Source organism: Amycolatopsis jiangsuensis, assembly GCF_014204865.1.
GTDB lineage: Bacteria > Actinomycetota > Actinomycetes > Mycobacteriales > Pseudonocardiaceae > Amycolatopsis > Amycolatopsis jiangsuensis.
The window spans coordinates 7,501,974-7,617,316 of sequence record NZ_JACHMG010000001.1 but is presented as its reverse complement, the minus strand read 5'-3'; the positions used below and the strand labels follow the sequence as shown (position 1 = coordinate 7,617,316).

The 115,343-nt window shown below is 71.4% G+C and carries 95 protein-coding genes and 1 riboswitch (2 of these 96 cut by a window edge); of the genes, 48 read left to right on the top strand and 47 right to left on the bottom strand.

Features of this window, described 5'->3' with window-relative positions:
- Positions 1-230, bottom strand: partial view of an LVIVD repeat-containing protein gene (locus BJY18_RS34160; protein WP_184783964.1) — the 5' end (the start) only. The gene continues 1,102 nt to the left of window position 1, outside the view; 230 of the gene's 1,332 nt are visible here — the first part of the coding sequence; it begins with the start codon at positions 228-230; its stop codon lies beyond the left edge, outside the window.
- Between the two features lie 101 nt (positions 231-331).
- Here BJY18_RS34160 and BJY18_RS34155 point away from each other — a divergent pair, with 101 nt between their 5' ends.
- Positions 332-1,789, top strand: a complete 1,458-nt coding sequence (locus BJY18_RS34155; RefSeq protein ID WP_184783963.1) for a peptide ABC transporter substrate-binding protein — start codon at positions 332-334, stop codon at positions 1,787-1,789.
- A 42-nt stretch (positions 1,790-1,831) separates the two neighbouring features.
- Here the strand turns inward: BJY18_RS34155 and BJY18_RS34150 are convergent, their stop codons facing one another.
- Positions 1,832-2,608: an SDR family oxidoreductase gene (locus BJY18_RS34150; protein ID WP_184783962.1), complete on the bottom strand. Its 777-nt coding sequence runs from the start codon at positions 2,606-2,608 to the stop codon at positions 1,832-1,834.
- A gap of 27 nt (positions 2,609-2,635) precedes the next feature.
- Between BJY18_RS34150 and BJY18_RS34145 the strand changes: the two genes are divergently transcribed.
- Positions 2,636-3,268: a class I SAM-dependent methyltransferase gene (locus tag BJY18_RS34145; protein ID WP_184783961.1), complete on the top strand. Its 633-nt coding sequence runs from the start codon at positions 2,636-2,638 to the stop codon at positions 3,266-3,268.
- A 215-nt stretch (positions 3,269-3,483) separates the two neighbouring features.
- On the opposite strand, the gene lpdA is transcribed toward BJY18_RS34145, so the two are convergent.
- The 3 genes from lpdA to pip all read right to left on the bottom strand — a co-directional run bounded on the left by lpdA (position 3,484) and on the right by pip (position 6,727).
- Positions 3,484-4,869, bottom strand: coding sequence for a dihydrolipoyl dehydrogenase (gene lpdA, locus BJY18_RS34140; RefSeq protein WP_184783960.1), 1,386 nt, complete (start codon positions 4,867-4,869; stop codon positions 3,484-3,486).
- Between the two features lie 18 nt (positions 4,870-4,887).
- A complete protein-coding gene (locus BJY18_RS34135; protein WP_184783959.1) occupies positions 4,888-5,679 on the bottom strand; it encodes a lysophospholipid acyltransferase family protein in 792 nt (263 codons plus the stop codon).
- A gap of 85 nt (positions 5,680-5,764) precedes the next feature.
- Positions 5,765-6,727, bottom strand: coding sequence for a prolyl aminopeptidase (gene pip / locus BJY18_RS34130; RefSeq protein WP_184783958.1), 963 nt, complete (start codon positions 6,725-6,727; stop codon positions 5,765-5,767).
- Between the two features lie 48 nt (positions 6,728-6,775).
- On the opposite strand from pip, the gene BJY18_RS34125 reads away from it, so the two are divergent.
- From BJY18_RS34125 to BJY18_RS34095, 7 genes are all read left to right on the top strand, one after another.
- Complete coding sequence (locus tag BJY18_RS34125) at positions 6,776-7,459, top strand: response regulator transcription factor (protein WP_184783957.1); 684 nt, start codon at positions 6,776-6,778, stop codon at positions 7,457-7,459.
- Between the two features lie 4 nt (positions 7,460-7,463).
- The gene (locus BJY18_RS34120) at positions 7,464-8,852 is read left to right on the top strand and encodes a sensor histidine kinase (protein ID WP_184783956.1); all 1,389 of its coding nucleotides are present in this window, start codon (positions 7,464-7,466) and stop codon (positions 8,850-8,852) included.
- A 222-nt stretch (positions 8,853-9,074) separates the two neighbouring features.
- The gene (locus tag BJY18_RS34115) at positions 9,075-10,457 is read left to right on the top strand and encodes an amino acid permease (protein ID WP_184785024.1); all 1,383 of its coding nucleotides are present in this window, start codon (positions 9,075-9,077) and stop codon (positions 10,455-10,457) included.
- Positions 10,454-11,227, top strand: coding sequence for a carbon-nitrogen hydrolase family protein (locus tag BJY18_RS34110; RefSeq protein ID WP_184783955.1), 774 nt, complete (start codon positions 10,454-10,456; stop codon positions 11,225-11,227). Before BJY18_RS34115 ends, BJY18_RS34110 begins: the two co-directional genes overlap by 4 nt.
- On the top strand, positions 11,224-12,918 hold the full coding sequence (locus BJY18_RS34105) for a flavin monoamine oxidase family protein (RefSeq protein WP_184783954.1): 1,695 nt from the start codon (positions 11,224-11,226) through the stop codon (positions 12,916-12,918). The genes BJY18_RS34110 and BJY18_RS34105 overlap by 4 nt, the downstream gene beginning before the upstream one ends.
- 91 nt (positions 12,919-13,009) lie before the next feature.
- Entirely contained in the window at positions 13,010-13,639 is a 630-nt protein-coding gene (locus tag BJY18_RS34100) for a TetR/AcrR family transcriptional regulator (protein ID WP_184783953.1), read from the top strand.
- A 303-nt stretch (positions 13,640-13,942) separates the two neighbouring features.
- Positions 13,943-14,809: an alpha/beta fold hydrolase gene (locus BJY18_RS34095; RefSeq protein ID WP_184783952.1), complete on the top strand. Its 867-nt coding sequence runs from the start codon at positions 13,943-13,945 to the stop codon at positions 14,807-14,809.
- 308 nt (positions 14,810-15,117) lie between these two features.
- On the opposite strand, the gene BJY18_RS34090 is transcribed toward BJY18_RS34095, so the two are convergent.
- The 4 genes from BJY18_RS34090 to BJY18_RS34075 are packed head-to-tail and all read right to left on the bottom strand — an operon-like array spanning position 15,118 to position 18,834.
- Positions 15,118-15,936: an HpcH/HpaI aldolase/citrate lyase family protein gene (locus BJY18_RS34090; RefSeq protein ID WP_184783951.1), complete on the bottom strand. Its 819-nt coding sequence runs from the start codon at positions 15,934-15,936 to the stop codon at positions 15,118-15,120.
- Complete coding sequence (locus BJY18_RS34085; RefSeq protein WP_184783950.1) at positions 15,933-17,099, bottom strand: acyl-CoA dehydrogenase family protein; 1,167 nt, start codon at positions 17,097-17,099, stop codon at positions 15,933-15,935. The genes BJY18_RS34090 and BJY18_RS34085 overlap by 4 nt, the downstream gene beginning before the upstream one ends.
- Positions 17,099-18,307 carry a CaiB/BaiF CoA transferase family protein gene (locus tag BJY18_RS34080; RefSeq protein ID WP_184783949.1) on the bottom strand — a complete coding sequence of 403 codons (1,209 nt, stop codon included), beginning with the start codon at positions 18,305-18,307 and terminating at the stop codon, positions 17,099-17,101. The genes BJY18_RS34085 and BJY18_RS34080 overlap by 1 nt, the downstream gene beginning before the upstream one ends.
- Complete coding sequence (locus tag BJY18_RS34075; protein WP_184783948.1) at positions 18,304-18,834, bottom strand: MaoC family dehydratase; 531 nt, start codon at positions 18,832-18,834, stop codon at positions 18,304-18,306. Before BJY18_RS34075 ends, BJY18_RS34080 begins: the two co-directional genes overlap by 4 nt.
- A gap of 132 nt (positions 18,835-18,966) precedes the next feature.
- On the opposite strand from BJY18_RS34075, the gene BJY18_RS34070 reads away from it, so the two are divergent.
- From BJY18_RS34070 to BJY18_RS34055, 4 genes are all read left to right on the top strand, one after another.
- Complete coding sequence (locus BJY18_RS34070; protein ID WP_184783947.1) at positions 18,967-19,713, top strand: FadR/GntR family transcriptional regulator; 747 nt, start codon at positions 18,967-18,969, stop codon at positions 19,711-19,713.
- Positions 19,714-19,821: 108 nt separating this feature from the next.
- Complete coding sequence (locus BJY18_RS37885; RefSeq protein WP_312874059.1) at positions 19,822-21,183, top strand: MmgE/PrpD family protein; 1,362 nt, start codon at positions 19,822-19,824, stop codon at positions 21,181-21,183.
- Between the two features lie 38 nt (positions 21,184-21,221).
- Positions 21,222-22,556, top strand: coding sequence for an MFS transporter (locus BJY18_RS34060; RefSeq protein WP_184783946.1), 1,335 nt, complete (start codon positions 21,222-21,224; stop codon positions 22,554-22,556).
- Positions 22,557-22,597: 41 nt separating this feature from the next.
- Positions 22,598-22,783 (top strand): DUF5302 domain-containing protein, encoded by a 186-nt coding sequence (locus BJY18_RS34055; RefSeq protein WP_184783945.1) that lies wholly within the window; start codon positions 22,598-22,600, stop codon positions 22,781-22,783.
- Between the two features lie 55 nt (positions 22,784-22,838).
- Here BJY18_RS34055 and BJY18_RS34050 read toward each other — a convergent pair whose 3' ends face one another.
- The 4 genes from BJY18_RS34050 to BJY18_RS34035 all read right to left on the bottom strand — a co-directional run bounded on the left by BJY18_RS34050 (position 22,839) and on the right by BJY18_RS34035 (position 26,853).
- Positions 22,839-23,912 (bottom strand): Glu/Leu/Phe/Val family dehydrogenase, encoded by a 1,074-nt coding sequence (locus BJY18_RS34050; protein ID WP_184783944.1) that lies wholly within the window; start codon positions 23,910-23,912, stop codon positions 22,839-22,841.
- A gap of 178 nt (positions 23,913-24,090) precedes the next feature.
- Positions 24,091-25,284, bottom strand: coding sequence for a kynureninase/PvdN C-terminal domain-containing protein (locus tag BJY18_RS34045; RefSeq protein ID WP_376774746.1), 1,194 nt, complete (start codon positions 25,282-25,284; stop codon positions 24,091-24,093).
- Complete coding sequence (locus BJY18_RS34040) at positions 25,281-26,072, bottom strand: tryptophan 2,3-dioxygenase (RefSeq protein WP_184783943.1); 792 nt, start codon at positions 26,070-26,072, stop codon at positions 25,281-25,283. Before BJY18_RS34040 ends, BJY18_RS34045 begins: the two co-directional genes overlap by 4 nt.
- A 7-nt stretch (positions 26,073-26,079) precedes the next feature.
- Complete coding sequence (locus BJY18_RS34035) at positions 26,080-26,853, bottom strand: PaaX family transcriptional regulator (RefSeq protein WP_184785021.1); 774 nt, start codon at positions 26,851-26,853, stop codon at positions 26,080-26,082.
- A 92-nt stretch (positions 26,854-26,945) separates the two neighbouring features.
- Here BJY18_RS34035 and BJY18_RS34030 point away from each other — a divergent pair, with 92 nt between their 5' ends.
- Both BJY18_RS34030 and BJY18_RS34025 read left to right on the top strand, forming a co-directional pair.
- The gene (locus tag BJY18_RS34030; RefSeq protein ID WP_312874058.1) at positions 26,946-27,659 is read left to right on the top strand and encodes an SDR family NAD(P)-dependent oxidoreductase; all 714 of its coding nucleotides are present in this window, start codon (positions 26,946-26,948) and stop codon (positions 27,657-27,659) included.
- Positions 27,656-28,483, top strand: coding sequence for an enoyl-CoA hydratase family protein (locus BJY18_RS34025; RefSeq protein WP_184783942.1), 828 nt, complete (start codon positions 27,656-27,658; stop codon positions 28,481-28,483). Before BJY18_RS34030 ends, BJY18_RS34025 begins: the two co-directional genes overlap by 4 nt.
- Positions 28,484-28,759: 276 nt before the next feature.
- Here BJY18_RS34025 and BJY18_RS34020 read toward each other — a convergent pair whose 3' ends face one another.
- From BJY18_RS34020 to BJY18_RS34005, 4 genes are all read right to left on the bottom strand, one after another.
- On the bottom strand, positions 28,760-29,689 hold the full coding sequence (locus BJY18_RS34020; RefSeq protein ID WP_184783941.1) for an SMP-30/gluconolactonase/LRE family protein: 930 nt from the start codon (positions 29,687-29,689) through the stop codon (positions 28,760-28,762).
- Entirely contained in the window at positions 29,689-34,617 is a 4,929-nt protein-coding gene (locus BJY18_RS34015; RefSeq protein WP_184783940.1) for an RHS repeat-associated core domain-containing protein, read from the bottom strand. Before BJY18_RS34015 ends, BJY18_RS34020 begins: the two co-directional genes overlap by 1 nt.
- A 135-nt stretch (positions 34,618-34,752) precedes the next feature.
- On the bottom strand, positions 34,753-35,409 hold the full coding sequence (locus BJY18_RS34010; RefSeq protein ID WP_184783939.1) for a histidine phosphatase family protein: 657 nt from the start codon (positions 35,407-35,409) through the stop codon (positions 34,753-34,755).
- 13 nt (positions 35,410-35,422) lie between these two features.
- Positions 35,423-36,175 carry an SDR family oxidoreductase gene (locus BJY18_RS34005; RefSeq protein WP_184783938.1) on the bottom strand — a complete coding sequence of 251 codons (753 nt, stop codon included), beginning with the start codon at positions 36,173-36,175 and terminating at the stop codon, positions 35,423-35,425.
- A gap of 349 nt (positions 36,176-36,524) precedes the next feature.
- On the opposite strand from BJY18_RS34005, the gene BJY18_RS34000 reads away from it, so the two are divergent.
- A complete protein-coding gene (locus BJY18_RS34000; RefSeq protein WP_184783937.1) occupies positions 36,525-37,466 on the top strand; it encodes a hypothetical protein in 942 nt (313 codons plus the stop codon).
- A 32-nt stretch (positions 37,467-37,498) separates the two neighbouring features.
- On the opposite strand, the gene BJY18_RS33995 is transcribed toward BJY18_RS34000, so the two are convergent.
- Entirely contained in the window at positions 37,499-39,109 is a 1,611-nt protein-coding gene (locus BJY18_RS33995; RefSeq protein WP_184783936.1) for an acyl-CoA synthetase, read from the bottom strand.
- A gap of 193 nt (positions 39,110-39,302) precedes the next feature.
- Here BJY18_RS33995 and BJY18_RS33990 point away from each other — a divergent pair, with 193 nt between their 5' ends.
- Positions 39,303-40,997, top strand: a complete 1,695-nt coding sequence (locus BJY18_RS33990) for a bifunctional 3'-5' exonuclease/DNA polymerase (RefSeq protein WP_184783935.1) — start codon at positions 39,303-39,305, stop codon at positions 40,995-40,997.
- Between the two features lie 145 nt (positions 40,998-41,142).
- Complete coding sequence (locus tag BJY18_RS33985) at positions 41,143-41,862, top strand: DinB family protein (protein ID WP_184783934.1); 720 nt, start codon at positions 41,143-41,145, stop codon at positions 41,860-41,862.
- Positions 41,863-41,962: 100 nt separating this feature from the next.
- Here BJY18_RS33985 and hrpA read toward each other — a convergent pair whose 3' ends face one another.
- The 3 genes from hrpA to BJY18_RS33970 form a co-directional block, all read right to left on the bottom strand.
- Positions 41,963-45,787, bottom strand: a complete 3,825-nt coding sequence (gene hrpA, locus BJY18_RS33980; protein WP_446680369.1) for an ATP-dependent RNA helicase HrpA — start codon at positions 45,785-45,787, stop codon at positions 41,963-41,965.
- A 175-nt stretch (positions 45,788-45,962) separates the two neighbouring features.
- Positions 45,963-47,174 carry a cation:proton antiporter gene (locus BJY18_RS33975; RefSeq protein ID WP_184783932.1) on the bottom strand — a complete coding sequence of 404 codons (1,212 nt, stop codon included), beginning with the start codon at positions 47,172-47,174 and terminating at the stop codon, positions 45,963-45,965.
- Positions 47,175-47,220: 46 nt separating this feature from the next.
- A complete protein-coding gene (locus BJY18_RS33970; protein ID WP_184783931.1) occupies positions 47,221-47,532 on the bottom strand; it encodes a hypothetical protein in 312 nt (103 codons plus the stop codon).
- A 68-nt stretch (positions 47,533-47,600) separates the two neighbouring features.
- Here BJY18_RS33970 and BJY18_RS33965 point away from each other — a divergent pair, with 68 nt between their 5' ends.
- Positions 47,601-48,761, top strand: a complete 1,161-nt coding sequence (locus tag BJY18_RS33965; RefSeq protein WP_184783930.1) for a saccharopine dehydrogenase family protein — start codon at positions 47,601-47,603, stop codon at positions 48,759-48,761.
- Positions 48,762-49,189: 428 nt separating this feature from the next.
- Entirely contained in the window at positions 49,190-50,038 is an 849-nt protein-coding gene (locus tag BJY18_RS33960; protein WP_184783929.1) for a chitosanase, read from the top strand.
- A gap of 74 nt (positions 50,039-50,112) precedes the next feature.
- Here BJY18_RS33960 and BJY18_RS33955 read toward each other — a convergent pair whose 3' ends face one another.
- Positions 50,113-50,943 carry a helix-turn-helix transcriptional regulator gene (locus tag BJY18_RS33955; RefSeq protein WP_221458096.1) on the bottom strand — a complete coding sequence of 277 codons (831 nt, stop codon included), beginning with the start codon at positions 50,941-50,943 and terminating at the stop codon, positions 50,113-50,115.
- A gap of 117 nt (positions 50,944-51,060) precedes the next feature.
- Here BJY18_RS33955 and BJY18_RS33950 point away from each other — a divergent pair, with 117 nt between their 5' ends.
- Positions 51,061-52,125, top strand: coding sequence for an aldo/keto reductase (locus BJY18_RS33950; protein WP_184783927.1), 1,065 nt, complete (start codon positions 51,061-51,063; stop codon positions 52,123-52,125).
- Positions 52,126-52,172: 47 nt separating this feature from the next.
- On the opposite strand, the gene BJY18_RS33945 is transcribed toward BJY18_RS33950, so the two are convergent.
- From BJY18_RS33945 to BJY18_RS33935, 3 genes are read right to left on the bottom strand one after another with little or no spacing between them, the layout of a single operon-like run.
- Complete coding sequence (locus BJY18_RS33945) at positions 52,173-53,159, bottom strand: PHP domain-containing protein (protein ID WP_184783926.1); 987 nt, start codon at positions 53,157-53,159, stop codon at positions 52,173-52,175.
- Positions 53,160-53,176: 17 nt separating this feature from the next.
- Complete coding sequence (locus BJY18_RS33940; protein ID WP_184783925.1) at positions 53,177-53,680, bottom strand: metallophosphoesterase family protein; 504 nt, start codon at positions 53,678-53,680, stop codon at positions 53,177-53,179.
- 1 nt (position 53,681) lies between these two features.
- Positions 53,682-54,341, bottom strand: a complete 660-nt coding sequence (locus BJY18_RS33935; RefSeq protein WP_184783924.1) for a GntR family transcriptional regulator — start codon at positions 54,339-54,341, stop codon at positions 53,682-53,684.
- A gap of 125 nt (positions 54,342-54,466) precedes the next feature.
- On the opposite strand from BJY18_RS33935, the gene araD reads away from it, so the two are divergent.
- Positions 54,467-56,185, top strand: coding sequence for an L-arabinonate dehydratase (araD, locus tag BJY18_RS33930; RefSeq protein WP_184783923.1), 1,719 nt, complete (start codon positions 54,467-54,469; stop codon positions 56,183-56,185).
- An 89-nt stretch (positions 56,186-56,274) separates the two neighbouring features.
- Entirely contained in the window at positions 56,275-58,050 is a 1,776-nt protein-coding gene (locus tag BJY18_RS33925; protein WP_184783922.1) for a VanW family protein, read from the top strand.
- Between the two features lie 7 nt (positions 58,051-58,057).
- Here the strand turns inward: BJY18_RS33925 and BJY18_RS33920 are convergent, their stop codons facing one another.
- Positions 58,058-58,708: a TetR family transcriptional regulator gene (locus BJY18_RS33920; RefSeq protein WP_184783921.1), complete on the bottom strand. Its 651-nt coding sequence runs from the start codon at positions 58,706-58,708 to the stop codon at positions 58,058-58,060.
- 75 nt (positions 58,709-58,783) lie between these two features.
- Here BJY18_RS33920 and BJY18_RS33915 point away from each other — a divergent pair, with 75 nt between their 5' ends.
- The 4 genes from BJY18_RS33915 (at position 58,784) to BJY18_RS33900 (ending at position 62,617) form a co-directional block, all read left to right on the top strand.
- Positions 58,784-59,347, top strand: a complete 564-nt coding sequence (locus BJY18_RS33915; protein WP_184783920.1) for an ester cyclase — start codon at positions 58,784-58,786, stop codon at positions 59,345-59,347.
- A gap of 59 nt (positions 59,348-59,406) precedes the next feature.
- Positions 59,407-60,177, top strand: coding sequence for an ABC transporter ATP-binding protein (locus BJY18_RS33910; RefSeq protein ID WP_312874057.1), 771 nt, complete (start codon positions 59,407-59,409; stop codon positions 60,175-60,177).
- Positions 60,174-61,739, top strand: a complete 1,566-nt coding sequence (locus tag BJY18_RS33905; RefSeq protein WP_221458093.1) for a hypothetical protein — start codon at positions 60,174-60,176, stop codon at positions 61,737-61,739. The genes BJY18_RS33910 and BJY18_RS33905 overlap by 4 nt, the downstream gene beginning before the upstream one ends.
- An 83-nt stretch (positions 61,740-61,822) precedes the next feature.
- Complete coding sequence (locus BJY18_RS33900; RefSeq protein WP_184783918.1) at positions 61,823-62,617, top strand: PIG-L family deacetylase; 795 nt, start codon at positions 61,823-61,825, stop codon at positions 62,615-62,617.
- Between the two features lie 268 nt (positions 62,618-62,885).
- On the opposite strand, the gene BJY18_RS33895 is transcribed toward BJY18_RS33900, so the two are convergent.
- A complete protein-coding gene (locus BJY18_RS33895; protein ID WP_312874056.1) occupies positions 62,886-63,227 on the bottom strand; it encodes a RidA family protein in 342 nt (113 codons plus the stop codon).
- Positions 63,228-63,343: 116 nt separating this feature from the next.
- Between BJY18_RS33895 and mtnA the strand changes: the two genes are divergently transcribed.
- A complete protein-coding gene (gene mtnA, locus BJY18_RS33890) occupies positions 63,344-64,318 on the top strand; it encodes an S-methyl-5-thioribose-1-phosphate isomerase (RefSeq protein WP_184783916.1) in 975 nt (324 codons plus the stop codon).
- A gap of 234 nt (positions 64,319-64,552) precedes the next feature.
- Here mtnA and BJY18_RS33885 read toward each other — a convergent pair whose 3' ends face one another.
- From BJY18_RS33885 to BJY18_RS33865, 5 genes are all read right to left on the bottom strand, one after another.
- The gene (locus BJY18_RS33885; protein ID WP_184783915.1) at positions 64,553-64,768 is read right to left on the bottom strand and encodes a ferredoxin; all 216 of its coding nucleotides are present in this window, start codon (positions 64,766-64,768) and stop codon (positions 64,553-64,555) included.
- A 2-nt stretch (positions 64,769-64,770) separates the two neighbouring features.
- Positions 64,771-65,961 (bottom strand): cytochrome P450, encoded by a 1,191-nt coding sequence (locus tag BJY18_RS33880; protein WP_184783914.1) that lies wholly within the window; start codon positions 65,959-65,961, stop codon positions 64,771-64,773.
- Positions 65,962-66,127: 166 nt separating this feature from the next.
- A complete protein-coding gene (locus BJY18_RS33875; RefSeq protein ID WP_184783913.1) occupies positions 66,128-67,591 on the bottom strand; it encodes an MFS transporter in 1,464 nt (487 codons plus the stop codon).
- 180 nt (positions 67,592-67,771) lie between these two features.
- Positions 67,772-68,437: a response regulator transcription factor gene (locus BJY18_RS33870; RefSeq protein WP_312874055.1), complete on the bottom strand. Its 666-nt coding sequence runs from the start codon at positions 68,435-68,437 to the stop codon at positions 67,772-67,774.
- Entirely contained in the window at positions 68,438-69,622 is a 1,185-nt protein-coding gene (locus tag BJY18_RS33865; RefSeq protein WP_184783912.1) for a sensor histidine kinase, read from the bottom strand.
- Positions 69,623-69,863: 241 nt separating this feature from the next.
- On the opposite strand from BJY18_RS33865, the gene BJY18_RS33860 reads away from it, so the two are divergent.
- The gene (locus BJY18_RS33860; RefSeq protein ID WP_184783911.1) at positions 69,864-70,436 is read left to right on the top strand and encodes a TetR family transcriptional regulator; all 573 of its coding nucleotides are present in this window, start codon (positions 69,864-69,866) and stop codon (positions 70,434-70,436) included.
- Positions 70,437-70,469: 33 nt separating this feature from the next.
- On the opposite strand, the gene BJY18_RS33855 is transcribed toward BJY18_RS33860, so the two are convergent.
- Positions 70,470-73,292, bottom strand: coding sequence for an FAD-binding and (Fe-S)-binding domain-containing protein (locus BJY18_RS33855; RefSeq protein ID WP_184783910.1), 2,823 nt, complete (start codon positions 73,290-73,292; stop codon positions 70,470-70,472).
- Positions 73,293-73,314: 22 nt separating this feature from the next.
- Entirely contained in the window at positions 73,315-74,367 is a 1,053-nt protein-coding gene (locus BJY18_RS33850) for a Glu/Leu/Phe/Val dehydrogenase dimerization domain-containing protein (protein WP_184783909.1), read from the bottom strand.
- A 110-nt stretch (positions 74,368-74,477) separates the two neighbouring features.
- Between BJY18_RS33850 and BJY18_RS33845 the strand changes: the two genes are divergently transcribed.
- Positions 74,478-74,933, top strand: coding sequence for an Lrp/AsnC family transcriptional regulator (locus BJY18_RS33845; protein WP_184785017.1), 456 nt, complete (start codon positions 74,478-74,480; stop codon positions 74,931-74,933).
- Between the two features lie 130 nt (positions 74,934-75,063).
- A complete protein-coding gene (locus tag BJY18_RS33840) occupies positions 75,064-75,327 on the top strand; it encodes a hypothetical protein (RefSeq protein ID WP_184783908.1) in 264 nt (87 codons plus the stop codon).
- A 357-nt stretch (positions 75,328-75,684) separates the two neighbouring features.
- On the opposite strand, the gene BJY18_RS33835 is transcribed toward BJY18_RS33840, so the two are convergent.
- Positions 75,685-76,311: a YigZ family protein gene (locus BJY18_RS33835; protein WP_184783907.1), complete on the bottom strand. Its 627-nt coding sequence runs from the start codon at positions 76,309-76,311 to the stop codon at positions 75,685-75,687.
- Positions 76,312-76,821: 510 nt separating this feature from the next.
- Between BJY18_RS33835 and gltB the strand changes: the two genes are divergently transcribed.
- The gene (gene gltB / locus BJY18_RS33830) at positions 76,822-81,354 is read left to right on the top strand and encodes a glutamate synthase large subunit (RefSeq protein WP_184783906.1); all 4,533 of its coding nucleotides are present in this window, start codon (positions 76,822-76,824) and stop codon (positions 81,352-81,354) included.
- A 68-nt stretch (positions 81,355-81,422) separates the two neighbouring features.
- Positions 81,423-82,874: a glutamate synthase subunit beta gene (locus tag BJY18_RS33825; protein ID WP_184783905.1), complete on the top strand. Its 1,452-nt coding sequence runs from the start codon at positions 81,423-81,425 to the stop codon at positions 82,872-82,874.
- A gap of 96 nt (positions 82,875-82,970) precedes the next feature.
- On the opposite strand, the gene BJY18_RS33820 is transcribed toward BJY18_RS33825, so the two are convergent.
- Entirely contained in the window at positions 82,971-83,879 is a 909-nt protein-coding gene (locus tag BJY18_RS33820; protein WP_184783904.1) for an ROK family protein, read from the bottom strand.
- A 65-nt stretch (positions 83,880-83,944) separates the two neighbouring features.
- On the opposite strand from BJY18_RS33820, the gene BJY18_RS37880 reads away from it, so the two are divergent.
- Both BJY18_RS37880 and BJY18_RS33810 read left to right on the top strand, forming a co-directional pair.
- Positions 83,945-85,042, top strand: a complete 1,098-nt coding sequence (locus BJY18_RS37880) for a sensor histidine kinase (RefSeq protein ID WP_184783903.1) — start codon at positions 83,945-83,947, stop codon at positions 85,040-85,042.
- Positions 85,036-85,677 (top strand): response regulator, encoded by a 642-nt coding sequence (locus BJY18_RS33810; protein WP_184783902.1) that lies wholly within the window; start codon positions 85,036-85,038, stop codon positions 85,675-85,677. The genes BJY18_RS37880 and BJY18_RS33810 overlap by 7 nt, the downstream gene beginning before the upstream one ends.
- Before the next feature lie 4 nt (positions 85,678-85,681).
- Here the strand turns inward: BJY18_RS33810 and BJY18_RS33805 are convergent, their stop codons facing one another.
- Together BJY18_RS33805 and BJY18_RS33800 are read right to left on the bottom strand one after the other, a co-directional pair.
- On the bottom strand, positions 85,682-87,163 hold the full coding sequence (locus tag BJY18_RS33805; RefSeq protein ID WP_184783901.1) for a cobyric acid synthase: 1,482 nt from the start codon (positions 87,161-87,163) through the stop codon (positions 85,682-85,684).
- Positions 87,160-88,098: a cobalamin biosynthesis protein gene (locus BJY18_RS33800; protein ID WP_184783900.1), complete on the bottom strand. Its 939-nt coding sequence runs from the start codon at positions 88,096-88,098 to the stop codon at positions 87,160-87,162. The genes BJY18_RS33805 and BJY18_RS33800 overlap by 4 nt, the downstream gene beginning before the upstream one ends.
- 36 nt (positions 88,099-88,134) lie before the next feature.
- On the opposite strand from BJY18_RS33800, the gene BJY18_RS33795 reads away from it, so the two are divergent.
- The 3 genes from BJY18_RS33795 (at position 88,135) to BJY18_RS33785 (ending at position 90,695) form a co-directional block, all read left to right on the top strand.
- Positions 88,135-88,740 carry a bifunctional adenosylcobinamide kinase/adenosylcobinamide-phosphate guanylyltransferase gene (locus BJY18_RS33795; protein ID WP_184783899.1) on the top strand — a complete coding sequence of 202 codons (606 nt, stop codon included), beginning with the start codon at positions 88,135-88,137 and terminating at the stop codon, positions 88,738-88,740.
- Between the two features lie 10 nt (positions 88,741-88,750).
- Positions 88,751-89,770 (top strand): nicotinate-nucleotide--dimethylbenzimidazole phosphoribosyltransferase, encoded by a 1,020-nt coding sequence (gene cobT / locus BJY18_RS33790; RefSeq protein ID WP_184783898.1) that lies wholly within the window; start codon positions 88,751-88,753, stop codon positions 89,768-89,770.
- A gap of 169 nt (positions 89,771-89,939) precedes the next feature.
- Positions 89,940-90,695, top strand: a complete 756-nt coding sequence (locus BJY18_RS33785; protein WP_184783897.1) for an adenosylcobinamide-GDP ribazoletransferase — start codon at positions 89,940-89,942, stop codon at positions 90,693-90,695.
- A 4-nt stretch (positions 90,696-90,699) separates the two neighbouring features.
- Here the strand turns inward: BJY18_RS33785 and BJY18_RS33780 are convergent, their stop codons facing one another.
- Complete coding sequence (locus BJY18_RS33780) at positions 90,700-91,080, bottom strand: winged helix-turn-helix transcriptional regulator (RefSeq protein ID WP_184783896.1); 381 nt, start codon at positions 91,078-91,080, stop codon at positions 90,700-90,702.
- 84 nt (positions 91,081-91,164) lie between these two features.
- On the opposite strand from BJY18_RS33780, the gene BJY18_RS33775 reads away from it, so the two are divergent.
- Complete coding sequence (locus BJY18_RS33775) at positions 91,165-92,091, top strand: NADP-dependent oxidoreductase (RefSeq protein WP_184783895.1); 927 nt, start codon at positions 91,165-91,167, stop codon at positions 92,089-92,091.
- A gap of 15 nt (positions 92,092-92,106) precedes the next feature.
- Here BJY18_RS33775 and cobC read toward each other — a convergent pair whose 3' ends face one another.
- Genes cobC through BJY18_RS33755 form a run of 4 tightly spaced genes read right to left on the bottom strand, consistent with a single transcriptional unit; the run spans position 92,107 to position 97,205 of the window.
- On the bottom strand, positions 92,107-93,135 hold the full coding sequence (gene cobC, locus BJY18_RS33770) for an Rv2231c family histidinol phosphate aminotransferase CobC (RefSeq protein WP_184783894.1): 1,029 nt from the start codon (positions 93,133-93,135) through the stop codon (positions 92,107-92,109).
- On the bottom strand, positions 93,128-94,471 hold the full coding sequence (locus tag BJY18_RS33765) for a cobyrinic acid a,c-diamide synthase CobB (protein WP_184783893.1): 1,344 nt from the start codon (positions 94,469-94,471) through the stop codon (positions 93,128-93,130). The genes cobC and BJY18_RS33765 overlap by 8 nt, the downstream gene beginning before the upstream one ends.
- Positions 94,465-95,079 (bottom strand): cob(I)yrinic acid a,c-diamide adenosyltransferase, encoded by a 615-nt coding sequence (gene cobO, locus BJY18_RS37235; protein ID WP_184783892.1) that lies wholly within the window; start codon positions 95,077-95,079, stop codon positions 94,465-94,467. Before cobO ends, BJY18_RS33765 begins: the two co-directional genes overlap by 7 nt.
- The gene (locus tag BJY18_RS33755; RefSeq protein ID WP_221458085.1) at positions 95,079-97,205 is read right to left on the bottom strand and encodes a magnesium chelatase subunit D family protein; all 2,127 of its coding nucleotides are present in this window, start codon (positions 97,203-97,205) and stop codon (positions 95,079-95,081) included. The genes cobO and BJY18_RS33755 overlap by 1 nt, the downstream gene beginning before the upstream one ends.
- Before the next feature lie 69 nt (positions 97,206-97,274).
- Between BJY18_RS33755 and cbiE the strand changes: the two genes are divergently transcribed.
- The 6 genes from cbiE to BJY18_RS33725 are packed head-to-tail and all read left to right on the top strand — an operon-like array spanning position 97,275 to position 104,680.
- The gene (gene cbiE, locus BJY18_RS36490; RefSeq protein WP_312874053.1) at positions 97,275-98,429 is read left to right on the top strand and encodes a precorrin-6y C5,15-methyltransferase (decarboxylating) subunit CbiE; all 1,155 of its coding nucleotides are present in this window, start codon (positions 97,275-97,277) and stop codon (positions 98,427-98,429) included.
- A complete protein-coding gene (cobM, locus tag BJY18_RS33745; protein WP_184783889.1) occupies positions 98,426-99,187 on the top strand; it encodes a precorrin-4 C(11)-methyltransferase in 762 nt (253 codons plus the stop codon). Before cbiE ends, cobM begins: the two co-directional genes overlap by 4 nt.
- The gene (locus tag BJY18_RS33740; protein ID WP_184783888.1) at positions 99,184-100,194 is read left to right on the top strand and encodes a Gfo/Idh/MocA family protein; all 1,011 of its coding nucleotides are present in this window, start codon (positions 99,184-99,186) and stop codon (positions 100,192-100,194) included. The genes cobM and BJY18_RS33740 overlap by 4 nt, the downstream gene beginning before the upstream one ends.
- Positions 100,191-100,919, top strand: coding sequence for a cobalt-precorrin-6A reductase (locus BJY18_RS33735; protein ID WP_184783887.1), 729 nt, complete (start codon positions 100,191-100,193; stop codon positions 100,917-100,919). The genes BJY18_RS33740 and BJY18_RS33735 overlap by 4 nt, the downstream gene beginning before the upstream one ends.
- Positions 100,916-101,560 carry a 5,6-dimethylbenzimidazole synthase gene (gene bluB, locus BJY18_RS33730; protein WP_184783886.1) on the top strand — a complete coding sequence of 215 codons (645 nt, stop codon included), beginning with the start codon at positions 100,916-100,918 and terminating at the stop codon, positions 101,558-101,560. Before BJY18_RS33735 ends, bluB begins: the two co-directional genes overlap by 4 nt.
- 33 nt (positions 101,561-101,593) lie before the next feature.
- Positions 101,594-104,680, top strand: coding sequence for an arabinosyltransferase domain-containing protein (locus BJY18_RS33725; RefSeq protein ID WP_184783885.1), 3,087 nt, complete (start codon positions 101,594-101,596; stop codon positions 104,678-104,680).
- 27 nt (positions 104,681-104,707) lie between these two features.
- On the opposite strand, the gene BJY18_RS33720 is transcribed toward BJY18_RS33725, so the two are convergent.
- Genes BJY18_RS33720 through BJY18_RS33710 form a run of 3 tightly spaced genes read right to left on the bottom strand, consistent with a single transcriptional unit; the run spans position 104,708 to position 107,948 of the window.
- Entirely contained in the window at positions 104,708-106,216 is a 1,509-nt protein-coding gene (locus tag BJY18_RS33720; RefSeq protein WP_184783884.1) for a precorrin-2 C(20)-methyltransferase, read from the bottom strand.
- Entirely contained in the window at positions 106,213-106,836 is a 624-nt protein-coding gene (locus BJY18_RS33715) for a precorrin-8X methylmutase (RefSeq protein WP_184783883.1), read from the bottom strand. The genes BJY18_RS33720 and BJY18_RS33715 overlap by 4 nt, the downstream gene beginning before the upstream one ends.
- Entirely contained in the window at positions 106,833-107,948 is a 1,116-nt protein-coding gene (locus tag BJY18_RS33710) for a ferredoxin-like domain-containing protein (RefSeq protein ID WP_184785016.1), read from the bottom strand. Before BJY18_RS33710 ends, BJY18_RS33715 begins: the two co-directional genes overlap by 4 nt.
- A gap of 80 nt (positions 107,949-108,028) precedes the next feature.
- Here BJY18_RS33710 and BJY18_RS33705 point away from each other — a divergent pair, with 80 nt between their 5' ends.
- The 3 genes from BJY18_RS33705 to BJY18_RS33695 all read left to right on the top strand — a co-directional run bounded on the left by BJY18_RS33705 (position 108,029) and on the right by BJY18_RS33695 (position 114,432).
- Positions 108,029-108,658, top strand: coding sequence for a hypothetical protein (locus tag BJY18_RS33705; RefSeq protein WP_184783882.1), 630 nt, complete (start codon positions 108,029-108,031; stop codon positions 108,656-108,658).
- 51 nt (positions 108,659-108,709) lie between these two features.
- Positions 108,710-108,783, top strand: a riboswitch (cobalamin riboswitch).
- A gap of 52 nt (positions 108,784-108,835) precedes the next feature.
- Positions 108,836-112,441, top strand: coding sequence for a cobaltochelatase subunit CobN (gene cobN / locus BJY18_RS33700; protein ID WP_184785015.1), 3,606 nt, complete (start codon positions 108,836-108,838; stop codon positions 112,439-112,441).
- Positions 112,442-113,280: 839 nt separating this feature from the next.
- A complete protein-coding gene (locus BJY18_RS33695) occupies positions 113,281-114,432 on the top strand; it encodes a chitinase (protein WP_312874052.1) in 1,152 nt (383 codons plus the stop codon).
- Between the two features lie 69 nt (positions 114,433-114,501).
- Here the strand turns inward: BJY18_RS33695 and BJY18_RS38170 are convergent, their stop codons facing one another.
- Positions 114,502-115,343, bottom strand: partial view of a dihydrofolate reductase family protein gene (locus tag BJY18_RS38170; protein WP_378272923.1) — the 3' portion only. The gene runs 466 nt beyond the window's last position; only the last 842 of its 1,308 coding nucleotides appear in the window; its start codon lies beyond the right edge, outside the window — the gene reads right to left on this strand; it ends in the stop codon at positions 114,502-114,504.

The following is a 115,343-nucleotide window of genomic DNA, read 5'->3' as shown; positions in this document are numbered from 1 at the left end:
ATCACGTCGCGCCTGCCGTAGCTGAGGAAGTTCGCCGAAATGGCCCCTTGCGCGTCGGGCAGGGCGCCGACCGTGCGCACGCCCTTGACCGAGCCGGGATCGCCGGCGCTGTGCTTCGCCGCGACCGCAGGCTTGTCGTCGCCGCAGGCCGCGGCGGGCAATCCGGTGGCGACGAGCGTCGCGGCCACGGTGACCAGAGCGAGAACGGACCGAACCCACAGGCGGCGCACGTGAACCTCCCAGAACCCCCAGTACGACGGAAGCACTGTAGGACGGTGATCAACCGGACACAACCCGCCATTGGTTCTTTTCCACCTGGTAGTAAGGCACCATGCGTTCGCGTCTGCTCGCCGTCCTCGCCGTCGCCGTGATCGCGCTCGGCGGCTGCTCCGCGCAGGAACCGGCCCGCCCGGGCGCGCTGGCGGTCGGGCTGGTGGAGCCGGGCACCCTGCTGCCCGCCGACGTCGACGACCCGGCGGGCCTGCTCGTCACCGGGGCGCTGTGGACCCCGCTCGCGGACTACGATCCGGTCTCCGGGCGGGTCACCCCGCGCGCGGCCGCGTCGATCACGAGCCCGGACCGGGTCACCTGGACGGTGAAACTCCGCGCGGGCGGGCGCTTCCACGACGGCAGCCCGGTCACCGCCAAGTCCTATGTGGACACCTGGCGGACGATCGCGGGCGAGCACTGGGCAGCCACCCCGGTGCTCACCGAGTCGCTGCGAGCCAAGGACATCAGCGCACCGGACGACGCCACGATCCGGATCACGCTGGACCGCCCGGCCAACCAGGTGCCGGCATGGCTGTCCGCGCCGGGGCTGGCGCCGCTGCCGGCTTCGGTGCTGGCGTCGGGCGATTGGACCGGTTTCGCCCGGCATCCGGTGGGCAACGGTCCGTTCCGGCTCGACGGCGACTGGCAGCCGGGCACCGGCGGGACGCTGCGGCGGGTGCCACCGTCCGCCGGCCACCCGGACGAGGTGGACCTACGCGTCGGCGATCCGGTGGAGCAGTACGACGCGGTGCGGGACGGGGACCTCGACCTCACCACCTCCGTGCCCGGCGAGCGGCACGACGCGATGCACGCCGATTTCACCGACCGGCACCTGATGTGGGCGCTGCCGCGAGCCGGCTACCTGGTGTTCCCCGCGAGCGCCACCCGGTTCGCCGACGCCACCGTGCGGCACTCGCTCGCCCTCGGCGCCGATCGCGGCGCGCTGGCGAACGGGCCGCTCGCGCACCAGGCCGATCCGGCCAAGGCGCTGCTGCCACCTTCGTCCGCGCCGGGCGAACGCACCGGCACGTGTCGGCCGTGCACCTTCGACCCGGCCGCCGCCCAGTCCCTGCTCGGCCAGGCCCGGTTCACCGGGCCGGTGCCGCTCTACTCCGACCTCGGCGGCGACGGCTGGACCCGCACTCTGGCGTCCGGGCTGGCCAGGACGCTGGGCGTCCCGGTGACCGCGAAGCAGCGGCCCTCCGCGGGTCCGGTCGACGGTCCGTCCACAGTGGAGCTGAAGCTCGTTTCGCCGAGCCCCGCGGACGTGCTCGGCGAACTGGCCGAGCTGGCCGGCTACTCCGATGCCGGGTTCACCGGCGATCTGGCCGCCGCCGAGGCCGCGGCGACCCCGCAGGAAGCCGGCCAGCTCTACCGCGTCGCGGAAAACCAGGCGCTGCGCGATCTCCCGGCGATTCCGCTGTGGACCGGACACGGCCACGCGGTGTGGGGACCCCGCGTCCACGACGTGCGGGCGACCCCGTTCGGCGGAGTCGACCTCGCGGAGCTGACCGGATAACCGGCTCGCGTGCAGGGCTCGGCCTTGTCTGCGAAGCGTCCGTCAGCCCCGGCCGATGAACGGCATCGTGGTCGCGGTGATGGTGAGGAACTGGACGTTCGCATCCAGCGGCAGCCCGGCCATGTAGAGCACCGCATCCGCGACGTGTCCGGAGTCGAAGGTCGGTTCCGCGGCCACCCGTCCGTCCGGTTGCGGGATACCGGCGGCCATCCGCTCGGTCATCTCGGTGGCCGCGTTGCCGATGTCGATCTGTCCACACGCGACGTTCCAGGCGCGGCCGTCGAGTGAGATGGACTTGGTGAGGCCGGTGACGGCGTGCTTGGTCGCGGTGTAGGCGACGCTCGCCGGCCGCGGGACGTGCGCCGAGATCGAGCCGTTGTTGATGATCCGCCCGCCCCGGGGATCCTGCTCGCGCATCAGCCGCACGGCCTGCTGCGCGCACAGGAACATCCCGGTGAGGTTGGTGTCCACGGTGCGCCGCCAGCCTTCCACCGAGAGGTCGGCCACCGTGCCGCCCACCGAAACACCGGCGTTGTTCACCAGCAGGTCCAGCCTGCCCCAGGCGGACCGGGACGCCGCGAAGAGTGCCGCCACGGACGCGGGGTCGGCGACATCGGTGGGCACGGCCAGCGCGTTCGCCTCGTCCCCGGCGGTTTCGGCCAGCGCTTCCGCGCGCCGTCCGGCCAGCGCGACGCGGTATCCGGCTCCGAGCAGGGCCCGGGCGATCCGGCGGCCGAGACCGGAGCCCGCCCCGGTGACGACGGCGGTCTTGTCGTGCACGAGTCCTCCCGGTGTCGGTGGCCCGCCACGCTGCCACATTCGCCGCCGGCACGGCACACTGGGCCGATGGGACCACGGGAAAAAGTGCTTGCCGGACTGGCCCGTCAGCTGGGCAAACCGAGCGGGCCGGCGGGACTTGCGGTCGCACGGCTGCTCAACCGCGCCAATCGCGGACCGGTGACCGGGGCGGTCGAGGCGGCGGCGGTCCGGCCCGGGGAAACCGCGCTGGACATCGGCTTCGGCGGCGGCCTCGGGCTGGACCTGCTGCTCCGCGCGACGGCGGGCGGAACGGTGCACGGTGCGGACATCTCCGCGACCGCGCTCGCCCGGGCCCGGCGCAAGTTCCCCGCCAATCTGGCCGCTGGGCGGCTGCGGCTGCACCAGGCCGGGATGGCCGCGCTGCCGCTGGACGACGGGCAGGTGCACGCGGCGCTGACCGTCAACACGGTGTACTTCGTGCCCGACCTGGCCGCGGCGTTCGCCGAGGTCGCGCGCGTGCTCGCGGCAGGCGGGCGGTTCGTGGTCGGCGTCGGCGACCCGGGTGCGATGGCGGCCGAGCCGTTCACCGGGCACGGCTTCCGCCTCCGCCCGGTCGCCGAACTGGAGGAAGCCCTCGCCACGGCCGGGCTGAAACCAGTCCGCCACGAACGGGTCGGCTCCAGCGGCCGCGCCTTTCACCTGCTGGTCAGCCGGCGCTGAACGACCCGGCACGCCGACGTGCCGCTGACCGTCCGAAGTGAACCGTTCCCACTTGCTCGCCGCACTGAAGATGCCCGGGTACGGGCCGGGTTCGCCGGATCCGCGCCCGGCCACCCGTGGCGGTCAGGAGAATCCAAGGAGGTTTCGGCCGCCGGACCACCGACCGAAAGCGGGATCGCGCCGCCGCCCACCTCGTGGAACTCCCGCTGCCGGGGTCAGAAGTTGATCATGTGCCCGGCCAGGCCGTGGACGGCCTCCTTCACCGCTTCGCCCAGGGTCGGGTGGGCGTGCACGTTGCGGGAGACCTCGTGCACGGTCAGGTCCCACTGCTGGGCCAGGGTCAGCTCCGGCAGCAGTTCGGTCACGTCCGGGCCGATCAGGTGCGCGCCCAGCAGCTCGCCGTACTTCGCGTCGCTCAGGATCTTCACGAAACCGTTCGCGTCGCCGAGGCCGTGCGCCTTTCCGTTGGCGGTGAACGGGAACTTGGCCACCATGACCTCGTAACCCTGGTCCCGCGCCTGCTGCTCGGTCCAGCCGAAGCTGGCGATCTGCGGCTGACAGTAGGTCGCGCGCGGGATCATCACGAAGTCCAGCTCCATGGTTTCCGCGCCCGCGATGGTCTCGGCGGCCACCACCCCCATCGATTCCGAGGCGTGCGCGAGCATCAGCTTCGCCGTCACGTCGCCGATCGCGAAGATGTGCGGCACGTTCGTGCGGCCGCGGCCGTCCACCGCGATCGCGCCGCGTTCGGTGAGCGCGACGCCGGTGTTCTCCAGGCCGTAACCCGCCACATTGGGCTGGAATCCGATGGCCTGCAGCACCCGGTCGGCCTGCAGCACCTGCTGCTCGCCGTCCTTCGACACGGTGACCGCGACCTGTGCGCCCGAGTCGTCGATCGCCTCGACCCGCGTGCCGGTGAGCACCTTGACGCCGAGCTTGCGGTAGCGCTTGGCCAGCTCGGCGGAGACCTCGGCGTCCTCCAGCGGGACCATCCGGTCGAGGAATTCGACGATGGTGACGTCCACGCCGTAGTTGCGCAGCACGTACGCGAACTCGACGCCGATCGCACCGGCGCCGGCGATCACGATGCTGGCGGGCACCTCGCTCTCGAGGACCTGCTGCTCGTAGGTGACCACGCGGTCGCTGCGCCGGGTGCCGGGCAGCAGCCGCGCGGTGGCGCCGGTCGCGATCACGCAGTGGCCGAAAGTGAGCCGCTCGCCGCCGACCTCGAGCGTGTGGTCGTCGACGAAGGTGCCGTGCCCCTGGTACTCGGTGATCTTGTTCTTCTTCATCAGGAAGTGCACGCCCTTGACGCGCCCGTCGGCGACCTTGCGACTGCGCTCGTAGGCCGAGGTGTAGTCGAACCGGATCTCGCCGTCGGCGGAAATACCGTAGGTGGCGGCCTCCTCCCGGACGGTGTGCGCCAGCTCGGCGTTGCGCAGCAGCGCCTTCGAGGGAATGCACCCGACGTTGAGGCACACCCCGCCCCAGTACTTCTCCTCCACCACGGCCGCGCTCAGCCCGAGCTGGGACGCCCGGATCGCCGCCACGTACCCACCGACCCCGGCCCCCAGGACCACCACGTCATAGTGTGCGCTCATGGCTTCGAAGCTACCCGTTCAGACCAGCGGGAGCCCGGACGGCGGCTGCTCACCGCGAATCTCGCCCAGCAGCGCGGTCACCGCGGTCATGATGCGGGCGGTCGCCTCGGTCAGCTCGTCCCGGGTCGGCTCGCGGCCGGCCAGATCGGACAGGTCCACCGGCGGACCGGCGAGCAGCCGCACGGTGCGGCGCGGGATGCCGCGCGGGAACCAGGCTCCGGCGGGCAGCAGTTCGTGCGTGCCCCAGTTCGCGACCGGCACCACCGGCACCCCGGTCTCCAGCGCGATCCTCGCGGCGCCGGTCTTGCCCTTCATCGGCCACTGCGCCGGGTCGTCCGAGAACGTGGACTCGGGGAAGACCGCCACGCATTCGCCCTCGCGGACCGCGGCCACCGCGTCGCGGTAGGCGCCGGACGCGGTCGGCGCTCCGCGGTACACCGGGATGTGCCGGCCCGAACGCATCACCGAACCGATCAGCGGGACCCGCCACAGGCTCGCCTTGGCCAGATAGCGCGGCACCCGGCCCGCGCCGAGGCAGAAAGCGGTGAGCGTGGCCGGATCGGCGAAGGACAGGTGGTTCGACACCACCAGGACACCCCCGGACTCCGGGATGTGCCGTGCGCCGCACACCCGGAACCGGCTGAGGAGGGTGAGCAGCTGCCACACCACCTCGATCGCGACGTGGTACCAGGCGCCGCGGCCACGACGGGCGAACCGCCTGCCGTAGGCCTGCATCCGGCCGAAGCCGAGCAACTCCCCTTCGAGCGGGGTCCAGCGGTCCCGGGTGCGCAGCAGTGCCATGACCGTCATTCGTAGCGGACCCGTCCGCGGTTCGGTGCATCCCGGCACCTTGACGCGGTACGGATCACACCCGGACCCGCCATCCTGAGCGCGGTCAGCAGGAGGCGAACCGGTCGGTGGCGCCGATCAGCTCGTGCAGGGTGCCCGGTTCGTCGAAGGCGTGCCCGGCGTCGGCGATCATGTGCAGCTCCGCGCCGGGCAGGACCTGGGTCAGTTCCCAGGCCGTGGTGGCCGGGGTGACCACGTCGTAGCGGCCCTGGACGAGCACGCACGGGATGCCCGCCAGCGCCGGGGCCTCGCGGATCAGCTGGTCCTCGGCGAACCAGCCGCCGTGCCGGAAGTAGTGGTTCTCGATCCGGGCGATGGCCAGCGCGAACTCGGGTTCGGCGAACGCGGCGACCACCTCCGCCCGCGGGGTGAACTTCACCGTCTCCCCCTCCCAGCGGCTCCACGCCTGCGCGGCGGGACCGTGCACGTCGGGATCGGGATGGTGCAGCAGCTCGTGGTAGACCTCGACGAGGTCCTCGCCGCGGCGCACGTAGGGCACCGGGGCCAGGAACCGCGACCAGGCCTCCGGGAACAAGCAGGCCGCGCCCCCGCCGTAGAGCCACTGGATCTCCTTGCGCCGCAACGTCGCCACGCCCCGCAGCACGAGTTCACTCACCCGCTCCGGATGCGTTTCGGCGTAGGCGAGGGCGAGCACGCTGCCCCACGAACCGCCGAAGAGCTGCCAGCGCGCCACGCCGCGGTCCTCGCGCAGCAGCTCCAGGTCGGCCACCAGGTGCCAGGTGGTGTTCACCGACAGGTCGGCCTCCGGCGTGCTGCAGTGCGGGGTGCTGCGCCCGCAGCCGCGCTGGTCGAACAGCACGATCCGGTACCGCTTCGGATCGAACAGCTGCCGGTACCGCGGCACGGTCCCGCCGCCCGGGCCGCCGTGCAGGAACACCACCGGTTTGCCGGCCGGATTGCCGGATTCCTCCCAATACAGCGCGTTACCGTCACCGACCGGCAGCATCCCGTGGTCATAGGGTTCGATTTCCGGGTACAGACCGCGCATACCTGCCACTATGCCCGACCCGCGAATGCGGTTGGTTACCCTTCCCACGTGGCCAAGGTGCTGGTGGTGGAGGACGACGCGACGATCGGCACCGTCCTCGAATCCGCTCTGCGTGCGCACGGTCACGAAGTGCGCTGGTGCCGTGAAGGCCGCGCTGCCCTGCGGGCCGGGCCGGCCGACCTCGTGCTGCTGGACCTGGGGCTGCCCGACGTCGACGGCGTGGAGGTGTGCCGACGGCTGCGCGCGTCGATGCCGGCCGCCGTCCTGGTCATCCTCACCGCGCGGGCCGACGAGATGGACGTGGTCGTCGGGCTCGAATCCGGCGCTGACGACTACCTGACGAAGCCCATCCGGCTGGCCGAGCTCCTCGCGCGGGTCCGGGCGCACCTGCGCCGCGGCGCCCCGGCGCCACCGTCCGCGCCGGTCATCACCATCGGCGCGCTCGAAGTGGACACGGCCGGCAGGCGCGTCGCCCTCGGCGGCCGCGAAGTGGCGTTGCGGGCGCGGGAGTTCGACCTGCTCGCCCGCCTCGCCGGGCAGGCAGGCGTGGCGGTCAGCCGGGACACGCTGATGGCCGAGGTGTGGGACACGCACTGGCACGGGTCGACCAAGACGCTCGACGTGCACATCGCCGCGGTACGGCGCAAGCTCGCCGCGGCGGCCGGGGCGCCCGGTGACGTACCGCGGATCGAGACCCTGCGCGGGCACGGCTACCGGCTCGAGGAGGCCTGAGCGGGTGCGGCGCCGGATCGTGACGATCACCGTGGTGGTCGCGGTGCTGGCGACGGCTCTGTTCGGCTTGCCGCTGGCGGTCGGAGTGCTCTGGTACTTCCGCACGCACACCACGTCCGAGCTGGAACGCGCGGCCGACGGCGCCGCTGTCGTGGTGTCCGACGCGCTCTCCGCCGACCGGGTCCCGCGCCTGCCCGCGGACGACGAGCTGCCGGGCGGAGCCGAGGTCGGGGTGTACGACGCGACCGGGAACCTCGTCGCCGGGCAGGGTCCGGCACGGGCCGACGAAGTGGTGCGCACCGTCGCGAGCACCCGCCGCGACATGGCCGACGGCGCGGTCGGAGCCGACGACGTGCTCGCGGTTCCGGTGCTGACCGGCGCCCGGCTCACCGGCGTCGTGCGGGCCGCGGTCCCGCAGTCCGAGATGACCCGCGAGGTCGGCCTGATCTGGCTGGCGATGGCGGGCTGCGCGGTGGCCGCGGTCGGCGCGGGCTGGCTGGTCGCGCGCAGGCTGGCGGGCAGGCTCACCCGTCCGCTGGAGGAGCTGGCTTCGGCCGCGACCCGGCTGGGAGACGGCGATTTCACCGCACGTGCCCCGGAATCCGCGGTCGCGGAGATCGATCGTGTCGGCGCGGCCTTCGACGTGACCGCGGAACGGATCGGTGAAACTCTGGCGCGCGAACGCGCGTTTTCCGCGGAGGCCTCGCACCAGCTGCGTACCCCGCTGGCCGGGCTCCGCCTGCAGCTGGAAGCCGCGCTCGAGACGCCGGGCATGGACCCCTACGCCGCGGTACGCGCGGGGATCGCCTCGACCGACCGGCTGGAGCGGACCGTCGAGGACCTGCTCGCGCTGTCCAGGGAACGGCGCACCACCCGTGCCGTGCTGGATCTCGACGCTCTGCTGGCCGAACTGCGCTCCACCACACTGCCCGGCGGGCGGGAGCTGCGGATCGAGCTGCACGATCCGCCCACGATCCGGGCGTCCGCGGCCGCCGTGCGGCAGATCCTGGCCGTGCTGCTGGACAACACGATCAACCACGGCCACGGCACGGTCACCGTACTGGCCCGCGACGCCGGCGAGGTGCTCGCGCTGGACATCTCCGACGAGGGACCCGACCTGGGCGCGCGGGACCCGTTCGCCCAGCCTGCCGACGCCGCGGGCGGGCACGGCATCGGCCTGCGCCTGGCCCGCAGCCTCGCCGAGGCCGAAGGCGGGCGGCTGCGGCTGACCCGGCCGGACCCGCCGACGTTCACCCTGCTGCTCCCGGCCGGAGAAGACCGGACCGTGCCGGACCGCGTCACCGGGTGCGACCCATCGCCCTCGATCACGAAAGCACTTGAACACCGAACACCCGCACGCCGGACACCAGCACACCGAACACCAGGCTGCTGAACGCCAGGACGCCGAACATCAGGACAATGAATATCAAGACAACGAACACCAGCACATCGCCAGTTCGCGCAATGATCTTCGGTTTTCGGCGCATCTTTCGATCGATACTGTGATCCGCACCCGCCGTCGGCCGCGGCGCCACGCACCCCGAGGAGAGCTTTGGTGAGCCCGACTTCCCCTGCCCCGCACAGGACCGGGCCCCGCCCCGGGCTCGGCGCCGCGATGCTGCGCCGCAAACCGGTCGACGACCTGGTCGCCGAGGCCGGGCACGGTCCGCTTCGGCGGTCGCTCGGGCTGGGCCAGCTGACCATGCTGAGCATCGGCGCCACCCTCGGCAGCGGGATCTTCGTGGTGCTCGGCGAGGCGGTCCCGGTCGCCGGGCCCGCGGTGGTGGCGTCGTTCGTCCTCGCCGGCGTGACCGCGCTGTTCTCCGCGCTCTCCTACGCCGAGCTCGCCGGGATGATCCCGCTGTCCGGCTCTTCGTACTCCTACGCCTACGCCACGCTCGGCGAGCTGGTCGCGTGGGTGTGCGGCTGGTGCCTGGTGCTGGAGTACGGGGTCTCGGTCGCGTCGGTCGCGGTCGGCTGGGGCCAGTACGTGAACGAGTTGCTGCGGCTGGCGTTCGGCGTGACCCTGCCGGACGCGATCAGCGGGCCACCGGGCCAGGGCGGCCTCGTCAACGTGCCGGCCATCGTCGTCGTGCTGCTGGGCATGCTGCTCCTGCTGTCCGGGGCGAAGGAAAGCGCGCGGGCCAACGCGGTGATGGTCGTCGTCAAGATCGCCACGCTGGTGTTGTTCTGCGCGCTCGCGTTCACCGCGGTGCAGGCGCGCAACTTCACGCCGTTCCTGCCGCTCGGGCTGGCCGGGCTCAGTGCAGGCGGGGCCAAGCTCTTCTTCTCCTACATCGGATTCGACGCCGCGTCCACTGCCGGCGAGGAGGCTCGCAACCCGCAGCGCGACCTGCCGCGGGCGATCCTGCTCTCGCTGGCCATCGTCACGGTGCTGTACTGCCTGGTGGCGGTGGCCGCGGTCGGAGCGCTGCCGTGGCAGCAGTTCGGGGACCAGGAAGCCGCCCTCTCGCACGTGCTCACCTCCGTGCTGCACAACGACCTCTGGGCCGCCGTGCTCGCGGTCGGCGCCATCGTGGCGATCTCCAGTGTGGTGCTGACCGTGCTCTACGGACAGACGCGGATCCTGTTCGCCATGTCCCGCGACGGGCTCGTGCCGAAGGCACTGTCCACAGTGCACCCGAAAACCGGCGTACCGCGGACCAACACGCTGGTGGTGTCCGGGTTCGTTGCCGTGCTCGCCGCGTTCGTGCCGCTGGGCAAGCTGGCCGACGCGACGAGCATCGGCACCCTGTTCGCGTTCGGCCTGGTCAACATCGCCGTGCTGCTGCTGCGACGACGGCGGCCGGAGGCGCCCCGTACGTTCCGGGTGCCGTTCTCGCCGGTCACGCCGATTCTCGGGGTCGCCTGCTGCGCGTACCTGATGATCAGCCTCGACGGCGCGACCTGGCTCGTGTTCGGCGGGTGGATGCTGCTCGGGCTGGCGCTCTACTTCGGCTACGGCATCCGGCGGTCCCGGCTGGGGGCGCTGCGATGATCGTCGCCGTCCACCAAGGCTCCTACGCCGAGCTGCCGGAGACGCTGGCCACTGCGGCCGGACGCGGAGCCCGGCTCGTGGTCGCACCGGAAATGATCACCAGCGGCTACAACATCGGCGCAGCGGCACACGAGCTCGCGCAAGGACCCGACGGCCGGTGGTCCGCCGAACTGGGCGAGCTGGCGGCCAAGTACGGCGTCGGACTCGTCTACGGCTATCCCGAACGCGACGACTCCGCGGTGTACAACTCCGTGCAGCTGCTCGGACCGGACGGCAGTCGGCTCGCAAACTACCGCAAGACCCATCTCTTCGGCGACCTCGACCGGACGTGGTTCACTCCCGGCGACGAACCCGTGGTGCAGGCCGAGTTCGGCGGGTTCCGCGTCGGCCTCCTGATCTGCTACGACGTGGAATTCCCTGAAATGGTCCGGGCACACGCGCTGGCCGGCACTCAGCTGCTGCTGGTACCCACCGCGCTGATGCGTCCCCACGAACGCATAGCCGACCTGCTCGTTCCCGTCCGGGCGCACGAAAGCCGGCTGTACGTGGCGTACGCGAACCGCTGTGACACCGAAGCCGAACTGACCTACTGCGGCCACTCGACCATCGCAGCGCCGGACGAGACGCTGGCGAAAGCCGGCGACGGACCGGAGCTGATCCTCGCCGACCTCGATCCCGCCGTGCTGGCGCGATCCCGGGACGAGACCCCGTACCTGGCCGATCGCCGGCCGCGGCTGTACCGCACCCTGACCGAAGGACCCCCGCTGTGACCTCCGCCGTCCCCACCGCGATCCACGCCGACGACCCGGCGGGTCGTCCGATCACGATGTTCGGCCCGGACTTCCCGTTCGCCTACGACGACTACCTCGGCCACCCGGCGGGGCTGGGTACGGTGCCCGAGCAGGCACACGGCACCGAGGTCGCGGTGATCGGCGGCGGGCTGTCGGGCGTGGTCACCGCGTATGAGCTGATGAAACTCGGCCTGCGCCCGGTGATCTACGAGATCGCCGAGCTGGGCGGACGGCTGCGCACGCACCACTTCCCCGGGCTGCCCGGCGACGTGGTCGCCGAAATGGGCGCGATGCGGTTCCCACCGGCATCCACCGCGCTGTTCCACTACATCGACAAGGTCGGCCTGCGGACCACTCCGTTCCCGAACCCGCTTTCCCCGGCGACCCCGAGCACGGTGGTGGACCTCAAGGGCCGCAGCCACTACGCGCGCACACCGGAGGACCTGCCCGCCGTCTTCGGCGCCGTGGCCCACGCCTGGCAGCGCACGCTCGACGAGCACGCTTCGTTCGCCGAGATGCAGGCCGCGATCCGCGACCGCGACGCCAAGACGATCAAACGGATCTGGAACGAGATGGTGCCCCGGCTGGACAACCAGACGTTCTACGGGTTCCTCTGCGACGCGCCCGCGTTCGCCTCGTTCCGGCACCGGGAGATCTTCGGCCAGGTCGGATTCGGCACCGGCGGCTGGGACACCGACTTCCCCAACTCCATCCTGGAAATCCTGCGGGTCGTCTACACCGGCGCGGACGACGAGCACCGCAGCATCGCCGGCGGCAGCAGGCAGCTGCCGTTGCGGCTGTGGGAGCGGGTGCCGGAGCGGCTCGCGCACTGGCCGGCCGGCACGAGCCTGGCCACGCTGCACGAGGGCGGGCAACCGCGGCCCGGCGTCATCCGGCTGCACCGCACGGCACCGAACAACATCACCGTGACCGACGCTTCCGGGCACATCCGCACGTTCGGCGCCGCGGTGTTCACCGCGCAGAGCTGGATGCTGCTGTCCAAGATCGACTGCGACGAGGCGCTGTTCCCGATCGACCACTGGACCGCGATCGAGCGCACCCACTACATGGAGTCGTCGAAGGTGTTCGTGCCGGTCGACCGGCCGTTCTGGCTCGACCGCGACCCGGCCACCGGGCACGACACGATGAGCATGACGCTGACCGACCGGATGCCGCGCGGCACCTACCTGCTCGGGGACGATCCGGACCGGCCCGCGGTGATCTGCCTGTCCTACACCTGGGCCGACGATTCGCTGAAGTGGCTGCCGCTGAGCGTGTCCGAGCGGGTCGAGGTGATGCTGCAGTCGCTGGGTGAGATCTACCCCGGGGTCGACGTGCGGCGGCATCTGGTGGGTGACCCGGTGACCGTGTCCTGGGAGGCCGAACCGCATTTCATGGGCGCGTTCAAGGCGAACCTGCCCGGGCACTACCGCTACCAGCACCGGCTGTTCACCCATTTCGTGCAGGATCGGCTGCCCGAGCGCTACCGCGGGCTGTTCCTCGCCGGCGACGACGTGTCCTGGACCGCGGGCTGGGCCGAGGGCGCGGTGCAGACCGCGCTCAACGCGGTGTGGGGCGTGCTGCGGCACTTCGGCGGGGCGAGCGATCCGGCGAATCCGGGGCCGGGCGACGTGTTCGACGACCTCGCACCGATCGAACTGCCGGACTGAGCCGTCAAGCCGTACCCGGCGGTAGCCCACCGAAGGTGTCACCACGGGTGACGGGTCCGCGGAACTGAACCGATCATGCGAAACTAGCGGGATGAGCACCGATCCGGCGCCGAGATGGCGAAGACTGGAACCGGACGAGCGCAAGGAGCAGATCTCCACCTGCGCGGCCCGGCTCTTCGGTGAACGTCCGTACTCCGAAGTGTCCACTTCGGACATCGCACACGAGGCGGGCGTGGCGCGTGGACTGATCAACCACTACTTCGGCACGAAACGCCAGCTGTACCTGGAAATCGTGCGCCGCGCGCTCACCGTGCCGAGGCTGGCGGTGGAGATCCTGCCCGACGGCCCGCTGGAGCTGCGCGCGGACGTGGCCATCGACTGGTTCCTGGACATGGTGCGTGCGCAGGAGAAGACGTGGCTCGCCGCGATCGCCCCGGAGGGCATCGGCCGCGACCCGGAGGTGGACCGGATCCTCGCCGAGGCCGACCGCGAATCGGCGGACCGCGTGCTGGAGGCGGTGGGCCTGTCCCGCGACAGCGCGCATGGCGAGGAGCTGAACGCCGCGGTCCGGGCGTTCGCCGGCATGGTGAAGGCAGCGGGCCGCGAATGGCTGGTGCGCGGGTCGCTCTCCCGTGCCCAGGTGCACACGCTGTTGAGCAAATCCCTGGTCACCCTGGTGGGTCAGGTGTTCCCGGTGATCCAGCATCCCCAGCCGGGCTGAGGCGGGAAACCCCCGGCACCACGAGGGGGGAGGTAAGTGCCGGGGGCCCGCCGGAGGCGCCGCCCCCGGTGACACCCACGCTACGCCGAAGCGGGCCCGAGCCGCGCCGTTGACGGGTACTCTTGCCCGGTCGGGTGCCGGGGACACGCGGATGGCCCAGCGCCGCCGTCCTGGCGGAGCGCCCACCTGGCCGGTGCGTCGCACGCTGCCGGGTCGCGAACCCGTTTGCACACCGGTATCCGGCCGGTCCGCGAGGGTGGGCGCGGACGCCGGCGCGATGCGCCGTACGGCATGATCGGGGGCATGCCACGCGCACGGGCCAACGGCCTCGAACTCGAGTACGACACCTTCGGCGATCCGGCCGGCCCGCCGCTGGTGCTGGTGATGGGGCTCGGCGCGCAGATGATCACCTGGGAGGCCGGGTTCTGCGAGCTGCTGGCCGGCCGCGGATTCCACGTGGTCCGGTTCGACAACCGCGACGCCGGCCTCTCGACCTGGCTCGACGACCTCGCCGCAGCCGAGCTGTCCGCCGCGGGCCGGGCCGACGCTCCGTACCTCCTGTCGGACTTCGCCGACGACACGGTGGGGCTGCTCGACGCGCTCGGCTTCGCCAAGGCGCACGTGGCCGGCGCGTCGATGGGCGGGATGATCGTGCAGCAGCTGGCCATCGACCATCCCGACCGGCTGCTGAGCGTCACCTCGATCATGTCCACCACCGGCGATCCGGCCGTCGGCCAGATCTCCGCGGCCGCGCTCGCCACGCTGACCCGCCCGCCCGCGGCGACCCGCGAGGAGGCCATCGAGCAGAGCGTCGTGAACTTCCGCACCACGGGCTCACCCGGGTATCCGGCGACCGAAGATCACCTGCGGCACAAGGCGACCCGTGCCTACGACCGGGCGGTGCACCCGGCAGGCACGCTGCGCCAGACGATGGCGATCCTCGCCTCCGGAGACCGCACGGAGCGGCTGCGCGAGGTCACGCTGCCCACGGTGGTCGTACACGGTGATTCGGACCTGATGATCGACGTGAGCGGCGGCAAGGCGACCGCGGCGGCGATCCCCGGCGCCGAGCTCGTCGTGCTGCCCGGGATGGGCCACGACCTGCCGGAACCACTGTGGCCGGAAATCGTCGACGCGATCGTGCGCGCCACCGCCCGCGCGGACGGGTGACGAGCTGCCCCTTCACCCCACCGCTGAGCCGGAATCCACTCGCCCGACCAGCTCCACGACCCGCCGGGCGTGGGCCACAACCGACCCGAACCACTGTGGCCGGAAATCGCCGACGCGATCGCACGCCCCACCCACGCAGACGCGTGACGAACCGACCCCCTCACCCCACCGCTGAGCCGGAATCCACTCGCCCGACCAGCTCCACGACCCGCCAGGCACGGGCCACAACCGACCCGAACCACTGTGGCCGGAAATCGCCGACGCGATCGCACGCCCCACCCACGCAGACGCGTGACGAACCGACCCCCTCACCCCACCGCTGAGCCGGAATCCACTCGCCCGGCCAGCTCCACGACCCGCCGGGCGTGGGCCACGACCGGCGGATCGATCAGCTTTCCGTCCGCGACCAGCAGACCGCCCTCGGTGCGTGCGGCGGCCTCGATGATCCGGCGGGCCTGCTCGATCTCCTCGGCCGACGGGCGCAGCACGTCGTGCACCGTCGGCACCTGGGCCGGATGGATGCACATCCGGCCGAAGAAGCCGAAGCGGCGCAATGACTCCGTGTCGGCCCGGAATCGTTCGCGGTCGGCGACGACGGTCGAGACCGCGGCGGGCGGCGGTGGACACCCCTCGGCTGCCGCGGCCGCCACCACCCGCGAGCGCGCCCAGGCGAGCGGAGCACCGTCCAGGTCCGGCTGGCAGGTGCCGAGATCCGTCGCCAGGTCGTATTCGCCGAGGCTGAGCGTCCACACCTGCGGATGCGCGGCCAGCTCGCGCGCCGACCACAGACCGGCCGCGGTCTCGATCATCAGCACCAGTCGCGCCGACGTGTACCGAGTGATTTCCTCGAGCACGGCGGGCTCGGCCTTCGGCACCACGATCCCCGCGAAGTCCAAGCCCGCCAGCGCCTCCACGTCGGCCGGGCCGTGGTTGACCCGTACCCACGTGCGCTGCGCCGCTTCCGGATCCGCCCGCAACGCCGCCACCACGGCCGCCCGTGCGGCGTCCTTGCTCTCCAGCGGGACGGCGTCCTCCAGGTCCGCGATCGCGAAGTCCGCCACGGCCACGGCCTTGGCCAGCCGGTCGGTGCGCTCGCCGGGGCAGAACAGCCAGCTGCGCGGGATCACCAGCCGACCTTGCCCTTCCCGCCGACCAGCGACTTCGCGATGACGGTGCGCATGATGTCGCTCGTGCCCTCGCCGATGGTCATCAGGATCGAGTCCCGGTAGAGCCGTTCCACCTCGAACTCCGCGGAGTAGCCGTAGCCGCCGTGCACCCGCATCGAGTCCTGGGCCGCCTGCAGGGCGACCTCGGAGGCGAACAGTTTCGCCATGCCGGTCTGCAGGTCCGAGCGTTCGCCGCGGTCGAGCTGGCCGGCTGCCCAGTAGGTCATGAGCCGGGCGGCCTGCAGCTGCGTGGCCGTTTCCGCGAGCCGGATCTGGATGGCCTGGAAGTCCGCGATCGGCTTGCCGAACGCCTGGCGCTCCCGCGAGTACACGAGCGCCTCGTCGTAGGCGCGCTGCGCGATGCCGAGGCTGCGGCCGGCGATGTTGAGCCGTCCCACCTCCAGCGCCGAGAGCACCTGCTGCATCCCGCGTCCTTCGACGCCGCCGAGCAGGTTCGCCGCGGGTACCCGCACGTCCTCGAACACGACTTCGCAGGATTCCGTGCCCTTGTACCCGAGCTTCGGAATGTCCTTGGTGACGCGAAATCCGGGCGTTCCGGCTTCGACGAGCAGCACGCTCATGCCCTTGTGCGCGGGTTTCGCCGTGCGGTCGGTCTTCACCAGCACCGGCAACGGGTCCGCGTAGCGTGCGTTCGTGATCCACATCTTCGCGCCGTTGATCACGTAGTCGTCACCGTCGCGTACCGCGGTGGTGCGGATGCCCTGCAGATCCGTGCCCGCGTCGGGTTCGGTCAGCGCGATGCCGGTGCGCCGCGCTCCGGTGGCCAGTTCGGGCAGGTACCGCTGCTTCTGCTCGTCGGTGCCGTGCCGCGCGAGCATCCAGCACGAAAGCGAGTGGCTGCCGAGAATCCCGGCCACGCCCATCCAGCCGCGCGCGATCTCCTCGAACATCAGCGTGAACGACGTGAAGTCGGCCGCCGCTCCCCCGTACTCCTCGGGAATCATCAGCCCGAACAGCCCGAGCTGCTTCATCTGCTCCACGATCTCCGCGGGGTACCGTCCCGACTGCTCCCATTCCCGGGCGACGGGCACGATCTCCTTGTCCACGAAGTCCCGCAGCATCGCGCGGAACTGGTCCTGGTCCTCGGTCAGGCGGAAGTCCATCACTGCTCCTTCGCGCCGAACGCGCCCGCGCGCGTCAGCTCGGCGAACTCGTCGGTACCGGTGCCGAGCAGCTCGGCGAGGAGGCTTTCGGTGTGCTCCCCCAGCTGCGGGGCACGGGTGTGCGCACCGCGGGGTTCCCCGGCCCGCACCGGCGAGGCGACCTGCCGCACGGTGCCGAACCTCGGGTGCTCGGTCTCCACGACCATCCCGCGGGCCGCGGTGTGCTCTTCAGTGAGCGCTTGCGGCACGGTGTTGATCGGCGCACAGGGCACCCCGGCTTCCTCCAGCAGTGGCAGCCATTCGGCGGTCTTCTTGCGGGCCAGCTCGTCTTCGATGAGCTTCACGCACTCCGCGGAATGCTCGTACCGCGCGGACGGCGTGGCGAACCGCTCCTGCGCGGCCCAGTCCGGCGAGCCGAGCGCGACCACGAAGCGTTCCCAGAACTTCTGCTTGGCGCAGCCGATCACGACCCACGAGTCCGCGGTCGGGAAGTTCTGGAACGGCACCAGGCTCGGATGCGCGGAATGGTGCGTGCGCTGCGGTTCGAAGCCGCGGTTGAGGTGCCAGGTCGCCAGGTAGGTGAGCATGCCGATCGCCGTGTCGTACAAACTCACGTCGCAGTCCATGCCGCCACCGTCGCGCCGGGCCGCGTGGATCGCCGAGACCATCGACAGCGCTGCGACGATCCCGCCGGAGTAGTCCACCATGGACAGTCCGGACTTGGTCGGCGGGCCGTCCGGTTCCCCGGTGACCGACATCCAGCCTGCCAGGCCCTGCAGCATGTAGTCGTACCCTGGCTGCTTGCTGCGCGGCCCGGTCATGCCGTAGCCCGAGAGCGAGCAGCAGACGATGCGCGGGTTGAGGTGCTTGAGGTCCTCGTAGCGGATCCGCATCTTCTCCGGCACGTCGCCACGCAGGTTCGAGTAGACCGCGTCGCTCACCTTCACCAGCCGCTCGAACACCTCGCGGCCCTGCGGATTGCTCAGGTCCAGCACCATCGACCGCTTGTTGCGGTTGAACGCCTCGAAGAACAGCGAATCGCCGTCCTCGGCGTACGGCGGGGTGTGCCGGCCGACGTCGCCACCGAAGCGCGGATCCTCGATCTTGATGATCTCCGCGCCGAGGTCGGCAAGGTGCACCGATCCGAACGGGCCCGCGCCGTACTGCTCGAGGGACAAGATCTTCAAGTCCTGCAACGGAAGGTTCATGCCCGTCCCTCCAGGCTCAGCGGACCCGGCTTCGCCTCCGGGAAGGAATCGATGTCGCCGGCGGCGGACTGCTTGAAGATCAGCACCGTCCGGTCGAAGGAGAGGCACACGTCCCCGTCGGCGTTCAGGCCGCGCGTGTGCACCTCGACGAGCCCGGCGTAGGGCTTGGACTTCGACTCGCGCTTGCCGGTGCAGATCGACTCGCCGTAGAGCGTGTCCCCGACGAACACCGGGTGGGTGAGCTGGATGTTCGTCATCGCGAGGTTCGCGACCGCGCGCTGGCTGATGTCCGAGACGCTCTGCCCCAACAGCATCGCGATGGTGAGCCCGGAGTTGACCAGGACCTTCCCGAACGGCGTCTTCCCCGCGTAGTGCGCGTCGAAGTGCGCCGGATGGGTGTTCATCGTCAGCAGCGTGAACCACGTGTTGTCGGCCTCGCTGATGGTGCGTCCCAGCGGATGCCGGTAGACGTCGCCGACGGTGAACTCCTCGTAGAACCGTCCCAGTCGGCTCTCGTGCACAGCCACGGCCACCTCCTTGTGCGTTCCGGGCTTCTCGCGCTTCGAGTATGCGCGAGAAGCCCTCGTTGCGCAATACGTCTGACATTTACTCATCTGACTCTGGAGACATACCTGGGCCGGACACTCTAGGCTGGCCGGATGAAGGACGAGAACGCGTCCGGGCTGCGCGTGCAGCGGGTCCAGGCCGCGTACCGGCAGGTCGCGAACCAGCTCCGGGAACAGATCATCGGCGGCGCGCTGCCCACCGGTACCCGGCTGCCGAGCGAGGCCGAGCTGTGCACGATGTTCGGCGTCAGCCGCAGCACCGTGCGTGAAGCGCTCCGACTGCTCGCCAGCCAGCAGCTCATCGACACCACCCGCGGGGTCACCGGCGGCAGCTTCGTGGCCGCACCGGACGCCGGCGCCGTCGCCGAAAACCTCGGCGGAACACTCGGACTGCTGGTCAACACCAACAGCCTGAGCGTGGACAACCTCGTCGAAGCCCGGCTGATGATCGAGCCGCCTGCCGCCCGGCTGGCCGCCGAGCGCGCCGGAGAGGTCGACCTGGAGAGCCTGCGCCGGACCCTGGAGCAGACCGCGCAGCTGCATCCGGACAAGGGTTTCGTGCTGCACTGGGATTTCCACACCACGCTCGTGTCGGTCACCGGCAACCCGCTGCTGCGGCTGATGTGCCAGCCGGTCAACTCGGTGCTGCGCTCGCGGCTGCACCGCGAGCGGGTGGACCCGCGGCGCTGGGCGGAGATCGACGCCGACCACGAACGGATCTACGCCGCCGTGGCCGGCGGGGACGGCGACGCCGCCGAACGGCTCACCCGCGCCCACCTCGATGCGCTCCGGCCGCTCTACGAGCGCATGACCGAGGATCGGCCGACTGGCTCCGACTAAAACGTCTGAACTTTTCCTTGCGGACTCGGCCGAGCGCTTGCAGACTGAAGCGGCGGGGCGTCTGGGGCGTCCCCGTGGGTCATCAACGACGAGTCCCCTGGAGGAGCCGTGCGCCCTGCCCCGATCGCCGAGACCGTCGGTGCGTTCGCCGCCCGCACCAGCCTGGCCGACCTGCCCGCCGAGGTACTCGACCGCGCCCGCCACCTGGTACTGGACGCGGTGGGTGTCGCACTCGCCGCCGGCGAGCACGAGTTCACCCGCCGGGCCCGGCGCGCGCTGGCCCGTCTCGGCACCGGCGACCAGTCCGTGCTCGGCCTGCCCGACCGGCTCGCCCCGCGCGAGGCCGCGATGCTCAACGCGGTTCTCGTCCACGGTCTCGACTTCGACGACACGCACAGCGGCGCCGTCACACACGTTTCGGCCAGCGCCCTGCCCACCGCGCTCGCCGCCGCGGTGCAGCACGGCCGGTCCGCGGAGGACCTGCTGGTCGCCTACATCCTGGCCGTGGAGATCAGCGCTCGCGTGGGCAAGGTTTCCCGCGGCGGTTTCCACACCGTCGGCTTCCACCCGACCGGCGTGGCAGGTGCCTTCGGCTCCGCGGTGGCCGCGGCGAAGCTGTCCGGATTGGACAGTGCGGGCATCACGACGGCGCAGCAGATCGTGGGTTCGATGGCCTCGGGCATCCTGGAATTCCTCGAAGAAGGAGCCTGGACCAAGCGGCTGCACCCCGGCTGGGCCGCGAACTCCGCGCTCACCGCGGCCGCTTTCGCCGCCGAAGACTGGCCCGGTCCCCCGCTCGTGTACGAGGGCCGCTACGGCCTTTACGCCACGCACCTGCAGGGCCGCGAATGGGACGCCACGGAGCTGGTACAGGACCTCGGCACCCGCTGGGAACTGCTGGACACCGCGGTGAAGCCTTTCCCCAGCTGCCATTTCACCCACGGATTCGCCGACGCCGTGCTTGCCCTGCACGAGGAGAGCGGGTTCTCCGCGGCCGACATCGAGCGCATCCGCTGCTTCATCCATCCCACGCCGGGTGCCGCGGTCTGCGATCCGATCGAGCGCAAACGCGTTCCGCAGGACGATTACGACGCCAAGTTCAGCCTCCCGTTCATCGCCGCCGCGTGCGTGTCCCGCGGCCGGCTCACGCTGAGCGAGTTCACCGACGAGGCACTGGCCGACCAGGAGATCCTGCGGCTGGCCCAGCTCGTGGAGATCGGTGACGACCCGGAGAGCCGGTACCCGCACGCGTACTCGGCCGCGGTCGAGATCACCCTGCACGACGGGCGCAAGCTGTTCCGCCGGGAATCGGTGCACCGCGGCCACCCCGAACGGCCGCTGTCGCACGCGGACATCCGGGAGAAATTCACGTCGAACGCCGGCCCACGCGCGAAAACCGTGCTGCCGCTGGTGCTTTCCCTCGGCGAACGCGGTGACGCCCGGTCGTTCGCCGAATCGCTGGCCGGCTGAGAAACCCCCCTTCCGTGAATTCCCAAGGCGGTACCCCCATGCCCGAAACAACTCACACGCGCCCGGCCACGACGGGGAAACCCCTGTCCGCGGCCCGCATCGCCGTGTCCTCCATGCTCGGCACTCTCGTCGAAATCTTCGACTTCATCGTCTACGCGTTCCTGGCCGCACTCGTGTTCGGCCCGTTGTTCTTCCCCGCGGTTTCGCCGTGGATCGGCACCCTCGCCGCACTCGGCACGCACGCGGTGGCCTTCGGCATGCGCCCGCTCGGCGCGCTGCTGTTCGGCTGGATCGGCGACACCCGCGGCCGACGGACCGCGCTGCTCGGCTCGATGCTCACGATGGGGGTCTCGACCGTCGCGATCGGACTGCTGCCCACGTTCTCCTCGGCCGGACTGTGGGCGCCGGTGCTGCTCGTGCTCTTTCGGATGCTGCAAGGCCTCGCGGTCGGCGGCGAATGGGGCGGCGCGGTGCTCGTCGCGGTGGAACACGCGCCGAAGCGACGACGGTCGCTCTACGGTTCGTTCGTGCAGCTGGGCACCGTGCTCGGCATCGGACTGGCGAGCGCGGTGATCCTCGTGGTCAGCACAGCGGTCGGCATGGACGTCTTCCTCAGCTGGGGCTGGCGGGTGCCGTTCCTGGCCAGCGCCCTGCTGGTGGTGCTGGGCCTGGTGCTGCGCAACCGGCTGGAGGAGACCCCGGAGTTCGTGGCGGAGCTGGCCAAGCACGAGGCGAACACCGGCCGCCGGCCCAAGGCCCGCACGGTGTTCCGGGAGAACTGGCGCGAACTCATCGCGGGTTCGCTGATGTGGTCGGCGCCGTGCTCGTTCCTGTACGTGCTGATGACCGGCCTGCTCGCCTACACCAAGACCTACGTGCCGGAGCTGAGCGGCACCGACGTGCAGATCGGGCTGCTCCTGACCTCGGCGGTGCTGGCCGTGCTCACCGTGGTGAGCGCGACGTACGCCGACCGGTGGGGCCGGCGCAGGCTGGTGCGCTGGTCAGGGGTGCTGCTGATCGTCTGGGCGTTCCCGGCGTTCTGGCTGATCGACAGCGGCGGGTTCGGTGCGATGCTGCTGGCGATGCTCGTCGGCAGCGTCTGCTATGCGGCGTTCAACGGTGCCGTGCCGTCCCTGATGGCCGACCTGTTCCCGGTCGCGTCGCGCTACACCGGCTGCGGCCTGTGCATCGCGTTCGGCACCGCGGTCGCGGGTGGCATCGTGCCGATCGGCGCGCTCGCGCTGGTCGGCGAGACCGGCGGATCGTCGGTCCCGCTGTCGCTCGTGCTCGTGCTGTGCGGGGTGATGACGCTGGCCGGCGTCGCAATGGCGCGGGACGCGGGAAACCGGCTCGCCAAGCCGTCCGGCAGGTGACAGGCTGAAGTGGTCCCACGCCGTCACCCTCGGAGGTCAGCATGAGTGAACCGCACCCGACGCCCAGCGGCGAGGAGGACGAGGTGAAGCGCAGGTTCCGGGAAGCGCTCGAGCGCAAGCAAGCGCAGAGCCGGACCGGGGCGGCGCACGAGGACGGCGGGCCGCGCAACCAGCACGCGCACGGGCCCGCGGCGAACAAGCGCACCTTCCGCCGCAAGAGCGGCTGAACCCGGACCCCGCCGTGAAGGCCTTCTCGCGAAGGCCTTCACGGCCGTCAGGGGGTCAGACGGTCAGGATGGAGCGCAGCCGGCCGACGTCGGCCATGCGGCGCTCGGCGAGCCGGTCGGCGGCCGCGGCCGGTGGCACGCCCTCGGCGGCGGCCAGCGCGTACACCGATTTGGTGGTTTCGAAGATCGCGGCTGTCTTCCGCTGTGCGCGGGCGAAGTCGAAGCCGTGCCGTTCGTCGTCGACCTGGATCACGCCGCCGGCGTTGACCAGGTAGTCGGGCGCGAACAGGATCCCGCGGTCGTCCAGCAGCTTGTCCACGCCCGGGTGCGCGAGCTGGTTGTTCGCCGCGCCGCAGACGATCCGGGCCCGCAGCGCGGCCACCGTCTCGTCGGTCAGCACGCCGCCGCGCGCGCACGGCGCGAACACGTCCAGCTCGGTGCCGATCATGGCGTCCACATCGGACACCACCTCGACGCCGGGATGCGCCGCACGGACGCGTTCCACCGCCACCGCCGACACATCGGTGACCACCACCTGCGCTCCGGCCTCCACGAGGTGGTCGACCAGGATGTGCCCGACCTTGCCGACCCCGGCCACCCCGACCCGGCGGCCGGCCAGCTCGGGGGTGCCCCACGCGTGGTCGGCGGAGGCACGCATGCCCTGGAAGACCCCGAAAGCGGTGAGCACGGACGAATCGCCCGCACCGCCGTTCTCCGGGGAACGGCCGGTGACGTAGCGGGTCTCGCGGGCCACCAGGTCCATGTCCTGAACGTAGGTGCCCATGTCGCAGGCGGTGAAGTAGCGGCCGCCGAGGGAGTCCACGAACCGGCCGTAGGCACGCAGCAGCGCCTCGGACTTGAGCGTGGCCGGATCGCCGAGGATCACGGCCTTGCCGCCGCCGAGGTCGAGCCCGGCCAGCGCGTTCTTGTACGCCATGCCCTTGGACAGGGCGAGCACGTCGTCGAGCGCCTCGTCCTCGGTGGCGTAGGGGTAGAACCGGGTCCCGCCGAGCGCGGGGCCCAGCGCGGTCGAGTAGATCCCGATGATCGCCTTGAGGCCGCTGGCCTCGTCCTGGCAGTATACGACCTGTTCATGGCCGCTGTGCCGGCCGAACACTCCTTCGGTCACGGTGGTGACTCCCTTGTCTCCCGGCGCGTGGTTCGTGGCCGCGCGCTGCTGTGTGAACGGGTCGTGCACCGGGACGGAGGTCGTCCGTCGTCCGGCGCACCCGGCCAACTTAGCCGCGCCGCCCGCTCCACCACCACCCTCGACCGGGCGGTTCCCACCATGACCTGCCGGCCTCGGGTCAGTGCTCGAGAACGTCCCGAAGAGTGGACATCGCCGCCTCCAGCTGCGCGTCGGAAAGGTACGGCGCGGGCCCGAACCGCAGGTAGGGCCCCCGGCTGTCGGTACGCACGCCGCGTTCGGCCAGCGCTTCGCGCAGGTGCGTCGCCCGCGGGCTGCGCAGCGAAAGGAAGCCGCCGATCTCGTCCGCCGGTGTTTCGCGGTCACGGGTGACGACGTCGCTGGGCAGGGCCAGATCGTCGAAGCACCGGGCGAGCAGTCCGACCTGGTGCTGCGAGACCTCGCGCAGGAAATCCGGGGTGAGACCGTGTTCGGCGAAGAACCGCTGCACCCGTACGCCGCGGTAGTGGCTCGACGGGTCGTAGGTGGCGCCGGCGAAACGGTCGCCGCCGGAGGCGTAGGCGAGCTCGCCGGGACGCCGTTCGTCCGCGAGCGCACCGAACTCCGCGTACCAGCCGGTGATCACCGGCCGCAGCTCCTGCGCGTGCGCCGGCAGCCGCAGGACGCAGTTGCCCTCTCCCAGCTGCAGGTACTTGTAGCCGCCGCCGACCACCCAGGCGTTGGTCAGCCCCAGCTCGTGCACCGGGAACGGGACCACGCCGAGCGCGTGGTAGGCGTCCACGAGCAGTTCGACCGAGCGGTCCCGACAGGCCTGGGCCAGATGGGGCAGGCCGGGCACGATCCGCGCGGTCTCGAACAGCACGGCCGACACGAGCACCGCGGCGGTGCGGCCGTCGGCTTCCGCGGCGAGCCGCTCGGCCAACGTCGGCATCGGATCCACCGGGACCCGGACCACCTCGACCCCCTCCTCGGCCAGCCGGGCCAGCTGCCGGCGCAGCGTGTGGAACTCCCCGTCCGTGGTGACCAGCCGCGGCCGCTTCCGCAGCTCGATCGCGGACAGGAACCGCAGGACCAGGTCGTGGGTGTTGGTTCCGAGTGCGTACTCGCCGTTCGCGTCCGAAAGCAGCGCGCGGAACCCGGCACGGAGTTCGTCGGCCTTCGCGAATGCCCTCGCCCACTTTTCGTCGACGTCACGCGCCGCATCGGCGAACGCTTCGAGCAGGCCTTCCTCGGCGACGTCGGGCCAGGCCTGGTGGGAGTGCGCGGACAGCAGCAGCCGGTCGGCCACCGCGAAACGCGAGTAGTGCGAGGCGAGCACGTTCGGGCTCGTGCGAAGTGCGGCCAGCATGGTCACAACCGGCTCCGCACTGCCCACAGGTCGGGGAACATCGGCCGGAACAACGTCGTGCGCAGGTAGGCCGCCCCGGAGGAGCCGCCGGTCCCGGTCTTGTCCCCGATCGTCCGCTCCACCATCTTCACGTGCCGGTACCGCCACTCCTGCATCCCTTCGTCCAGGTCGACCAGGCATTCCGCGACCACCGACGGCCCGCCGTCGTCCTGGTAGACCTTCAGCAGCACCTCCTGCAGCTCGGCGGACGGCTCGAGTGCGCGGGTCACGTCGCGGTCCCCGGCGACCGGATAGCCGTGCGCGGCCAGGTAGGTCAGGAACGAGTCGAACACCGAGGGCCGCCGCATCGCCGAGGCGATCCGCTCCCGCTGCTCGCCGCCCTCGGGATAGTGCGCGAACACCCGCTCGTCGCGCCGGCCGAGCACCGCCTCCAGCTCACGGAACTGCGCGGACTGGAAGCCGCTGGCGGCGTCGAGCCGGGTGCGGAAGCTCGTGAACTGGCTGGGCGTCATCGTCTCCAGCACGTCGATCTGCGCGACGACCACCTTGAGCACGGTGAGGATCCGGCGCAGCGTGCGGATCGAGTGCGCGGTGGTGCCCGCCTCCAGGCTTTCCTGCAGGAAGGCCGCCTCGTGCAGGATCTGCTTGAACCACAGCTCGTACACCTGGTGGATCACGATGAACAGCAGCTCGTCGTGTTCGTCCGAACGCGGCCGCTGCGCATCGAGCAACTCGTCGAGCGCCAGGTACGAGGTGTAGCCGAGCGCGGCCTGCGGATCACCTGGTCCGGTCATGAACTCCTCATTTCGGGGGAAGTGCGCGGTCGAAATGGCGCTGGGCGGCCGGGGCCAGCGCCGCGTACCGGTCGTGGAACAGCTCCACCGCGGCGGCTCGCCTGCCCGGTGCCGGAATCAGCTCGGCCGGCAGCTCCGGATCCAGCGACGGAAACAGGCGGAAGGCGTGCACCAGCCGCGTCCGCACGGCGAACGCCTCGGCGTCCGGCAGCTCCCGCGGGCAGCCGCCGAACTCGGTGACGAACGCGTCGTAGCGGGCGGAGAGGCCGTCGAGATCCCAGGCGCGGCCGGCGAACCGGCGCACGTCCAGCGCCGCCGACGGCGTGCCCAGCATCAGGCCGGCGTACTCGGTCACGTCCAGTTCACCGAGCAGCCGGAGCACCTCGGCCTCCCGGTCGTGCGGGGCGAGCCAGGTGCCGTCCTGCACCGGGCCGAAGCCGAGGAAACGCAGCCGCCGGACGAGCCGTTCGCGCGCCAGGCGCCGGGTTTCGGGAATGTTCTGCCACAGCACGGTCCAGGTTCCGGCGGACCCGTCACGCCTGCCGAGGCCGAAGATGCGCCGGTCGCCGTCGGCCAGCAGCTCGACCGTGCGGCGGGTCATGCCGTAGTGCACCAGCCGACCCTCGCGGTGGCGGGCCAGCAGCCCGCGGTGCACCAGCCGGGTCAGCGCGACGCGCGCCGCGCCGTCGGAGAATCCCAGCTCTCCCAGCAGCGCGACGAGCCCGCCGGACCACACCCGGCGGCTCTCGCGCGGGTGCACGTAGCTGCCGAGCAGCGTCATCACGAGCTCCTGCGGCGTCCGCGCGGGCTCCTGGGCTTCGGGCACGAACCAACACTATACACTGCAGCCCGCTGCGGTGTAGCTTTCGACGGGTGAGCTTCTCCTCCGACGGACCGGCGCGGGTCGTGGTGGTCACCGGCGGCACCCGGGGCATCGGCTCGGCGATCGCCGAGCGATTCCGCCGCGCCGGGGACACCGTGCTCGCCCCCGGCCGCGCCGAATGTGACGTGACCGACGAAGCCGCGGTACGCGCATACTTCGCGAAGCTGGGGCCGGTCGACGTGCTGGTGAACAACGCCGGCGTGTCGTCGAGTTCCCCACTGGCGAAGACCACTGTGGACGATTGGCGCGGGCAGTTCGAGGTGAACGCGACCGGCGCCTTCCTGTGCACCCGCGAGGTGCTGCCGGGTATGCGGGAGCGCGACCACGGGCGCGTCGTCACGGTCGCCTCGACCGCGGGTCATGCCGGATACCGTTACACCGCAGGATATACCGCTTCGAAACACGCCGCGGTCGGGTTGATGCGCGCGGTCGCGGCCGAGGTGGCCGGCACGGGTGTCACGGCGAACGCGGTCTGTCCCGCCTTCGTGCGCACGGACATGACCGCGGAGTCCGTCGCGCGGATCCGTTCCCGCACCGGGCGGGACGAGGCCTCTGCGGAAGCCGCGCTGGCCGCCGCGGCGCCGCTGGGCAGACTGCTCGAACCCGGCGAAGTCGCTTACGCGGTCGGGTTTCTCGCCGCCCGCGAGGCGGCCGCGATCAATGGGCAGACCCTTGTTCTCGACGGTGGAGGAATCCAGAAATGAGCCCGTTCCGTGCCAGTGCCGCGCTCACCCGTGAGTGGGAGCACTTCGAGTACACTGTGGACAACGGTGTCGGTACTGTGACGTTTTCTCGCCCGGACAAGCTGAACGCGCTGACTTTCGACGTCTACGCGGACCTGCGGGACCTCGTCACCGAGCTGCCGCACCACGGCGACGTGCGAGTGCTGGTGCTCACCGGCCGTGGCCGCGGCTTCTGCTCGGGCGGCGACGTCGAGGAGATCATCGGCGAGCTGCAGAAGATGGACACCGCGCAGCTGCTCGAATTCACCCGGATGACCGGCGCGGTGGTGAAGGCACTGCGGGAAACGCCGATCCCGGTGATCGCCGCGGTCAACGGCATCGCCGCGGGTGCCGGGTCGGTGCTCGCGCTGGCCAGCGATTTCCGGCTGCTGGCGGAGTCGGCGAAGTTCGCGTTCCTGTTCACGAAGGTCGGGCTGGCCGGCGCGGACATGGGTTCGGCCTACCTGCTGCCCCGCCTGGTCGGCCTCGGCCGGGCGACCGAACTGCTGATGCTGGGCGACAAGGTGGACGCCGCCCGAGCCGAGACGATCGGCCTGGCCACCCGCGTCGTCCCGGACGCCGAGCTGGCCGCCGAAGCGACCGCGCTCGCCCGCCGCCTCGCCGACGGTCCGGCGCTGGCCTACTCCACCACGAAGGTCCTGCTGACCCGCGAACTCGACAGCGACCTCGGCAGCGCCATCGAACTCGAGGCGATCACCCAGGCCCTGCTGATGACCGCCCGCGACCACAAGGAGTTCTACGCCGCCTGGTCGGCCGGCCGCGGTCCACAGTGGACCGGCCGCTGACCGTCCAGCCGGCGTCCGCCGACACGCCGAACGCAGCCACCACCAGCCCCCGAGCCGGCAAGGCGATTCGAGAGGGATTCCTACGCCGCCTGATCGGCGGTCCATAGTAGACCGAACGCCATCTCCGCACCGACGCCGGCCGGCCGCTGCCGCCGTGACACGGCGATCCAGAAATGACCTCTACACCGTCCGATCGGCCGGCCGAAGTCCGCACTGGACCGTCCAGCCGCCGTCTCCCCCACCAAACGCCGACGCGACCGGTCGCCGCCGTCGTGGTCAGAGATCGATGCAAGCGATCGCGTCGTTCGCCAGCGAGCCGAACCACACACGCCCGCCGTGTTCACGCACACCCACCAACATCCGGAAACCCGGAATTTCACCGCGCAGCTCATGAACCACCCCGCCGTCCGCCGACACGCCGAGCGCAGCCACCACCGGCCCCGGACTCGGCTGCATCCCCGCAGGCAAGGCACGAACCGCCGCCCGCAGCGGACCGGGCAACCGACGCGCGACAGTCAGTGCGCCGACCAGCGGACTCGGCACGGCGATCCAGATCAGACCGTCGCTGCCGGTGGCGATGTTGTCCGGCAGCCCCGGCAGGTCGTCGATCAGCAGGTCCCGTTCCCCGGCCCGGTCGCCGTGCAGCCACACGCGCGCGATCCGGCCGGCGCCGGTCTCGGCGACCGCCACGAACGACTCGTCCGGCGGCAGCGCCACCCCGTTGGCGAACTGAAGGCCGTCGGCAATCAGCGTGATCTCGCCGTCCGGGGTACGGCGCAGCAGGCGGCCGCCGCCGGTCTGCTCGATCAGGTCGTCGCGCCAGCGGTCGATGCCGAACCGGCGGGAGGAGTCGGTGAAGTAGATCGTGCCGTCCGCGGCCACCGCGGCGTTGTTGCAGAACACGAAGTCCAGCCCGGCCCCGGAAGTGGCGAGCGTGCGGACCGGACCGCCCGCCAGCGGCATGCTGAGCAGGCCCGCACGGGCGTCGCAGACGATCAGCTCGTCGTCGCCGTAGAGCTCCAGCCCGAGCGGACGGCCGCCGGTGTCGCCGAGCACGTCGATTCGCCGGCCGTCCGGCGACACCCGCAGGATCCGGCCGTCCTCGACGCCGGTGTACACCCGGCCCTGGGCATCGACGACCACATCCTCCGGCGCGTGCCCGTTCACCGGCACGACCGTGACCTCACCGAACGTCCCCGGCCGCATCAGCCGAGCCTCGGGCGCTTGGCCGGCGGCCCCGTCGGGGAGCCGGGCGGAGTGTGGTCCGGCACCGAGTCGTCCCGCGAGAACGGCAGGTCCGGGAACCGTTCGTCGGTCGGCGCCTGGGGGATCCGGGTCCACTCTTCGCCCGGCTTGTCCGGTGGATGGACGGCGTGCGAGTCCGGTGGCAGGCCGTTCGGATCGTGCGACCAGGAACTCCAGGGACCACCGGTGTAATCGGGATGCGCCGGGTTGGTGTAGCCGCCGTAGGAGTTGATGTCCGGGCGCGGCTGCCGGTACGGGTTTTCCTGCGATCCGGTACCCGACGAGGTGGGGCCGTACTCGATCTGGCCGTAACTGCTGCTCTGGCTGTTGTAGTGCTTGTTTTCCGGAATGGACTGCTTGTGCCCGGGATAATTCCAGTGATCGCCCGCCGATTTGTTGTGCCCCATGATCGCGTCCTTCTTCGGGACACCGCTCCGGTCGGGCGTGCCGTCCTGGTGCACCGTGTGGAACTCGCCGTGCTTCTGCATCCAGTCGTTTTTTTGCTTCTGGGTGAGACCGGACGGCATGTCCTGCGGGTTGGACAGGGCTTTTTCGTACCTTTCCGGCATGCCGGCAATCCTTGTCCAGGACGGATTGTTCATCCCGGACGACACCCGGTTCGACTTGCCCTTGTTCTTCCCGCCGGGTGGTCCTTCCTTGTACCAGCTGCCGTTGGGGGACTGGCTGTACTTCCCGCCGCCCGACTGCATCACCGGGTTGTTCCCCAGCTGCGTATCGAGCTTCAGCTTGGGTTTGTCCTTGCAGGACCCCGGAGTCAGGCCCAGCGGGTCCATCTCGCCGAACGGGTTGTCCACGTAGGCATAAGGATTCGGTCCGGCTTCGAGGCCGATCGGGTCGAGGCTGAGGTAGCGGGCGGTCACCGGGTCGTAGTAGCGCTGCAGGTTGTAGTGCAGCCCGGTCTCGGCGTCGAAATACTGGCCGGGGAAGCGCAGTGGGGTCGCCTCGGCTGATCCCGGACCGGCCGGGGCGCCGTACACACTGGTGCGGCCGCACCAGATGATCCGGCCGTCGTCGTCGACCAGCTCCGCAGGCCTGCCGGCCAGATCGGTGACGATGGCGTGGAACCGGGTGTCCACCCAGTCCTGCCCCGGCCGGGCCGTCCGGCCGCGTTGCGCGAGCGGGCGGTGCTCGTTGCCCGGTGCGTAGTCCCACACGGTGACCTGCCGCCCGACGGGCGTGTCCCGTGCCTCCTCCACCAGGGCCGGCCCGTCCCAGGTGAACTCGACGCGTTCGAGCGAGGTGTGCCCGTCGAGCGCGAAATGTTCCTTGGCCACCCGGCGGCCCAGCGCGTCGTAGGTGTAGCGCCAGCTGCTGCCGTCCGGCACCACGACCGCGACGAGCCGGTTTTCGTCGGTCCAGGTGAACCGCCAGGTCAGTTTCGCGCCGCCGGGCATGGTGCGTTCCCGCAGCACGACCCGCCCCCGCCGGTCGTGCGCGTAGCGCATCCCGCCGGCCTCGGTGACCAGCGAGCCGGCGAACGTCCGGCGGCCGACCAGGTCGGTTTCCGCGGTGGGCCAGGATGCCTCGGTGACGTTCCCGGTGGTGTCATAGCGGTAGGACTCGGGTCCCTGCGCCGACCGCACTTCGGTGACCCGGCCGAGCGGGTCGAGGTCGAACCGGCGCGGGCCGCCGAGGCGGTCCTGCAGCGTGACCAGCTCCCCGTCCGCCCGGTAGCCGTAGGAGCGCTGCTGGTGGGTGGCGCTGAAGTGGTCGGTGATCTCCTGGGACGCCAGCTGCGAGCCCGGCGTCCAGGTCTGCAGCAGGGTCGCGCCGGTACCGAGGGTGCGGCGCACCTCACGGCCGAGCGGATCGTGCACGAACCGCAGGTCCCGCCCGGCCAGCCGGGCCGCGACCGGCAGCCCGGCGGCGTCGTACTGCCACGAGCTTTCCGCACCGGACGGGGTGACCCGGTGCACCAGCCGGCCCTCGGCGTCGTAAGCGGAGCGCACCGTCCGGCCGTTGACGGTCTCGGCGACGACGCGGCCCACCGCGTCCCGCTCATAACTCACTCGCGTGGTGCCGTCGTCGACCGAGAGCAGGTGCCCGGTGCCGCTGAACTCGAACCTGGTGCTGAGGTCTCCGGTGCGCTGTTCGGCGAGATTCCCGGCCGGGTCGTAGCGGAACGTCGTGCGCTGCCCGTCCGGACTGACTCGCTCGACGAGCCGTCCGGCCGCGTCGTAGCCGAAGGTGGTCACGCCGCCGGTGAAGTCCGTCTCCCGGATCAGGTTTCCCGCCGCGTCCCACTCGTAGCGCCAGACCTGGCCCTGCTCGGTGGTCACCGTCTCCGGCCGCAGCTGCAGGTCGTAGGTGAAGGCGAGCCGGCTGCCGTCCGGGCGAACCTGCGCCACGGGCAGGTCGAAACCGCCGTAGTCGCGGCGGGTGATCGTGCCGGCCGCGCTCAGGTGCACCCGGTCGTTGCCCTCGCCGTCCAGCGCCCACCGTTCCTGGCCGCCGTCCGGGGTCTGATGCCAGGCGAGCCGCCCGTCGGTGGTGTAGCCGAAGCGCTCCACCCCGCCGACCGGGTCGGTCACCGCGACGACCCGGCCGAACTCGTCCCGGGCGAAGCGGGTGACCCCGCCTCGCGGGCCGGTCACCGCGACGACCAGGCCGGCCGGGTCGTTGACCAGCGTGGTGACCCCGCCGACCGGATCGGTCACCGCGACGAGCGCGCCTTGCCCGCCGTAGCGGTACCCGGTGGTCGCGCCGTCCGGCGCCACCACCTTGGTCACGTTGCCCCGCTGGTCGTACTCGTAGCGGGTGACCACGCCCGGCGCCTCGTGCACCGCGACCGCACGCCCCGCCTCGTCCCGTTCCCAGCGGCGTTCGGCACCGCCCGGGCGGATCTGAGCGGTCAGGTTGCCGGCCTCGTCGTAGCGGTACCGGGTGGTGCGGCCCAGCGGATCGGTCGAGCTGAGCAGGTTGTCCCGGGCATCCCACTCCAAGGCCGTCTCCTGCCCGAGCGGGTTGATCTCGCGCAGCAACTGGCCGGCTTCGCTGAAGTGGAACTCGGTGGTGTGCCCGAGCGCGTCGGTGGACCTGGTGATCCGGTTCTCCGGGTCGTATTCGAGCACGCAGTCGAGGAACCCACCCGAGCCCTCGGTGCGCACCACGCGGCCGTTCTGGTCGTACTGGTAGCGGAACCACTCGCCGTTGCGGTCGGTCCAGCCCACGATGCGACCGGTGCCGTCGTAGCGGTACTGCATGGCCTGCCCGGACGGATTGGTGACCGAGACCAGGTTCCGGTCGGCGTATCCGTAGCGGACCACTTCGGCCTCGCCGTCCCCGGAGACCGCGAACAACGCGGTGACGAGCCCGTCGCGGGTTTCCAGGCGAAGGCGATGCCCGGCGGTATGCCGGATTTCCCGCGGCGTGCCGTCTTCGGCGCGGACGATCTCGAACGCGTTGTCCTGGCGATCGGTCACCCTGGCCAGCAGCGACCGCTCCGCGCCCGGCGCGAAGTAGAGCAGCAGTCCTCGTCCGGAGTCCTCGATGAAGTACCCACCGTCCGGTACCCGCTTCAGCGGCCGGTGCGGACCGGACTCGGCGAGCACCCAGGAATCCGGGCCCGGCACCGGATAACGCTGCAGGGTGCCGTCCTCGGCGGCGAAGCTGACCCCGTGCTCGTCGGCCTCGATCCGTTGGTCCACAGTGGACACCCAGGCACCACCGAGGGAAAGTCCCGCGCGGTACCCGGAGAGGTGCGTGCGCCGGAACACCAGTGGAAGCACGCCGAGCAGGGTGGCGTCCACCTCTTCCATCACCATCTGCCCGGTCGACACGACGACCGGGTCTGTCTCACAGCGTTCTTGGCCCGGCGAGCGGTCGTTCTTGCCCTGGCCCCGGATGCCCTGCGCCTCGGTGTCGTCGGTGCCCCGGGATCCGTTGCCGTGGCCGGCTTCCCCCTGACCGCCCTGGCTACCTCCGCCGCCCTGGTCTTCGCTGCCCTGATGGTTGTTGTCGCTGGTGGAGCGGGTGTTGTTCGACCCACCGCCCTGGTGGCCGTCCTCGGCACCGGCGGTGTGCGTGGAGCCGTTGTCCTCGTCCGGGTTGCTCCTGCTCTTCCCACCTCCCGGCTCGGTCTTGATGTCCTTGGGCGTGCCTCCCGGGCCGCCCTTGCCGCCCTGGATCTTCTTCAACGCCTTCCCGGCGTCTTCGAACAGCGTCCCGGCCTTTTTCAGCAGCGGCATCAGCGCTTTGAGCGCCTTGACCAGCTTGGTGGTGACCTCGGTGATCTTCGACGCGGTCTTGGCCACCGCGGACACCACCTGCGGCACCACCCAGGTCATCCCGATCCCCAGCGTGAACACCACCTGCAACGCCCAGGAAATCAGGTGTCCCACCAGGTCGGCGATGGTGTCGCGAACCAGGGACCGCACCGCCGCGACGACTTCACCGGCGGTTTGCACGCCACTGGCGGCACCTTCGCTGCCCTTTTGCGCGCTGGCGATCAGCTTCGACGTGTCGTCGGCCCGGGTGCGGTAGGCGTCGGCGGCGTCGCCTTTCCAGTCCTGCAGGTCCTTTTTGACCAGTTCGGTCAGTTCGATGGAGACGGCTTCGAGTTCTTTCGCGACGTTGGTCCAGGTTTCGGCCTGCGCCTGGATCTCGTCCGCGTTCCCCGTCAACGCGTCGAGGGCTTCCTTCAACGGGCCGACGTGCTCCATCAGCCAGCCGACCCCGGCGGCGAAGATCGCGCCGAACGGGTCCATCACCGCGGTGAGTACGTCGAGAGCGGTGCCGACCGCGCCGATCGCGACCGCCGCCCAGTTCTTGCTCTCGATCGCGTCCTTCAGTCCGGTCGCGTCCTCGAGCAAGGGAACCCCGGCGACCGCCGACGTCTCCTTCGGCTGCGCGACCAGCGGATTGGACACCAAAACCCCCCACAGCCCTGAAGACGTCCTGCTCCTTGCAGCCTAACAAGATCCGCGGCCCGGTGAGCCGCACGTCGGCAACCCTGCGCAAACGGGTACCGATGGTGCCCCTCGGCTTGCTCGACCCGGCGCCTGCTAGCGGTAGCTGAGCAGCCGCGCCGCCTCGCCTTCGAGGTGCGCGTGCTCGTTGTAGGACACCAGGTTCACTCCGCCCCGTCCGGAAGTCAGCTTCGTGATCCCGGTGTTGACGGTGACGCGGTTGAGTTTCAGCAGGCCGGTCTCCGGGACGCCCAGCACCGTTCCCGCCAGCGCGCCGAGCACGCCGCCGGAGGTGAACACCAGCGCGTGCTCACCCTTGCCCAGTGCCGCCACGAGATCGGCGAGCGCCGCGGCGCAGCGTGCGCGGAAGGCCGGCCAGGTCTCCGCACACGGCCCGCTGTCGCCCGCCTCGACCCACGCGGCGAGCGCGGCGTCGAGCACGCTCTGGTAGGCCCGCGAATCCTCCTGCGGCGCACCACCGGCGTGGTGGGCCGAGATGTCCACGTGGTCGTACTCGTTCCAGCGCGGGTCCTCGATCACCGGCACGTCGCAACCCAGCGCCTTCATCGCGGTCGCCGCGGTGTCCCGCTGCCGGGCGAGGGTGCCCGAGCGCACCTGCGAGAACTCCACCCCGCGCCGGCGCAGCTCCGCACCGACCACAGTGGACTGTTCGAACCCGAGCGGGGACAACGCGTCGTAGTCCGCCGCACCGAACGACGCCTGACCGTGCCGCACCAGGTAGAGCGCACCCATCGGCCGTGCCCCTTCAGACGAACCGGCGGAGGAACCGGCCGGGGATGAACCGCATGACCAGGGTCAGCGGCACCCACGGCCAAGCCGGCACGTACGCCCGCCGCGGCTCCGCCTCGATCGCCTTGACCAGCGCCCGCGCACCCGACTCCGCGGACGAGATCAGCAGGTTCCCGCCGCCGCGAGCGGTCATCTCGGACTCGATGTACCCGGGACGGAGCTCGGTCACCGCGATCCCGCGGCCGCGCAGTTCCAGCCGCGTGCCGTCGACGAACGAGGAGATCCCGGCTTTCGAAGCGGCGTACGCGGTGACGTTCTTCGGGAGACCGCGGATCGCGCTGAACGACGAGACCACGGCGAGGTGCCCGCCGCGCTGCTCGCGGAAGATCCCGGTCGCGGCCTCGATCTGCGCGGCGGCGGCGACGAGGTTGGTCTCCAGCGTTTCCCGGTTGGCGTCGAACCGTCCGGTGCCCACCGGCTGCCCCTTGCCCAGCCCGGCGTTGACCACCACCCGGTCCAGCCCGCCGAGTTCGGCACGGAACTCCTCGAACACGGTGAACACCCGGTCGTGGTCGTTCACGTCGAGGGCACGCGTGAGCACCGTGATCCCGGGATAGGCCGCCCGCAGCTCGTCCGCGAGCTCGTCGAGGCGCTCGGTACGCCGGGCGCACAGCGCGAGATGGCGTCCGCGCGCGGCGAACTGCCGGGCCATGCCCTCGCCGAGTCCCGAACTGGCGCCGGTGATGAGGATGTTCTTCCGCAGGACCATGGACCGGATACTACCGACTGGTAACACCGGCCGCGGCCCGGCGGCGAGGTGACCGGTGGCCCGGCGTCTGGGGGCAGGCCGGGCCACCGGTTCCGGGTGCGGCCACCGGCGGGCGCGGGGCGCGGACCGCGCGCAGGGGGCCGAAGTCTCCCGTCGCACCGGAGGCGGGTCCGGCACGTCCGCCCTGGCCATACAAGCGCGGCAGCACAGACCGGGGCAATGGTTCACAGTTGCCAGTACTAGCCCGTTCGCCCCAGTCCCGCGGCGGCGTGCCTGCTCGGACGCCTGCTACGGTCGGGCGTAGCTGGTTCGGCACGGTCGGTTACGGGCGGGGGTGGTCGGCGCAACCATGACGCAGCGGCGACCGGCGGACCGGATCGGTCCGGACCCCGAGGCGGGCTCCCGGACCGCGTTCGCGAGCGCCCTGCGCGAGGCCATCGCCACCAGCGGCCTGTCGCTGGACCGGATCCAGGCGCGGCTGCGGGCCCGTGGGACCGCGGTCAGCGTCACCGCGCTCAGCTACTGGCAGTCCGGCAAGCGCCAGCCCGAACGCACCGGATCGCTGGCCGCGGTGCGGGTGCTGGAGGAAATCCTCGACGTTCCGGCAGGCGCACTGCTCGGGCTGCTGCCCCCGCCCCGGCCGCGCGGCGCGAGCCGCCGGGACCGCACCGGCGAAGAACCGCTCACCTTCACCCGGGAGATCCTGCAGCCGCTGCTCGACCGGGTCGGCGCGCCGGACGCGCTGGACCAGCAGCACCAGCTCAAGCTCGTCGGCCTGCACGACCGCTGCGAGATCGCCGAGGACGGCGGCCAGCGGGCGGTCACCTCACGCGCGGTGTTCCAGTCCGGCGCGGACGGCCAGGACCGCTGGCTGCTCGTGTACGCCCAGGGCGACGCGGCCGCGGTGCCCGACCTGCGGCCGGTGCGCAACTGCCGGGTCGGCCGGTCCGAGGTGGACGACGAGCACGGCATCCTGGTGGCCGAGCTGCTGTTCGAGCACGCTCTGGAACGCGGCGAAACGCACCTCATCGAGTACACCCTGACCAACGCCGGACCGCCGTATCCGCAGTGCCGAGCCACGCACTACCGCGAATTCCGCCGCACCGTCCGCGAGTACCTGCTCGAAGTCCGCTTCGCCGAGGAGGCCGTGCCGGACCGCTGCTGGCAGTACTCCCGCGCGGCCGACGGCCCGCCGGCCCGCCGCAGCCTGCGCCTGGACAGCGGCGACGGAGTGCACGCCGTCGCCCTCGACTTCGGCCCCGGGATCTTCGGCATCGGCTGGGACTCGTGAGTGGTGCGGCCGGTCGGAACCGGCGTGGCCACTCATGAGAGCTGGGCGCGCAGCACCTTCCCGGTCGCATTGCGCGGCAGCTCGTCCAGGAATTCGACGTCCCGCGGCACCTTGTAGCGGGCCAGGTTCGCCTTCACGTAGTCGCGGACCGCCTCGGCGTCCAGCGCCGAACCGCCGGTGCGCACGACGAACGCCTTGAGCCGCTGGCCGAACTCGTCGTCGGCCACACCGAGCACCGCGGCCTCGACCACTTCCGCGTGCTCCACCAGGAGGTTTTCCACCTCGACCGGGAACACGTTCTCCCCGCCGGAGACGATCATCTCGTCGTCGCGGCCGTCGATGAACAGCAGGCCCTCGGCGTCGAAGTGACCCACGTCGCCGCTGGAGAGCAGCCCGTCGATGATCTCCTTGTTCCGGCCGTCGGTGTACCCGCCGAAACTCAGGCCGCTGCCCACGAACACGCGGCCGGTCACGTCCGGCTCGGTGATCTGCTTGCCGTGCTCGTCGTAGAGCACCACCCGGCAGCCGACCGGCGGGCGCCCGACCGTGCCCGGTGCCCGCCGCCAGTCCTGCGGCGTGGCGACCGAGGCGACCGCGACCTCGGTGGAGCCGTACAGGTTGTGCACGACGTCGCCGAACGCGGCACTCGCCCGGTTGCCCAGATCCGGCGACAGCGCGGACCCGGCGACGAAGATGATCCGCAGGCAGGACGTGTCGTACTTCGCGCGGATCTCCTCCGGCAGGTCGACCATGCGCTGCAGCATCGTGGGCACCAGCACCAACGCCGTGCACCGGTGCTCGGCCACGCCCTTCAGCGTGGCCTCCGGGTCGAACTTCCGGCGCAGCACGACCTTGCACCCGAGCGCGAAGCTCAGGATGGCCTGCGAAAGCCCGGTCGCGTGGAACAGGGGCGCGCCAAGGTAGGTCGCCTCGCCGGACCGCAGCGGGATCCGGTCCAGGAACTGTGCCGAGGCCAGCGCCGAGGTGTGCGGCCGCGGCGCGCCCTTCGGCGTACCGGTGGTACCACTGGTGAGCAGCACGAAGCCGCCCGGTTTGGCGGGCGCGGCGACCGGCCGGTCGTCCGTGCCGGCGATGAGCTCGTCGAGCAGCGGGATGTCCTGCTCCCCCGGTTCGTCCACCCAGGCCAGGTAGCGCTCGACGTCCGGCACCGCGTCGAGCAGGCCGGTGAACTCCTCGTCGTAGACGAGCGCGCGGACCTTCTCGCGCTTCGCCACGTCGGCGAGCTGGGGTTTGGCGAACCCGGTGTTCATCAGCAGCAGCGGCGCGCCGAGCTTGCCCGAGGCGGCCATCGCGAGCACCAGCCCGCGGTGGTCACGGCACAGCGCGGCGATCACCGTGCCCGGCCCCAGTCCCCGCTGCGACCACGCCCTTGCCAGCGCGTTCGACTGGTCGTCGAGCTGTTTGAAGGTGAGCGGCCCGCGTTCGTCGGCGACCGCGATCGCGGACGAGTCCCGCCGCGCGGCGATGTGGCAGGCCCCGGCGAACGGACCGTACCTGCGCACCGCGGCGAGCGAGCGCAGCCCCTCGTCGAGCCGCGGGAACGGGACCAGCCCGGCGCGGCGCATCACCTCGATGCTGCGCACCGTCTCGGTCACCTTGCCGGCCAGCGCGGCCACACTCATCCGGGCACCTCCGTTGCTGCGGCGGGAGCGCCCCCACCCCGGTCCGCGTACCGGCGGTATGGGAGCTACTCGACAGTAGCAACGGAGGTGTACCCGGCACCAGAGCGCCTTCCGGGTAATCCGCGAGCCCGTCTTTCCGGTGCCCGCCCGCGGCCGGGCCGTTTTTGTCGGTGCCGGTCGGCACAATGTCGTGGTGCAGGTGATCACCGGCCGGGAGGAGGACTCCGGCTACCACATCGAGGGCCCGGCGGGTGCCCGGCGCGGCCTGTCGCGGGCCGAATGGGTCGCGCAGGTGCGGGAGCTGGAGGCCGCGCACCGTCCGCGCTGGGTGCTGCCTTCGGTCGAGGCGGAGTATCCGGCGCTGGTCGAGGCGGGCGTCCGGCTGGACCGGTGCCACGATCTGTCGCTCGCCGAAGGACTGCTGCTTGCCCACGAAGGCCGCGAGACCGAGTCGCGCAGCCTGCGGGCCGCGTGGGCGCGGGCGCGCGGCGAGGAGCCTCCGGACGACGGCCCGGCGTTCGGCGAAGACGTGCAACCCACGTTGTTCTCCCCGCGAGGGCCGGGCCTGCCCGAGGGCGTCACGGTCGCCGTCGCCGCGCGGCGGGTGCTCGCCGAGCAGGAAAAGCGCGTCGCGGCCCTCGATGCGCCCGGGCGGATGCGGATGCTCCTCGCGGCGGAGTCGGCGAGCGCGCTGGCCGCGGTCGAGATGTCCGCGGCCGGGCTGCCGTGGCGGGCCGACCTGCACCGGGAGCTGCTGGCGGAGCGGCTGGGCCCGCGCGTGCCGTACGGACAACGGCCGAAGGCGCTGGTCGCCCTGGCCGCGGAGATCTCGGAGGCGTTCGGCGGACGGGAGGTCAACCCGGATTCGTCGGTGAGCGTCGTGCGGGCGCTCGCGCGGGAGGGTATCGAGGTCCCGTCGGCGCGGAAGTACCTGCTGCGGGACATCGACCACCCCGCGGTCGCGCCGCTGCTGCAGTACAAGGAGCTGTCCCGGCTGCATTCGGCCAACGGCTGGGCGTGGCTCGACGAATGGGTGACCGACGGCCGGTTCCGGCCGCACTACGTGGTCGGCGGTGTGGTGTCCGGGCGGTGGGCCACGCGCGGCGGCGGGGCGCTGCAGATCCCGAAAGTGCTGCGCACCTGTGTACGCGCGGACCCGGGCTGGAAGCTCGTGGTGGCGGACGCGGCGCAGCTCGAGCCACGCGTGCTCACCGCGCTGTCCGGCGACCGCAGGCTCGCCGAGGTCGCCGCGGCCACCGACCTGTACGCCCGCCTGGCCGAAGCGCTGTTCTCCGGCGCGCGCTACGTCCCGCTGCGCCCCGGCGACACCCGGGACGACCGGGCTCGCGCGAAGATCGCCATGCTCTCGGCGATGTACGGCGGCACGTCCGGCGAGGCCGGCCCGCTGCTTGCCTTGCTGCGTCAGCGTTTTCCCGACGCGGTGTCCTACGTGGAGCGAGCAGCCGCGGCCGGTGAACGCGGCGAGCGCGTCCGGTCGAGGCTGGGCCGCACGGCACCGGCACCGTCCGCAGCCTGGCGGGCCCTCACGGGTGGCGTTGCCGAGGACGAGGCCGCGGAAACCCGCGCGCGCCGCGCTTCTCGTGGCTGGGGCCGGTTCACCCGCAACTTCGTGGTGCAGGCGAGCGCCGCCGATCTCACCGCGGTCCTGCTGGCCACGCTCCGCCGCCGGCTGCCTGATCCGGCACACCTGGTGTTCTTCCTGCACGACGAGGTCATCGTGCACACCCCGGCCGACCTGGCCGACGAGGTCGCCGCCCTGATCGAGGACACGGTGGCCGAAGCCGCGCGGCTCCTGTTCGGCGAGGCCTGCCCGGTCCGCTTCCCCATGCACGCGGTCCCGGTCGACACGTACGCGGAGGCGAAGTAGCCGCGGCCCCGTGCGTTCCAGCGGTGGTTGCGGCATGCGACCCGAAAGGTGGTGCAGTGGCTGGATCGCGACGCGGTTCCGTGCCGCGCTCGGTCAGGACCTGGACCGGGCCGGTTTGTCGGTGCCCGGGCCTAGGATGCGGAGTATGACGCGCTATGTCGACGAGGTTCTGCACGGTGCGGAGTTCCGCGAGTGCGATCTGACCGGGGCACGCCTGATCGGCGTCGTCCTGCAAGATGCCGTGATCGACGGGCTCGTCACCAACCTCGTGGTGAACGGTGTCGAGGTCACCGAGTACGTCGAGGCGGAGCTCGACCGGCGTCACCCGGTGCGGGTGCTGCTCCGTTCCGAGGACCCTGCCGACCTGCGCGAGGCGTCGCGCCGGCTCCATGCCGGCTGGGCGGCCACGATCGAGCGAGTTCGCCGTACACCCGGCATCGAGCGCCGCAGCGTGAACGGCGAGTGGTCGGCGGCGCAGACGATGCGCCACCTGGTCTTCGTCCACGACTCGTGGTTCCGCCGCTGCTGCCTGAGCTCGACGGAGCTGTTCACGCCGATGGGCATCGGGCCGACCGTCGAGGCCTATCGTGGCGCGCACGGGCTCGACCTCTCGCTCGAACCGGCCCTGGACGAGATCGTGAGCGTGCGTGCCGCACAGGCCGCCGAGCTCGAGGCCTGGCTCGACGAGGTCACCGCTGCGCAGCTCGCGGCGCGAGCGCCGGTGCCCGACGACGATGTCTGGCCGCCGTACGCCCGGGGCCGCTCGGTGCGGCAGTGCCTCGGCACGGTGCTCACCGAGACCTTCGAGCACCACGGCTTCTGCGTCCGCGACCTCGACCTGGTCGAGGCACAGGACGCCGAGTAGGGCCCGGTTACGGACCCGGCGTCTCGCGGATGCGGGCACCGGCGTGCGCGCCCGGCCGCCAGCCCCGTCCGTGCCCGACCCGACGCCCGTACGCCCGTAGTCAGCCCAGCGCCTCGTCCAAGGCCTTCGTGATTCGCTTCAACGACACCGGATGCGCCGTACCCAATGTCTGCGCGAAGAAGCTCACCCGCAGTTCCTCGATCATCCAGCGGACCTCCGCCAGCGCCGGGGACGACGTGCCCGGCGGTAGCTCGGCGAGCGCGGTCTCGTACTCCCGCGTGATCCACGCGACGTCCGCGGTCCGCTGCAGATCCCTGGTCGGCTCCGTGGGCAGCTTCTCCAGTCGCCGCAGCGCGCCACGCAGGTAGCGGACCACGTTCGGCAGCCGCGCCGCGCCCGTCTCGGTGACGAAGCCGGCGTGGACCAGGCCGTCGATCTGGTGCCGCAGGTCCGCGAGGGATTCGGCCGGGCCGCGGGCGTCGGCGAGCCGGGTTTCGACGTCGTTGGCCGCCCGCAGGATCGCCTCCACGTCGGTCAGCACACGCAGGACCTCGGTGTTCAGGCCGGCCCGCACCTTCTCCAGCAGCACGGCGAATCCGGCCTCGTCCCACGTCGGGCCGCCCGCTTCGGTCATCAGGGCGTCGACCGCGCAGTCCACGCAGTCCTCCAGCAGCCCGGCGACGCTGCCGTGCGGGTTCCGGTTCAGGACCAGTTTCGACGAGTTGGACAACGACCGCGTGATGAACTTCATCGGCGAATTCAGGTTCAGCCGCAGCATCCGCCGCGTGCCCGACCACATCGCGTGCCGCTGCTCGGCCGGGGTGTCCAGCAGCCGCACGGCCACCGAAGCGCCCTCGTCGACCAGCGCGGGATAGGCCTTCACGTCGTGTCCGCGCCGGGTCGAGGCGAACACCTTCGGCAGCTCCCCGAACGCGGGCCGGGTCAGCCCGGCCTTCTCGATGCTGTCGGCCGCACGGGAAATCGTCTCCCGTACCCGGGGTGCCATGCGGCGCTTCAGCTCTTCGAGGCTCTTGCCCTCGGCCAGCCGCTTGCCCCGCTCGTCCACCACGCGGAAGCTCATCCGCAGGTGGTCCGGTACCGCTGAGAAATCCCACGCGGACAGCGGCACGTCCACGCCACGCAGCGCGTGCAGCTCGTCGGAGAGCACCTCCGCCAGCGGACCGTCCGAAGGGGACACTCGGAGGAGCGCTTCCTTCGCGGTGTCCGGCGCCGGAACGAAGTTGCGCCGCAACGCTTTCGGCAGCGACTTGATCAGCTGGGTCACCAGCTCCGCACGCAACCCGGGCACCTGCCAGTCGAAACCGTCCGGCGTCACCTGGTTCAGCACCGGCAGCGGCAGGTGCACGGTCACGCCGTCGGCGTCCGTGCCGGGCTCGAACTGGTAGGTGAGCCCGAACACGAGCGTGCCCTGGGTCCACGAATCCGGGTAGTCCGCTTCCCGCACACTGTCCGCGGATTCGTTGATGAGCATGGACTTCTCGAACGACAGCAGGTCCGGGTCGGCGCGCCGGGCCTTCTTCCACCAGCTGTCGAAGTGCCGCACGGACACCACGTCGGCCGGCACGCGCCGGTCGTAGAACTCGAAGAGCGTCTCGTCGTCGACCAGGATGTCCCGGCGCCGTGCCCGGTTCTCCAGGTCCTCGACCTCGTCCAGCAACGCCCGGTTCTCCGCGAAGAACGCGTGGTTGGTGTGCCAGTCGCCGTCCACCAGCGCGTGCCGGATGAACAGCTCACGGGACACCTCGGGATCGATCCGCCCGTAGTTCACCCGGCGGTCGGCGACGAGCGGCACGCCGTAGAGCGTCACCCGCTCCACCGCCATCACCGCACCCTGTTTGCGTTCCCAGTGCGGTTCGGAGTACGTGCGCTTGACCACGTGCCCGGCCAGTGGCTCGACCCACTCCGGCTCGATCCGCGCGTTGACCCGCCCCCACAGTCGCGAGGTCTCCACCAGCTCCGCCGACATCACCCAGCGCGGCTGCTTCTTGAACAGGGACGAACCGGGGAACACCGCGAACCGCGCCCCGCGTGCGCCGAGGTAGTCGCCCTTCGCCGGGTCCTTGAGCCCGATGTGCGAGAGCAGGCCGGCGATCAGCGAGGTGTGCACGCGCTGTGGTTCGGCCGGGGTGGTGTTCAGCGCGATCCCGAGCGGTTTGGCCAGCTGGCGCAGCTGGCCGAAGATGTCCTGCCATTCCCGGATCCGCAGGTAGTTCAGGTACTCGGCGCGGCACATCCGGCGGAACCGGCTGCCGGTCAGCGTCTTCTGCTGCTCGCTGACGTACTCCCAGAGGTTCAGGTACGCCAGGAAGTCCGACGCCGGATCGGCGAACCGGGCGTGCTGGGCGTCGGCGGCCTGCTGCTTCTCCGCCGGCCGCTCCCTCGGGTCCTGGATGGACAATGCCGCGGCGATGATCATCACCTCGCGCACGCAGCCGTTGCGCGCGGCCTCCAGCACCATGCGCCCCATCCGCGGGTCCACCGGCAGCAGCGCGAGCTGACGGCCGACCTCGGTGAGCTTCGCCGTCTCCCCCGCCTCGAACGCGCCGAGCTCCCGCAGCAGCTGCACCCCGTCGGTGACCTGACGCCGGTCCGGCGGCTCCACGAACGGGAACGCCGCCATGTCCCCCAGCCCGAGCGAGGTCATCTGCAGGATGACCGACGCGAGATTGGTGCGCAGGATCTCTGGATCGGTGAACTCCGGGCGGGATTCGAAGTCCGCTTCGGAGTACAGCCGGACGCAGATCCCGTCCGACGTACGGCCGCACCGGCCCTTGCGCTGGTTGGCCGACGCCTGCGAAACCGGCTCGATCGGCAGCCGCTGCACCTTCGTGCGGTGGCTGTAACGAGAGATGCGCGCGGTACCGGGATCGATCACGTACTTGATGCCGGGCACCGTCAGCGAGGTCTCGGCGACGTTCGTGGCGAGCACGATCCGCCGCCCGGTGTGCCGCTGGAACACCCGGTGCTGGTCGGCCGCGGACAGCCGGGCGTACAGCGGGAGCACCTCGGTGTTCGGCAGGCCCAGCCGGCCCAGCACGTCGGCGGTGTCCCGGATCTCCCGTTCGCCGGAGAGGAACACGAGCACGTCGCCGGGCCCCTCCGCGGACAGCTCGCGCACCGCATCGGCGATCGCCTGGGTCTGGTCCCGGTCCGGATCGGCCGCCGGATCATCCGGATCGGCGAGCGGCCGGTACCGCACTTCGACCGGGTAGGTCCGGCCGGAGACCTCGACGATCGGCGCGTTCCCGAAGTGCTGCGAGAACCGCTCCGGGTCGATCGTCGCCGAGGTGATGATGACCTTGAGGTCCGGACGACGGGGCAGCAGCTGCTTGAGGTAGCCGAGGATGAAGTCGATGTTGAGGCTGCGCTCGTGCGCCTCGTCGATGATCAGGGTGTCGTACTGGCGCAGCATCCGGTCGGTCTGGATCTCGGCCAGCAGGATGCCGTCGGTCATCAGCTTGACCAGGGTGTCCTGGCCGGACTGGTCGGTGAAGCGGACCTTGTAGCCGACGGTCTCGCCGAGCTCGGTCCTCAGCTCGCCGGCGATCCGGTCGGCGACCGTGCGCGCGGCCAGCCTGCGGGGCTGGGTGTGCCCGATCTGCCCGCGCACGCCCCGGCCCAGCTCGAGGCAGATCTTCGGCAGCTGGGTGGTCTTGCCCGAGCCGGTCTCCCCGGCGACGATCACGACCTGATGGTCGCGAATCGCGTCGGCGATCTCGTCCTTGAGCCTGCTGACCGGCAGCTCGACCGGGTACTCGATCTCGGGAAGGCTCTCGCGTCGCGCCTGCACCCGCAGCCGCGCGGTCTCGACGTCGGCCGCGATCCGTTCGGCCGCGGCCTGCTTGTCGCGGGCCCGCCGGGCACCGTCGAGCCGCCGGCGCAGCCGGTGCTCGTCGCGCAGCATCAGCTCGGGCAGCCGGCCGCGGAGCTCGTGAAGGGGGGATGGAGTGGACATACCTCGACCCAGGATAGCCGCCCGTGCCCCGCGGGGCTTTCGAATATGCCGTGCGGTACCCCCGCGCCGGTGGGCGTGCTCCCGCACCCGGCCGGACGGGAGCGCGCCGACCGGCGCGGGACGGTCAGGACACCGTCACCGGGTCGGTACGCGGCCGGCTGCGCGAGCGGACCAGCCACGCCGGGAGCAGCCAGGTCAACCGGTCCGAGCGGAGCACCGCGAGCGGGCCGATCACCGCCAGCAGCAGCACGTAGCCGGCCACGAACGGCGCCACCCGGGAATCGAGCCCGGCGGCGGTCGCCATCGTGGCCAGCACGAGGGAGAACTCCCCCCGGGTGAGCACGGTGAGGCCGATGTTCACGCCCTCATGGCGGTCGAAGCCGTGCAGCCGCGCCGCGACCGCGCCCGCCGCCAGGTTGAGCACCAGCGTCAGCACCACCGCGGCGAGCACCGGCAGCACGACCGTGCCCACCGCGCCCGGGTCGATCGACAGACCGAAGATGAAGAAGAACAGCGCACCGAACGCGTCCCGCAGCGGCAGGACGAGCTTGTGCACGCGCGGCGCGACCTTCGAACCGCCGAGCATCATGCCGACCATGAACGCGCCGATCGCGTCGGACACGCCCACCTCCTCGGCCACCGCGGCACCCAGCACCGCGACCCCGACGAAACACACTGTGAGCAGTTCGTCGTCCGCGGAGCCGAACAGCCGCGAGACCAGCCGTCCGCCCCATCGCGCGAGCGCGGCGAGCACCAGCAGGAACGCGAACGCCTTGCCGAATTCGGCCAGCGCGGCGGCAAAACCGTCCGCGCCGCTGAGCACCGGCTGCAGCAGGGCGAGATACAGCGCCAGGAACAGGTCCTCCAGCACGATGATGCCCATGACCAGGCGCGATTCCGGATTGTCCAGCCGCCGGGTCTCCAGCAGCAGCTTGGTCACGATGGCCGAGGACGAGATGCCGATCGCGCCGGCGATCACCAGCGCCTCGCGGGTGCCCCAGCCCAGCGCGAAGCCGAACGCGAGCCCGCCGCCGACGTTGAGCACGAGATAGGCGAGTCCGGCACCGGCCAGGCGGGCCCCGCCGCGGGCCAGATCGTCGAGCGAGAACTCCAGGCCGAGGTAGAAGAGCAGGAACACGAGGCCGAGCCCGGCCAGTACGCCGAACTCGGCCGGATCGTCCACAAGGGACAGTCCGGGGGTGTAGGGGCCGAAGACGAATCCGGCCAGCATGAACAGGGGAATGGTGGGCAGCCCGATCCGGGCACCGACGCGGGCGAGGGCACCGGCGGCGAGAAACGCGCCGCCGACGGCCAGCAAAGCATGACCGTGGCTCATGGGGTCCTCCGAGCGACAGCTGGGTACGAGGTGAGTCGGGACGTACTCAGCGAGCCGGCGGCGCCCGCGCGACGGCAGGCACGAAAGCACGGCGCACCTCGACAGGCTCGGGTATCGCGACGGCGGTGACCACCGCGGCCGGACGCTCGAGGCGCACTTCCCCTGCAACGTCGCCCAGCGGCGAGGAATGCCCGGCCGAGACGTGCGCTGCGTGCTGCTGCACCAGGGCCGGTCCGGAACCGGTCACCTGCGGGCCGGAGTGCGGCGCAGTGGGCACCGCGCCGGCCAGAAGCAACGCGGAGAGCAACAGGGCGAGGATGGACCGGTGCCGCGGCGCGGAGCGGGCGGCGGAAGTCATCTCCCAGGGAGTTTACCATACCTTTACTGTCCACTGTGGTCTCTCGACCGGTGCGTTACGCTGAGGACATGGCCGATTACGACCTGGTGGTGTTCGGTGCCACCGGATTCACCGGTGAGCTCACCGCCGAGTACCTCGCCCGCACCGCCCCGCCCGGGTGCCGCTGGGCGATCGCCGGCCGCGATCAGGGCAAGCTGTCCGCGGTGCGCGACCGGCTCGCCGCGATCGACAGCCGCTGGAGCGACCTGCCGGTGCTGCGCGCGGACACCGGCGATCCGGCGTCGCTGCGCGAGCTCGCCGCGGCGGCGAAGGTCGTGGTCACCACGGTGGGCCCGTATCTGGAACGGGGCGAGCCGCTGGTCGCCGCCTGCGCCGCGGAGGGCACGGACTACCTGGACCTCACCGGCGAGCCGGAGTTCATCGACCGGATGTACGTGGCGCACCACGCGACCGCGGCGGAGACCGGCGCGCGGATCGTGCACTGCTGTGGTTTCGACTCGATCCCGCACGACCTCGGCGCGTGGTACACCGTCCGGCAGCTGCCCGAGAACGTCCCACTGCAGGTGGACGGCTACGTCCGGGTCGGCGCACGGCCGTCCGGCGGGACCTTCGGCACCGCGCTCACCGTCGTTTCCCGGCTCCCGCAGGCCGCCAGGGCGGCGAAGGAGCGTGCCGGACGGGAGCCGGACATCCCCGGCCGCCGCGTCCGGGTCCCCGCCGGCTCCCCGCACCGGATGCCCGGCACCGGACACTGGGCGCTGCCACTGCCCACGATCGACCCGCAGATCGTGCGCCGTTCCGCGCGGGCGACACAGCGTTACGGGCCGGACTTCCGCTACCGGCACTTCGTCGCGTTCACGCGTCTGCCGTCGGTCGCCGCGACCGCGGTGGGTGCCGGGGCACTGGTCGCGGCCGCCCAGCTGCCTCCGGCCCGCCGGGCGCTCGCGCGGCTGCTCTCCCCTGGCGAGGGGCCGGACGCGCAGCGGCGGGCACGTTCGTGGTTCCAAGTCAGCTTCACCGGCCGTGGCGGCGGCCAGGAAGTGCGCACGCAGGTTTCCGGCGGCGACCCGGGTTACGACGAGACGGCCAAGATGCTCGCCGAGTCGGCGCTCTGCCTGGCCTTCGACGATCTCCCGGCCACCGCCGGGCAGGTCACCACGGCCACCGCGATGGGCGACGCGCTGATCGACCGGCTCACCCGCGCCGGAATCGTCTTCCGCACGCTCTGACCCCGCACGCGATCCTGCGCGCCCGGGAATCGCGGTCACGCCACGCGCGCCCCATCCTGTTCGCACTGCGCCCATCCGCGCTGCCCCGCATCACGGCCGTCCGCGCGCCTCAGCCTGCCCCGCACCACGGCCATCCGCACGCACCCACAGCCCCGCACACGGCCGTCCGCGCGCCCCACACGACCCCGGTACGCACCCGGCGCCACGGCCCAGGCCGTACGAAGTGCCCGGGCCGCTCGCCGACCGGGTCCACAAAGGACCATCAGTCGTATTTCGCGGAAACCCCGGATCGGCTCTTGCCGGGCGTTTCTCGTTTCCCCTAGGGTGGCGCTACGCCGCAGCAGTACCCGGAGCCGTCATGCCCGGCCTGCCTGGGCAGCGCCGGTTCCGGTCGTCTCGCCCATTTTCGCGGAAAGGGAATCCCTCTCATGCGCAAGACGCTGCGGCCGGTGCTGGCCGCCGGCCTCACCGCGGCCTCCGCCCTCGCCCTCGGACTCTGCGGCCCGGCCATCTCGGCCGCCGACACGGTGCACCCGCTCGCCGCCACGGCGAGCGTGCGGGACTCCGGCGGTGACCTCTCGTCGCCGGAAAAGAAGGAAATCGCCATGGAACTCGTGTCCAGCGCGGAAAACTCCTCGCTCGACTGGAAGGCGCAGTACGGCTACCTCGAGGACATCGGAGACGGCCGCGGCTACACCGGAGGGATCGTCGGCTTCTGCTCGGGCACCGGCGACCTGCTCGACCTGGTCCGGGCCTACACCGCCGCCGTGCCGGACAACCCGCTGGCGAAGTTCCTGCCAGCACTGGAAAAGGTCAACGGCAGCGATTCGCACGAGGGCCTCGGGGCGGCGTTCGAAGACGCGTGGGCGCAGGCCGCGGGTACCGGTGAGTTCCAGCAGGCGCAGAACGACGAGCGGGACCGGGTGTACTTCGACCCGGCGGTCGAGCAGGCGAAAGCCGACGGCCTGGGCGCGCTCGGCCAGTTCGTCTACTACGACGCCATCGTGATGCACGGTCCCGGCGACAGCCCGGACAGCTTCGGCGGCATCCGCGAGACGGCGACCCAGAAGGTGGAAACCCCGGCGCAGGGTGGCGACGAAACGGCTTACCTCAGGGCGTTCCTGGACGCCCGCAAGGTGATCATGAAGCAGGAGGAGGCGCACGCCGACACCTCGCGCGTGGACACCGAGCAGCTGGTGTTCCTCGACGAGGGAAACCTCGACCTGCACACCCCGCTGAAGTGGAAGGTGTACGGGGACCCCTACGAGATCAGCTGAATCCGGGGTGCCTTCGGCCGGCCCTCCACGCCGGTCGAAGGCACCCGGTTCAGCCCCGGACGACCGCGCCCGGCTCACCCCGCGAGCAGCCGGTCCAGTGCCGACTGGCTTTCCTCGTCCGCGGCGCGGTGGATCACCAGCAGCTGGCCCGGATCCTCGAGCGGGGCGAGCGTTTCGTAGCTCATGGTCAGCAATCCGGCTTCCGGATGCCGCATCACCTTGTGCCCTCGGCCGTTGACTTTCACGTCCCGCTCGGCCCACAGTCGCGCGAATTCCTCGTCACCAGAGGTGAATTCGGTGATGAGGTCGGTCAGCACGCGATCGTCGGGATGCGCGGCCCAGGCGGCACGCAGATGGGCGATTCCCTCGCGCACGACCCGTTCGCGGTCCAGATAGAACTCCCGGACCCGCGGATGCATCAGGCACAGCCACATCGAATTGCGCCGCGCGGGCGGCAAAGTGGCGAAGTCGACGAGCATCCTGGCCATTTCCCCGTTCCAGGCCAGGATGTCGTACCGGTGATTCATCAGCATGGCCGGCAGCGGCGAAAGATCCTCGAGCAGCCGGACCAGCGAAGGCGCGGCGGTGGTGGCCGGCTTCGCGGTCGCGCGCGGGCGCTGCTCGGCCAGGTCGAACAGGTAGGCGCGTTCGCCGGGAGTCAGGCGCAGCGCCCCGGCCAGCGCTTCCACCACCTCCACCGAGGGCCGCAGGCCACGGGCCTGCTCGAGCCGCACGACGTAGTCGATGCTGACGCCGGCCAGCTCGGCGACCTCTTCGCGGCGCAGCCCCGGGGTCCGGCGGGCCTGCCGGCGTGCGGGCAGCCCGAACTCACCCGGATCGAGACGTTCACGCCGGGTCCGCAGGAACGCGGCCAGCTCCTGGGCCTTCTCGGCGGTGCGGGTCATCACGAACGAGTCTAGCGCGAGGGTGGGACTGGCCTTCCCAGGAAGTTTCCTCCCTGACCCCCGCCGCGCGCCCGGCACAGACTCGGTTCCGACGGATCACTGGCACAGGAGGACACGATGCCGCTCACCCTCGACACCTATCGGCTGCTGGGCCGCTCCGGTCTGCGCGTCTCACCACTGGCGCTGGGCACGGCGACCTTCGGCACCGAATGGGGCTGGGGCGCCGAGCAGGACGACGCACGCAAGCTGTTCGACCGCTACGTCGGCCTCGGTGGGAACTTCATCGACACCGCACCGACCTACACCCACGGCAGCGCGGAGCGCATGCTGGGCGAGTTCACCCGGGACAACCGCGAAAGCCTGGTACTGGCGACGAAGTACACGACGCTGCGCCGGGCGGGCGACCCGAACTCCGGGGGCCCGCACCGCAAGAGCCTGTTCTCGTCGGTGGAATCCAGCCTGCGGCGGCTGAACACCGACTACCTCGATCTGCTCTACCTGCACGTATGGGATTTCACGACGCCGGTCGAGGAGATCCTGCGCGGGATGGACGATCTGGTCCGCCAGGGCAAGGTCCTGTACGTGGCGATGTCCAACGTGCCCGCCTGGCAGGTCTCGCGCATGCAGGCGATCGCCGATCTGCGCGGCTGGTCCCCGCTGGTCGCGCTGGAGATCGAGTACAACCTCACTGAGCGCACCGGCGAACGCGACCTGATCCCGATGGCCCGTGAGATGGGGCTGGGCGTGGTGCCGTACTCACCGCTGGCCGGCGGGGTGCTCAGCGGCAAGTACCGCCGGGAAGACCTGACCACGGCGGACGCCGCGGCCGACGGCAGCAATCGCAAGGCCGCCAATCTCGCCCTCGGCTGGCTCAGCGAACGGAACCTCGCCATCGCCGACGTGGTACGGCAGGTCGCCGCCGAGCTGGGCATCACTCCGGCCCAGGTCGCGCTGGCCTGGACCCTGCAGAACCCGGCCGTGGCATCGCCGATCATTGGCGCCCGCACGCCCGAGCAGCTGGAGAGCAACCTGGGTGCGCTGGAGGTCGGCTTCACCGCCGCTCAGCTGGCCCGGCTCGACGAGGTGAGCGCCATCGAACTCGGCAACCCGCACGGTCTGCTGGCCGGCGAGCACATCCGCCACGAGACGCACGGCGACATGAAGATCCGGACCCGCCGCTGAGTCCGTGGCGGGCCGTGGTCCCGGAAGTGCCGGTGACGCGTGGCTGCTCAGCCGGCGAGTAGCTGGTCGGCGGACCGGGTGTTCACGATGCGGTCCGGGCCGAGCCCGGCTTCCTGCGCTCGTGCGCAGCCGTAGACCTGCCAGTCCAGCTGTCCCGGTGCGTGCGCGTCGCTGTCGACGGCGAAATCGCAGCCCAGTTCCGCGGCCTGGCGCAGCAGCCGCATCGGCGGGTCGAGGCGTTCCGGACGGGCGTTGATCTCCACGGCCACACCGTGGTCTCGACAGGCGGCGAAGACCTTCTCCGCGTCGAATTCCGATTCCGGCCGGCTGCGTCCGCGGAGCAGCCGGCCGGTGCAATGGCCCAGCACGCGTACGTAGGGGTTCGCGACGGCGGCGAGCATCCGCGGCGTCATCTCGCGGGCCGGCATCCGCAGCTTCGAATGCACACTGGCCACCACGAAATCCAGCCGCGCCAGCAGTTCCGCGGTCTGGTCGAGCGTGCCGTCGTCGAGGATGTCCACTTCGATGCCGTGCAGCACGCGAAACGGCGCCATCTCCTCGTTCACTCGCGCCACTTCGGTCATCTGGTCCTGCAGCCGTTCAGCGGACAGCCCACGGGCCACGGTCAGCCGCGGCGAATGGTCGGTGAGCACGACCCACTCGTGGCCCACCGCACGCGCGGCCTCGGCCATCTCGCGGATCGGGCTTCCGCCGTCGGACCAGTCGGAGTGGGTGTGGCAGTCGCCGCGAAGCGCGGCACGGAGCGGACCGCCGTCAGGCAACGCTGCTTCGTCCAGCTTCGCCGCGTACGCAGGCGTACGCCCCTTCAGCGCGTCCTCGATCACGCCCGCGGTCGCCTTACCGATACCTTTGAGCGCCTGCAACGTGCCCGCCTGTACGCGGGACTCCAGCTCCTCCGAGGACAGACCGTCGACGACTGCGGCGGCCTGACGGAACGCGCGCACACGGTAGGTCGGCTCTCCCGAACGTTCGAGCCGGAAAGCGATGTCACGCAAGGCGCGTGCCGGATCCATGCTTCCTGTCTACCCGCTCAACGGCGGCGCGGCAGCTCGTGCAGCTCGACGTTCCCGAGGCGACCGTCCCGGATCTCCGCGGTCTGGTACGTGCAGAACGGCTGCCGCCGCCGGTCGGTGGGCGACCCCGGGTTGAGCAACCGCAGTCCACCGGGCGTCACTGAATCCCAGGGGATGTGACTGTGGCCGAAGACGAGTACGTCGGCGTCCGGGTACTGCGCTTCGCACCGCGCCTCGCGCCCCTTCACGTCGCCCGTTTCGTGCACCACGGCCAGCCGTACGCCGCCGAGAGTCACCCGCGCCACCTCGGGTAGCCGCTGTCGCAGCTCGGGACCGTCGTTGTTGCCGTATACACCGATCAGCCGCGCACTGGCCGCCGTGAGCGCGTCGAAGGTGTCCAGATCGACCCAGTCCCCCGCGTGCACCACGACGTCCGCTCTCGCCACCTCGTCCCAGACCAGCGCGGGCAGCTCCTTGGCCCGCTTCGGCAGATGCGTGTCCGCGACGAGCAGCAACCGCACGTCAGCCCTCCTGCCCGCCGACCGCCGCGAGCACCCGGTCGAGAAAGGCCGCCACGTGGTCGCGCAGCAGGCCGGCCGCGCCGTTCGCGTCGCCCTCACGGGCGGCGGTGAGTACGGCTTTGTGCTCGCTCCATTCGTTGCGCCAGCTGGGATTCGCGTCCCAGCCGACCACGGTGATGAGTGCTGCCCGGTCCCGCAGGTCGTCCAGGATGGACACCATCAGCGGGTTGCCGCAGGCGGCGTACAGGGCCCGGTGGAACCGCCGGTTCAGCAGGCTCAGCGCGGTGTGGTCGGCATCGGCCAGCGCCGCCGACGCCTCCTTCAGCGCGTCCGCGGCGTCCTCGAACGCGTCCCCCGCCAGTACCGATCGGCGCAGCGCTTCCGGCTCCAGCACGGCGCGCACGTCGTAGACCGACCTCGCCAGCTCCGCGTCGACCACGCACACCGACGCGCCCTTGTACGGACTGAACGTGACCAGACCGCTGTTCGACAGCACCTTCAGCGCTTCCCGCACCGGCGTCTTCGACACGCCCAGCCGCGCGGCCAGCTCGGCCTCCACCAGCTGCTGGCCCGGCCGCAGCTCGCGGGTCAGGATGGCCCGGCGGATCTCCTCCAGCACCACTTCGGTCCGGGAGGCGGGGAGGCTGAACGTCGAGGGCATCGGACACTCCTGGCTCGCACGCGCGTGAGCGACCATTCAACCAGCCCGGCGCCCGGCGCCCACCGGCACAGCGCGGATGCGATCATATATCAGATGCCAACCCTCCTACGAAGGGCGTGACGGTCATGAAGGCACCCGAGGACCTGCGCAGCCACCGCTGGTTCGGCGGCGGCGAACTGCGGAACTTCAGCCATCGCGCCCGCGCGCGGCAGCTGGGTTACGAACCGGAGGAGCACCTCGGCAAACCGGTGATCGCGATCCTCAACACCTGGAGCGACATCAACCCGTGCCACATGCACCTGCGCGAACGGGCCGAACAGGTCAAACGCGGGGTGTGGCAGGCCGGCGGGTTCCCGCTGGAGTTCCCGGTGGCGACGCTGTCGGAGACGTTCCAGAAACCCACCCCCATGCTCTATCGCAACCTGCTGGCGATGGAGACCGAGGAACTGCTGCGGTCCTATCCGGTCGACGGCGCGGTGCTCATGGGCGGCTGCGACAAGACCACGCCGGCGCTGCTGATGGGGGCGGCGAGCGCGGGGCTGCCGTCGATCTTCGTCCCGGCCGGCCCGATGCTGCGCGGGCACTGGCGTGACGAGGTCCTCGGCAGCGGCACCGACATGTGGAAGTACTGGGACGAACGGCGGGCGGGCACGATCGGCGACCAGGAGCTGTCCGAACTCGAACGCGGGCTGGCCCGCTCCCCCGGACACTGCATGACCATGGGTACCGCGTCCACCATGACCTCGGCCGCCGAGGTGCTGGGCCTGACCCTGCCGGGCGCCGCGTCGATCCCGGCCGTCGACTCCGCGCACCACCGGATGGCCGCCGCGAGCGGGTCCCGGATCGTCGGCATGGTGTGGGAGGACCTGACGATCGCGAAGATCCTCGACGAACGCGCGTACGCGGACGCGGTCACCACCGTGCTCGCGCTTGGTGGTTCGACGAACGCGGTGATCCACCTGATCGCGATGGCCGGGCGCAGCGGCGTCGCCCTGTCGCTGGCCGACTTCGATGCGATCGCCCGCCGGACGCCGGTGCTGGCGAACATCCGTCCCGGCGGGGACTGGCTGATGGAGGACTTCTACTACGCCGGCGGACTGCCCGGGCTGCTGTCCCGGCTGGCCGATCTGCTGCACCCGGACCGGATCACCGTGACCGGAGCGCCGCTCGCGGACGCGCTGGCCGGCGCGCGGGTGCACAACGACGACGTGATCCGCCCGCGGGACAACCCGGTCGCGGCGGAGGCCGGCGTCGCCGTGCTGCGCGGCAACCTCGCTCCCGCCGGTGCGGTGATCAAGCACATCGCCGCCGAACCGGGACTGCTCACGCACACCGGCCCTGCGGTGGTGTTCGACGACTATCGCGACCTGAAGAAGCGCATCGACGACCCGGAGCTGGGCATCACCGCCGATTCGGTGCTCGTGCTGCGCGGTTCCGGACCGCTCGGCGGTCCCGGGATGCCGGAGTACGGCATGCTGCCGATCCCGCGGCACCTGCTCGCCCAGGGCGTGCGGGACATGGTGCGGATCTCCGACGCCCGGATGAGCGGGACCAGCTACGGCGCCTGCGTCCTGCACGTGGCACCGGAGTCCCACGTCGGCGGCCCGCTCGCACTGGTCCGCGACGGAGACCTGGTCACCCTCGACGTGCCCGGCCGTACGCTGCGGCTGGAAGTGGACGACACCGAGCTGGCGAACCGGCGGGCGGCGTGGATCGCACCCCCGGCTCGTTTCGGCCGGGGTTACGGTGCCCTGTACTCGGAGCACATCACGCAGGCCGACGAGGGCTGCGACTTCGACTTCCTCGCCCGCACCGGTGCCGACCCGGAACCCGACGCCGGCTGAGGCCTGACCGGTTTGGGGGCGCTAGTCCGGCATGTCCGGCTCCCCGTACGCTGTGCCACGCGAGGCGGCGAACGAAAGAGGCAACGAAGGTGGCGCACGAACCACGCTGGCCGGATTCCCACGGTGAGCAGACCGACATCCTGCCGGTCGTGGCTCCGGACGAACCGCAGCGGCCGGCGCCGCGGCGCGGGCTGCGGCGGGCGGGCTGGATCTCCGGCGGAGTACTCGCGCTGCTGGTCGTGGCCTACCTGATCGACCTGCTCACGAGCCAGGGCCAGGTGCCCCGCGGCGTCGTCGTGGCCGGGGTGGACGTCGGCGGGCTGGAGCGGCCGGTCGCCGAACGGGAGCTGCGCGGCACGCTCGAACCGCGGCTCGCCCAGCCGCTGAGGGTCACCGCGGGCGAAGCCCGCGCCACCCTGACCCCGGCCGAGGCCGGACTGCGGCTGGACTGGAGCGGCACCCTGGACCAGGCGGGCGACCAGCCGCTGAACCCGTTCACCCGGCTCGCCTCGTTCTTCGGCAGCCGGGACGTCGGGGTCGTCTCCCTCGCCGAGGACGACAAGCTCGACGCCGCGCTGGACGATCTGCGCGGCCGCGTCGACCGCGATCCGGTCGAGGGCACCGTCCGGTTCGACGGCGCCACCCCGGTCGCGGTGGAACCCCGCCCGGGGCAGAAGCTCGACGTTCCCGCCGCCCGGCAGGCATTGCTGACCCGCTGGGCCGAAGGCCGGGAGCTGTCGCTGCCGGTGGTGCCCGCGCCGGTGTCCACCACCACCGCCGGGGTCCGAGCGGCGCTGGAGGACTTCGCCCGGCCCGCGGTGTCCGGTCCGGTGCGGGTCAAGGGCGAGGGTGCGGACGCGACCTTGCGGCCCGCGGACATCGCCGCGGCGCTCACGTTCGTCCCTGCCGACGGCGGCGGCCTCACCCCGAAGCCCGACACCAAGAAGCTCACCGAAGTCCTGGCCCCGCAACTCGAGTCCACCGAGAAGGAGGGCCGCGACGCGAGCATCGAGTTCTCCGGCGGCAAACCGGTGGTCGAGCCCTCGGCGGACGGCAGCGCGGTGGACTGGGAGAAGAGCTTCACCCCGTTGGTCGACACCCTGAAGCAGACCGGCGACCGCGAACTGAAGGCGGTGTACAAGAAGACGCCCGCGAAGGTCACCACCGAGCAGGCGAACAAACTCGGGGTGAAAGAAGTGGTCGGCGAATTCAGCACGCGCGGGTTCGCCGCCGACTCCGGCGTCAACATCCGCGTGGTGGCCGAGAAGGTGAACGGCGCCATCGTCAAACCCGGGGAAACGTTCAGCCTCAACGGATTCACCGGTCCGCGCGGTAAGCCCCAGGGATACGTGGAGGCGGGCGTGATCGAGAACGGCGCCCCGGCACGCGAGGTCGGCGGCGGTATCTCGCAGTTCGCGACGACGCTGTACAACGCGTCCTACTTCGCCGGGATGAAAGACGCCGGGCACAAGGAACACAGCTACTACATCAGCCGGTACCCGGCCGCGCGCGAGGCCACCGTGTTCCAGAACCCCAACGGTTCCAGCGTGATCGATCTGAAGTTCACCAACGATTCGGACACCGGCATCGCGATCCAGACGGTGTGGACGTCGTCGTCGATCACCGTGAAGCTGTGGGGCACCAAGCGCTATACCGTGGAGTCCGTGCCCGGCCCGCGCACCAACCAGACGCCGCCGCCGACCAAACCGGGGCCCGCGGAGAACTGCCACGCCTCCGCCGGTGCGGAAGGTTTCACCACGAGCGACACCCGGGTCCTCCGCGACGCCGCGACCGGACGGGAAGTCTCCCGGCACAAGCGCAACGTGCACTACAACCCGCAGCCGAAGATCACCTGCGGCGGCTGATCCGGCGTCACCGGCGCAGCCGGGCCGCCACCGCTTCGGTGGCGAAGTCCACCGCGAAGGCGAACTCCGCCTCGTGGTCGCAGCGCGCGAGAAACGGTGCGGTCTCCGCCAGCCCGGCGCCGGTCAGCTCCTCCTCGCGGCGGGCGATGGCTTCGGCGTCGGTGACCCCGAACGCCGGGCCGGCACCCGCCTCGCGCAGGAGCGAGCCGATCACCATCGCCAGCAGGGAGCGCAGCAGGTGCACTGCCTCCTCCGGGGCGGCGCCTGCCTTGCGCAGCACCGAAAGGACCGCTTCGACCGGGGCCAGCGCCACCGCGGACGGCAGCTGCCGGGTGAGCACGAGCGTGGCCGCCTGCGGATGGGCGAGCGCGGCCCGCCGGAACGCCCAGGCGAACGCCCGCAGATCGTCCTCGAGGACGCCGACCGGCTCGGGCAGCCCGATCCCCGCGAGTACGTGCTCGGCGACCGCGTCGAGCAGACCGTCCTTGCCCTCGACGTGGTGGTAGAGGCTTTTCGCGTCGACGCCGAGCCGGCGGGCCACCGACCGCATGCCGACCGCCGCCACGCCCTCGTCCTCGGTCACCGTCAGCGCGGCCGCCCGGATCGCCTCCCGGGAAAGCCGGGCGGCTCCCTTGCGTGGTCTGCCCCGTTCCGCCATCGCACCACCTTGCTCAAAACCCACACTGTGGATTAAATTGCCCGTGCATCCACCCTAACCGCTACAGGAGCCCCCGTGGACCCGTTCGCCATCCCGGACGCCGAGGTGCTGCGCGCCCGGCAGAAGCTCGTGCTCGACCACTTCCACGACGAGGTCCGCCAGGACTGGGACGACGTGCTGGCCACCTTCCCGCATCCGCACTACGAGATCGTGCCCACCATGACCGTGCACGACGGGAACACCGCGGTGCGCGGGTACTACGACGAGACGCGCACCGCCTTTCCCGACCAGGACCACGAGATCATCGCGCTGCGGCACAGCGCGGACGCGGTCGTCGTGGAGTTCTGGCTGCTGGGCACGCATCTCGGCCCGCTCGGGAAGATCCCGCCGACCGGGCGCCGCTTCCGGGTCCGGATGACCGCGTACTTCCTGTTCGACGAGCACGAGAACCTCGTGTGCGAACGGGTCTACTTCGACACCCTGAGCATGCTGCGGCAGCTGGTCGGCGGGCTGTCCCCGCGTGATCCGCGGAACTGGCCGAAGCTGGTCCGATCGGTGCGCGGACTGCTCGCGATGAGCGGCTCGCCGGACCCGAGGCTGACCGGAACCACCCCTCCCGAGCTGTTCGATCGGGCCTGATCGCAGACATTGTCGGACCCCTTGCGTAAGGTCGGCGCAGATCTCGTAAGGGGGAACTGGTGGCCGACGACGCGGCAATGGGGCTGTACGGGCTCACGAAACGGTTCGGGACCACCGTCGCGGTGGACAACGTCGCGCTGGAGGTGCCGCGCGGGTCGTTCTTCGGCCTGGTCGGGCCCAACGGTGCCGGCAAGACGACCTCGCTGTCCATGGCGGTCGGCCTGCTGCGGCCGGACGCCGGGCAGGCGCGGGTGTTCGGCGTCGACGTGTGGCACGAGCCGGAACGGGCGAAGAGCCTGGTCGGCGTGCTGCCCGACGGACTGTCCATTCCGGAGCGGCTGACCGGCCGGGAACTGCTCACCTACATGGGGCAGCTGCGCGGGATGCCGGCGGACACGGTCGCCGAGCGGACCCAGGAGCTGCTCGGTGTGCTGGAGCTGACCGGTGCCGAGAGCACGTTGGTGATCGACTACTCCGCGGGCATGCGCAAGAAGATCGGGCTGGCGATGGCCCTGCTGCACGGGCCCCGGCTGCTGGTGCTCGACGAGCCGTTCGAGGCGGTCGACCCGGTGTCCGCCTCGACCATCCGCACGATCCTGCAGCGGTTCGTCGGCTCCGGCGGCGCGGTCGTGCTGTCGAGTCACGTGATGGCGCTGGTCGAGCAGCTGTGCAGCCACGTCGCGGTGATCACGCACGGCCGGGTCGTCGCTGCGGGCGCGGTGGCCGACGTGCGCGGCGAGGGCAGCCTGGAGGAGGCGTTCGTGCACATCGTGGGCGGGCGCACCGGCGGAGCGGAGGGGCTGTCGTGGTTGGCGTCCTCGTCCGATTGAAACTTCGCGTACTGCGGAATTCCCTGCGCGGGCGCCAGATCGCGGGCATGGTCGTCGGCGGGCTGTTCGGCCTGCTCGGCGCGGCGTTCACGATCGGCATCGCGGTGTTCCCGGTGGCGCAGGCACGGATCACCGTGGACCTGCTCACCACGGTGTACGCGGTGTGGGCGGCCGGCTGGATCCTGGCGCCGATCGCCACCGGCGGTGGCGACGACACCCTGCGCCCGGAGCATTTCGCCTTGCTGCCGATCCGGCGCCGCCGGCTCGCGACCGGGTTGCTGGTGGCGAGTTTCGTCGGGGTCGCCGCGCTGGCGAGCCTGCTCGCGTTCGCCGGGCTGTTCGTCTACGGGCTCCGGCTGGGCATCGGCGCGGCGCTCGTCGGGCTGGTGTTCACAGTGCTGCAGCTGGCTTTCGTGGTGCTGCTCTACCGGGTGGTGATCGCCGCGCTCGGCGCGCTGCTCACCTCGCGCAAGGGCAAGGAGCTGGGCATCATCCTGGTGGCGCTCACCGGATTGTCCGGCGTGCTGGTGAACTACGCGATCAACAGCGTGGGCCCGGCCATCGTGAGCGGACAGCTGCCCGGATTCGTGAACGTCATGCACGTACTGCCGTCGGGCTGGGGCACGGTCGCCGTGCGCGCGGCCGGCGACGGTTCGTGGGGCACGGTCGGCGGGCTGTTCGCGGCGATGGCCGCCGTGCTGGTGGTGCTGGTGGCCGCATGGGGCGCGCTGCTCACCCGGCAGGTGACCACGCCGTCGTTCCGAGGCGCTTCGCGCACCCGGGTGAAGTCCGAAGGCGCGCGCGTCCGGCGTGGCCTGCTGCCGCCGACGCCGGTGGGTGCCGTGGCACGCAAGGAACTCCACACCTGGTGGCGGGACGCGCGGCGGCGGGTCGCGCTGCTGTCCACAGTGCTGATCGGGGTGGTGATCACCATCGCACCCACGCTGTCCGGCGGAAAATCGTTCCTCCTGCCCTATTTCGGCGTGGCGATGGTCTTCTTCGCCTGTCTGCAGGCCGGGAATCTGTACGGAATGGACGGCAGCGCGCTGTGGCACACGCTCGTGGTGCCCGGTGCCGAGCGCGCCGACGTACGCGGGCGGCAGCTCGCCTGGCTGGTGCTCGTCGCACCGCTCGCGCTCGTGCTCACCGCGGTGCTGCCCGGCGCGCTGGGGCACGCCGGGGCGTATCCGTGGCTGTTCGGCCTCCTGCCGGCGCTGCTGGGCGCCGGGGCCGGCATGCTGATGCTGCAGTCGGTGTTCCTCGCGTTTCCGCTGCCCGACCAGCGGCGCGGCGGAAGCCCGTGGTCCTCGGGCGGTCGGCCCGGCTGTACGCGGGTGCTGCTGATGTTCGCCGCGATGGTGCTGTTGATCGTCGGTGCGCTGCCGGTACTCGCGCTGTGCGTCGCGGGCCAGCTGGCGGATCTGCCGTTCCTGCAGTGGCTCGGCGTGCCGGCCGGCATCGCCACCGGGCTCGCGCTGGCCTGGTGGTGGGGTGCGATCGCCCAGCGCCGCCTTGCCACCCACGGGCCCGAACTCCTGGCGACGGTCGGCAAGGAGAGGTGAGCGGGCCGGTCGCACCGGGTCACTCGGACCGGATATCGGCCCACGACCCGGTTTTGTCGGTGGCCGCCGGTAGGTTTCCGGACATGGCGACATTGGTGACGTTCCACGCCCATCCGGACGACGAGTGCATCCTCACCGGCGGCGTGATGCGCAAGGCGGCCGACGAGGGGCACCGGGTGGTGCTCGTGGTGGCCACGCGCGGTGAGCTGGGCGAGGTGCCGGAAGGCTTCCTCGCCGAGGGCGAACAGCTGTCGGAGCGCCGGGTGCGGGAAACGCAGGCGGCGGCCGAGGCGCTCGGCGTGGCGCGGGTGGAGTTCCTGGGCTACCGGGATTCCGGGATGATGGGCGAGGCCACGAACGACGGCCCGGGCACGTTCTGGACCGCGCCGGTCGAGGAAGCGGCGGCGCGGCTGGCGGACATCCTGCGCGAGGAGTCCGCCGAGGTGTGCACGGTGTACGACGACTACGGCAATTACGGGCACCCGGACCACATCCAGGTCCACCGCGTCGGGATGCGGGCCACCGAGCTGGCCGGCACCGCGCGGGTCTACCAGGCGACCACCAACCGCGACCAGATGCGTCGCGGGATGCTTGCCGCCGCCGAAGCCGGGCTGATCCCGCGCGAGGAGATCCCGGACGCCGAGGGCGGGCAAACCGTCGGCAAACCGGAAGCGGAGATCACCGCGGCGGTGGACGTCTCGGCGTACCTGCCGGTGAAGCGTGCCGCGATGCGCGCGCACGCGAGCCAGATCGCCGAGGAGTCGTTCTTCCTCGCCATGCCCGAGGAGGGTTTCCGCCAGGCTTTCGGCACCGAATGGTTCATCCGCGCGGGGCAGGGCCCAGGAATCACCGAACGCGATCTGATGGCCGGGCTGTGAAAGCGCGGCGGTCACGCCGAGCTCCGGCGAGCTGGCCGGATTAGGAGGCCCCGGCCAGCCACGTCCAACTCCGGCGAACCGACCGAGTCATGAGACCGCGGCGATCACGGTCAGCCCCACGAACCGACCGAGTCACAAAACCACAGCAGTCACATCCAACTCCGGCGAACCAACCGGATCACGAAACCCCGGCAGCCACGTCCAGCCCCACGCACCAACCGAGCCATGAGACGGCGGCGATCACGGTAAGCCCCACGAACGCACCGAGCTACGAAACCACAGCAGTCACATCCAACTCCACGAGCTGGCCCGGATAGCCCAGGCAGGTCACGCCCACCAGGGTGCTCGCCGTGCTGAACGCCGGTCCGATCCCGGAGGCGGTGAACCGGTCCCAGACCGCGGAGAGTGTCGTGCGCTCGGCCGTCGCCACGTAGATCACCGTGCGCACGACGTCGCCCGGACCGGCGCCGGCGGCGGCGAGGGCCACGGCGGTGTTGGCGACGACCTGGTCCACCTGCGCGAAAACGTCGCCGGGTACCACCACCGCGTCCGCGCCGAGCGGGCATTGCCCGGCGAGGTGCACGGTGGTGCCGCCGGACACGGTCGTCACGTGGTGGTAGCCGGGTGTCGGGTGCAGGCCGGCGGGTTCTGCCGTTGAATGATCACGGCGGCATCGTGGCACCCGTACCAGGCGGACGCGAGCGACTATCGACGCAGGGAGGATGCATGCACCGGACAATCGACTGGGCGGACGGCGCCGTCGTGATCATCGACCAGGTCGCGCTGCCCGGGGAGTACCGCAGGAGCACGCTGCGGACGGTGGACGAACTGGTCGACGCGATCCGCCGGCTCGCCGTGCGCGGCGCGCCCGCGCTGGGAGCCGCCGGGGCCCTCGGCGTCGCATTGGCCGCGTTCGCCGGCGGGGACGTTCGCGGCGAGGCCGAGCGGATCGCCGCCGCCCGGCCGACCGCGGTCAACCTGCGCTGGGGCGTCACCCGGGCACTCGGCAAGCTCGGCGACGGCCCGGCAGCCGTAGTGGCACTGGGCCGCGCGATGCTCGACGAGGACGAACGGAAGAACCGCGCCGCGTCCGGGCACGCCGCGGAGGTCGTGCTGCGCTCGTGCCCCCGGCGTCCGCTGCGCTTGCTGAGTCATTGCAACGCCGGGCACCTGGCCGCGGTCGCCTGGGGAACCGCGCTCGGCGTCGTGTGGCATCTCCACGAACGGGACCTCGTGGAATCCGTGCTGGTCGACGAAACCCGCCCGCTGCTGCAAGGTTCCCGGCTCACCGCCTGGGAACTGGCGCGGGCCGGCGTCCCCTACCGCGTGCAACCCGACAGCGCCGCCGCGTTCGCGATGGCCCGCGGCCTGGTCGACTGCGTCCTCGCCGGCGCCGACCGCATAGCCGCGAACGGCGACGTCGCCAACAAGATCGGCACCTACGGCCTGGCGCTGGCCGCCGCACACCACCGGATCCCGTTCGTGGTCGTCGCCCCGGAGTCCACTGTGGACGATTTTGCGACCACCGGCGCGGACATCGTGATCGAGGAGCGCTCCGCCGCGGAACTCACCGAACTCCACGGCCACCCACTGGCCCCCGCGAACGCCCCGGTGTTCAACCCGGCCTTCGACGTCACCCCCGCCGGCCTGATCACCGCAGTAGTAACGGAAAACGGCGTCCGCCCCGCCCCTTCCCCCTGACCCGGCACCCAACCCACCGCCGAGCCCCGGCAGCCTCGCTCGACCGCCACGGCCCAGGGTTGAGGGCGCGGCCCAGGTTTCAAGGCCGCAGCCCGCGGAGTCAGGACACAGCCCGCGGAGTCTGGACGCAGCCCGTGGGGTTAGAGGCACGACCCGGAGGATGACGGCCCAGGGTGCAGGGCCGCGCCCAGGTAGCGAGGGAACGGGCCCCTCGTCCGGGACGCGGCCCCGTGGTCAGGGGCGTGGACCGACCACCTCGGCGCCGTCGGTGATCGTGATGGCCATGGCTGGGCACGAGTCGGCGGCGTCGAGTACTGTTTCGTCCGGTTCGACGGCGTCCGTGAGTGGGCGGGCGACCGCGCCGTCCAGTTCGAACACCTCGGGCATCAGGGATGCGCACATCCCCGACCCGATGCAGGTGTTCTGGTCGACCTCGACCTTCCAGCTCATCGTCACCATCCGATCGGCATCGAACGCGGTCCGCGGACCAGCATCTGGGTCTTCCACACGATATCGCCTGCCAGGTGCAGACCGGGCATTTCACTGGTCAGCGCCTTGAGTGCTTCCTGGAGCTCGAGCCGCGCGAGCGGTGCGCCGAGGCAGTGGTGCACGCCGTGACCGAAGCCGAGGTGGTGGTTGTCCTCGCGGTCGAGTGCGATTTTGTCCGGTCCGGCGAACTGCAGCCGGTCGCGGTTGGCCGCGCCGACCGCGACGAGCACCGGCTCACCCTCGCTCACCAGCACGTCGCCGACCTGCACGTCCTCGGTGGCGTACCGGGCGAACCCGGCTCCGGCACCGAGCGGCACGAAGCGCAGCAGCTCCTCCACCGCCGACGGGATCAGCGACGGGTCCGCGCACAGCCGTTCCCACTGCTCGTGCTGGTCGAGCAGGGCGTAAACGAAGTTCGGGATCTGGCTCGCGGTGGTCTCGTGCCCGGCCACGAGGATGCCCACGCACAGGTCGACCAGCTCCAGCTCGGTGAGCCGGTCCCGGACGTCGCGCGCCTCGATGAGCGCGGTCATCAGGTCGTCGCGGGGTTCGGCGCGGTGCGCGGCGATCAGCCCGGCCATGTACTCGCGCAGCTCCTCGCGGTTGCGCTCGGCCTCCTCCGCGGTGAGCCCGCTGGTCGAGAGCGACGCGTCACTCCAGACCCGGAACTTCGGCCGGTCCTCGACCGGCACGCCGAGCAGCTCGCAGATCACCGCGACCGGGATCGGCAGCGCGTAGAGGTCGACCAGGTCCGCCGGCTGCCCGTGCCGCTTCAGGTCGCCGATGAACTCGCGCGCCAGCTCGGCCACGCGCGGGCGCAGCAGCTCCACTCGGCGCATGGTGAAGGCCTTCGCCACGAGCGTGCGCAACCGGGTGTGGTCCGGCGGATCCATGGTCAGGATGCCGCCGGTGCGCCGGTACTCGGTCATCCGCGGTTCGTCTTTCTCGACCGACATTGCGCGGGAGAACCGCCGGTCGCCGAGCACGAGCCGGGCGTCGGCGTAGCGCGTGGCCAGCCACGCCGGCTCCCCATGCGGCATGCGGACGCGGATCATGCCCTCGGCTTCGCGGGCCGCCGAGTACGCCTCGTTGAGGGCGAGACCCTCCTCCTCGTTGAACGGGTAGGCGAGCGGCTCGGTGTGCGTGGTGGTCATGCGGGCAGCTCCCGATCTCCTGGACGGCCAGTGTGTAAGCAACTGCTTACATGCTTACTCCGGTGATACTCCCCAGCCCGGGCAGTTGTCCAGTGCCGTGCCGGGCAACCACCCGCGGCGACCAACGCCGTCACCGAACGTGAAGCCGGCGAACCGGACGAGACCGTCACGTGCGGGGCGCCGCACCGGAAGGACGTGCGATGACCGGGCCGGCCTGCGCGAGGTCGTCCGGACGGACCCGGCGCGCGCCGGGGATGAACGCGGCCACGCACAGCGCCACCAGAGCGGCCGCGGAGCCGATCGCCAGCACCACCCGGAACGCGTTCTGGGAGGGCAGGCCACTCGCGAGCGTCAGCTGGGCGAGCAGTACCCCGGCCACCGCACTGGAGACCGATGTGCCGATCGAGCGCATCAGCGTGTTCAGGCTGTTGGCCGCCGCGGTTTCCGACACCGGCACCGCGCCCATCACCAAGGCCGGCATCGCGCCGTAGGCCAGTCCGATGCCGGCGCTGATCACACACGACGAAACGATCAGTTGCCAGACCGCCGACATCAGCAGGATCGCCAGCGCGTACCCGATCGCGACCACCAGCGCACCGGCCATCAACGTCACCTTGGGCCCGCGGGCGGCGGAAAGCCGGGCCGAGACCGGCGCGACCGCCATCATCACCAGCCCGCTCGGCGCCATCACCAGGCCGACGACGAGCAGGGACTGTCCGAGCCCGTACCCGGTTTCGGCCGGCAGCTGCAGCAACTGCGACAGCACGAGCGACATGGCGAACATCGCGAAGCCGAACACCGCGGACGCCAGGTTGGTCAGCAGCACCTGCCGCCGCGCGGTGACCCGCAGGTCGACCAGCGGCTGCCGGATACGCAGCTCCCAGCGGCCCCAGACCAGCGCGACCACGACCGCACCGGCCAGCAGGCCGAGGGTCAGCCCGCTGCCCCAGCCCCAGTCCGACCCCTTCGACACGGCGAGCAGCACGGCGACCAGCACCACCGAAAGCCCGGCCGCGCCGGTGAAGTCGAACCGGCCGCCTGCCCGTACCCGGGATTCCGGCACGAGCGTCCACACCAGCGCCAGCACCACCGCGCCCAGCAACGCCGAGGCCCAGAACAGCAGGTGCCAGTCGGCGCGCTCGGCCAGCAACGCGGCCAGTGGAAGTCCCAGCGCACCACCGATCCCGAGCGAAGCACTCATCAACGCGGTCGCCGAACCCAGCCGATGCGCCGGCAGCTCGTCCCGCATGATGCTGATCCCCAGCGCGATCACCGCGGACGAAAGCCCCTGCAGTGCTCGTCCGGCGATCATCGGGACCAGGCTGTCGCTCACCGCGCCGAGCACCGATCCCGCGATCAACGCCAGCACGCTGACCAGCAACAGCCGCCGTTTCCCATACATGTCGCCGAGGCGGCCGACGGTCGGGGTGGCGACCGCGGCGGCCAGCAGCGTCGCGGTGATCGCCCACGCGGTGTCCGACGCAGGCGCGTGCAGCAACGCGGGCAGCTTCGGCACGAGCGGGATGATCAGCGTCTGCATCAGCGACACCACCACCCCGGCGAACGCGAGGACCGCGACGATCACCCCGGACCGCCCGGCCGGCGCGCCGGGGACAACCTCAGCAGACATTCGGCACCCTCTTGGAGCGCACTGACCGAGTCAGTCAGCTGACTTAATGAGCGTAGCGTACCGGTTTGCGGGGGATCGAGGCCGAGTGCCCGAATGGCGGCGGAACCGGACCAGCTCCGCCGCGCGGTCCGCGACACAGCGCGGTCCACGAAACAACGCGGTCTGTGAGGCAGCGCGGGATCACTCCTGCGCGTCGCGGACCAGGAGGGCGATCTGGACCCGGTTCTCCACGGTCAGCTTGGCGAACAGGTTTCCGATGTGGGCCTTCACCGTCGCGATGCTGATGTGCAGGCGGTCGGCGATCTCCGGGTTGCCGAGGCCGTCCGCGACCGCCCGTGCGGTGTCCAGTTCCCGTTCGGTCAGTGCGGACAGGCGGCGTCGGGCCTCGTCTCGGGAGGAGCGGCGGGTGGCGGAGGACCCCGGCCCGGTGGCGGCAGCGATCACGCGCGCGGTGGCAGCCGGGGACAGTGCCGGGTTGCCGCCGGAGACGGTGCGGACGGCGGTGACGATCTGTGGCGGCGGGGTGTCTTTCAGCACGAAGCCGAGCGCACCGGCCTGCAGGGCACCGAGGACCAGCTCGTCGGAGTCGAAGGTGGTCAGCACCAAGACCCGCGGCGGTTCCGGACGGGCGAGGATCTCCCTGGTCGCGCTGAGCCCGTCGCGGCCGGGCATCCGCACGTCCATCAGCACGACGTCCGGCCGGTGCTCGTCGACCGCGGTGATCGCGGCGTTCCCGTCGGCCGCCTCCGCGACCACGCTCAGGTCCGGTTCCCCCTCGATGACGAGCCGCAGTGCCATCCGCACCAGCTGATCGTCGTCGACGATCACGATCCGCACCGTCTGCACTCAGGCATTCCTCTCTCCGCCGTGCTCCGGCCATGGCAGCCGGGCACTCAGCACGAATCCGCCGCCGGGCAGCGGATGGTGGTCCAGTTCCCCGCCGGCCAGTCCGACCCGCTCGGAGAGGCCGAGCAGCCCGAACCCCGAGGACGGCGGACGTTCGCCTGTCCGGGCGGCCCCGGAATCGCGGACCCGCACGCGCAACCCGTCGCCGGCCGCGCCGTCGACGGTCACCTCCACCCGCGCACCCGGAGCGTGCTTGCCGGCGTTGGTCAGTCCTTCCTGGACGATCCGGTACCCGGTCCGCCCCACCACGTCCGGCGGCGTCCCCGGCACGGTACTGGTGAGCGTGACGGCCAGGCCGGACTCCTGGGCACCGGCCACCAGTTCCGGGAGCCGATCGAGCGAGGGCTGCGGTGGTTCCGGACCGACGGGCCCCGCCCGCAGCACGCCGAGTACGTCCCGCAGTTCTTCCAGCGCCTGGTGGGATCCGTCGGCGACGCCGCGCGCCAGCACGCGGATCTCCTCCGTGGTCAGGTTGTCCCGGTGGCCGAGCACGCCGGCCTGCATGGCGATCAGGGAAACCCGGTGTGCCAGCACGTCGTGCATTTCGCGGGCGATCCGGTTGCGTTCGGAGACCCGTGCCTGCGCGGCCCGCGCCGCCTGTTCCCGTTCCGCGCTGTCCGCGCGGTCCCGCAGCAACCGCACCTCGTCGCGCCGCGCGCCGATGGCCACCCCCACGGTCGCCGCGATCCCCGCGGTCAGCAACGGCACGGAGATCTGGAGCCACAACGCGGGCCGGGCCTGCGCGATCGCATAGAGATCGCGGGCGAACAGCGACGCGGCCGCGTAGGCCGCCACGACGACCCCGATCTCGACCGGGCGGCGGCGAGTGGCGAGTGAGCCCAGGACGAGCAGGGAGGCGCCCGTGGCGAACGTCGAGGCGGCCGAACCGACCGTGACCACCAGGGCGACGGCGAACGGGAACCGCCGCCGCCAGAAGAGCAGCACGAGGCAGCCGACCGCCACCAGCGGATCACCGGTCGAGTACCAGGCGGAGTTCTGCGCCGATGTTCCTCGCCCCAGCACGATCCCGGTGAACAGCCACGCCAGGGCCCCCAGCGCCACCGCGGCCAGCAGCCGCCACGTCTGCTGCCAGACACCGAGCCGTGCAGCCGTGTCCGCATTCACCGGCTCATCATCGCCGAACCACACCGCCGACGCAGCAGCCCCGGGACTGATCCGCCCTCCGACCGAGGTCGGGTCACGCGTACCACCCACGGTCCAACCCCACCGGCGCTCACCGGCCGGAGTGGTTCACCAGTGAGGTCACAGGATCACGGCGAGCCGGACGAGCTTTCCCGGCATCGTCCGCGATGCCGCCGCCGAACGTCTAACATCGGCGCACGCACGCGTGAGGACAGGAGACCGGATGAGCGCCGAGCAGCCGTCGCGGCGCCGTGACGCCGCCGCGACGAAGGACGCCTTGCTGGACGCCGCCGCCGAACTCTTCGCCGAGCGTGGTTTCGACCGCACGACGGTGCGGGACATCGCGGGCCTGGCGGGCGTCAACCAAGCCCTGCTGTTCCGCTACTTCGGCAGCAAGGAAGCGTTGTTCGAACTCGTGATGACACGGGGCGGCTTCGCGCACCTGGAAGCGACGGCACCGGAGGAGCTGTTCGCCGAAACCCTGCGCAACCTGCTCACCTCCGACAACACCGAGCATCGGCACCGCTCGCTCGAGACCTACCTGCGCTCCACCGGCGCGGACGGCGCGGGCGCCGCGCTTCGCGAGCAGCTGGGCCGGGAGTACGGGCGTGCGCTGGCCACGTTGACCGACCAGCCGGACGCCGAGCTGCGCGCGGACCTCGCTCTCGCCTGGCTGCTGGGTATCGGCCTGGTCCGCGCCGTCACCCGCAAGGAGCCACTGGCCACCGCCGCCCCGGAGGAGGTCGAACGGCTGGTCGGCCCGGCGATCCGGACATTGCTGGAACGCAGTGGGTGACGCGCCGGGCACCGGCCGCGAGCGTCGTCCCGATCAGTCCTGGCGCTGCTCACCCGGACGGCCCGAGCCCAGCGCGTCGCGGAGCAGCTGCGCGAGGTGCAGGGCCGGGCGTCCGGCCTGCTGTTCGATCTGCGTCCGGCAGCTGAAACCGTCGGAAAGGACCACAGTGGACTCCGGCGCCTCCCGCACCGCGGGCAGCAGGCGATCCTCGGCGCAGGCCACCGAAACGTCGTAGTGGCCCCGCTCGAAGCCGAAGTTCCCGGCCAACCCGCAGCAGCCGGAATCCAGCGTCGTGTTGCGGACGCCGGCGTCGGCCAGCACCGCCTCGTCCGCCGCGAACCCGAGCACCGCGTGCTGGTGGCAGTGCACTTGGGTGATCGTCTCCACGTCCAGCTTCGCCGAAAGCGGTTCGGGCGCCTGCGCCAGGAGCTCGGCGAAGGTACGGGTGCGCGTGGCCAGCAGCTCCGCGGTCGCGTCGCCCGGCAGGAGAGCCTGCAGGTCACCGCGGAACAGTGCGGTACAGCTGGGTTCCAACCCGGCGACCTCGTACCCGGCATCGAGGTAGGGCTTGAGCACGGAGAGAGTCCGGCGCAGCACGCGGCGGGCGACGTCCAGCTGTCCGGTCGAGACCCAGGTCAGTCCACAACAGACACCCCGGTCCGGCAGCACCACGGAGTAACCGGCAGCGGTGAGCACCTCGGCCGCGGCGTCGAGGACGTCCGGGGTCAGGTAGTTGTTGAAGGAATCCGGCCACAGCACCACTCTCCGCGGGCCGCTCACCCACCGGCGAAGATCCGCACGGGCCCTGGTGAACGGCATCGTGGCGAACTCCGGCAGCGCGCGTTCCGCCGCGATCCCGCCGAGCCGCTTCATCGCCGCGACCGGCCAGCGACGGCGTGCGAAGAAGTTCGCCACCCGCGGCGCCAGCGCGACGCCGCGCAGCCACATCGGCAGCCAGCCCATGGAGTAGTGCGACGCGGGACGCACCCGGCCGCGGTAGTGCTGGTGCAGGAACTCGGCCTTGTACGTGGCCATGTCCACATCGACCGGACAGTCGGAGAGACACCCCTTGCAGGACAGGCACAAGTCCAGCGCTTCGGCGACTTCCGCGGAACGCCAGCCGTCCTTGATCACCTCGCCGTTGATCATCTCGGCGAGCAGGTGCGCGCGTCCGCGAGTGGAATGCTGCTCCTCGCGCGTCACCCGGTAACTCGGGCACATCACGCCGCCGCCACTGGTGTTGCGGCACTTCCCGACGCCGACGCACCGCCGCATCGCCTGCCCGAAGCTGCCCTGGTCCTCCGGATAGCCGAGCACGGTCACGTCCTCGAGCTCCAGCGGCGCCCGGCGCACCCGCAGATCGGCCTCCACCGGACGCGGATCGACGATGATGCCCGGGTTCATCCGCCCGTCCGGATCGAAGATCCCCTTGAACCGGGCGAACAACGCCATCGTCTCCGGGCTGTACATCCGCGACAGCAGTGCCGAACGCGCCTGCCCGTCGCCGTGCTCGCCCGACAGCGAACCGCCGTGCGCGGCGACGAGATCGGCCGCCGCCTCCAGGAACTCCCGGAACTGCGCTTTGCCGGGGGCGGACAGGAGGTCGAAGTCGAGCCGCAGGTGCAGGCAGCCCTCGCCGTAGTGGCCGTAGACGACGCTGCGGCGTCCGTGCCGTCGCATCAGCTCCTTGAAGCCACGCAGGTAGGAGCCCAGCCGCTCCGGCGGCACCGCCGCGTCCTCCCAGCCGGGCCACGCCTCGGAACCGTCCGCCAGCCGCGTCGCCAGGCCCGCGCCCTCCTCGCGGATACGCCACAACCGGCGCTGCGCGGGCGGATCGTCGAGCACGACCGAACCGGTCAACGCGCCGCCGAGCGAAGCCGCCAGGTCACGAGCACGCGCGGCCGCCTCGTCCGGCGAAGCGCCGGCGAGCTCCACGAAAAGCCAGGCACCGCCCGGCGGCAACCCGCGGCCACGGTCCGATTCGAGCAGTCCCACCAGTTCCGCGTCGACGCCCTCCACGGTCAGCGGCGACCACGGAAGGATCTCCGGCACCGCGTCGGCGGCGGCGATGTCCGAGGGGAAGCCCAGCACGGCCAGCACGCGGTGCGCCGGGAGTTCGGCGAGCGCGACGGTCGCCTCCAGCACCGTGACACAGGTGCCCTCACTGCCGACGAGCGCCTTGGCGAGGTCGAAGCCGTTCTCCGGCAACAGGTGTTCCAGGCCGTAGCCGGAAACCCGCCGCGGCCAGGTGGAAAGTTCCGTCCGCAGCAGTGCGAGATTGTCGCGCACCAGTGACCGCAGCTCGGTGAACACGCGCCCCTCGGTACCCGGCAGGGCCGCCCGCCGGTCCACCTCGGACGAATCCATGGGACCGGCGGTGAATCGCGTTCCGTCGTAGAGCAGCACGTCCAGCTCGCGCACCACGTCCGCGGTACGGCCCCAGGCCACCGAATGCGAACCGCAGGCGTTGTTGCCGATCATCCCGCCGATCGTGCACCGGCTGTGCGTGGACGGATCGGGACCGAACCGCAGGCCGTGCGGCGCGGCGAGCGCCTGCAGATCGTCGAGCACGGTGCCGGGTGCGACGCGGGCGAGGCGCGCCCGCGGGTCGAGCCACCGCACCCCGCGCACGTGCCGGGACGTGTCGACGACGAGGCCCGGCCCGCACGCGTTGCCGGCCACGCTGGTGCCGCCGCCGCGAGCGACCAGCGGCATGCCGCGCTCCCGGGCCGCGGCCACCGCCGCGACGACGTCGTCCACGGTTTCGGGCAGCACCACGCCGAGGGGCACGTGCCGGTAGTTCGACGCATCGGTCGTGTAGAGGGCCAGCGTCGCGGGGTCGGTCCGGATCTCCACACCCCCATTCAAGACACCCCGCTCAGACGGCGACCCGACGGGGTGCGTTGAGCCGGCGCCGGACCCGCTCGCCGGCCTCGCGGTGCGGCGTGGTGCCGTAGGCGAACGCCTCGGACAACAGGCCGGAAACGACGTCGCCGATCGCTTCGACCCGCGCCGTGGCGCTCGCGTGGTCCACGCCGTCGATCTCCCTGGCCAGTGCGTAGACGACCCCGCCGGCGCTCGCGACGTAGTCCGGCACCCACACCACGCCGCGGGCCGCCAGCGCTTCCGCGGCGTCGTCGTCGACCAGCTGGTTGTTCGCCGGGCCGACGACGAGCCGCGCGCCGACCTCGGTGTCCGCGTCGAAGATCCCGCCGACCGCCGCGGGCACGAAGATGTCCGCTTCGGTGCCGGTCGCGTCCTCGGGTTCCACCCAGCCGTAGCCGAGCCGCTGCGCCACCTCGCGCGTCGCCGGGTCGACGTCGGACACCAGGACCTCGGCACCCGCGGTGGCCAGTGCCTGCGCGAGCAGGCCCCCGACCGACCCGTGGCCGCTGAGCACGATCCGGCGCCCGGCCATGTCCGGGCTGCCGAACACGGCCGCGGACGCCGAGTGCAGAGCGGCCAGGACGCCCTGCGCGGTGGGGCCGCTGGAGGAGCCGATCCCACCGGCCGATTCGGGCAGGCAGACCGCGTGCGGGCCGGTTTCGCGCAGGACCAGCATGTCGTCCGGTCCGGTGCCGACGTCCGGCCCGGCGAGATAGGCACCGCCGAGGGAAGCGACGAGGTCGGCGTGGTCGAGCAGCACCGCGCGGCGCTGGTCAGCGGCCAGGCGCTGCCCCGGCTCGAGCGCGATGACGCTCTTGCCGCCACCGGCGGACAGGCCCGCGGCGGCGAACTTCGCCGTCATCGCGGCGGACAGGCGCAGCACGTCCCGCTCGGCTTCGGCGAGGTCCGGGTACGCCTTCATGCGGCAGCCGCCGACGGCCGGGCCCAGCACCGTCGAGTGGATGGCGACCATCGTCGGGATGCCGGACCGGCGGCCGCGGCGGACCACCAGCTGCTCGTGTTCCCAGGGCAGGTGGACGGTCATTCGAGGCTCCTTCGGAACTTCAGTGGGCTGATACTCCGAAAGTTATGCTGTTGCTCGCTGTCGTAGGGCGTTGAGCGAACGAAATTCGGTATCGAGGAGCAGTGGGCATGCTGGACGAACTTGATTCGGCGATCGTGGCGCATCTGCAGGAGGACGCACGGCAGACGAACCGCGAAATCGCGCGGAAAGTCGGCGTCGCGCCGTCAACCTGTCTGGAACGCACGCGACTGTTGCGGGAACGAGGCGTGCTGCGCGGCTATCACGCGGACGTCGACCTGGCGAGCCTCGGCCGCGGTGTGCAGGCGATGGTGTCGGCGCAGGTGCGGCCGCTGAGCCGGGCGGTGATCGACGCCTTCCAGCGGTCGATGACCGACCTGCCCGAGGTGTTGTCGGTCTACGTCGCGGCCGGCAGCGACGACTTCCTGATCCACGTCGCCGTGCGGGACAACGAGCATCTGCACGCGTTCCTCACCGACCGGCTCGCCCTGCGCAAGGAGGTGGTCGGCTTCCGCAGCTCCATCATCTTCCGGCACCTGCGCAAGACGACGGTGGAAGCGCTGCCGTGAGCCCCCCCCTGAATCCGGCGAAGGGGACCCCGGAAAGCACGTGAAATACGCGACACGGTGATCCGGGCAACGGAAACTGCGCGGTGACGGGGTTTGTACTGGGGAGTGGAGACGGAAAGGAGGCACCGTCATGGCGATCGAGCTCAACCACCGTGAGCGGGCCACCCTGCGAGCCGTGGCCGCCGGGCACGCGGAGATCAGCTGCAGCTGCGAACCGGACCTCTTCGTGGACGGCCTGAGCTGCTCCGACCAGACGACCACCCGCGCACTGGTCCGCCGCGGCCTGATCGAACCCGCCCCGGACGGCCACACCTGCGGCGAGCGCGTCCCGGCAGTCCTGACCGCGGCGGGCACGAAGGCACTGCGCGGCACGGAAACCGTGGCCGCGGCCTGAACAACGGCCACGAACACGGTTACGGCTGCTCGGCCACGGCTGCTCGGTGCGGCGCGGGTCCGGCACGAGCGGTCCAGCGCGAGCAGCGCCTGAGCAGGTCGGCGCCACCGACAGCCCGGCGCGTCGGGAACCGGCGCCAGCGGCCCGGCACGAGCGGCCCGCCACCCGGCAATCCAGCACCACCAGCCCGGCACGAGCGGCCCGGCACCACCGATCCGGCGCCAGCGGCCTTGCGCCCGGCAGCCCGGCACAAGCGGCCCGGCACGAGCGGCCCTGCGCCCAGCAACCTGCGCCCGGCAGCCCGGCAGCCCGGCACGAGCGGCCCGGCACGAGCGGCCCGGTGCCCGGCGATCCGGGCTATCCGCGGACCCAGTCCTCCCCCAGCTCCACTGCCTCTGCCGAGCCTCCGGTCGCCTCCGCGAGCCATGCCGTGAAGCGCGGCTCCTCGCCGGGGAGGACGCCGACCTCGAAGTGGGCTTCGGCTTCGAAGCGGGTTTCCCGCACGGCGTACGCCGATGCACGCAGATCGTTCTCCAGGCGGCCGGCGCGGGTGTAGTCCACCTCGATGTCGAACAGCCGCAGCCGCCGGTACTCCACCACTCCGGCCACGTCCACGGTCTCCGACACCGCCTGCCCGTACGCGCGGATCAGGCCGCCCGCGCCGAGCAGCACGCCGCCGAAGTGGCGGGACACCACCGCGACCGTGTCGGTCAGTTCGCGGCGGCGCAGGACTTCGAGCATCGGCACGCCGGCCGTGCCCGCGGGCTCGCCGTCGTCGCTGGAGCGCTGGGTGCGGCCGTCCGGGCCGAGGACGAAGGCGTGACAGTGGTGCCGGGCCGCGGGTTCGGCCCGGCGGCGGGCCGCGATCGCCTCGCGGGCGGCCGCTTCCTGCTCGACCGGCGCCACCGCGCACAGGAACCGGGAGCGGCGGATTTCGATCTCGTGCAGTCCGGCGGCCGCCACCGACAGGTAACGATCAGTCATCGACGTGGTGCCTCACCCACCGGAGTCAACCAGGCTTCCACCGTAGTGCGGCATCCGGCCCGGCATCACGAATCCCCTGGTCAGCGACACTTCTGACCAGGGTCCGGGAGACCCGGTCCGGCAAGTGGGAGTACCCGCGAGGCCGTCAACGCAACCGTGGCATTTCCCACGCGCGCCCCACGATGTATGTCGATAACGGCGATTTCACACTATCGTCATAAGACCCGGCGAACCCGGGCTGATCACCACGCGCCCGGCCGGGCCCCCCACCACACAGGCCGACCGACGCGCGTGCCTGTACAGCGACGTGCAGTACCACCGCTGCCGCCCACTGCCGTGCGGCCGGGGCCTCTCCTGCCGACGGTGTCCGGTGTTCCCGGAGCCGGGCGGAGTGGTTTCCCTTTCTCGACTGACCATCGCGGTTCGCAGACCACTTCGTTAGCCGGTTCGACGCCGAACCACTCGATGGAGTGAGCAGAACCGCGCCGACGCCTTGGGAGGCGGCCAGCCGTGACCCACAGTTCCAGTACCCCGGCCACAGGTGGCCTGTACGACCCCGCGAACGAGCACGACGCCTGCGGTGTCGCGTTCGTCGCGGACCTGACCGGTCGCCGCGATCATCAGATCGTCGCGAAAGCCTTGGTCGCGCTGCGCAATCTGGAGCATCGCGGGGCACGCGGAGCGGAACCGGAGACCGGGGACGGCGCCGGCCTGCTCATCCAGGTCCCGGACGCGTTCTACCGCGAGGTGGTCGACTTCCCGCTGCCGCCCGAGGGCCGCTACGCCGTGGGCACCGCCTTCCTGCCGCAGGACGAGAAACGCCGCGGCCGGGCCATGACCACCATCGAGCGGATCGCCGCCGAGGAGGACATGAGCGTGGTGGGCTGGCGCGAGCTGCCGGTGGACGCCGCGCACTGCGGGCCCACCGCCGCCGAGACCATGCCGCACTTCACGCAGCTGTTCCTGGCCGGGCGCCGCAACAACCGCAAGGGACTGGAGCTGGAACGCGCCGCGTTCTGCGTCCGCAAGCGCGCCGAGCACGAGCTGGCCGAGGACGACCTGTACTTCCCGAGCCTGTCCTCGCGCACCATCGTCTACAAAGGAATGCTCACCGAGCCGCAGGTGGAACGGTTTTTCCCGGACCTCACCGACGAACGCGTGACGAGCGCGATCGGACTGGTGCACTCCCGCTTCTCCACCAACACCTTCCCGTCGTGGCCGCTGGCGCACCCGTACCGGTACGTGGCGCACAACGGCGAGATCAACACGCTCAGGGGCAACCGCAACTGGATGGACGCCCGCGAGGCACTGCTGGAGACCGACCTCGTCCCCGGTGAACTCAAGCGCATCTACCCGGTGATCACCCGCGGTGCCAGCGATTCCGCGTCCTTCGACGAGGTGCTGGAGATGCTGCACCTCGGTGGCCGGTCGCTGCCGCACGCGGTGCTGATGATGATCCCGGAGGCCTGGGAGAACCACCAGGAGATGGACCCCGCGCGGCGGGCGTTCTACGAGTTCCACTCCACGCTGATGGAGCCGTGGGACGGGCCGGCGCTGGTCGCGTTCACCGACGGCGCGCAGATCGGCGCGGTGCTCGACCGCAACGGCCTGCGCCCGGGCCGCTACTGGGTCACCGACGACGGGCTCGTGGTGCTCGCCAGCGAGGTCGGCGTGCTCGAGCTGGACCAGTCCACGATCGTCCGCAAGGGACGGCTCGAGCCGGGCCGGATGTTCCTCGTGGACACCGTCGAGGGCCGGATCGTCGAGGACGAGGAGATCAAGGGCGAGCTGGCCACCGCGCACCCCTACGACGAGTGGGTGGAAGCCGGGCTGCTGCGCCTGGAGGACCTGCCCGAGCGCGATCGCGAGGTGCCGCTGCACGCCGCGCTCGTCCGCCGGCAGCAGTCCTTCGGCTACACCGAAGAGGAACTCGACACGATCCTCGAACCGATGGCGCGCACCGGCGCGGAGCCGATCGGCTCGATGGGCAACGACTCGCCGCTCGCTTCGATCTCGTCGGGCTCGCGGCCGTTGTTCGACTACTTCATCCAGCTTTTCGCCCAGGTGACCAATCCGCCGCTGGACTCGATCCGCGAGGAGCTGATCACGGCGCTGGGCACCCAGCTCGGCGCGGAGCCGAACCTGCTCGCCGCGGACGCCTCGTCGTGCCGCCGGATCGTGCTGCCGTTCCCGGTGCTGGACAACGACCAGCTGGCGAAGCTGGTACACGTCAACGACGACGGCGACCTGCCGGAGTTCCAGGCGGTGACCGTGCTCGGCCGCTACAACGTGCACGGCGGCGGCGAAGCCCTGCTGCAGCGGCTGGACGAGATCCGCACCGAGGTCTCCGAGGCGATCGAGGACGGCGCGCGGCTGATCGTGCTGTCCGACCGCGGCGTCGACGAGGACCACGCGCCGATCCCGTCGTTGCTGCTGACCGGCGCGGTGCACCACCACCTGGTCCGGGAGAAGACCCGCACCCAGGTCGGCCTCATCGTGGAAGCCGGGGACGCCCGCGAGGTGCACCACATCGCGCTGCTCATCGGCTACGGCGTGGCCGCGGTCAACCCGTATCTCGCCATGGCGACCGTCGAGGAGATGGCCCACCGCGGCCTGATTCCGGGGGTGACGCCGAAGCAGGCGACCACGAATCTGATCAAGGCGCTCGGCAAGGGCGTGCGCAAGACCATGTCGAAGATGGGTGTGTCCACTGTGGCCTCCTACACCGGGGCGCAGATCTTCGAGGCGGTCGGACTCGGCGCCGAGGTCGTCGACACCTGTTTCGCCGGCACGACTTCCCGCCTCGGCGGCGTCGGTTTCGACACCATCGCCGAGGAGGTCGCCCAGCGGCACGTGCGCGCCTTCCCGGCCGACGGCGTCCGCGCGAGCCACCGCGAACTGCAGACCGGCGCGGACTACCAGTGGCGCCGCGAAGGCGAGCCCCACCTGTTCAACCCGCAGACGGTGTTCAAGCTGCAGCATTCCACGCGCAGCGGGAAGTACGAGATCTTCAAGGAGTACACGAAGGCCGTCGACGACCAGGCCGAAAAGCTGTCGACGCTGCGCGGGCTGTTCGATTTCCGGCGAGGCGACCGGCAGCCGGTGCCGATCGAGGAGGTCGAGCCGGTTTCCGAGATCGTGAAGCGGTTCGCCACCGGCGCCATCTCCTACGGCTCGATCTCGATGGAGATGCACCAGACGCTCGCCATCGCGATGAACCAGCTGGGCGGCAAGTCGAACACCGGTGAGGGCGGCGAGGACGCCGAACGGCTCTACGACCCGCAGCGCCGTTCCGCGGTCAAGCAGGTCGCGAGTGGACGGTTCGGCGTGACCAGTGAGTACCTGGTCAACGCGGACGACATCCAGATCAAGATGGCCCAAGGCGCGAAGCCCGGTGAGGGCGGGCAGCTGCCCGGCGCGAAGGTGTACCCGTGGATCGCGAAGACGCGGTTCTCCACACCGGGCGTGGGCCTCATCTCGCCACCACCGCACCACGACATCTATTCCATCGAGGACCTCGCCCAGCTGATCCACGACCTCAAGAACGCCAACCCGGACGCCCGCATCCACGTGAAGCTGGTGTCCGAGGTCGGCGTCGGCACGGTCGCCGCCGGTGTGTCCAAGGCGCACGCCGACGTGGTGCTGATCTCCGGGCACGATGGTGGTACCGGTGCTTCGCCGCTGTCGTCGATCAAGCACGCCGGTGGCCCGTGGGAGCTGGGGCTGGCCGAAACGCAGCAGACGCTGCTGGCCAACCGGCTGCGCGACCGGATCGTGGTGCAGACCGACGGGCAGCTCAAGACCGGCAGGGACGTGGTGATCGCGGCGCTGCTGGGCGCCGAGGAGTTCGGGTTCGCCACCGCACCGCTGGTGGTCTCCGGCTGCATCATGATGCGGGTGTGCCATCTGGACACCTGCCCGGTGGGCGTGGCCACGCAGAACCCGAAGCTGCGCGAGAAGTTCAGCGGCAAGGCCGAGTACGTGGTCAACTTCTTCGAGTTCATCGCCCAGGAGGTCCGGGAATACCTGGCGGAGCTGGGTTTCCGGTCGATCGCCGAGGCGGTCGGGCACGCCGAGGTGCTGGACAAGCGCAAGGCGGTGGAGCACTGGAAGGCCGCGGGCCTCGACCTGTCGCCGATCTTCCACGTGCCGGAGCTGGCGCCGCGTGCCGCGCGGCACCAGGTTGTGCGGCAGGACCACGGGCTGGACAAGGCGCTGGACAACACCCTCATCCAGCTGGCCGAGGGAGCGCTGGCCTCGGGCGACAAGGTGCGCCTCGAACTGCCGGTCCGCAATGTCAACCGCACCGTGGGCACCATGCTCGGCTCTGAACTCACGAAGAAGTGGGGCGGCGAAGGGCTGCCCGACGACACCATCGACATCACCTTCACCGGCACCGCGGGCCAGTCGTTCGGCGCCTTCGTGCCGAAGGGCATCACGTTGCGGCTCTACGGCGACGGCAACGACTACGTCGGCAAGGGCCTCTCCGGCGGCCGGATCGTGGTGCGTCCGGTGAGGGAGTCCCCGGTCGTGGCGGAGAACCACATCATCGCGGGCAATGTGATCGGCTACGGCGCCACGAGCGGGGAGATCTTCATCCGCGGCCAGGTCGGTGAACGGTTCTGCGTGCGGAACTCCGGCGCGCTGGCCGTGGTGGAGGGCGTGGGCGACCACGGCGGCGAATACATGACCGGTGGCCGGATGGTGGTGCTCGGCAGGATCGGGCGCAACTTCGCGGCCGGGATGTCCGGTGGTGTGGCCTACGTGCTCGACCTGCCGGTGCACCGGGTGAACCCGGAGATGGTGGACCTCGACCCGCTCGACACCGAGGACACCGACTTCCTCCGCGAGGCCGTGGAGAAGCATTACAACGAAACGGAGTCCGCCGTCGCCCGCGAGCTGCTCGCGGACTGGGACGCGGCCGTCGACCGGTTCGGGAAGGTCATGCCGAAGGACTACAAGCGCGTGCTGGCCGCCCAGGTGCAGGCCGAACGCGACGGACGGGACGTGAACGAGGCGATCATGGAGGCCGCTCATGGCTGATAATCGCGAAGCCGCCGGCTATGAGCGCCGACTGGGTGCGGGTACCCCGCAGGATATGGAGGCCGCTCATGGCTGACCCCAAGGGCTTTCTGACCACCACTCGCGAGGAGCCGAAGCGCCGTCCGGTGGATCTGCGGCTGATGGACTGGCGGGAGGTCTACGAGGACTTCGCCACCACGCGGCTGGAGAAGCAGGCCGGCCGGTGCATGGACTGCGGTATCCCGTTCTGTCACCAGGGCTGTCCGCTCGGGAATCTGATCCCGGAGTGGAACACCCTGGTGTGGCGGGAGGATTGGCGCGACGCGAGCGATCGGTTGCACGCGACCAACAACTTCCCGGAGTTCACCGGCACGCTCTGCCCGGCGCCGTGCGAGACCGCGTGCGTGCTCGGCATCAACGACGATCCGGTCACCATCAAGCGGGTCGAGATCTCGATCATCGACCGTGCGTTCGCCGAGGGCTGGGTGCAGCCGCAGGTGCCGGTCGCGATGACGGGCAAGAAGGTGGCCGTGGTCGGCTCCGGTCCGTCCGGGCTGGCCGCGGCGCAGCAGCTGACCCGCGCCGGGCACAGTGTCGTGGTGTACGAGCGGGCGGACAAGATCGGCGGGCTGCTGCGGTACGGCATTCCCGAGTTCAAGATGGAGAAGTCGCGGCTGGACCGCCGGCTCGACCAGATGCGCGCGGAGGGCACCGAGTTCCGCACGTCGGTGAACGTCGGCGTGGACGTGACCGTGGACGAGTTGCGCGAGAGCCACGACGCGGTGGTGCTGGCCGGTGGCGCGACCGCGTGGCGGGATCTGCCGATCGACGGCCGTGAGCTGGACGGCGTCCACCAGGCGATGGAGTTCCTGCCACCGGCCAACCGCGTCGCGGCCGGTGAGCTGGACGAGTCGCCGTACTCCGCGGCCGGGCTCGACGTCGTCGTGATCGGCGGCGGCGACACCGGCGCGGACTGTGTCGGCACGGCACACCGTCAGGGCGCGAAGTCGGTGACGCAGCTGGAGATCATGCCGCGTCCGCCGGAGTCGCGTTCGGCGGCCCATCCGTGGCCGACCTACCCGATGATCTACCGGGTCTCCTCGGCGCACGAGGAAGGCGGCGAACGGCTGTACTCGGTGAACACGCAGGAGTTCCGGGGCGACGAGAACGGACGGGTGCGCGCGCTGGCCCTGGTCGAGGTGCGCAACGAGGACGGGAAGTTCGTTCCGGTCGAAGGCACCGAACGGGAGCTGCCCGCCCAGCTGGTCCTGCTCGCGATGGGCTTCGTCGGCCCGCAGCGCGACGGCCTGCTCACCGAGCTGGACGTGGAGCTGGACCAGCGCGGCAACGTCGCCCGGGACCAGGATTTCCGCACCAGCGTGGACAACGTGTTCGTGGCCGGCGACATGGGCCGCGGCCAGTCCCTGATCGTGTGGGCGATCGCCGAAGGCCGCTCGTGCGCGGCCGGAGTGGACGCCCACCTGACCGGCCGGGGTGTGCTCCCGGCCCCGATCGCGCCGACGGACCGGCCGATCTCTTGAGCTCGGGGTGGCTGCGCCAGCGTTGCCGCAGCCACTCCGCGGAACGGGCGGATGCGACAGCGTCGTCGCATCCGCCCTCTTTGCGTGCCTAGCCGCTCACGAGGCACGCAGCGTGTCCAGTGCCAGCAGGGCGGCGCCCAGGCGGCCGGCTTCGTCTCCCAGCTTCGCGGTTCGCAGTTCCGGCATCCGCTGGAACGTCAGCCCTGCGGCGAGCCAGTCGCGGACCGGGTCGAGGACGTACTCGGTCGCGGTGAACAATCCACCGCCCAGCACGATCACCTCCGGCGCCACCAGAGTCAGCAGGGTGCGCAGGCCGTGCGCGAGCGCGTCGAGTGCTTCGGACACGACGGCTTGCGCGGCTTCGTCGCCCCGGCGGGCAGCGTCGACCACCGGTTGTGCGCCGTCGGCCGGGCGGCCGGTGCGTTCGGTGAAACGGCGGGCGATCGCCGACGCCGATGCGATCGCCTCCAGGCAGCCGGTGGCGCCGCAGCCACAGCGGCCGGGATGTCCCACGTCGATGTGCCCGATCTCGCCCGCCAGCCCGTGCGCCCGGTAGATCCTGCCGTCGAGCTGCAGCGCCGCCGCGATGCCGGTGCCGACCGCCACGAACGCCGCGTCCCGGGTGCCCTGGCCGGCACCGACCCGGAACTCGGCCAGCCCGCCGGCGCGCACGTCGTGTCCGAAGGCCACCGGCCGCTCCAGCCGGCGTTCCAGCAGGTCGCCGAACGGGACGTCCCGCCAGTCGAGGTTGGCCGAGAACCGGGCCACCCGCGCCTGCTCGTCGACGATTCCTGGCACCACGACGCCGACCGCGTCCGGTACGGCGGTGCCCGCGTCCGCGGCGAGCGCGGTGACCACCGAGGCCACCTGCTCGGCCAGCGCGGTGCCGTCCGCGCTGCGTGCGGTGCGTTCGCGCCGGGTCGCCAGCACGGTCAGATCCCCGTCGAGCAACGCCGCCTTCACGGTCGTGCCGCCGACGTCGAGTGCCGCCACCAGTTCAGCCATGACCGCGATTCTTCCACCTGCCGGGGCGCCCGCGTACGGTCTTCGGGAGGGCTTACGGTGAGCGGGTGCGGAACCACCTGATCGACGTGAGCCTCGCGCTCGCGGTGGGCGGGCTCCTGGTGTACTCGGGTGTCGAGGGCATCCGGCATCCACCGCTCTGGCCGGTCGCGGTCGGCGTCGTGGTCGTGTCGCTGCTGCTGCGCCGCCGGTTCCCACTGATCGCCTCGCTGGCCACGACGACGGCCACTCTCTTCACCCCCCTGACGTTGTTCGCCCCGTTCTTCACGATCTACACGGTCGCCGCCCAGCGGGGGCCGAAGTGGCCGACCTGGGTTTCGGTCGTCGCGCTGCTTGCCGTGCTGCTCGGCTTCGTGCGGCCGGACGACGCCGAGGGCTGGATGGTCATCGGCGTCTGGGTCGTGCTGACGGTGATCGTGCCCGTGCTCGCCGGACTGTGGATGTACCAGCGTGCGGTGCTGCTCGACGCGCTGCGGGACCGCGCGGACCAGGCCGAGCGGGAGCGTGATCTGCTCGCCGAACGTGCGGTGACCGCGGAACGGCGGCGGATCGCCCGGGAGATGCACGACGTGGTCGCGCACCGGGTCAGCATCGTCGCGCTGCAGGCAGGGGCGCTGTCGGTACGCGCGCCGGACGAGGCGACCGGGCAGCTGGCCGAGGTGATCCGCGAGTCCAGTTCCGCCGCGCTGAACGAACTCCGCGACATCCTTCAGGTGCTGCGCGAGGAGGGAACCGAACCGCGTGCGCTGCCTGCCCCGGCCCTGTCCGGCGTCCGGCAGCTCACCGAGGACCTTTCCGCGGCCGGCTCGCGGGTGCGGGCCGAGCTGCCCGATCCGTTGCCGCAGGTGCCGGATCCGGTGGGCCGGGCGGCCTACCGGATCGTGCAGGAAGCGCTCACCAACGCCGCCAAGCACGCCCCCGGCACCCCGATCGACGTGCGGCTCGGCAGTGCCGGCGAGGGCCTGGTGGTCGAGGTCGCGAACCCGCTGGCCGGCTCGTCCGGGCTGCCGGGCGCCGGCTACGGCGTGATCGGCATGCGGGAGCGGGTCACGCTGGCAGGCGGTTCCCTGCGCGCGGGCCCGGACGGCGCCGGGAACTACCGGGTGCGGGCGGTTTTCCCGCCGGGAGGGGACACGCAGTGCTGAAGGTTCTGCTGATCGACGACGAGGTGCTGGTGCGCAGCGGGATCCGGCTGATCCTGGAGTCGGACCCGGACCTCGAGGTGGTCGCCGAGGCCGGCGACGGCACCGGGGTGCTGGAGCTGGTCCGCGGGCACCGTCCGGACGTCGTGCTCACCGACATTCAGATGCCCGGCGTCGACGGCCTGGAGGTGACCCGCCTGGTGACCGCCGAGCCCGATCCGCCCGTGGTGGTCGTGCTGACCACCTTCGACCTCGACGAGTACGTGCACACCGCGCTGCGCCACGGCGCGACCGGGTTCCTGCTCAAGGACACCCCGCCGCGTGAGCTGGTCAAGGCCGTGCACGTGGTCGGTTCGGGCGAGGCGATGCTGTCCCCCTCGATCACCCGCCGGCTGCTCACCGAGTTCGCCGCGGGAACGACCTCCGCTTCCGCCCGCGCCCGCCTCGACCCGCTCACGCCCCGGGAGCGCGAGGTGGCCGTCGCGGTCGGCCAGGGCTCGAGCAACGCGGAGATCGCCCGCTCGCTGGAGCTGAGCGAGGCGACCGTGAAGGTCCACTTGGGACGGGTGATGGCGAAGACCGAGGCGGCGAACCGCACCCAGGTCGCGATCCTCGTGCACGACGCCGGACTGGCCTGACGCGTCAGGGCGCGCCCGGCGGTACGAACGGCAGCGCCGCGGGCGCGCCGGTGGTCACCAAGTCCAGCAGCCGCGCTGTGTCCAGACTGGACTCCACCGCGTCGGCCAAGCGCTCCAGCATGTCTTCCCGCAGCGCCGCGAACCCGGGCGCGCCGGGCGCCGGGGACCACGCGACACCCGCCTGTGCGGCCACCTCGGTCAGCCAGGCCCGGCGGAAGCCGTCGTTCTCCAGTGCGCCGTGCCAGGTCGTGCCCCAGACCGCGCCGGAACGGTAACCGTCCAGGAAGGACTCCTCCTCGGCCGGGCCCGCGACGCCGTGGTGGATCTCGTAAGCGTGCACCGGGTGTCCCCGCCAGCTTCCGGACGGCCGTCCCAGGATCTTTTCCTTCTCGAAACGCACCCGCGTGGGCAGCAAACCCAAGCCCGCCACGACGCCCGCGTCCGATTCGACTTGGTCCTCAATGGACTCCGCGAGCATCTGGTAACCACCGCAGATGCCCAGGACCGGGCGGCCGGCCTCGGCTCGCGCGGTGATGGCGCCGGCCAGGCCGCGGCTACGCAACCAGCGCAGATCGTCCACTGTGGCCCGTGAACCGGGCAGCACGACCAGATCCGCCGCGGCGACGGTGTCCGGATCGGCGGTCAGGCCGACCGTGACGCCGGGTTCCGCGGCGAGGGCGTCGACGTCCGTGGCGTTCGACGCGCGGGGGAAGCGGACCACGGCCACCCGCAGCCCACCACCGGCGCCGGCCTCGCCGCGCCAGCCGGCCGCGGCCAGCGCGTCCTCGGAGTCGATCCACACCCTATCCAGCCACGGCAGCACCCCCAGCACGGGACGTCCGGTGACCTGCTCCAGGCTGTCCAGCCCCGGCCGCAGCAGCCCGACGTCCCCGCGGAACTTGTTCACCACCCAGCCCGCGACGAGCGCCTGGTCCTGCGCCGAGAGCAGCGCGAGCGTGCCGAACATCGCGGCCAGCACCCCACCCCGGTCGATATCGCCGACCACCAGCACGGGCAGGGAAAACCGCCGCGCGAGACCGAGGTTCACGTAGTCCCCGCGGCGCAGGTTGATCTCCGCCGGGCTGCCTGCGCCCTCGCAGACCACGACGTCGAACCGCTCGCGCAGTCCGGCGAACGCCCGGAAGGCGATCTCGGCGAGCCCGGCCCGCCCGGTGGCGTACTCCCCCGCCTCCAGCGTGCCGAACGGCTTGCCGAGCGCCACCACGTGACTGCGCCGGTCACTCCCCGGTTTCAGCAGCACCGGGTTCATCGCGGCCTCCGGTTCCACACCCGCGCCCCGCGCCTGCAGCCACTGCGCGCGGCCGATCTCCGCCCCGTCCGCGCACACCATGGAGTTGTTGGACATGTTTTGCGCCTTGAACGGCGCCACCCGCAGCCCGCGTCGCGCCAGCCACCGGCAGATGCCCGCGGTGACCAGGCTCTTGCCCGCGTCCGACGTCGTGCCGGCGACCAGCAGCCCGCTCACCGCAGCACCGCCCCGAGCGCGGCCACGGCGAGTGCGGCTGCTCCCGCCATCCGGGACAGCCGCACCGCGCGTCGTAGGTCCGCCGGTACCGGTGGTCTCCCGTCGCCCAGCGTGCCGCGGCGCTCCTCGGCGCCGTGGTAGGTGTTCGTGCCGCCGAGCCGGAGGTCCAATGCCCCGGCGAACGCCGCTTCGACCTGTCCGGCGTTCGGGCTCGGGTGTGCCGAGCCGTCCCGCCGCCAGACGCGCCACGCGCTCCTCGTCCGGCCGCCGGCCAGCGGTGCGCACAGCGTGGTCAGCAGCGCTCCGGCCCGGGCAGGCACGAGGTTCACGACGTCGTCGGCACGGGCGGCGAACCAGCCGAAGTTCCGGTGCCGCGGCGAACGGTAGCCGACCATCGCGTCGAGCGTGTTGACCGCGCGATAGCCGAGCAGGCCGGGGATTCCGGCGACCGCACCCCACAGCAACGGTGCCACCACGGCGTCGGACGTGTTCTCCGCGATCGATTCGGTGGCCGCGCGGCTCAGCGCGGCCGCGTCGAGTCCGGTCGCGTCGCGGGCGCAGAGGTGACCGAGCCGCCGCCGCGCGGCGGGGAGGTCGCCGGATTCGAGCAATCGCGCCATTTCCCGTCCCTCGGCGGCCAGCCCGCTGCCGCCGAGTACCGCCCAGGTCGCCACCGCGACGAGCGCGAACCGGGCGGACGGCCGTCGCCGGGTCGCCGCCTGCGCCGCCAGCCCGAGCCCGGCGACCGTGCCCGCGCACGTCACGGCGTAGCCCGCCCCCCGGGTTTTCGAGTCGGCCCACCAGCGTCGTTCCAGCGCGCCCGCGACGGTGCCGAAGCCGGCGACCGGATGGCCGCGGCGGGGGTCGCCGAACCAGGCGTCGGCGACATATCCGGTGATCAGGCCGGCTGCCGTGGCGGCTTGTCGGAGTGGCACGTGGCGCACCGTAGCGCGCGGGAGAGAATGCCGGGTATGACCAAGCTGACGCACCGGCTCGCCAGGTCTCTCGAAATCCTGGCGCGGGTACTTCGCCGCTACGGTCGCGACGATCGGAAGGTGCTGGTACTGGGCGGGGTCCGTTCGGGCAAGTCGAGGCACGCCGAGCGGCTCGTCGCGCACCACCCGCATCTCGTCTACGTCGCTCCCGGCCTGCCCCCGTCCGGCGACGACCCGGAGTGGGCCGCCCGCGTCGCGGCGCACCGGGCCCGCCGGCCACACCACTGGACCACGGTGGAGACCACCGACCTGGCCGGGGTGCTGCGCACCGCGACCAGTCCGCTGCTGATCGACTGCCTCGGCACCTGGTTGTCCCGGGTGCTCGACGAGGTCGGCGCGTGGGCCGGACGAGCGGGCTGGGAGCAGCGGCTCGACGAGCGGCTGGAGGATTTCCTCGCCGCGTGGCACGAGGCCCGCGTTCCGATCGTGGCGGTGAGCAACGAGGTGGGCAGCGGTGTGGTGCCCGCGACGGTGTCCGGGCGGCTGTTCCGTGATGTGCTGGGCGCACTGAACAACCGGGTGTCCGCCGACTGCGACCGGGTTTCGCTGATCGTGGCCGGGCGGGTGCTCGATCTTCCGTGAGGAGAACGCCGTGCCGAGTTTCCCCGTCCCCGCGCCCGATCCGGCCGCCCGCGCCACCGCGCTGGACCGGCTCGACGGGCTGGTCAAGCCGGTCGGCTCGCTCGGCAGGCTGGAGGAGCTGGCCGCCTGGTTGAGCGCCGCGCACGGCGTGGTCCCGCCGCGTCCGCTGGACGACGTGCGGGTCGTGGTGTTCGCCGGCGACCACGGCGTGTCCGCGCAGTCGGCCTATCCACGCGAGATCACCGCGGCGATGGTGCGGGTGTTCCTGGCCGGGCGCAGCGGGGTGACCGTGCTGGCCGCGCAGGTCGGGGCGAAGGTGCGGGTGGCCGATCTGGCCGTGGACTGGGACGGTTTCCAGGTGCCGGACGAGGTCACCGCGCACAAGATCCGCCGCGGTTCGGGTGCGATCGACGTCGAGGACGCCCTGGCCCCCGGTGAAGCCCAGGCGGCGTTCGAAGCGGGGCGTGCGATCGCTGCCGAAGAGGCGGGCGCGCACGTGCTGATCCCGGGTGACATGGGGATCGGCAACACCACGGTGTGCGCGGCGGTCGTGGCCGCGTCCTTGGGCCTGCCCTCTGCCGAGGTCGTGGGCACCGGCACCGGGGTTTCCGGCGAGGCGCTGGAACGCAAGACCGCTGTCGTCGCCGCCGCGGTGCGCCGTGCGTCGGGCCGGGTCGCCGATCCGTTCGAACGGCTGACCGCGCTCGGCAGCGCCTGCCTCGCGGCGACGGCGGGTTTCCTGGTGGAGGCCGCGATGCGGCGGATACCGGTGGTGCTGGACGGCATTTTTTCCGCGACCGCCGCGGTGGTGGCGGAGGAAATCGCCCCGGGCGCGCGGCAGTGGTGGCTGGCCGGGCACCGCTCCACGGAACCGGCGCAGGCGTTCGCGATGAAGGCGCTGGGCCTGACCCCGATCCTCGACCTGGGCCTGCGTCTCGGCGAGGGCAGCGGTGCTGTTCAGGCCATTCCGACGCTGCGCGCGGCGCGGGCGATCATCGCCGACATGGGCCTGCTGGCGGACCTGACGTGAGGCTTGGCGACGTCGTGGGTGGGCATGGTGCGGCTGAGGTGGCGCTGGGTGCATATGTCGCGTCGACGTTGACGTCCGGTGCGGCGGCCGGGGGCAAGCTTCCATCCGCTGCGTCTGCCTCGCCCGCCACCGCGACCGGCCCCTCCCTCGCCTCGACGCGGTACGTGCAGTGACTCGGTTCGGTGACGGGCTTCGGCTCGCGGTCGGGACGTTGACTGCCATTCCGGTACCGGCGCCCCGGCGGGTCGACCGGGGAGTGGCCGGCGTGGCGATGGCGTTCGGCCTCGTCGCGGCGGTCCCCCTCGCCGCCGCTGCGGGACTCGTCGTAGCGGCGGGTGGCGCGATCGGGCTACCGGCACCTGCCGTCGCGGGGCTCGCCCTCGGGGCCGTCGCACTCGGTAGCCGGGGTCTGCACCTGGACGGCCTGGCCGACACCGCCGACGGCCTCGGCGCGTCCTACGACCGCGCGAAGGCGCTGGAGGTCATGCGCCGCGGCGATTCGGGCCCCACCGGCATCGCCACGCTGGTGCTCGTCCTGCTGGTCCAGTTCGGCGCGCTGACCGGCGCGATCTCGGACGGCCACGGCGTCACCGCGGCGGTCTTGGCCGTCCTGTGTGGACGGTGTGTGCTCTCGCTGTGCTGCGCCCGGCACCTCCCGTCGGCCCGCCCGGAAGGCCTCGGCGCCACCGTCGGCGGGTCGGTGCCGATCACCGTCGCAGCACTGGTGTTCGTGCTGGCGGCGGCACTGGCCACGCTGGCGCCGGGCTTGCCGTGGTGGCGCGGCCCGCTCGTCGTCGCGGTCGGGTACGCCGCCGCGGCGCTCTTGCTGGCCCGCTGCGTCCGCCGCCTCGGCGGCATCACCGGTGACGTCCTGGGCGGCTGCGTCGAGGTCGCGGTGGCCGGGGCGTTGCTCGCCGCTGCGTGAGCGCTCAGCCGTGCTGTGCGGCCGGCTCGGAATCGGCGTCGAGCGCGGCGAGGACCGCGTCGCCGTTCGCCTTCGCCCACTCGGTCAGTACGTGGATCGGCTCGGTCAGCGTCGCTCCGAGCGGGGTGAGCTCGTACTCGACGCGGGGCGGCGCCTCCGCGTACGGGCGGCGGCGGACGAGCCCGTGCGACTCGAGCCGGCGAAGCGTCTGGGTGAGCATCTTGCGGGAGATGCCGCCGATCAGCTCGATCAGCTCACCATGGCGCACCGGGCCCCTGCTGAGGCCGGCGAGCACGACCACCGTCCACTTGTCCGCGATCAGCTCGACCGCCAGCCGCGCCGGGCAGTCGGCGAGAAAGGGATCACCGGGACCGAAACCGCTCATGGCATCCAAGGTACCTGCGGGTTCCTGTCGGAAACCTAGCGTGGACCTCACTTCCCTTCCCGAGCCAGGAGAGCCAGGAGAGCCATGCGAGTCATCACCCAGCAGCAGCTCGGCGGTCCCGAGGTACTCACCATCGTGGACGCGCCCGAGCCCCGGCCGCTGCCGACCGAGGTCCTTGTCCGCGTCGAGGCGGTCGGGCTGAACCCGCTGGAAGCGCGACTGCGCGCCGGCGAGTTCCCCCTGCTCGGCACGCCGCCGTTCGTGCTCGGCTGGGACATCAGCGGCGTGGTCGAAGAGGCAGCGACCTGGCGGTTCCGGCCCGGCGACGAAGTATTCGGCATGCCGTTGTTCCCCCGGCCGGCCCAGGCGTACGCCGAACTCGTGTCCGCTCCGGCACTGCACCTGGCGCGCAAGCCGGCGTCGCTCTCGCACGTCGAGGCGTCGGCGCTGCCGGTCGTCGGGCTGACGGCGTGGCAGGGCCTCGTCGACCTCGGTGGCGTGAGCGCAGGCGACCGGGTGCTGATCCACGGCGGTGGCGGCGGGGTCGGTCACGTCGCGATCCAAATCGCCAAGGCACTCGGCGCGCACGTGACGACGACCGCCGGCAGCAGCAAACGGGAGTTCGTCGAGGGCCTCGGCGCCGACGAGGTGATCGACTACCCGACGGTCGACTTCGCCGAGACGGTCCGTGACGTCGACCTCGTGCTCGACACGCTCGGCGGCGACGCCGTGCGGCGGTCGCTCGGGGTGCTTCGCCCAGGAGGGCATCTGGTGACGGCGGTCGCCGACGAGGAAACGGAACTCATCGCCGAGTTCGAGGCGGCCGGCATGCGCTTCAGCGGCATCGCGGTCGACCCCGATCCAGTCGCACTGCAGGGTCTCGTCGGACTGGTCGAGCAGGGCAAGCTGCGGGTCCACGTGCAGGAGACCTTCCCGTTCGAGCGGGTCGCCGACGCGCACCGGCTGCTGGACGGCGGTCACCTCCAGGGCAAGCTCGTCCTCACCGCGTGATCCCGGTGGCTCCGGTCATCCGTTGGCCACGAGCCCTGACAGCACTCGAAGGAAGGCGTCGGTCGTGCTGCGATCCCGGACCGCCAGCCGCAGGTGGTCCGGCCCCAGCCCGGGAAAGGTATCGCCTCGGCGGACGGCGTAGCCCGCTTCGCGTAGCCGGAGCCGCAGTTGCGCTGCACCGCGGACCTGGATCAGCACGAAGGGGCCGCGGGGTGTGCCCAGCACCTCGACACCGGCTCCGGCCAGCCGGTTGACCAGGTACTCCCGGTCGGCTTCCGCGGCGGCAGCCAGCTTTTCCGCTTCTTCCAGCGCAGCCGGCCGGCAGCACACCTCGGTGGCCACAGCGGCCAAAGTGGACACTGACCATGGTGGCTGGACCTTGCGCAGCGGAGCCAGCACCGACTCGGGGCCGAGCACGTAGCCCGCCCGCAGACCGGCCAGCCCCCACGTCTTCGTCAGGCTGCGCAGGACGACCACGCCAGGGATCCGGTGCCCGGCCAGGCTTTCCGCCTCGCCGGGCACCGCGTCGAGGAACGCCTCGTCCACCACCAGGACCCGCCCCGGACGGACGAGTTCCCGCAGCGTCGCCGCCGGATGCAGGGCCGACGTCGGGTTGGTCGGATTGCCCACGAAAACCAGATCAGCCGACTCCGGGACCAGCGCCGGGTCCAGCACGAAACCGTCCGAAGAGGACAGGACGACCCGGGTGACCGCGTGCCCGGCGGCGCGCAAGGCCGCCTCGGGCTCGGTGAACTGCGGATGCACCACGACCGCCCGGCGCGGCCGCAAAGCCGCGGCCAGCAACGTGAACGCCTCCGCCGCCCCGGCCGTCACCAGGACCTCACCGATCGGCCGGCCGTGTCGTGCGGCGACGGCGTGCTGAGCGGCGGATGGATCGGGATAGGCGGCCAGATCGTCCACAGCGGACACCAGCTCCTGCCGCAGCCACTCCGGCGGCCGCGGCAGGCGGACGTTCACCGCCAGATCCACCAGCCCCGGGGCGACCTCTCGGTCGCCGTGATGGCCCAGATCGTGGTCAGGCATCCGTACCGAATTTCCGCACGTGCGCGGCGAACCGCTGCGCCAAGGCGGGGTACCCGGCCCAGTGCACGTGCAGGTAGGAGGCGTGCACCGAGCCGGAGGCGAAGCCGTCGACGGTCCGGTCCCAGCCCCAGGCGGGCGAAGTACCGGCAGACGGGGACACCTCGGTGCGGTGGAACTCGTGCCCGGTCACGCGCTGCCCTGCGGTCGCGAGCACGTTGTCGGCGAGGGAAACCGCGGTCCGGTAGCCGAGTTTGCCGCGAGCGGTCATCGTCGCTGACCCCTCGATCGCACCCACCATCGGCTCACCGTCGAGCTCCCGGCACAGGTAGAGCAAGCCGGCACATTCGGCGCTGACCGGCATTCCCCGGCCGATCGCTTCGGCGACCGCGGTGCGCAGTGGCACGTTCGCGGACAGCTCGGCGGCGTGTACCTCGGGGAAACCACCACCGAAGTACAGCCCGGCGCAGCCTTCCGGAAGTGCACTGTCCCGCAACGGATCGAGATCGACGACGTCCACTCCGGACGCGGCCAGCAGCTCGACGTTTTCGGTGTAGCGGAAGGTGAACGCCGGCCCCGCCGCCGCGGCCACCACCGAGCGCGGGCCCTCGTGCGTCTCCGGCGGCGTCCACTCCGGACCGGACAGCGACGGTGCGGTACGGGCGATCCGAACCACCTCCGCCAGATCCACTCCGGTACCGATCCACGACGCCAGTTCCGGCAGCACCCGCTGCGAGTCCGCGGCACGCTCGGCCGCCGGGACCAGCCCGAGGTGCCGGCTCGGCGCGTGCACGTTCTCGTTGCGCCGCAACGCACCCACCAGCGGCACCCCGGTGCCCTCCAGAGCGGCGGCGATCTCGTCCTCGTGCCGCTGCGAGCCGAGTTTGTTGAGGATCACCCCGGCCAGCCGGACCCGGGTGTCGTACTGGGCGAAACCGAGCACGGTCGCCGCGACGCTGCGAGAAGCCGCGGAAGCGTCGACCACCAGGAGCACCGGCGCGTCCAGCAATCGGGCGACATGGGCGGTGGAGGCGTACCCCTCGGTGCCCAGCGCACCGTCGAAAAGCCCCATCACGCCTTCGATCACCGCGAGGTCCGCGCCCGAGGAACCGTGCCGCAGCAAGGGAACGAGCGCGTCCTCGCCTTGCAGGAACGGGTCGAGGTTGCGGGCCGGGCGGCCGGTGGCCAGCGCATGGTAGCCGGGGTCGATGAAGTCCGGCCCGACCTTGTGCCCGGACACCCGGTGCCCGGCCGCGCGCAGGGCGGCCATCAGCCCGGCCGCGACGGTCGTCTTGCCGTGCCCCGAACCCGGCGCGGCGACGACCACCCGTGCTACCACTCGATCCCCCGCTGCCCCTTCTGCCCGGCGTCCATCGGGTGCTTGATCTTCGTCATCTCGGTCACCAGGTCCGCGGCCTCGATCAGTTCCGGCGGGGCGTGCCGGCCGGTGATCACCACGTGCTGGTGGCCGGGGCGAGCGGTCAGTGCGGACACGACGTCGGCGGGATCGAGCCAGCCCCACTTGAACAGGTAGCTGAACTCGTCGAGCACGTAGAAGTCGTGGGTCTCGGCGGCGAGCCTGCGCTTGATCTCGGCCCAGCCCTCCCGCGCGGCGGCCGCGTGGTCCTCCTCGCTGCCCTGTTTGCGTGCCCAGCTCCAGCCTTCGCCCATCTTGTGCCATTCGACCGGGCCGCCCTGACCGGTGTCCTCGTGCAGCTTCCCGAGCGCGCGGAACGCGGCCTCCTCGCCGACCCGCCACTTCGCCGACTTCACGAACTGGAACACCCCGATCGACCAGCCCTGGTTCCAGGCCCGCAGCGCCATCCCGAACGCGGCGGTGGACTTGCCCTTCATCTCCCCGGTGTGCACGGCCAGCAGCGGCCGGTTGCGGCGTTGCCGGGTGGTGAGCCCGTCGATGGGCACGACGGCGGGTTTCCCTTGTGGCATCAGGCAGCCCTCCCGGTCCGCTCGCGCACGGCCGAGGTCAGGGACTCGGCCGCGACGTCGGTCAGCGGCACGTGTTCGGCACCGAGGTGTCCGGCGAGTTCCGCGGCCAGCCCGAGGCGCATCCGCCCGGTCTCGCAGTCCATCACGACGGTGGTCACGTCCGCCAGCAGCCCGGCCGCGGCCTGCGCCCGCGCGACCGCGTCGGCGCCGCTGGTGGCCCGCCCGTCGGTGACGAGCACGAGCAACGGCCGCCGCCGCGGGTCGCGGATGGACTCCACCCGCAGCACCCGCGCGGCCTCCACGAGGCCTTCGGCGAGCGGCGTGCGCCCGCCCGTCGGCAACCCCTCGAGCCGCGCCGCGGCGGCTTCGACGCTGATCGTCGGCGGAAGGGCCAGCTCGGCCGCGTCACCACGGAACGTGACCAGACCGACCTTGTCCCGCCGCTGGTAGGCGTCGAGCAGCAGGGACAGCACCGCCGTCTTCACCTCACGCATCCGCGCCCGGGCACCCATGGAGCCGGACGCGTCCACGCAGAACAGCACCAGGTTGCCCTCGTGCCCTTCCCGCAGGGCGAACCGCAGATCACCCGGCCGCATCCGCAGTCCGGTGCCGCTGCGGCCACGGACACGCTGGTGGGGCGCCGCCGCCCGGATCGTCGCGAGCAGATGCGGCCGGCCGGCACGCACGCTCGCGGGCTGCACACCGATCGTCCGGCCGCTGTCGGTGATCGCCCTCGACCGGCGGCCGCGCTCGCCTTCGCCGGTGCCCTTCACGCGAAAGACCCGGGCACGGAAGGTGTCGCCGGCACCGACAGTGTTCTGCGGTACCGAACCACTCCCCTCGCCCGGCTGCGGAGGTTGATCATTCTCGGGCGGCTGCGGAGGTTGGCGGTTCTCGGACGGCGCCGGAGGTTCGCCCTGCTCGCCACTGTCGGACTGCTGGGAACCGCCGACCGGGTCACCGTCGTTCGAACCGCCGTCCGAGCCACCGCCGTCCGGACCACTGTCTTCCGGGCCGCTGTCTTCCGGGCCGGATCCGCCGTCGTCCGGACCGTCGCCGTCCGGGCCGGGGCCACCGTCCTGCGGACCGGGACTGTCGTCGTCCGGCCCCTCCGGCAGCTGCGCGTCCGACAGCGCCTGTTCGAGCTGGTCCTCGGAAATCCCCGGTGCGTCGAACGGGTTCCGCCGCCGCCGGTGCGGCAGCGCGAGCCGCGCGGCGACGCGAATGTCCTCTGTGGTCACTTCTTCGCGGCCGGCCCACGCGGCGTGCGCCACCGCGGTCCGCGCCGTCACGATGTCCGCGCGCATCCCGTCGACCTCGAACGACGCGCAGACCTCGGCGATCTGCCGCAACGCCGCGTCCGGCAGCTTCACCGAAGGCAGAAGTCGTTGTGCCGCCTCGATTTCCACGGCCAGTGCGGCGTCGGCATCGGCGTAGGCACCGGCGAAGCCGTCCGGATCCGCCTCGTAGGCCAGCCGCCGCCGGACGACCTCCACGCGCTGTTCCGGATCGCGACTGGAAACGACCTCGACGGTGAGCCCGAACCGGTCCAGCAGCTGCGGGCGCAGCTCGCCCTCCTCCGGGTTCATGGTGCCGATCAGCACGAACCGCGCGGCATGCGAGACCGAGACGCCTTCGCGCTCGACGGTCGCGCGGCCCATCGCGGCGGCGTCGAGCAGCGTGTCCACGAGGTGGTCGTGCAGGAGATTGACTTCGTCGACGTACAGCAACCCGCGGTGCGCGGCGGCGAGCAGGCCCGGCTGGTAGTCAGTGACGCCTTCGGCCAGCGCCTTCTCCAGGTTCAGCGAGCCGACGACCCGGTCCTCCGCCGCGCCGACGGGCAGCTCGACAAGCCGCGCCGGCCGGCGGTGCGCGGACGCGCCGGACGCGTGCGGGCCATCGGGACACAGCGGGTCCGGCGTCACCGGGTCACAGGAGAAGCGGCAGCCGTCCACCGCGTCGACGCCGGGCAGCAACCCGGCCAGCGCACGCACCATGGTCGACTTCGCGGTGCCCTTCTCCCCTCGCACCAGCACGCCGCCGACAGCGGGCGAGATCGAGGACAGCACGAGCGCCAGCCGGAGATCCGGCATTCCGACGACGGCGGTGAACGGATAGGGCTTCAAGAGCACTCCCTCGTGGTCGGCGTCCGGCCGATCATCGCACAGGAAACGCGTCGTCTAGCGTGGGCGGACGTGCGCGAAAAATCACGCCGTCCGACCGTGGTCGGCATCGGAGCCGACGGCTGGCCGGGGCTGTCCGCGCGGGCGCGCGAAGCGGTGCTGAGGGCCGATGTAGTGCTCGGTTCGCCGCGTCAGCTTGCGTACCTGCCAGCAGAGGTGCGTACGCGGCCGTGGCCCAGCCCGTTGCTGCCCGCGCTCGACGGCGTGCTCGGCGAGTACGACGGTCGCCAAGTCTGCGTCCTGGCTAGCGGCGATCCCCTGCTGTCCGGTATCGCCACCACGCTGCGCGACCGCGGCTACGAGATCGAGGTACTGCCGGCGCTGTCGTCCGCGACGCTGGCGCGCGCACGGCTCGGCTGGTCCTTCGAAGAGACGGAAGTAGTCACTGTGGTCGGGCGTGCCGCGGATCGCGTCGCGCGGGCACTTACGCCGGGCCGGAAGATCCTCGTACTCGGCGGCAGCGTGACCGAGCTTCGCGAACTTCTCACCGCGCGTGGCTACGGCAAGTCGACGTTGACCACGTTGGAGAACCTGGGCGCCGAAGACGAGCGAATCGCTGACGGGTGGACGTACGAGCCGGGTCCGCTGACTGTGTTCGCACTGATCTGCCACGGTCCCCGCCTGCCGCTCACTGGACTGCCCGACGACGCGTACGAACACGACGGTCAGCTCACCAAACGCGATCTGCGCGTCTCGGCGCTTTCTCGGCTCGCCCCGGCGCCAGGCGAACTGCTGTGGGACGTCGGCGCGGGCGTGGGCAGCATCGGTATCGAGTGGTCCCGTACGCACCCGCTCAACCGAGCTGTCGCGGTCGAACGTGACTCTTCGCGCGTCGAACGGATCGCGCGCAACGCGCACGCCCTCGGTGTACCCGAGCTGCACGTGGTCAGCGGCGCCGCACCCGACGTGCTGACTGGACTGCAGCGGCCGGACGCCGTATTCATCGGCGGCGGACTGACCGTGCCCGGAGTCCTCGATGCGTGCCTCGCGACCGGCGCGCGCATCGTCGCGCACGGCGTGACGCTGGAGGCCGAACATCTCCTCGCCACGGCGTACCGGCAGCATGGCGGCGAGCTGCAACGAATCAGCGTGGAGCAGGCACGACCGCTCGGCGGGTTCACAGGGTGGACGCCGTCGCGCACCGTAACCCAATGGAGCCGGGAATGACCGTCTACTTCATCGGCGCCGGCCCCGGCGCGGCAGATTTGATCACCGTCCGCGGCCGGGATCTCCTCGCGCGCTGCGCCGTCTGCCTGTACCCGGGGAGCATGACGCCTACCGATCTGCTGGCGTACTGCGCACCGGAAGCGGAACAGGTCGACACAGCGAACCTGAGCCTGGACGAGATCGCCGCGAAGCTGGTTTCGGCTCACCGCGCGGGCCACGACGTCGCACGGTTGTGCTCTGGAGACCCCTCGCTGTACAGCGCGGTCGCCGAACAAGCGCGCAGGCTGGAGACCGAAGGCGTTCCGTACGAGCTGGTACCGGGGGTGCCTGCGTTCGCTGCCTCCGCCGCTGTGCTCGGCCGGGAGCTGACCGTGCCCGGGATCGGGCAGAGTCTGGTGATCACACGCGCGCAAGCCCGCTCCACCGCGATGCCGGACGGTGAGACGCTGGCGAACTTCGCGCGCAGCGGCGCCACGCTCGCCCTGCACCTCGCGATCAACCACATCGAACGCGTCACCGGAGAACTCGCGCCGTACTACGGCGAGGACTGCCCGGCCGCCGTGGTCGCGCTGGCCAGCCAGCCCGGCGAGACAGTGGTACGCGGCACGCTCAGCGACATCGCCGGGCAAGCTCGGGCAGCCGGGATGACCCGCGCTGCCACGATCTTCGTCGGCAGGGTCCTCTCCGCGGCCGGATTCCCGGACAGCTTCCTGTACTCGAGCACCCGTGACCGCGCGAGCCAACCGGAGTCACTGTGACGAACCTGCGCTGGGGCCTGCTGGCCACCGGGACGATCGCCGCCGAATTCGCCGCAGGCGTCCGGCAAAGCCGGCACGGCGTCCTCACGGCAGTCGCCGCGCGGTCGTCGGAGCGCGCGCGGGAGTTCGCCACCCGCTTCGGTGTTCCGAATGCCCACGGCAGCTACGAAGACCTCCTCGCCGATCCCGAGGTCGACGCCGTCTACATCGCGACTCCGCACGCCTTGCACGCGGAGTGGGCCGTCCGCGCCGCCGAAGCCGGGAAGCACATCCTGTGCGAGAAGCCGCTCACGGTGACCGCGGCCGAAGCGGAGCGGGTCGTCGACGCCGCCCGGCGCCACGACGTCTTCCTGATGGAAGCGTTCATGTACCGGCTGCACCCGCAGACCCGGCGGCTGGTCGAGCTGATCGAGTCCGGAGCGATCGGCGAGGTCCGCGCAGTGGACGTCACGTTCAGCTTCGATTCCGGGGCGAACGACGCGGCTCGGCTGGCCGACCCGGCGCTCGGCGGCGGTGGGATCCTCGACGTCGGCTGCTACTGCACGTCGCTGGCGCGGCTCGTCGCACAGGCCGCCACCGGCACCGCCGTGGCCGAGCCGTCCGACGTGACCGGCATGGCCAGGCTGACCGGCGACGGCGTGGACGAGTTCGCGATGGGCCTGCTCCGCCTGCCCGGCGGCATCATCGCGCAGCTGTCCTGCGGATACCGGCTCGCACAGGACGATCACATCCGCGTGTACGGCACTGCCGGGCAGCTGCACGTATCCACCCCGGCGTGGACCCACGAGATGCGTCCGCCCGGCGTGTCCACGCTCTTCCTGACCCGCGGTACGGGCGAGCCGGAGGTGATCGAAGTCGAGGCCACCGAAGGGTTGTTCATCCGCGAAGCCGACCACGTCGCCCGGCACCTGGCCGACCGTCAGTCACCAGAACTGACTTGGGCCGAGACCGTCGCCAACATGCGCACGCTCGACCGCTGGCGCGCAGCCGTCGGATACGGCGGATGACCGTCCTCATCCTGGGTGGCACAGCCGAAGCCCGAACGCTTGCCGCACAGCTGTTCGAGCGCGGCGTCACGGTGGTCTCTTCGCTGGCCGGCAGAGTCGCACGTCCTCGACTGCCGGTCGGCGAGGTACGCGTAGGCGGCTTTGGTGGCGTCGAAGGGCTGACGGCGTGGCTGAGGGAACACAGCGTGCGCGCAGTCGTGGACGCCACGCATCCGTTCGCCGAACGGATCGGCGCCAACGCCGTCCGCGCAACCCGGGTAGCGAATGTTCCGCTGCTGCGGCTCGCCCGGCCAGGCTGGCAACCGGTGGAGGGCGACCGTTGGCAGTGGGCAGCCGACATCGGCGAAGCAGCGGCGATGCTGCCCAGCCTGGGCACGCGCGTGTTCCTGACCAGCGGACGGCAGGGTCTCGCAGCGTTCGCCGCTCTCGACGCACTGTGGTTCCTGATCCGCTGCGTCGATCCCCCTGATTCACCACTGCCGCGTCACCACGAAGTGCTGCTCGCGCGAGGACCGTACGAGGTCGCCGGTGAGCGCGCGCTGATGACCGAGCACGGCATCGACGTACTGGTGACGAAGGACAGCGGCGGCACGATGACCGCAGCGAAGCTCACCGCTGCGCGAGAGCTGGGCTTGCCGGTTGTCGTAGTGCGTCGTCCACCACGCCTGTGCGCTGACGAGACCGCCGAAGTGACCGAAGCCGTGGAATGGGTACTGAGCCGATGAACGAGCACTTCTACGAGGTCCTGCACCGCCGTCGTGACGTGCGCGGCGAGTTCACCGGCGAGCCGGTGGACGAAGCGGTGCTCACGCGGGTGCTGACCGCCGCGCACGCCGCACCGAGCGTGGGGCTCAGCCAGCCGTGGGACTTCGTGCTGGTGCGCGACGCCGATACACGCGAAGCGTTCGCCCGGCACGTACAGGACGAGCGTGCTGTCTTCGCCGCTTCCCTCGACGGCGAGCGCGCGGAGACGTTCTCCCGGATCAAGATCGAGGGGATCCGCGAGTCCGGCCTCGGCATCGTGGTCACCTACGACGAACAGCGCGGGGCACCCGCCGTGCTCGGCAGGCACGCGATCGCGGACGCCGGGCTGTACTCGGTGTGCCTGGCGATCCAGAACCTGTGGCTGGCCGCGACCGCGGAAGGCCTCGGCGTGGGCTGGGTGAGCTTCTACCGCGAACCGGTGCTGGCCGGGCTGCTCGGCATTCCGGACGGCATCCGCCCGGTCGCCTGGCTGTGCGTCGGACCGGTCACCGCCCTCGCGCGCACCCCGGACCTGGAACGGCACGGCTGGCGCCACCGCGCCCCGCTGGCCGAGGTGGTGCACCACGAGCGCTTCACCCACCGTGATCAGGGGCCGAAGTAAGCACGAAGTCAGCACCGATAAAGTTTTTCTCCGATGCGTCCGATCGCCGTAGTGCTGGGGCTGCTTTCGGCGCTGTGTGCCCTGGCCTATCCGTTCCTGCCGGTCGTGCAGGACACCGCCGAGGTCGTCTGGCCGGCCGGGTCCGACACCCGGTCCGTCAACGCGCCCTTGACCGGCTACTGGGCGCAGGAGATGCGGGCCGACCTGCCGTGCGCCACGATCCGCTCGCTCGACGCGCGCAGCACCGGCCCGGCGCTGCTGTTCGGCACCGTCCCCGACGACGCCACCGGCCCGCAGGCGGGCAAGGGCGTCGGGATGCAGCTGCGCGTGGACAACGGCGTGCTGCTGGCCTCCAGCCAGGGCCAGCAGATCGCGCAGCAGCCGCTGCCGCCCGAGGACTGCACGGTCGAGCTCGCCTCGGACGCCGGCCAGATGACCCTGTCGGTCGGCGGCACCCCGATCTTCCACGCCAACGGTGACGTACGGCCGCGGGTGGTCGGCATCTACTCGTCGGTCAGCGCGGTCCGCGATCCGATCGCCGGGCTGCACGTCTCGGTCACCCCGGACACCCGCTACCAGACTTCGCCGACCGCGCTGAAGCTCACCATCGGGATCCTCGGCGTGCTGTCGTTCCTGGGCTGCCTGATCGTGGTGTGGCGGATGGACTCCGGCTTCGCCCGCCGCGCGCCGCGCTGGGCACCGGTGGGCTGGTGGCGGCTGACCGGCCGCGACGCGGCGGTGATCGTGACGCTCGGCGCGTGGGTGTTCATCGGGCCGGTGACCTCCGACGACGGCTACATCCTCACCATGGCCAGAGTCACCGAGCAGACCGGCTTCCTCACCAATTACCACCGCTGGTTCGGGGTCGCGGAGGCCCCGTTCGGCTGGTTCTACCACCTGTACGAGCTGATGACGCACGTCAGCACGGTGCCGCCGTGGATCCGGCTGCCCTCCTACCTGCTGGGCGTGATCAGCTGGCTGCTGATCAGCCGCGAGGTGATGCCGCGGCTGGGCACACAGGTGCGGGGCAGCCGCGCGGCGGGCTGGGCGGCCGCCGCGGTCTTCCTGGTGTGGTGGATGCCCTACAACAACGGCGTGCGCCCGGAACCGGTCGCCGCGCTGGGCTCGCTGCTGGCGATCTGCGCGGTGGAACGCGCGCTGGTCACCCGGCGGCTGCTGCCGCTGTGCCTCGGCCTCACCGCGGCCGCGTTCACCCTCGCCGCGACCCCGACCGGGCTGATCGCGGTGGCTCCCTTCCTGGTCGCCGCACGGCCGTTGTTCAAGCTGGTCCGCCAGCGCTCGAGCGACGGCTGGCTGCCGATCCTCGCGCCGATCGCCGCGTCCGGGCTGCTGGTGCTCGTGGTGGTGTTCGCCGACCAGACGTTCGCCACGGTCAGCGAGGCCACCCGGATCCGCACGGCGGTCGGCCCGAACCTGTCGTGGTTCCAGGAACTCGTGCGTTACCAGCTGCTGTTCGAAAAGCTGCCGGACGGTTCGGCGCCGCGGCGGTTCCCGGTGCTGCTGGTGCTGCTGTGCACGGTCACCTGCCTGGTCGTGCTGCTGCGCCGCGGCCGGATCCCCGGGGCCGCGCTCGGCCCGAGCCGCCGGCTGATCGGCACCACCGCGCTGTTCTTCCTGCTGCTCGCGCTCACGCCGACCAAGTGGACGCACCACTTCGGCGCATTCGCCGCGGTGGGTGCCTCGATGGCCGCGCTCACCGCGCTGGCCACCAGCTCCACAGTGCTGCGCTCGAATCGCAACCGCGCGGCGTTTCTGGCCGTGCTGCTGGCGGTCGGCGCGCTGGCCGCGACCGGGCCGAACACCTACTGGTTCGTCTCGCGCCTCGGGGTGCCGTGGAGTGGCTCGGCGCCCTCGATCGCCGGGGTGCCGCTGTCCACGATCCTGCTCGCCGCCGCGGCGATCGCCGGGATCTACGCCTTCGTCGAGAACATCCGCGCGCACCGGCCGGGTGCGCCGGTGGCCACTCAGGAAGGCCGGAGCCGGTCGCTGCGGCTGGGTTCGCTGTCGCTCGTGGTGGTCTGCGGCCTGGTCGCGGCAGGCGAGGTCTACACGATGGCGTCCGCGATCTACACCCAGCGGGACAGCTACAGCCTCGGCGCGGCGAACTTCCGGCACCTGCTCGGAAACAGCTGTAACCTCTCCGACCACGTGATGGTGGAGACCGACCCGGCCAAGAGCGTCCTGCACCCGCAGCCGGAGCAGCGGACCGTGGCGCCGGAGGAGCAGACACCCTCGCCGCTGCCCGACCCCAACCGGGACAACGGGCGCATCCAGGAGGGCTTCCACATCAGCCCGATCGACGAGGACGACCCGCTGGCCGAACCCCCGCACGGCTTCACCCGGCAGGACGTGCCGATGTGGAGCAGCTACCTCGACCCGCAGACCCGGGCCGGCCGGCTGCGCAGCGACTGGTACGAGCTGGCCGGTAAACGCCCGGACGGGCAGATCGTGGTCGCCACCGCCGGGCAGCCGCGCCGGCCCTCCTCCGTGAGCCTGGACTACGGCGTGACCACGCCGACCGGCGTGAAGGTGCTGCGCAGCCAGTTCGTGCTCCCGCCGGGCGCGGGCACCGGGGGCTGGGGCGACACCCGGATCAACCTGCGCGATCTGCCACCACAGACCACCTCGGTGCGGATCAACATCGTGGACAACGACCTCACCGAGGACGGCTGGATCGCCGCCTCGGCACCCCGCGTGCCGTCCTTCACCACGCTGACCGACAAGCTGGCCGGCAAATCCGTCTACGTCGACTGGCCGGCGTCGTTCGTCTACCCCTGCGCCGAGCCGGTCACCTCGCACGACGGCATTTCCGAGGTGCCCGACTACCGGATCACCTCGGGCGGGCTGGCCGACGAGGCAGGCTGGGCCTCGAGCACCAACGGCGGCCCGAACGGCTGGCTCGAAGAACTCGCGGACGAACCGGAGGTGCCCAGCTTCCTGATCGGCCAGCCGAGCCAGTCGTGGGGCCAGCTCAAGCAGGTCGAACCGTTCACCACCGGGGTCGCGCCGACCGTCGTACGCGGGGAGAGGACCGTCTGGGGCTGGTGGTCCCCCGGCCCCGGCCCGTCCCAGCCCAACGGCAAGGACCCCACCCGCTGACGCCTGCTGCTGAGCCGGGATGCCGGCTCAGGAGTAGGTTCGCGGCGTCCACACCGTCGGCGCTCCGTCCGGCCCGGCCTCCACCACGGTCTTCGACGAACCGACGATCAGCAGGCAGCGCATGTCCACAGTGGAGGGATCCAGTTCGCCCAGCGTGGTCACCCTGACCTGCTCCTCCGGTCCGCCGACGTCGCGGGCCACCACCACCGGCGTACCCGGGGACCGGCGCCGCAGCAGGACTTCCCGCGCCGACTCCAGCTGCGTGACCCGGGTCCGGGACGCCGGGTTGTACAGCGCCAGCACGAGATCCGCCGCACCGGCGGCGTCCAGCCTGCGCTCGATGATCTCCCACGGCTTGAGCCGGTCGGAAAGGGACAGCACGCAGTAGTCGTGCCCCAGCGGCGCGCCCACCCGGGAAGCCGCTGCCTGCGCCGCCGTGACCCCCGGGACGACCCGCACCCGCACGCCGGCACCGCGTCCGGCCGAAACCTGTTCCAGCACCGCGGAAGCCATCGCGAACACTCCCGGGTCCCCCGACGACACCACGACCACCCGGGCGCCGGAGGAGGCCAGCTCCAGCGCCGCCGCCGCGCGATCGGCCTCCACCCGGTTGCCCGACGCGTGCCGCTGCTGCCCGGCTCGCTGCGGAACCCTTGCCACATAAGGACCGTAGCCCACGACGTGGTCCGCCGCGGCCAGCTCCGCCGACGCCTGGGGGGTCAGCCACTCCGGCCCGGCCGGGCCCAGCCCGACCACCACGACCTCGCCGCCCCGCGCCGGTGACGCGGGCACCGGCGGCTCACCGTCCACACGGGACTGGTACGCCGGACTCGGCAGCAACGCCAGTGAGAAGTACGGCACGGTGTCCGGATCGACCTCGGCGAACGGCTCGATCCGCTGCTGCCCCCAGGTGGCTCGTTCGACGTACCAGGCGTCGTCCAGTTTTCCGGCCTCGGCAAGGGCCTCCCGGACCGAGCCGAACGTACGGCCCAGCTTCGGCACCGCGGCCGCGTCGGTGTCGGCCAGCCGCCGCGCCAGCTCCGGCGCCGGCAACGTACCCGGCAGCACGGTGAGCACTTCGTCCCGCTGCACCAGCGGCCGCCCGAGCACCGACGACGCGGCGCTCACCGAGGTCACCCCCGGGACCACCTCCGCGGTGAACCGGCCGGAAAGCCGTTCGTGCATGTACATGTAGGAGCCGTAGAAGAACGGGTCGCCCTCGCACAGCAGCACCACGTCGCGTCCGGCATCCAGGTGCTCGGCGAGCTTCTTCGCGCTCAGCTCGTAGAAATCGGCGATCGCGCCCTCGTAGCCACCGGGGTGGTCGGTGGTCTCGGTGGTGACCGGGTAGACCAGCCGCTCCTCCAGCTGGCCTTCCCGCAGGTACGGTTCGGCCACCGACCGCGCGATGCTGCGTCCGTGCCGCGCGCAGTGGTAGGCGACCACGTCCGCCTCGCCGATCAGCCGGGCGGCCTTCACCGTCATCAGTTCGGGATCGCCGGGACCGAGCCCGACGCCGTAGAGCCGCCCGCTCATTCGGCCGGGCTCGCGATCGCGTTCACCGCACCGACCGCCATCGCACTGCCCCCACGACGGCCCTGTACCACCAGGTACGGCGCGGGTGCCCGCTTCACCAGCTCCACTTTGGACTCCGCGGCGCCGACGAACCCGACGGGCACCCCGACGATCGCGGCCGGCGCGCCGACGCCCTCGTCGAGCAGCTCCAGCAGCCGGAACAACGCGGTGGGCGCGTTGCCGACGGCCACCACCGAACCGGGCAGCCGATCCCGCCACAGCTCCAGCGCCGCCGCCGAACGCGTGGTACCCATCCGCTCGGCCAGGCCCGGCACCGAAGGATCGTCCACAGTGCACACGATCTCGTTGGCCGCGGGCAACCGCCTGCGGGTGATCCCGCTGGCGACCATCTTGGCGTCACACAGGATCGGCGCCCCCGAGGCGAGCGCGACCCGGCCCGCCTCGACCACGTCGAGCGAGTACCGCAGGTCCTCGACCAGGTCGACCATGCCGCAGGAGTGGATCATCCGCACCGCGACGCCGGCCACGTCGCCGGGCAGGATGGCCAGGTCGGCCTCCTCGCGGATGGTGGCGAACGAATGCCGGTAGATCTCGGCCCCGTCCCGCAGGTAGTCGATCACGCACGTGCCTTTCTCGCCAACGCGTCCGCCAAGCCGGACGCCGGGGTCCAACGCCCGTCGACACGGTAGCCGCCGTCGTCGGCGACGACGTCGTGGTGGGTCCCCGAGGGCCGTCCGCACCGCCGGGAGCAGCCTGACACGTGCACGCGCGCACCCACCGGGACGAGCGCGCGCGCGTCGGCGCGGACGTCCGCCAGTGACTTCGCGCACGCCGGCGCGCCGATGCAGGCGGTGATCTCGGTGCTCGACGGATCCGTCGACAGCTCCGCTTCGTGCAGCCGCTCGACATCCGCCCCACCCGGCAGCAGGACCGAACGCCACGGCGTGACCACCGCGTCGCCGAAGTCCGCGAGCACTCGCAGCTGGCCCGCGGTCAGCCTGCCGAAGCGCGGCGCCACCCCGACCGCCTGCCCGATCCGGCCGACAGTCGGATCGGCCCGGTTCGAACGCACCTGCGGTACTTCCCGCGGACCGTCCGGCAGCAGTGCCGAAGGATCGGCCAGCTCATCGATCCGCCACGCCGCTCCCCGGGCGTCGGCAAACGCTTGCGCCACCGTCAGCAGAGAGGACACCGCCCCCGCGCGCGGCACCACGAGGCCCGAATCGGTCCCAGCCAGCAGTACCACTCCGGACGACGACGTCACAGCGCGCCAGCACACGTCGGCGCCCTCACCCGCGACGTCGCCCCGCCCGTCGTCGAAAGCGAACAGGAACCGGCCCGGCAAGCCGGCCAGCGCGGGCTTGGCGCACAACTCGCGGTCCAGCTCCGCGGCGAGCTCCCGCACGTCGGCGAGACCGCCGTGGATTCCGCTGAGCGGCGAGGCCAGCACGTTGCGCACGCGCTCGTGGCTCGGCGACGGCAGCAGACCCGCTGCTCCGAGCCGGCCGGCCAGCCCCTCCCCGCGTACCCCGCGCAGCTGCACGTTCCCGCGTGAAGTCAGGTGGACGTCGCCGTCGCCGAGGTCCTCGGTGCAGGCGGCGAGCACGCGCAACCGCTCCGCCGTGACCACCCCGCCCGGCAACCGGACCCGCGCGAGCGGCCCGTCCGCCGCGTCATGGACGGCGAACACCCCGGGGCAGGCGTCGGCACGCACTCGCGACATGCCGCTCACTGTAACCCGCACCGGATTCAGCGAGCTCACGATCGGTTAGCGTGGAGAAGCCACCGAAACCACGACGAAAGCCATCCGGCGTGAGCGCTCCCGCACACCTGCGGGCCGCGGAGGATTTGATCGACCACGTGCGGCCCGAGGACAACCGGTACAAGACCGCCGGCGAGCCCGACCTGATCAGCTGGGCGCCGCGGTGGCGCAACCACACGCAGTGCGCCTCCTTCCAGACCCAGCTGCTGAAGCGGGTCTACGACTGGGCGGACGACGAGTTCTTCGCCACCCACTTTGGCTCGGTGAGCCCGCCGTCGCGCACCTATCGCTGGATTTTCGCCCGTCGCGCCGTACCGCACTTCGCCCCGGTGCACACCGTGCGTGACCTGCGTCCCGGCGACCTCGTGGTGATCGACTACGGTCACCGGCGCCTGGTCAACACCGGTCACATCGCGGCCGTCCGGGAGCCACCGCGGCTGCTCGAAGACCATGGCTACGTGGTGCCGGTGGCCGACTGCACCGCCGACCCGCACGGCAGCTCACCGCGGTTCCCGGACAGCCGCTCCCCCGGCGGGCAGGGCGCCGGGTACGGGCACCTGGTGCTGCACGCCGACCCGGGCACCGGCTCGTTCGCCGGCTACGCCTGGAGCGTCACCGCGCGGCAGCACCACCACGTCACCGACCGGCCGATCACGGCCGTGCGGATTCCGTCACCTTGACGCGGCCCCCGCACCCGGCAAGAGTGAGAGCGAACCACGCGTCGGCATGCGGAGGAACCCGGTGAGAATCCGGGACGGTCCCGCCACTGTGACCGGGTGCCGCGGCGCCCGGGAGCCAGGAACTCCCGCCGGCGTGCCCGACGACCCGGGGCGCGGACACCCCGAGTGAGGAACGCCGTGATCCTGCTGCTGTCCACTTCGGACACCGATCTGCTCAGTGCCAGGGCCAGCGGGGCCGGCTACCGGCTCGGCAACCCCGCCCGGATCGCGGTGGCGGACCTGCCGCAGCTGCTGGCGGACGCGCCGATCGTGGTGGTCCGTATCCTGGGCACACCGCGGACCTGGCAGGAAGGCCTGGACTCGCTGCGCGCGTCGGGCTCGCACGTGATCGTCCTCGGCGGCGAGCAGGCTCCGGACGCCGAGCTGATGAACCTCTCCACGACTCCGGCCGGCATCGCCGCGCAGGCCCACGCGTACCTCGCGCAGGGTGGTCCGGAAAACCTCACCCAGCTGCACCGGTTCCTGTCCGACACGCTGCTGCTCACCGGCGAGGGCTTCGAACCACCGGCCGAACTCCCGTCCTGGGGTGTGCTGGACCGGCCGGCTCCCGCCTCGGACGGCCCGGTCGTCGGGATCCTGTACTACCGCGCGCACCACCTGTCCGGGAACACCGCGTTTGTGCATGCGCTCGCGGACGCTGTCGAAGCCGCCGGTGGGCGAGCTTTGCCGATCCACACCGCTTCGCTGCGTACGCGTGCCCCGGAGATGATGGCCGAGCTGGGCAAGGTGGACGCGCTGCTGGTCACCGTGCTGGCCGCGGGCGGCACGCGGCCGTCGGAGGCCGGCGCGGGCGGCGACGACGAGTCGTGGGACGTCGCGGAGATGGCTGCGCTGGATGTCCCGGTGCTGCAGGCGCTGTGCCTGACCAGCGACCACGAGACGTGGCAGGACAACGACGAGGGCCTGTCCCCGCTCGACGCGGGCAACCAGATGGCGGTCCCGGAATTCGACGGCCGGATCATCACGGTTCCGTTCTCCTTCAAAGAATTCGATGACGACGGGCTTCCCCGTTACGTCGCCGACGACGAGCGTGCGTCGCGCGTCGCCCGGATCGCGCTCGCCCATGCGCGGCTGCGGCACACCCCGCCCGCTTCGCGGCGGATCGCTCTGATGCTCTCGGCGTACCCGACGAAACATTCCCGCGTGGGCAACGCAGTCGGCCTCGACACCCCGGCGTCCGCGGTGAAGCTGTTGCGGCTGATGCGCGACCGCGGCTACGACCTCGGCGCGGACGTCTTCCCGGGAGTCGAGCCCACCGGCACCGACCAGCCGGACGGCGACGCGCTCATCCACGCGCTGATCGCGGCCGGCGGCCAGGATCCGGAGTGGCTGACCGAGGACCAGCTGGCGGGCAACCCGATCAGGGTTCCCGCCGCGCGGTACCAGTCCTGGTTCGCGCAGCTGCCGGCTGCGTTGCGCGAGGCGATGGAACAGCAGTGGGGCCCGGCGCCGGGCTCGCTGTATGTCGACACGTCGGCGAACCCCGAGGGTGACATCGTGCTGGCGTCGCTGCAGTCGGGCAACATCGTGCTGATGATCCAGCCACCCCGCGGGTTCGGCGAGAACCCGGTGGCCATCTACCACAACCCGGATCTGCCGCCGAGCCATCACTATCTCGCCGCGTACCGCTGGCTCGAGGAGGAATTCGGTGCCCACGCCGTGGTGCACCTGGGCAAGCACGGTTCCCTGGAATGGCTGCCGGGCAAGACGGCCGGGCTGTCCGCGTCCTGCGCACCGGACGCCGTGCTCGGCAATCTCCCGCTGGTGTACCCGTTCCTGATCAACGACCCCGGTGAAGGCGCGCAGGCGAAACGGCGCGCGCACGCGACGATCGTCGACCACCTCGTGCCGCCGATGGCACGTGCCGAGTCTTATGGCGATTTGGCCCGGCTCGAGCAGCTGCTCGACGAGCACGCCAACATCGCCGCAATGGACCCGGCGAAACTGCCCGCGATCCGGGCGCAGATCTGGACCCTCATCCAGGCCGCGAAGCTGGACCACGACCTCGGTGTGGAACAGCGCCCGCACGACGCCGAGTTCGACGACTTTTTGCTGCACATCGACGGCTGGCTGTGCGAGGTCAAGGACGCGCAGATCCGCGACGGGCTGCACATCCTCGGCGAGGCACCGACAGGCGAGGCGCGCGTCAACCTCGTGCTCGCCATGCTGCGCGCGCAGCAGATGTGGGGCGGCAAGCAGGGCGCGGTCCCCGGACTGCGTTCCGCACTCGGGCTCAAGGAAAACTCCGACACCCCGCTGTCCGAAGTGGATGCCATCGAGACCACCGCCCACTCGCTGGTCTCGGCGATGGAGGCGCGGTCGTGGTCGCCTTCCGCTGTGTCCACTGTGGTCTCCGAGACGCTGGGCGGCCCGGATCCCGAGGTCTCGCGGGTACTGGCCTTCGCAGCCGACGAGGTCGTCCCCCGGCTGGCCGGCACGTCGGGCGAGGTGGACGCCGTCCTGCACGCGCTGGACGGCGGATACGTCCCGGCCGGGCCGAGCGGTTCCCCGTTGCGCGGCTTGGTGAACGTGCTGCCGACCGGCCGGAACTTCTACACCGTGGACCCGAAGGCGATCCCGAGCCGGCTTGCCTGGGAGACCGGGCAGGCGCTGGCCGATTCCCTGCTGCGCCGCTACCGCGAAGACAACGGCGACTGGCCTCGTTCCGTCGGCCTGTCGGTGTGGGGGACGTCGGCGATGCGCACGTCCGGCGACGACGCCGCCGAAGTGCTCGCCCTCCTGGGCGTGCAACCAGTGTGGGACGAGGCTTCGCGACGGGTCACCGGGATCGCAGCCATCCCGCTGTCCGAGCTGGGCCGCCCGCGGATCGATGTGACGGTGCGGATCAGCGGCTTCTTCCGGGACGCTTTCCCCCACGTGATCACGTTGCTGGACGACGCGGTCCGGCTCGTCGCCGCCCTCGACGAGCCGGAGGCTTCGAACTTCGTGCGTGCCCACGTCGCCGCGGACGTGGCCGCCCATGGCGACACCCGCCGCGCGACGACCCGGATCTTCGGCTCGAAACCCGGCGCGTACGGGGCGGGTCTGCTGCCGTTGATGGACTCCGGGAACTGGCGTGACGACAAGGACCTGGCCGAGGTCTACGCGGTCTGGGGCGGCTTCGCCTACGGCCGCGACCTCGACGGCCGCCCCGCCCGTGAAGACATGGAAAGCTCGTACCGCCGCATCGTGGTCGCCGCGAAGAACACCGACACCCGCGAACACGACATCGCCGATTCGGACGACTACTTTCAGTACCACGGCGGGATGATCGCCACCGTACGGGCTTTGACCGGCACCGCCCCGAAGTCCTACGTCGGCGACTCGACCACCCCCGACGCCGTGCGCACCCGGACCCTGGGTGAGGAGACCGCCCGCGTGTTCCGCGCCCGGGTGGTCAATCCGCGCTGGCTGTCCGCCATGCGCCGGCACGGCTACAAGGGAGCCTTCGAACTCGCCGCGACCGTCGACTACCTTTTCGGCTTCGACGCGACCGCCGGCGTGGTGGACGACTGGATGTACGAGAAACTGACCGAGTCCTACGTCCTGGACGAGGTCAACCAGCAGTTCCTCCGAGACGCCAACCCCTGGGCACTGAGGGGCATCGTGGAACGCCTGACCGAAGCCGCCGACCGAGGCCTGTGGTCCACCCCCGATCCGGCCCTGCTGGCCCGCATGCGCGAGGTCTACCTGACCCTGGAAGGCGACCTGGAAGCCGACTGACCGGCAGCGGGGCGTTCCTGCCCTGGGGAGACATCCGCTCCGCACTCAGGACCACACGCACGCCGCTACAGCGGCACCTGCCACCCACCGCTGCGGCGGCAGCTACCGCCCGCCGCTGCGGCGGCACCCGCCACCCGCCGCTGCAGCGGCAACTACCTCACGTCCGCACTCCCGCCGGTAGCCACTCCCCACCCTTGCCGCGCCATCCCACCGCCCGCCCGGCAGTGGTACCCACCTCCACACATCCGCCCGACAACGGCTCTCATTCGCACGCTCCCGCCCGGCAGCGGCACTTTCTCTCACGCTCCCGCCCGAGAACGCGCCCACCTTTACACATCCACCCGGCACCTGCGTCCACCTCCACGCTCCGGACTGGCAGTGCCAGCCACCTCCACACTCCCCCTGACAACGACACCCATCCCCGCACTCCCGCCCCGCAGCGGCGTCCACCTCCACATCCACCCGGCAACGGCACCCGCCCCCACACTCCCCCGAGCACCGCGTCCACCTCCACACATCCACCCGACAGCGGCAGCCACCCCAAACATCCACCCGGCAACGGCACCCGCCCCCCCACGCTCCCACGCGGCTTCCATGCAGACCTCCTTGCTCCGGCGGTCCACATCCGCATTCCGGGGAACCATTGCGCCACCAGGGTGAACGCGCGCACCGGATTCCGGCATACCACCCGAACCCACCTGTCTTCCGCCGAGTTCGTCGCGTCTCGTCTTGACTTGCCAGTGGTCTAGTCCAATGCTTACCGCACCCGCTCCGCTCGACAGCTCGGAGGACAGATGCGAAGAAGCAGACTGGCCGCCACTTTCGTCGCCGCCACCACAGTGTTCGGAACGGCCGGTGCGCTGGCCGCCACTGCGGACGCGCAGCCGGAAACGGCCGCGCTCGGCAGTAACTGGTATGCCTCGGCGCCATACCTGATGCCACAGAGCAACAATCCGCCCGACCCGGTGACCGTGATGAACGCGACCGGGCAGAAAGCGTTCCAGCTCGCCTTCATCCTCGCGCCCGACGACAGCGGCTGCTCGCCGACCTGGGACGGCACCACCGCACTATCGGACGACGCGGCGGTCGCGGGCGCCATCAGCAAGATCCGCTCGAACGGCGGGGACGTGTCGGTCTCGGTCGGCGGCTACGGCGGTACGAAGCTCGGTCAGACCTGCGGCACCGCCGATGCCACCGCCGCGGCGTACCAGCAGGTCGTCACGAAATATCAGCTCAAGGCCATCGATTTCGACCTGGAAGAACCGGAGTACGAAAGCTCCGCGGCGATCGCCAATGAATTGGGTGCGGCGAAAAAACTGCAGGCGGACAATCCGGGCCTGTTCGTGTCGGTGACCATGCCGGGCACTTCGGCCGGCACGGGATGGTTCGGCACTCAGCTGCTGGATCAGGCGAAATCGATCGGCTTCAGTCCGGCGAACTTCTCGATCATGCCGTTCGACGGAGGGTTCAACGGCGCCTCTTCCCAAGTGTCGGCCTTGGAAGCGTTCCACGGCCTGCTCGAAAGCCACCTCGGCTGGGACAGCGCCACCGCGTACGCGCACGAAGGTTTTTCCGGGATGAACGGCAAATCAGATTCCGCGGAGATCTTCACCGTTTCGGATTTCCAGACCGTGTATGACTACGCGACGAGCCACAAGCTCGGCCGGTTCACTTTCTGGTCGGTGAACCGGGACCGTCCGTGCGTGGGCACGACAGACAACGGCGTGTGCTCGAATGTGGCGCAGAACGACTGGGACTTCACGAAGTTCACCACGAAGTTCGCCGGGGCCACGCCGCCTCAGGCGGACCCGCCCACGAGCGACCCGACGAATCCCCCGGCCACCTGCAGTGCATCGGAATGGCAGAAGTCGCAGGCCTACTCGGGCGGCACCATCGTTTCCCACAACGGACACCGATGGACTGCCAAGTGGTGGACCCAGGGCGAAGAACCCGGCACCACCGGTGTGTGGACCGACAACGGCTCCTGCTGATCCGATCCGCGCCCACCGCCCGCACCCGGTGGTGGGCGCGGATCGTCCGACGGCACCGACTTCCGGAATTCAGGGACGGACACCCCGCAAATGCGTATTGGCACGCCGTACATCGGCGGCCAGCGCCGGGATCTCGAGGACCTGCCGCCCGGCCGCGGTGAGCTGCTCCACGCCTTCGGCGTCGACGAACAGCACCGGCTCACGCCACGCCGTGACCACCCGCGGAATCGGCGTCTCCAGGATCAGCTGGGTGCAGCTCTTCGGATGCGACGCACGGGCGCTGCACGGTTCGAGCGAACTGTAGATGGTCGCCTCGGCCAGCCGTGGATCGTCCGGGGAGAGCTTCGCGAGCGCAGCCTCCTCAGCGTGATTACGCGGGTCGCCTTCGCCCGAATGTCCGGTGGCGAGCACGGTCCCGTCCGGCAACCCGACGACCGCCCCGACCCGGAACGTCGAACTTGGCGGGCACCGGTCCGCGAGCTCGATCGCCTGCCGCAACCACCGCACGTCCTGCGAGGACGGTTCGGCGGCGGCCCGGTAGCGCAGCACCGCGACGTCGCCGAGCCGCCGCGCCTCAGCGAGCTCGAGCGGCCGCGGAAACGCGCCGTCGCTCAGAAACCGCGGCGCCCGCGAATCGCCGACCACGACCGGAGCGACGGCCAACCGCAACTCATCGGCGAGACCGGCAACGAGGAACTGAGTGTGCACAGCCGCACCGCCCTCGACCAGCAACGTCCGCACTCCTCGCGCGGCGAGATCATCGAGAACCCACTCCAACCGCGGCCCCCCACGGCCCGCAATGCCGCTCCGCCCACCCGCCTGCACACCACCCACAACTCCGCCGGCACCGCCGTTGCCGCCGGCACCGTCTGTGCCGTCTGTGCCGCCGCTGCCGCCGGCACCGTCTGTGC

What these genes read in the sequence shown, in the direction of transcription:
- BJY18_RS34155 (WP_184783963.1), top strand. Translation starts at nt 332, where the DNA reads ATGCGTTCGCGTCTGCTCGCCGTCCTCGCCGTCGCCGTGATCGCGCTC.
- BJY18_RS34150 (WP_184783962.1), bottom strand. Translation starts at nt 2,608, where the DNA reads ATGTGGCAGCGTGGCGGGCCACCGACACCGGGAGGACTCGTGCACGAC.
- BJY18_RS34145 (WP_184783961.1), top strand. Translation starts at nt 2,636, where the DNA reads ATGGGACCACGGGAAAAAGTGCTTGCCGGACTGGCCCGTCAGCTGGGC.
- lpdA (WP_184783960.1), bottom strand. Translation starts at nt 4,869, where the DNA reads ATGAGCGCACACTATGACGTGGTGGTCCTGGGGGCCGGGGTCGGTGGG.
- BJY18_RS34135 (WP_184783959.1), bottom strand. Translation starts at nt 5,679, where the DNA reads ATGACGGTCATGGCACTGCTGCGCACCCGGGACCGCTGGACCCCGCTC.
- pip (WP_184783958.1), bottom strand. Translation starts at nt 6,727, where the DNA reads ATGCGCGGTCTGTACCCGGAAATCGAACCCTATGACCACGGGATGCTG.
- BJY18_RS34115 (WP_184785024.1), top strand. Translation starts at nt 9,075, where the DNA reads ATGCTGCGCCGCAAACCGGTCGACGACCTGGTCGCCGAGGCCGGGCAC.
- BJY18_RS34110 (WP_184783955.1), top strand. Translation starts at nt 10,454, where the DNA reads ATGATCGTCGCCGTCCACCAAGGCTCCTACGCCGAGCTGCCGGAGACG.
- BJY18_RS34100 (WP_184783953.1), top strand. Translation starts at nt 13,010, where the DNA reads ATGAGCACCGATCCGGCGCCGAGATGGCGAAGACTGGAACCGGACGAG.
- BJY18_RS34095 (WP_184783952.1), top strand. Translation starts at nt 13,943, where the DNA reads ATGCCACGCGCACGGGCCAACGGCCTCGAACTCGAGTACGACACCTTC.
- BJY18_RS34085 (WP_184783950.1), bottom strand. Translation starts at nt 17,099, where the DNA reads ATGGACTTCCGCCTGACCGAGGACCAGGACCAGTTCCGCGCGATGCTG.
- BJY18_RS34080 (WP_184783949.1), bottom strand. Translation starts at nt 18,307, where the DNA reads ATGAACCTTCCGTTGCAGGACTTGAAGATCTTGTCCCTCGAGCAGTAC.
- BJY18_RS34070 (WP_184783947.1), top strand. Translation starts at nt 18,967, where the DNA reads ATGAAGGACGAGAACGCGTCCGGGCTGCGCGTGCAGCGGGTCCAGGCC.
- BJY18_RS34060 (WP_184783946.1), top strand. Translation starts at nt 21,222, where the DNA reads ATGCCCGAAACAACTCACACGCGCCCGGCCACGACGGGGAAACCCCTG.
- BJY18_RS34055 (WP_184783945.1), top strand. Translation starts at nt 22,598, where the DNA reads ATGAGTGAACCGCACCCGACGCCCAGCGGCGAGGAGGACGAGGTGAAG.
- BJY18_RS34040 (WP_184783943.1), bottom strand. Translation starts at nt 26,072, where the DNA reads ATGACCGGACCAGGTGATCCGCAGGCCGCGCTCGGCTACACCTCGTAC.
- BJY18_RS34035 (WP_184785021.1), bottom strand. Translation starts at nt 26,853, where the DNA reads ATGACGCTGCTCGGCAGCTACGTGCACCCGCGCGAGAGCCGCCGGGTG.
- BJY18_RS34025 (WP_184783942.1), top strand. Translation starts at nt 27,656, where the DNA reads ATGAGCCCGTTCCGTGCCAGTGCCGCGCTCACCCGTGAGTGGGAGCAC.
- BJY18_RS34020 (WP_184783941.1), bottom strand. Translation starts at nt 29,689, where the DNA reads ATGCGGCCGGGGACGTTCGGTGAGGTCACGGTCGTGCCGGTGAACGGG.
- BJY18_RS34010 (WP_184783939.1), bottom strand. Translation starts at nt 35,409, where the DNA reads ATGGGTGCGCTCTACCTGGTGCGGCACGGTCAGGCGTCGTTCGGTGCG.
- BJY18_RS34005 (WP_184783938.1), bottom strand. Translation starts at nt 36,175, where the DNA reads ATGGTCCTGCGGAAGAACATCCTCATCACCGGCGCCAGTTCGGGACTC.
- BJY18_RS34000 (WP_184783937.1), top strand. Translation starts at nt 36,525, where the DNA reads ATGACGCAGCGGCGACCGGCGGACCGGATCGGTCCGGACCCCGAGGCG.
- BJY18_RS33995 (WP_184783936.1), bottom strand. Translation starts at nt 39,109, where the DNA reads ATGAGTGTGGCCGCGCTGGCCGGCAAGGTGACCGAGACGGTGCGCAGC.
- BJY18_RS33985 (WP_184783934.1), top strand. Translation starts at nt 41,143, where the DNA reads ATGACGCGCTATGTCGACGAGGTTCTGCACGGTGCGGAGTTCCGCGAG.
- hrpA (WP_446680369.1), bottom strand. Translation starts at nt 45,787, where the DNA reads ATGCTGCGCGACGAGCACCGGCTGCGCCGGCGGCTCGACGGTGCCCGG.
- BJY18_RS33975 (WP_184783932.1), bottom strand. Translation starts at nt 47,174, where the DNA reads ATGAGCCACGGTCATGCTTTGCTGGCCGTCGGCGGCGCGTTTCTCGCC.
- BJY18_RS33970 (WP_184783931.1), bottom strand. Translation starts at nt 47,532, where the DNA reads ATGACTTCCGCCGCCCGCTCCGCGCCGCGGCACCGGTCCATCCTCGCC.
- BJY18_RS33965 (WP_184783930.1), top strand. Translation starts at nt 47,601, where the DNA reads ATGGCCGATTACGACCTGGTGGTGTTCGGTGCCACCGGATTCACCGGT.
- BJY18_RS33960 (WP_184783929.1), top strand. Translation starts at nt 49,190, where the DNA reads ATGCGCAAGACGCTGCGGCCGGTGCTGGCCGCCGGCCTCACCGCGGCC.
- BJY18_RS33955 (WP_221458096.1), bottom strand. Translation starts at nt 50,943, where the DNA reads ATGACCCGCACCGCCGAGAAGGCCCAGGAGCTGGCCGCGTTCCTGCGG.
- BJY18_RS33950 (WP_184783927.1), top strand. Translation starts at nt 51,061, where the DNA reads ATGCCGCTCACCCTCGACACCTATCGGCTGCTGGGCCGCTCCGGTCTG.
- BJY18_RS33945 (WP_184783926.1), bottom strand. Translation starts at nt 53,159, where the DNA reads ATGGATCCGGCACGCGCCTTGCGTGACATCGCTTTCCGGCTCGAACGT.
- BJY18_RS33935 (WP_184783924.1), bottom strand. Translation starts at nt 54,341, where the DNA reads ATGCCCTCGACGTTCAGCCTCCCCGCCTCCCGGACCGAAGTGGTGCTG.
- araD (WP_184783923.1), top strand. Translation starts at nt 54,467, where the DNA reads ATGAAGGCACCCGAGGACCTGCGCAGCCACCGCTGGTTCGGCGGCGGC.
- BJY18_RS33920 (WP_184783921.1), bottom strand. Translation starts at nt 58,708, where the DNA reads ATGGCGGAACGGGGCAGACCACGCAAGGGAGCCGCCCGGCTTTCCCGG.
- BJY18_RS33900 (WP_184783918.1), top strand. Translation starts at nt 61,823, where the DNA reads ATGGCGACATTGGTGACGTTCCACGCCCATCCGGACGACGAGTGCATC.
- mtnA (WP_184783916.1), top strand. Translation starts at nt 63,344, where the DNA reads ATGCACCGGACAATCGACTGGGCGGACGGCGCCGTCGTGATCATCGAC.
- BJY18_RS33885 (WP_184783915.1), bottom strand. Translation starts at nt 64,768, where the DNA reads ATGAGCTGGAAGGTCGAGGTCGACCAGAACACCTGCATCGGGTCGGGG.
- BJY18_RS33880 (WP_184783914.1), bottom strand. Translation starts at nt 65,961, where the DNA reads ATGACCACCACGCACACCGAGCCGCTCGCCTACCCGTTCAACGAGGAG.
- BJY18_RS33875 (WP_184783913.1), bottom strand. Translation starts at nt 67,591, where the DNA reads ATGTCTGCTGAGGTTGTCCCCGGCGCGCCGGCCGGGCGGTCCGGGGTG.
- BJY18_RS33860 (WP_184783911.1), top strand. Translation starts at nt 69,864, where the DNA reads ATGAGCGCCGAGCAGCCGTCGCGGCGCCGTGACGCCGCCGCGACGAAG.
- BJY18_RS33850 (WP_184783909.1), bottom strand. Translation starts at nt 74,367, where the DNA reads ATGACCGTCCACCTGCCCTGGGAACACGAGCAGCTGGTGGTCCGCCGC.
- BJY18_RS33840 (WP_184783908.1), top strand. Translation starts at nt 75,064, where the DNA reads ATGGCGATCGAGCTCAACCACCGTGAGCGGGCCACCCTGCGAGCCGTG.
- BJY18_RS33835 (WP_184783907.1), bottom strand. Translation starts at nt 76,311, where the DNA reads ATGACTGATCGTTACCTGTCGGTGGCGGCCGCCGGACTGCACGAGATC.
- BJY18_RS33825 (WP_184783905.1), top strand. Translation starts at nt 81,423, where the DNA reads ATGGCTGACCCCAAGGGCTTTCTGACCACCACTCGCGAGGAGCCGAAG.
- BJY18_RS33820 (WP_184783904.1), bottom strand. Translation starts at nt 83,879, where the DNA reads ATGGCTGAACTGGTGGCGGCACTCGACGTCGGCGGCACGACCGTGAAG.
- BJY18_RS33795 (WP_184783899.1), top strand. Translation starts at nt 88,135, where the DNA reads ATGACCAAGCTGACGCACCGGCTCGCCAGGTCTCTCGAAATCCTGGCG.
- BJY18_RS33780 (WP_184783896.1), bottom strand. Translation starts at nt 91,080, where the DNA reads ATGAGCGGTTTCGGTCCCGGTGATCCCTTTCTCGCCGACTGCCCGGCG.
- BJY18_RS33775 (WP_184783895.1), top strand. Translation starts at nt 91,165, where the DNA reads ATGCGAGTCATCACCCAGCAGCAGCTCGGCGGTCCCGAGGTACTCACC.
- cobC (WP_184783894.1), bottom strand. Translation starts at nt 93,135, where the DNA reads ATGCCTGACCACGATCTGGGCCATCACGGCGACCGAGAGGTCGCCCCG.
- cobO (WP_184783892.1), bottom strand. Translation starts at nt 95,079, where the DNA reads ATGCCACAAGGGAAACCCGCCGTCGTGCCCATCGACGGGCTCACCACC.
- cobM (WP_184783889.1), top strand. Translation starts at nt 98,426, where the DNA reads ATGACCGTCTACTTCATCGGCGCCGGCCCCGGCGCGGCAGATTTGATC.
- BJY18_RS33735 (WP_184783887.1), top strand. Translation starts at nt 100,191, where the DNA reads ATGACCGTCCTCATCCTGGGTGGCACAGCCGAAGCCCGAACGCTTGCC.
- bluB (WP_184783886.1), top strand. Translation starts at nt 100,916, where the DNA reads ATGAACGAGCACTTCTACGAGGTCCTGCACCGCCGTCGTGACGTGCGC.
- BJY18_RS33725 (WP_184783885.1), top strand. Translation starts at nt 101,594, where the DNA reads ATGCGTCCGATCGCCGTAGTGCTGGGGCTGCTTTCGGCGCTGTGTGCC.
- BJY18_RS33720 (WP_184783884.1), bottom strand. Translation starts at nt 106,216, where the DNA reads ATGAGCGGGCGGCTCTACGGCGTCGGGCTCGGTCCCGGCGATCCCGAA.